We start from the raw sequence: 115,343 nt of genomic DNA on the forward strand, positions 1-115,343 counted from the left end.
ACCCGCTACGAACGCCGCGCCGACATCCACCACGCGCTACTCACCCTCGCCTGCGCGGTCATCTGCCTCCGAAAACTCATTCTGAACTGACCTCTTACGGCTGCGTAAGATGAAAGCGCAGGTCACACATCCGGCAGACCGTGGGCGGACATCTGTTACCCGCTGGTAAGTTGACCGGCATGACGAGTACCGACGACCTGCTGTTCAACCCGTCCACCTACGACCCCCAGCAGTTCGACGCCGAGACCACGCGACTGCTGAAGGCCACCATCGAGTGGTTCGAGTCGAAGGGCAAGGCGCAGTTGCTGGCCGATGACCAGGACGCGCTGTGGGTGTCGGAATTCCTGGATTTCGTCAGGAAGGAGAAGTTGTTCGCGACCTTCCTGACACCGGCCGCCTACGCCGACGGCGATCCGAACCGGCGCTGGGACGCCGCGCGCAACGCCGCGCTGTCGGAGATCTTCGGCTTCTACGGGCTCGCGTATTGGTACGCGGAGCAGGTCACGATCCTCGGACTCGGTCCGATCTGGCAGAGCGACAACGAAGCCGCCAAGAAACGGGCGGCGGCGGATCTGGCCGAGGGGCAGGTGATGGCCTTCGGCCTGTCCGAGCAGACCCACGGTGCCGATATCTACAACACCGACCTGGTCCTCACCCCGACCGAGCCGGGCAGCGACGACGCCGAGGCGGGAATCCTGTTCCGCGCCAACGGTGAGAAGTACTACATCGGCAACGGCAATGTGGCGAGCATGGTCTCGGTGTTCTCGCGCCGGGCCGATATCGACGGCGCGGACGGGTACGTCTGGTTCGCCGCCGACAGCAGGCACGAGGACTACGAACTCATCGGCAATGTCGTGCACGGCCAGATGTATGTCAGCAATTTCCGTCTCACCGACTACCCGGTGCGCGCCGAGGATGTACTGCACACCGGTCCCGAGGCGTTCTCGGCGGCTCTGAACACGGTCAACGTCGGCAAGTTCAACCTCTGCCACGGTGGCATCGGCATGGTCGAGCATTCGTTCTACGAGGCCATCACCCACGCCAACAACCGCATCCTGTACGGCAATCCGGTCACCCGGTTCCCGCACGTGCGCGGTAATTTCGTCGACGCCTACAGCCGGATCGTCGCGATGAAACTGTTCAGCGACCGGGCCGTCGACTACTTCCGCAACGCCAGTCTCGAGGACCGGCGCTACCTGCTGTTCAACCCGATGACCAAATCCAAGGTGACCTCCGAGGGCGAGGTCGTGATGACCCTGCTGCTGGATGTGCTCGCCGCCAAGGGCTTCGAGAAGAACACCTACTTCGCCGAGGTCGCCCGGCTGATCAACACACTGCCCAGGCTCGAGGGCACCGTGCACGTGAACGTCGGTCAGATCCTCAAGTTCATGCCCAACTACCTGTTCGATCCGGCGGACTACCCCGAGATCGGCACCAGGCAGGAAGCCGGCGACGAGGAATTCTTCTGGCGGCAGGGCCCGGCCCGTGGCGCGGGCAAGGTCCGGTTCGCCGACTGGACCCCGGCGTACGAGAAGCACGCCGACGTGCCCAACGTCGCCCGGTTCTACGAGCAGGCGCAGGCGCTGCGCAGCCTGCTGCTCACGGCTGCGCCGGATGAGGGGCAACGCGAGGATCTCGACTTCATGCTGACCATCGGCCACCTGTTCTCGCTGGTCGTCTACGGTCAGCTGATCCTCGAGCAGGCCGCGATCATCGGCCTCGATCGCGATGTGCTCGACCAGATCTTCGACTTCCAGGTCCGCGACTTCAACGGATACGCCACCACGCTCTACGGGAAGCCGTCGACGGGGGCGGCCCAGCGGGAATGGGCCGTCGGCGCCCTGCGCACCCCGGTCGCGAACCGGGAACGCTTCGACCGGGTGTGGGACCGGGTGGTCGCCAACGACGGCGCGTACGAGATGCGGCCCTAGCCGATTCGCGGTGCGGCGGCCGGTGAGCGCACCCGGCCGTCACACCGCGCACCGTGGTCTCCGCGTCAGACCAGGTAGAGATCGACCACCAGATCGGTGGAATCGGGTGTCGCACAGGCGGATCCGTTCGGATCCGCCTCGATGTCACCGGGCTCGCGCTCGGCTGCGGTTGTCGCGGTCGGTCCCGACGTCAGGAACGCGGCCACGGCGGCCACGACGACGGCGAGGAGTATGCAGATGAGTCGTGCGGAACGTGTCATGAATCCTGTCCTCCGGCAATACCTTCGGGTGGTTGCGGCACGATAACGAGGAACTCCTCGGCGCGGTCCCCACCGGGGACGGCCGCCGATTCCGGCGCATCGGGAACCACTGCGGAGGCGTTCCGCGCCGGGGTGTCGGAAAGGGTAACCCGGCCTGTCCCGGACCGAACGCGGGGGTCGGTGTCGCCCGCGCGGGCCTGTCGAAACCCGTGATCCGCGGCTCAGGCGCGGCCGGGGAAGGCCACCGTCGCGGGATTCGTGCCGAGAATCGCCTGCCAGGTCGCCAGTCGCAGGGCACTCTCGGTGAGGGCATCGATACCCATGCCGCGGGCCGATTCGCTGCCCGCGTGCTCGACGACCGCGCGCCAGGCGACGGCGGTGTCGTTCTCCACGGTGACCGCGAGCCGGGCGGCGGGTATCGGGTCGTCCACCGGGAACGGGGTGGTGTACGCGGCGTCGGCGGCGGGCGCGGTGACCCCCGCCGCTTCCAGCGCCCGCACGGTCGCGTCGCGGCGGGCGCGATGCGCGGCGGTGTACTCGGCCACCAAGCGGGTCCGCTCGGGTGAGGCGTACGCGGCGATCACCCCGTAGGCGTACACCGCCGCGTACTCGGCGGCGAGTGCGTCGAGGACGGCACGGCGTTCGGCGTCGGTCATGCCAGCAGGACTCCCGTCTGGGCCGCGCAGGCCGCGCTGATGGAGGCGAGCAGGCCCGCGCGGTATCCGGATTGGGTACGAGCCAGGTCCGCGCTCGATCGCTGCGATCGGGTCAGTTGTTCACGCAACTGCTCGACGGTGAGTGGAACGGTGGGCGGTACGGCGCTGCCGGGCACGCCGGGAGCCGGACTCGCGCCCGTGGCGGGCGGATTCGGTTCGCGGGTGCGGTGCACGGGGGTGGTTCCGTCGCCGTAGACGCCGATGATCCGGTCGATCTCGGCGCGCAGGGCGTCCGCGTGTTCGGTGCGCTGCGCCGAGATCGTGTTCAGCGCCGCCTGCCGTTGCGGCGCGAGCGCGATCGCGGCGCTCGCGGCGGCGGCGTCGGCCCTCGCCGCGGCTTCCTGCGCGGCAAGCGGATCGGGGAGATAGACCGGCTCGTCCGCACATCCCGTCGCCGCGCCGAGTGTCAGGACTCCCGCCGTCGCGCCGCCCGCGAGCCGCAACGCGGTGCGACGATCGACCGTCGCGCCGCCACCCGCACTCGGGCCGCCGAACACGTTCGCACCGAACATGTTCCGGCCCGCGCGGGCGTCGGGCCGATCGGCGGGGGAGCCGGGGACACGCGCGTCGCGCGTCGAGGCGGGGTGGCGGATGGGCACGGCACCATCGTGCCAGATTCGCGGGGTGACTCCGACCGGGGCGCGGCCGGAGTTTCGGCCCGACTCCGAAGCGGCATACCCGGCAAACTTGCCACAGGCCGCTGGTCCTTTACACTCTCGGGGCGCGTTACGCTAGACCTTCGGTAGACGAGATTTGCTGTCGGGGACCGTCCGCACTTCGTTACCGGTACACAGCGCTCGAAGAAATCCGAAGCTCGCGTCACAACTGAACCAGGAGCCGCCCCACCATGCCGATGCCGACCGACGAAAGGGTGAGCCAGCTGATAGCTGGACTCGTCGAGCGCCGAGGATTCGATCTCGAGGGCGTCGATCTCTCGACGGTGGGCAAGCACGCGGACGCGCAGGCTCGGGTGACGGTCGTCGTCGACAGCGACGCGGCCTCGGATCTGGACACCATCGCCACCCTGAGCCGTGATCTGTCGGAGCTGCTCGACGAGGCGGGCGATTTCGGCGATACGCCCTATCTGCTCGAGGTCACCTCGCCGGGGATCGACCGTCCGCTCACGGCGGACCGGCACTGGCGACGTGCGCGCGGCCGCAAAGTACGGATAACCTTGCGTCCCGGCGCGGAACCTCCGGATCCGGGGGGACACGCCCGGTTCGACGCGAGGGTCGGCGCGCTGGACGGCGATTCGGTGGCGCTCGTGTTGGGCGGTAGACATAAACCGCACCGGGTGACGGTGCCACTGGCCGATATCGCCGAAGCGGTCGTTCAAGTGGAATTCAATCCGCCCGGCGCGAGGGAACTCGAACTCGCGGGCGGCGTAGCGCCCGGCAGACCGACGCCGGGCCAGGATGCCGAAGACATCTCCGGAAGTACCGATGCAGTACCTGTAACAGCGTCCGATTCGCCGACCGAAGGGATCGTGGAATGAACATCGAAATCGAAGCCCTGCGCGCGATTGTCGCCGACAAGGGGATCTCGATCGAGACGGTGATCTCCGCGATCGAGTCGGCACTGCTCACCGCGTACCGCCATACCGAGGGCCACCAGCCCAACGCCTACATCGACATCAACCAGAAGACCGGTGTGGTCAGGGTGATGGCGCGCGAGGTGGACGCCGACGGCAACGTCGTCTCCGAATGGGACGACACCCCCGAGGGATTCGGCCGCATCGCGGCGACCACGGCGCGCCAGGTGGTGCTCCAGCGGTTGCGGGACGCGGAGAACGAGAAATCCTTCGGCGAGTTCTCGACCCACGAGGGCGATATCGTCGGCGGCGTCGTCCAGCGCGACGCCCGCGCCAACGCGCGCGGCACGGTGGTCGTGCGCATCGGCAGCGAGTTGCACGGCACGGAGGGGTTGATCCCGCCCGCCGAGCAGGTGCCGGGGGAGACCTACGAGCACGGCGACCGGATCAAGTGCTACGTCGTCGGCGTCACCCGAGGGCCGCGCGGGCCGCAGATCACGCTGTCGCGCACACATCCGAATCTGGTGCGCCGGTTGTTCGCGCTCGAGGTGCCCGAGATCGCCGACGGCTCGGTGGAGATCGTCGCGGTGGCTCGTGAGGCCGGACACCGCTCCAAGATCGCGGTGCGCTCGACGGTGTCGGGCGTCAACGCCAAGGGCGCCTGCATCGGCCCGATGGGGCAGCGCGTGCGCAATGTGATGAGCGAACTGGCGGGCGAGAAGATCGACATCATCGATTACGCCGAGGATCCGGCGGCCTTCGTCGGCAACGCCTTGTCGCCGTCGAAAGTGGTGTCCGTCACTATCGTCGATCCGGACGCCCGCGCGGCACGGGTGGTCGTCCCCGACTTCCAGCTCTCGCTCGCCATCGGCAAGGAAGGGCAGAACGCCCGCCTGGCCGCCCGGCTCACCGGCTGGCGGATCGATATCCGCAGCGACGCCGCCCCTGACATGGGCGGCAACGTGCGGACGGAGGCGCACCGAAGTTGACCGAGGGTGGCGCGCCACGGCGCGCGGCGGTCGATCAGGCGAGTCCCGCGCCGGATCGGGTGGATCGGGAATCGAACACCCGGGATGACATGTTGGTAACTTCCGCGGGGGCGGGGTTCGGTGTTCCGAGCGGGACAGCGGTACAGTGGTCTCAGGTTCAGCGCGAGCCTTCGGTTTCCGTACCGGACCGCACCATCGAGATCGACCCGGCGCCCCAGCGCCGATCGGCTCCGGTGCGTACGTGTATCGGATGCCGGGAGCGCGAGTTGGCCGTCGATCTGTTGCGGATCGTGGCACAGGATCGGGATGCCGGTGACGGTTCCCGTATCGTCGCGATCGTTCCCGATTCGCGGCGTAGACTGCCCGGGAGGGGTGCCTGGTTGCACCCCCTTTCGTCTTGTCTGCGCGCAGCAGAGCGGCGCCGAGCATTCGGCAGAGCACTACGAGTGTCCGGAAATCTGGATATCTCAGCCCTGGAGCATTACCTCGAGAACAGGCACGAGCACTCATGAGCACACCGTGAAGTACCAACGATGAACGTCCATCGGAGATAACCCGAGGTCGTGCGGGCCGCCGTCCCCTGAAACGGCGGAGCTGCTCGACCTCTCAGTGAGGAGAGCAGTGGCAGGCAAGGCCCGCGTGCACGAGTTGGCCAAAGAACTCGGTGTCACAAGTAAGGAACTACTCGCGAAGCTCAAGGAGCAGGGCGAGTTCGTGAAGTCGGCGTCCTCGACGGTGGAAGCGCCCGTCGCCCGTCGCCTCCGCGAGTCGCTGTCGGCGAAATCCGCCACGGCGTCCGATACCAAGTCCGGGGCTCGTCCCGGACCCGCTTCGTCGGCCCGTCCGGGTGCGAAGCCCGCAGGTCCGGGCCCCCGTCCCGGCCCGCGTCCCCCCGCTCCGTCGCAGCCCGCCCCCGCGGCGGCCGCCTCGGCAGCACCGCAGCCCGCCCCCGCCGCCCCGGTTTCCTCGGCTCCCGCTCCGGCGGCGAACCGTCCCGGCGACGGCGTGCGTCCCGGGCCCGCGGTCCGGCCGGGTCCGGCGACCCCGCCGCCCGCCGCCGCTCCCGCTCCCGCCCAGCAGGCGCCCGCCGCCAAGGCGGCGCCCGCACCCGCTCAGTCGGGTCCGCGTCCCGCACCGGCCGGTCCGCGTCCGGGTCAGCAGCAGCAGCGTCCCGGCGCCCCGGCACAGGGTGGCCAGGGTGCCCCCCGTCCCGGTGGTCCGAAGCCCGGCCCGAAGACCCCTCGGGTCGGCAACAATCCCTATTCGTCGACGCCCGCTCCCGAGCGTGAGCGCGCACCGCGTCCGGCCCCCGGCCAGGGTGGTCCGCGTCCGGGTCCGGCGCAGGGCGGTCCCCGTCCCGGCCCCGCGCAGGGCGGTCAGCGTCCCGCGCCCGGTCAGGGTGGACCTCGTCCGGCCGCTGCCCAGGGTGGCGGTTCGCGTCCCGGCGGTCCGCGTCCGAGCCCCGGCTCGATGCCTCCGCGCCCGAATCCCGGTGCCATGCCGCAACGTTCGGCTCGTCCCGCTCCCGGCGGCGCCGGTGCGGGTCGTCCCGGCCGTCCCGGCGGCGGTCCCGGTGGCGCCGGTCGTCCCGGTGGCGGCGGCGGTGGCGGTGGCTACCGTGGCGGCGGCGCGGGTGGCGGTACCGGTGCTCCCGGCGCGGGCGCGGGCGCTCCCGCGGCGGGTGGTTTCCGTGGTCGTCCCGGTGGCGGTGGCGGCGGTGGCCGTCCCGGCGGTCCCGGTGGCCGCGGTGGCGCCGCGGGCGCGTTCGGTCGTCCCGGTGGCGCACCGCGTCGCGGACGCAAGTCGAAGCGGGCCAAGCGCGCCGAGTACGAGAGCATGCAGGCGCCCTCGATCGGTGGCGTGCGTCTGCCCCGCGGCAACGGCGAGATCATCCGTCTCGCCCGCGGCGCCTCGCTGTCGGATTTCGCGGAGAAGATCGACGCGAACCCGGCCGCATTGGTACAGGCCCTGTTCAACCTCGGCGAGATGGTCACCGCGACCCAGTCGGTGAACGACGAGACCCTCGAGCTGCTCGGCAGCGAGATGAACTACGTCGTCCACGTCGTCAGCCCCGAGGACGAGGACCGTGAGCTGCTCGAATCGTTCGACCTGACCTACGGCGAGGACGAGGGCGGCGAGGACGACCTCGAACAGCGTCCGCCGGTCGTGACCGTCATGGGTCACGTCGATCACGGTAAGACCCGACTGCTCGACACGATCCGTAAGGCCAACGTCCGTGAGGGCGAGGCCGGTGGCATCACCCAGCACATCGGCGCCTACCAGGTGCTGACCCATCTGGGCGAGAACGACCGCCTCATCACCTTCATCGACACCCCGGGTCACGAGGCGTTCACCGCCATGCGTGCCCGTGGCGCGAAGGCCACCGATATCGCGATCCTCGTGGTCGCGGCCGACGACGGCGTCATGCCGCAGACGGTGGAGGCCATCAACCACGCGCAGGCGGCCGACGTGCCGATCGTGGTGGCGGTCAACAAGATCGACAAGGAAGGCGCGAACCCGGACAAGATCCGGCAGCAGCTGACCGAATACAACCTGGTGGCCGAGGAATACGGCGGCGACACCATGTTCGTCGACATCTCCGCCAAGCAGGGCACCAATATCGAGCAGTTGCTCGAGGCGGTGCTGCTGACCGCGGACGCCGCACTCGACCTGCGGGCCAACCCGGATATGGACGCCCAGGGTGTCGCCATCGAGGCGCACCTCGACCGCGGCCGTGGCCCGGTAGCGACCGTGCTCGTCCAGCGCGGCACGCTGCGCGTCGGCGACTCGATCGTGGCGGGCGACGCCTACGGTCGCGTGCGCCGCATGGTCGACGAGCACGGCGACGACGTCGTGGCGGCGCTGCCGTCGCGGCCGGTGCAGGTCATCGGCTTCACGTCGGTGCCGGGCGCGGGTGACAACCTGCTCGTGGTCGACGAGGACCGGATCGCTCGCCAGATCGCCGACCGGCGCAACGCGCGTAAGCGCAATGCCCTGGCCGCGCGTAGCCGCAAGCGGATCAGCCTGGAAGATCTGGATGCCGCCCTGAAGGAGACTTCGGAGCTCAACCTGATCCTCAAGGGCGACAACTCCGGTACCGTCGAGGCCCTCGAAGAGGCCCTCATGGGTATCCAGATCGACGACGAGGTACGTCTGCGGGTCATCGACCGCGGTGTCGGTGGTGTCACCGAGACCAACGTCAACCTGGCGTCGGCGTCGAACGCGATCATCATCGGGTTCAACGTCAGGGCCGAGGGCAAGGCGACCGAGCTGGCCAACCGCGAAGGCGTGGACATCCGGTACTACTCGGTGATCTACCAGGCCATCGACGAGATCGAGAAGGCCCTCAAGGGCATGCTCAAGCCGATCTACGAAGAGGTCGAACTGGGTCGCGCCGAGATCCGGGCCATCTTCCGGTCGTCGAAGATCGGCAATATCGCCGGTTGCATGGTCACCTCGGGCAGCGTCAAGCGCAACGCCAAGGCCCGTCTGCTGCGCGACAACGTGGTGGTCGCCGAGACGGTGACGATCTCGTCGCTCAAGCGGGAGAAGGACGACGCACCCGAGGTCCGCGAGGGCTTCGAATGCGGTATGACGTTGACCTACAACGACATCAAGGAAGGCGACATCATCGAGGCGTACGAGTTGCGCGAGAAGCCGCGCGACTGATCGCCACGAGCATCGCCGCACCCGCTTCGCACGGAGCGGGTGCGGCGATGTGATGACGTTCGGCATACCGGGGGGCGTGCCGAGTTCGGCGGTGCCCGCCGGTACGAGCTCCCCTCCGCGATTCGACATGAAGAGGTGAGCGTGTACCTGGGTGCACTGGAGTTCGACATTCTGCTCGGCGACGTCCATTCGCTCAAGGAGAAGCGTTCGGTGATCCGGCCGGTTCTGGCCGAATTACAGCGCTTCGGTGTGAGCGCGGCCGAAGGCGGGGAACACGACCTACATCGCCGCGCGTTGCTCGGAGTCGCCATGGTCAGTCCGGAAACGGGCCATCTGACCGAGGTGCTCGACAAATGCGAACGCCACGTCGCGGCGCGTCCGGAGTTACAGTTGCTGGCAGTGCGCCGTCGGATCTTCGGACCCGAGGACTGAACTTTTCATAGTGAGAGTGAGGAGGAAACGGCCATGGTGGATCAAGCCAGGGCACGCCGACTCGCCAAGCGGATTTCCTCGATCGTGGCGACCGCGATCGAATACGAGATCAAGGATCCGCGGCTGCGTTTCGTGACGGTCACCGACGCCAAGGTCAGCGGTGACCTACGCGAGGCGACGGTGTACTACACGGTGATGGGGGAAACCCTCGACATCGAACCCGATTACGCGGCCGCGGCCGCCGGTCTGGAGAAGGCCAAGGGCGTTCTGCGCTCCAAGGTCGGCGCGGGCACCGGGGTGAAATTCACCCCGACGCTGGCGTTCATCCTGGACAAGGTGCCCGATGTCGCCCGTGAGATGGAGGAGTTGCTGGCGCGCGCCAGAGCTTCCGACGACGAGGTGGCGAAGGCCGCGGCCAACGCGACCCACGCCGGTGACGCCGATCCGTACAAGGTCGAGCGCGACGACGAGTCCTGAACAGTACGAGACCAAGAGACTGCGGCACGAATGACAACCAGTGATGATCAGGTCGATTTCGATGCCGCCGTCTCGGCGCTCACGACCGCGCGATCGGTGACCGTCGTATGCCACGTTCAGCCCGATGCCGATACCGTCGGCAGCGGGCTGGCGTTGGCGCTGGTCCTGCATCGGCGCGGGGTGCCCGTCCGGGTGTCCTTCGCCGACCCCGCCGAATTACCGGTGTCGATGCGGTCGCTGCCCGGCGTGCGACATCTCGTCGCTCCCGCCGATGTGCCGCGCGAGGTGGATGTCCTCGTCGCCGTGGATTGTGGTAGCGTGGGCAGGCTCGGAGCTCTCGCCGATCGGCTGGACGGCGCGGCGACCACCATCGTGGTCGACCATCATCGTTCCAACACCGGATTCGGCACCATCAATCTGGTCGACCCGAACGCGGAATCGACGACGAGTGTGCTGGCCGGGCTCTTCGAGGTGTGGGGCGAACCCATCGATCGCGATATCGCGCACTGCCTCTACGCCGGACTCGTCACCGACACCGGCTCGTTCCGCTGGGTCAGGCCAGGCACGCACCGGTTGGCGGAGCGCCTGCTGAGCACCGGAATCGACGGTGCCGAGATCACCCGCACACTCATGGACACCCATCCGTTCGGCTGGCTCCCGATGCTTTCGCGGGTGCTCGGCACGGCGCGCCTCGAACCGAGGGCGCACGGCGGCATCGGGGTGGTCTACGCCCTGGTCCGCCGCGAGGACGTGGAGGGACTTCGTTCGGAGGAGATCGAGAGCGTCATCGATATCGTGCGCACCACCTCGGAGGCGGGGGTGGCGGCGGTCTTCAAACAATCCCGCGTGGTCGATGACCGCTGGACGGTGTCGCTGCGTTCCCGCGACAGCGTTCCCGGCGCGCAGGACGGTGTCGATGTGTCGGCGGTCGCCACCTCGCTCGGCGGCGGTGGGCACCGATTCGCCGCGGGGTACACCACGCACGGATGCGCCGAGGATGTCGTCGCCGCACTACTGGCCGCGCTGGGTTGACCGGAGTGCCGCTATCGGCCGACGACGGCACCGTGTCGGAGGACGGCGCGGTCCCCACGGTCGCCGTGTCGAGTGACGTCGTGCCAGAGGTCGCCGTGTCGAGGGATATCGCGTCGGACGGTCCCGTGTCGGACGCCGCCGCGTCCGCGGGACCGCGACGAGTTCTCGGGCTGGCGCTGCCGACGCTCGGTGTTCTGGTCGCGGAACCGATCTACCTGCTGTTCGATATGGCGGTCGTCGGACGGCTCGGCGCGCTCGCGTTGGCCGGGCTGGCGGTGGGTGGTTTGATCCTGGCGCAGGTCAGCTCGCAGTTGACCTTCCTGTCCTACGGCACCACGGCCAGATCCTCGCGACGGCACGGGGCCGGTGACCGGCGCGGTGCCGTGGTCGAAGGTGTGCAGGCGACCTGGATCGCGCTCGCGGTCGGCGCGGCGATCGTATTGATCGTGCAGGTCGCGGCGGTGCCGCTGACGAACGCGATCGCCGGTGGCGGCGAGATCGCGGCGGTGGCGCTCGAATGGGCGCGGATCGCGCTGTTCGGTGTTCCGCTGATCCTGATCTCCATGGCGGGCAACGGCTGGATGCGCGGGGTGCAGCAGACCCGAAGGCCACTGATCTACGTCGTCGCCGGACTCGCGGTGTCGGCGGTGCTGTGCCCGCTGCTCGTGCACGGACCGGCGGGCGTGCCGCGAATGGGACTTCCCGGTTCGGCGGTCGCCAATGTGGTGGGCCAGTCGGTGACCGCCGCGCTGTTCCTCTACGCCCTGGTGCGCCAACAGGTTCCGCTGACACCGCACTGGTCGGTGATCCGCGCCCAGTTGGTGCTCGGCCGGGATCTGATCGTCCGGAGTCTGGCCTTCCAGGCCTGTTTCGTCTCCGCGGCGGCGGTGGCGGCACGCTTCGGCGCGGCCTCGGTCGCGGCCCATCAGCTGGTTCTACAACTGTGGAATTTCCTCGCGATGACGCTGGATTCGTTGGCGATCGCCGCGCAGACCCTGGTCGGGGCCGCCCTCGGCGCGGGGAACGCGAAGGGCGCGCGCGGTCTCGCCCGCCGGATCACCCTGTGGTCGGAGCTGTTCTCGCTGGGGCTCGCGGCCTGTTTCGCGGCGGGTGTCAGCGTGATCCCGACGCTGTTCACCGATGATCCCGCCGTCTTGGACCGCACCCATGTCGCGTGGTGGTTCTTCGTCGGCATCATTCCGGTCGCCGGAATCGTCTTCGCGCTCGACGGGGTGCTGCTGGGGGCGGGCGACGCCGCGTTCCTGCGCACCGCGACCCTCGGCTGCGCACTGCTCGGCTTCCTGCCCGCCATCTGGCTGTCGCTCGTCTTCGACTGGGGTATCGCCGGAATCTGGTCCGGGCTGGCCGTTTTCATGGTTCTCCGCATGTCGGCGGTGGTGTGGCGGGCGTTGTCGGGGCGGTGGGCGCGGGTGGGGTCGGAAGTGCCCGCCGGTGTCGCCTAGCGGTCCGGCCGGAACGGACATTCCCGCGACGATCGGGCGGTAATCGCGCGTTCGGCGCGCGGAATGTCCGCCTGGACCCGATCGCTTTTTCGATAATGACATTCGTTTCTGGCACGATGGGACGATGCTGGATCAGCGCTCGGGGTGGGGTCTGCGTAGCAGGGTGTCGTCGACGCATGTGCTCGTCGCGCTGGTCGTCGTCGGTCTGGTGACGCGGTCGTGGCTGAGTTCGCTGGTGGGAGCGACGGATCGACTACAGACCGCGGTCACCGTCTTCGCGGGCGTCTTCGTGCAGGCGGTGCCGTTTCTCGTACTCGGAGTCCTGGTCAGCGGGGCGATCGCGACCTTCGTCTCGCCCGCGGTGTTGCGGAAGGTGTTGCCGCGCAACGAACCCGCCGCGATCGGGGTCGCTGGGTTGGCCGGAATGGCGCTGCCGGGATGCGAATGCGGTGCGGTGCCGGTCGCGCGCAGGCTGATCGAACAGGGCGCGCCGAGTTCGGTCGCGCTCGCCTTCCTGCTTTCCGCCCCCGCGGTGAATCCGGTCGTGTTGGTGTCGACGGCCGTCGCCTTTCCCGGTGAGCCTGGAATGGTCGCGGCGCGACTGGCCGGATCGCTGGCGACGGCGGTGGTGATGGGTCTGCTGTGGTCGCGATTCGGGAGTCCGGGGTGGATGCCGCCGGGCGGGGGTGATCGTGCCTGCGTGGTCGGGCGTACCCGCTGGGAGACCTTCACCGAGGCGGCCCGGCACGATTTCCTCCAGGCCGGGGCGTTCTTGGTCCTCGGCGCGGCGGCCGCGGCGGCACTGCACGTGCTCGTCCCGCCGTCCTGGTACGAACGGCTGGCGGGGCAGATGCTGCTGGCGATCCTGGTACTCGCCGTACTGGCCGTCGTGCTCGCGCTGTGCTCGGAGGCCGATGCCTTCGTCGCGGCGAGTATGTCCTCGTTGCCGCTGCTGCCGCGGCTGGTATTCCTCGTGGTCGGGCCCGCGGTGGACGTGAAACTGTTCGCCATGCAGGCGGGCAGTTTCGGGCGCGGGTTCGCGATCCGCTTCGCGCCCTCGACCTTCGCGGTGGCGGTGGTCTGCGGCAGCGTGGCCGGCTACGTCTTCCTCGGGGGCGTGCGATGAGACGTGAGACCCAGAATCTGCTGTTGCTGCTGCTCGGCGGTGTGGTGCTGCGGGTGACGTTAGACGGCACCTATCTGCGCTACGTGAAGGCTGGTTTGGCCCCGTTTCTGCTGGTCAGCGGATTCGGCATCGTCACACTCGCCGTCGTCGCCATCGTCGGCGACATCGGGGGTCGGCACGCGGGGGAGCACGCGCACGGAACCGGTCGGGCCCCGTGGCTGTTGCTGGCGCCCGTCGCCGTGTTGCTGCTCGTGGTGCCGCCCGCACTCGGTGCGAACGCGGCGGGCAGCACCGCTCCGGTGCGGCTGCGGATCGCGGAGGAACCCGAGACCTGGCCCTTTCCGCCGCTGCCACCGGGTGAGGCTCCCGCCCTGCCGCTGACCGGTCTGGTCGACCGCGCGCTCTTCGATTCCGCACGCTCCCTCGACGATCGGGAGGTGACGGTCAGCGGGTTCGTACTCGCCGCCGAACACGGTGACGGTATCGACCTGGCGCGAGTGGTCATCACCTGCTGCGTCGCCGACGCCCGCTATATCCGCGTGCACCTGGCGGGAATCACCGAACCGCTCGCCGAGGACAGCTGGCTGGAGGTGCGCGGCACGGTCGCCACCGCGAGTATCCACGGTGATCCGGAGCCGACCCCGACCATGACCGTCACCGAGTACCGGCGGATCGAACGTCCCGAGAATTCCTACGAACGCGGACGCTGAGCGGTGTTCGTCGGTGCCCGACTATTCCTTGGTGCCCGACTATTCCGTCGGTTTCCGATGCTGCCGGACGATCACCCGTGCCGGGCGGATCGAACGACCGGGAATACTGAGGCCCGGCTGGACGAGGGAGTCGACGGTGCGGTCCTCCGCGGGGGTGTCGGTGCGCACGACGTCGGCCGCCTCCATGGTGAGCGAATCGAATACCTCACCCGTGCCGGGAGCGACGACGATACCGCCGCGCCCGACAAGCAGCCGTTCGATCCGCCCGGCCACCGCGTCGAATGCCTCGCGCTCCCTGGCGGATTCGGCGGTACTCGCACAGGCGACGGTATCGCCGAGCAGCGCGAACAGTTCGGTGACCAGGGGCAGGTCGGCGCCCTGGCGTTCGCGCTGCGCCCTGGCCTTCGCGTCGTCGGCGAGACGTTCGATGGTGGCGGCCTGGCGCGCGACCACACGGGTGAGATCGTCGATGCGTTCGATGATTTCGTCGTGCGCGGCGGTTTCGCCGCGCGGCGCGACGGGGACGGGTCCGGCGGCGGGCGCGTCGGGTTCGGTCATGTTCGCACCATAACGCGTGCTCGGATCCGTCGGTCCCGGCGTCGGCGAGATCGCCCGGTCGGTGACCGGGCCGGTGTCGGAAGTGGCTGCTACCATCGCGTGCCATGGGGGTCTACGGAATCGACCTGGGCACGACGAACTCGGCAATCGCGCGGATAGACGCCGACGGTCGGCCCGAAGTCATGATCGGAATGAACGGTGAGCCGACGATTCCGTCGGTGGTGCTCTTCGCCTCGGCGTTCGACCATCTGGTCGGCGAGGGCGCGCGGCGGCAGGCCCGCCTCGATCCGGAGCACGTCTGCGCGTTGGTGAAACGCCGGATGGGTGACGCGGAGTGGCGTTTCGCCGCCCACGGCACCACGTGGTCCGCGCCCGCGGTGTCGGCGCTGATCCTCAAGAGTTTGGCCGCCGATGTCGAATTCGGCGGCGGCGAACCGGTGGGTCGCGCGGTGATCACCGTGCCCGCGTATTTCGGTGACGAGGAACGTCGCGCGACGATCCAAGCGGGCACCTACGCCGGATTCGATGTGGCGGGTGTGCTTTCCGAGCCGATCGCGGCCGCGCTGTCCTACGGATTCGGCAGGCTCGACGGCAGCGTGGATGTCGGCAAGTCCGACGCGCGCGAGACGGTACTGGTCTACGACCTGGGCGGCGGAACCTTCGACGCCACCGTGATCGAACTGGCCGACCGGCGGATCTCGGTCCTCGCGGTCGAAGGCGATCACCAGCTCGGCGGCGCCGACTGGGACGAACGCATCGCCCTGTATCTGTCGCAGCAGTTCTGCGCCGCGAATCCTGACGCCGAGGACCCGCTCGACGATTCGGCGGGCTCGCAGATGCTCGTGCTGGCCGCCGAACAGGCCAAACGCGAGCTGAGCGAGGCCGAGCGCACCGAGGTGGTGATCGCGCACGACGGCGCCCGCGCGGTCGTCCCGCTGACCCGCGCCGAAGTGGAATCGATGACGGCGTCGCTGATGCGGCGGACCGTCGACCTCACGCGCGACTGCCTCGCCGCGGCGGCCAAACGCGGCGTCGCCTCGGTGGATCGGCTGCTGCTCGTCGGTGGTTCCTCGCGCATGCCGATGGTGGAACGCGAACTGCGCAAAGAATTCGGCCTCGATGGCGAATTGCGCGATCCCGATCTGTCGGTGGCGCGCGGCGCGGCCCTCTACGGCGAGAAGCTGGAGATGGAGCGGCTGATCCTGGCCGACCTGATGACCCGCGGCCGTCTGCGGGACGGTTCACCGTTGCGCGAAGCCGCGCCCGCCGATCTGGAACAGTCCGTCGCGCGGGTCGCCGCGTCCTTCGGGCAACCGGTCGGCCTGGTCCGGCGCATGGTCGAGATCCAGGTCGATACCGTGGTGTCGCGTGGCTTCGGTGTGCTCGCACTGAATTCGCAGTACGGACTCGCCGCGGCCTGGCTGGTCCACCGCAACCAGACACTGCCGGTGCGGGTGCGCCGTTCTTTCGGCACCGTGCGCGAGGACCAGGATCAGATCGAACTGACCGTCGTCGAACAGCAGGGCCAGGCGGCGTCGATGCGGCCGGAGGATACGAAGGTCCTGATCGAAGGGCGTATTCGCGGAATCCCGCCGGGCTATCCCGCCGACAGTGAAGTGCGGGTCACCTTCGAGATGGGTTTCGACGGAGTCCTGCACGTCACGGCGCATCACGTGGACGCGGATATGCCGCTGACCCTGTCGGCCCAGACCGGCGCCACCCTGTCCCAGGCGGATGTGGCACGAGAACTCGACCAGGTTCAGCGCACTCGCCGACGCACCGGGTAGCTACACGATGGATGCCTTCAACCCCAACGACTACCGCAAACGGGTACTCGCCGCGGTCGAGCGCCGCGGCGGACCCGAGCAGTCGGATTCGTTCGAGCTCTACGACATTCCGCTCGACGACGCCGAGACACTCGGTGACGCCGAGGTCGCCGCGCGCGTCGAGGAGGTCTGGGGTTTCTGGCAGCGCCAGCGTGACCACCCGAAATACCGTGTGCTGGTCGGACTTCTGGTCGACGATCACGACCGCCGCAGTGAATTGCTGCTGAACGCGAGTTCTCGCCGCGCCGAGGCGACGCGGGTGCGGCTGGTCCGCGAGCAGCGCGATGCCGGACGCTACGAGATGCTCGACATCGCCGTCTCGCGGCTGGTGCAGCGACACGGTGGCATACCGGCGAGCAAGGTCGCGGGTCTCGAGGAGATCGGCGCGATGGGCGGGCTCGACGCGGCCGAGGTCGCCGCGCGCCTGCGCAGGCACAAGATCCTGTCCGATCAGCCGCAGGTCGCGCCCGCGCCGAGTGCGACGCTCACCGAACAGCGGCGCAAGCAGATCCGGCAATTGCTCAGCGAATGGGATCGGCTGCTCGAAGGGCAACCGGCTCCCACCCTTTTCGCGCTGCTCGGCCTCGATCCGACCGATGCCGCGCACACCGAGGAGATCCGCCTGCGCGCCGAGGCATTGCGGGCGCGGTCACGAGAGTTGCCGCCGGGCCGGATCCGGGTCGTACTCGACGAACTGCTCGTGCACGTGCAGGATCTGCTCGAGGGCGGCGGTCCCGAGGTCAGGGAGTACGTCCGCTCGATCATCGACGACGTCACCACCGAGTTGCGGCCGAAGGTCCGCGCCGCGGTGCTCGTCGAGGATCAACTGGTCGGCGAGGACTACCAATTCCTGCTCGAAGAGGCGATGGAACTCGGACTCGATCGCGCCGAGGCGATCCGGGTACTCACCGATCTCACCACCGCGCTCGGTGCGCGCATCGAGAGCTCACCGGTTGTCCCGCCGCGGCCCGAGACCCCGGCGTATTCGCCGCCACGGGACACGCGGACCACGTCGGCTCGGGCCTCGGGCAGACAGTGGGAAGAACCGCTCAAAGCGGCGCGCGGGTCGCTGCGGCACGGGCGCCCCCAGGAGGCGGCCAGGCAGGTCGCCCAGGCACGTCAACTCGACAACGGCGCGGGCACGACGCCGATCCGGTCGGTCGCCGACGAGGTCGAACGGGTACTCGCCGAGGCGGGGGTGCGCTGGCGCAATGTCACCTCCGCGCTGGCGGCCAAACGCTACGTCGAAGCCGTCGAACACCTGGAATACCTGCGGCGCACGGCCTCCGATGTGCCCCCGCCGACCGGTCGCACCGCCGGCCTGGAGGAATCGCTGGCCGAGGCGCGACGCGCCATCGCCGAAGCCGACCGGCTGGTCGCCGCCGCCGTGGCCGGGCCGCCCGCCGACCGCGCCCGCGGACTGCTCGCGGCTCGCGATATCTGCGCGGACCACCGCGGCGTGGCCGAGGCGCTCGCCGCCACCGTCGTCGAACCCCCCGCCAACGTCCGGGTGTCGCGCATGCGCAACGGCTCGGCACAGGTCACCTGGTCGCCCTCGCCCGCGGGAAATGTCGACTACCGGGTGACCCGCCTGCAACCCGACGGCTCGTGGCGCGTCGTCGGCCGGACCCGGGTCACCGAACTCGAAGACGGCGGAATCCCTTCCACCGGAACACTTCCGGTCTACGCGGTCGCCGCGGCGCTCGCCGGACAGTACTCGGAGATCGCTCGCTCCGACGCGCCACCTCCCGCAGCGCGGAAATCCGCCGCCGCGCAGGCGGGAACCGGCGTCGGGGAGACGCGGTCGAATCCCACGCCCGGATCGAGCGAGGTGTCCCCTGGGCAGCCCGGCTCCGACCCGGGGCATTCACCAACTGCCGCAGTGGATTCGGCGACGCCGTCGACCACCGGTGCTGAGCACACCGCCGACCGGGGAACACCGCGCGACGAGCCGAATCCCAGCGGAATCCCCACCGTGAGCGGATTGGCCGAGCACGGTGGTCTGCTGGTGTTCACCTGGCCGGTCGGCGTCACCGAGGTTTTCGTGGTGGCCCGCGCCGACGCGCCGCCCGCGACACCGGACGATCCGGGGGCGCGCGCCTGGAAGGTCACCAATATGCGGTACGAGATCGACGGCGGGGTGAAGATCCCGCCGGATCTGCCTCGGCCCTGCCATCTCGCCGTCGCCTCGTGTCGCCGCGAGACCAACGGGGCGCTCACGATCGCCGCCGGATTCTCCGCGACCGCCCGGCTGCACTGGGCAGGCTGAGCGCGCACGGCCCGGTCCAACGCGTGGCGCGTGGACCCGGAACCTGTGCGACGAGTGCTGGACAGGCTCGGTCCGCGCCGATGTGACAAGGTAGGTGTGGTGATACCCAAGTTGATGGCGGTGAGCGACGTGCACGTCGGCCACCAGGGGAATCGGCCGGTCGTCGAGCAGATCCGGGCGGATTCGCCCGAGGACTGGCTGATCGTCGCGGGTGACGTGGGCGAGAAGGCCGAGGATATCCGCTGGGCGCTCGAACTGCTGCGCAGCCGGTTCGCGAAGGTCATCTGGGTGCCCGGCAACCACGAACTGTGGACGACGCCGAAGGATCCGGTGCAGTTGCACGGGGCCGCCCGCTACGACTACCTCGTCGCGATGTGCCGGGACCTGGATGTGGTGACCCCGGAGGACCCGTTTCCGGTGTGGTCGGGCGCGGGCGCGGAGGAATTCGGCTCGCCGGTGACCCTGGTGCCGATGTTCCTGCTCTACGACTACTCGTTCCTGCCCGAAGGCGCCCTCACCAAGGCGCAGGGTCTGGCGATCGCCCGCGAACGCAACGTGGTCGCGACCGACGAATTCCTGCTGTCGCCCGATCCGTATCTGACCCGCGATGCCTGGTGTCACGCCCGGGTGCAGGCGACCCAGCGCAAACTCGACGCCTTGCCCGCGGACACCCCGATCGTCATGATCAATCACTTCCCGATGGTCCGCCAGCCCACCGATGTGCTGTGGTACCCGGAATTCGCGCTGTGGTGCGGCACCACGCTGACCGCCGACTGGCATACCAGCTACAACGTGGTGTGCTCGGTCTACGGCCACCTGCACATTCCGCGCACGTCCTACTACGACGGCGTCCGCTTCGAAGAGGTCTCCCTCGGCTATCCGCGCGAATGGCAACGTCGCGGACTGCCCGATCAGCTCCTGCGTCAGATCCTGCCCACCCCGGCCTACCCGCCGGGGTCGCTGAACGCGTGGGGCGGCCATTTCGCGGTCACCCCGGAGATGGAGGCCGCGGCCTCGCAGATGCGCGAACGCGCCCAGCGCCGTCGCGGCGTCTGAGCTCTGCATTAGGCTCGGGAGCGATGATCGAGAACATTCTGCCCAACGGGGTCGCCTCGGCCGAACTGTTGGCGTACCCGGACGATCTGAAACCGCATCCCGCGGAAGAACATCTCATCGCCAAGTCGGTGGACAAACGCCGCCGCGATTTCATCGGCGCGAGGTATTGCGCGCGACAGGCGCTCGAGCAGTTGGGCGAGCCCGCCGTGGCGATCGGCAAAGGGGAGCGGGGGATGCCGCTGTTCCCGCGCGGCATCGTCGGCAGCCTGACCCACTGCGACGGATACCGCGCGGCGGCGCTGGCGCACAAATTGCGCTTCCGTTCCGTCGGCATCGACGCCGAACCGCACGGGGCACTGCCCGAGGGCGTCCTGGATTCGGTGAGCCTGCCGCAGGAGCGGGAATGGCTGGGAGCCACGTCCACCGGACTGCACCTGGATCGACTGCTGTTCTGCGCGAAGGAAGCCACCTACAAGGCGTGGTTCCCGCTGACGTTGCGCTGGCTCGGTTTCGAGGACGCGCACATCACCTTCACCGTCGACGAACTCTCCGACGACGCGGGCTCGGGCACCTTCCACAGCGCGTTGCTGATTCCGGGCCAGACCACCGACGGCGGGGTGCCGCTCACCTCGTTCGACGGGCGCTGGGTGATCGGCGACGGGCTGATCCTGACCGCGATCGTGCACGGCTGATGGCGCAGACCGCGCGCGACATCCTCGGCGGCCTGCTGATCGTCGACAAGGACGGCGGCTGGACCAGCCACGATGTCGTCGCGAAATCTCGAAGACTGTTGCACACCAAGAAGGTCGGGCACGCGGGCACCCTCGATCCGATGGCCACCGGTGTACTCGTCCTCGGTGTCGAGCGCGCGACCAAACTGCTCGGCCTGCTCACCCTCACGACCAAGGCCTACACGGCCACCGTCCGTCTCGGGCAGGCCACCACCACCGACGACGCCGAGGGCGAGATCCTCGCCACCACCCCCGCCACACACCTCGGCGACGCCGAGATCGCCGCGCACACCGCCGAACTCACCGGTGACATCCAGCAGGTGCCCGCCACCGTCAGCGCCATCAAGGTCGACGGCGAACGCGCCTACGCGCGCCACCGCGCGGGCGAGGACGTGCGACTGGCCGCCCGCCCGGTCACCGTCTCCCGCTTCGACATCCTGGCCCGCCGCGACACCGGGGATTTCGTCGATCTCGATGTCGGGGTCGAATGTTCCTCCGGCACCTATGTGCGCGCACTCGCCCGCGATCTCGGCGCCGCGCTCGGCGTGGGCGGACACCTGACCGCACTGCGGCGCACCCGCGTCGGGCCCTTCACCCTCGAACACGCCCGCACCCTGGACGAGTTGGCCCTCGCCGCCGAATCCGGCGCTCCGCTGCTGAGTCTCGGCATCGACGACGCCGTCCGCACCGCCTTCCCGCATCGTTCGATCTCCGCCGCCGAGGCCGAATCCCTGCGCGACGGACGCTGGCTGGAACCCCTCGGCCTCGAGGGCGTGCACGCGGCGCTCACCGAGGACGGCACCGCCATCGCGCTGCTCGAGGAGATGGGCAAACGCGCGTCCTCGGTCATGGTCATCCGCCCCAGAGGGCTCATCGACTGACGGCGCGGCTCACGTTGCCGCATCGCGCGTTTCCGTGTTCGCGCGCCGCGTCCGCACCCGCCCGGATTCCGTACAGTGGTGCGTGGTCGGCCGCACGCACCGGGATATCGCGGCGACTGTGGGAGGCAGTGGCAATGAGCGAACATCCCGTCGACACGTTCGACCTGTGGGACCGTGACAACGACGGTCTGGTCTCCGTCGACGACATCGTCGCCGGAATCAGGACACTCGGCCGCGAGGTCGACGTCGACGCGGTCGAGCGCATGGTCGCCGCCGCCGACACCAACGGCGACTACCTGGTCTCCCGAGCGGAATTCGACGCCGCCGTCCTCGGTGGCCGCATCGAGGTGACCGACGCCGACGCCGCGTTCGAGGTGTTCGACGTCAACGGCGACGGCAAGATCTCGGTCGACGAACTCGAATCCATGATCCGCCACGTCGGCGCGGGACTCATCGACGAACCGGCGCACGCGCTGCTCGCCGCCGCCGACCACGACGGTGACGGCTATCTGTCCCCGTCGGAATTCCGCGCGCTGCTCGATTTCCTCTCGCGCTGAACGGATTCCGGTGCGTCGACGCGCTCAGTCCGTCAGCCAGATTGCCTCGGCGGCGGGCCTGCCGAGATCGGTCGTGACCTCGGTATTGCCGATGCGAATCGCGATGGTGCCCGCGAAATCCCGGCGTTCCACCACCGTGATGGCGGTGTCGAGGGCGATGCCGACCGCGTCGAAATAGCGCAGCATGTCCGGATCGGAATCGGAGATGCGCGCGACCCGACCGGACTGGCCCGCCCGGAAATCGCTGAGCTGCTGGGCGGGGGGAGTCGGCACCGCGCCGTCGGCCGACGGAATCGGATCGCCGTGCGGATCACGATCCGGATAGCCGAGTTTGGCGTCGATACGGGCCATCATCAGATCCGAGACCGCGTGCTCGAGCACCTCGGCCTCGTCGTGCACCTCGTCCCAGCGGTAACCGAGCTCGTTCACGAGGAACGTCTCGAGCAGCCGGTGCCTGCGCACCATCGCGATCGCGGCGTTGCGGCCCTGCTCGGTCAGCGTGATCGAGCCGTAGCGCGCGTGTTCGACCAAACCCTGGTCCGCGAGTTTGCGCACGGCCTCCGACACCGTCGACGCCGAGACGCCGATCCGCTCGGCGAGCAACTTCGTCGACACCTTCTCCTGCGACCACTCCTGGGCGGTCCAGATCACCTTCAGATAGTCCTGGGCGACCGAGGTCAGCTCCTTGGCCACCGTCGCGGTGCCTCCGACGGGTTCCTCCCGCGCGGAGCTGTCCGTCAGCTCGCGGCGGGTGGCGATGTCTCGTTTACCGGGCACATATTCGAGCTTATGCACAGAACGGCGGTTTGACACACTACGACGCTCCCGCTCCCGTCCCGAGCGAACCCCCGTTCACCAGCCGGAAACGGGAACGGGAACGTTCTGTGACATCCCGTACGCCCGAATGTCGTTCGCCCCGCGATCTCCGCAGGCCCTCACGCCGTGCGCGTACGGCACGGCGTGGGCTTCGGTCGGACCGCCCTCGGTGCTGTCTATTAGGCTGCGGACTGTGCAGAGATGGCGAAGTCTCGACGATGTGCCCGCGGACTGGGGCCGGTGTGTGCTCACGATCGGCGTATTCGACGGAGTACATCGCGGCCACGCGCAGTTGATCAGCCGCGCGGTCAAGTCCGCGGCCGCGCGCGAGGTCCCCGTGGTGCTCATGACCTTCGATCCGCACCCCATGGAGGTGGTGCGTCCCGGTTCGCATCCCGCGCAACTGACCACACTGACCCGGCGCGCCGAACTGGCCGAGGAACTCGGCGTCGACGTGTTCTGCGTGATGCCGTTCACCCAGGACTTCATGAAACTGACGCCCGCCCGCTACGTCCACGACCTGCTGGTCGAACGACTGCACGTCACCGAAGTGGTGGTCGGCGACAACTTCACCTTCGGCAAGAAGGCCACCGGCACGGTCGAGACGATGCGTGAACTCGGCGAGCGATTCGGCTTCGAGGTCGACGGTGTGAAACTGATCGGCGAACACGCGGTGACGTTCTCCTCCACCTACATTCGCGCCTGCGTCGACGCGGGCGACATGTCCGCCGCCGCCGAAGCGCTCGGACGCCCGCACCGCGTCGAAGGCGTCGTGGTGCACGGTGACGGCCGAGGCAGACTGCTCGGCTTCCCCACCGCGAACGTGGCACCGCCCATGCACGCCGCCATCCCCGCCGACGGGGTCTACGCGGGATGGTTCACCGTCCTCGGGCCCGGACCGACCATCGGCACCGTCACCCCCGGCGAACGGGCGATGGCGGCCATCTCGGTCGGCACCAACCCCACCTTCTCCGGCCGGGCGCGCACCGTCGAGGCCTACGTCCTCGACGGCGAAGCCGACCTCTACGGCCAGCACGTCGCGGTGGATTTCGTGGAACACCTGCGCGGGATGCGCAAATTCGACTCGATGGAAGAACTCATCGAGGCGATGGGCCGCGACGTCCAGAACGCGCGCAAAGTGCTGTGACTTCCGCGCCCCTGGCGACCCGATTCGGTACCCCGATATCCCTCGGGTAGGCTGGCTCCTCGGGTTTGCTGCGGTCCGCGGTGGCGCCCTCCCGGAATTCCGGATATTCGAGCGCGGGACTGAAAAAATAGGAGTGGATGCCGCATGGCGCTGACCACCGAGCAGAAATCGGCCATTCTCAAGGAATACGGCCTGCACGAGACGGACACCGGTTCCCCCGAGGCCCAGATCGCGATGCTGTCCAAGCGGATCTCGGACCTGACCGAGCACCTCAAGGTCCACAAGCACGACCACCACACCCGCCACGGGCTGCTCGCGCTGATCGGCCGTCGTCGTCGGCTCTCGAAGTACCTGCAGGCCAAGGACATCGAGCGCTACCGCACGCTGATCGAGCGCCTCGGGCTGCGGCGATAATTCTGCGGCCGGGGCCGCGGGTTCGCGGCCCCCTCTGTCTCGCGTTCGAGCGGTCGAGACTCGCGCCTTCGGCGCATTGCTTCGACCGCTCGAACGCGAGACGGGCCGCGAACGGGGCGCTCGCAATACTCGCGCCGTGCGCGGGGGCGTCGATGATGATCAACACGCGATCGTCCGGGCGCTGATAACACTGCCGACGGGGAGACGTACAATCTCCCCGTTGGCTTTTTCGTGTGTCGGGGTTGGATCGTCGTGGCGTTCGCGTGAACGAATGTCTGCCATGGCACGCCCCGGACGCACGAACAACACAGCCGTACGCATCCGCCGCGTGGCGTCGGTCTTCGGTAGTGGCCCCTCGGTTGTCCCGACGGGCTTCGATCGATGACCGCCTCCGCGTCGCTGGTTCCAAGGGGAATCGGCCGGATGTGCGCGCCGCAGCCAGGTGGTTGCCGCGTGTCCGTATCCGGTACGGCTGACGACAGCCGGGTCGCATCCACGAGGGTGCGCTGGACCCGGCGAGACGAGAGGTTGAGAGCAGAGAATGACCGAAACAACTGAACGCAAGTCCACGGCCGTAGAGGTCGAGCCGGGTGTGTTCGAATCCGTCGCGCTGATCGACAACGGCAGCTACGGCACCCGCACCGTTCGTTTCGAGACCGGCCGTCTGGCCCGTCAGGCCGCTGGTTCGGTCGTCGCCTACCTGGACGACGAGACCATGCTGCTGTCCGCCACCACGGCGGGCAAACACCCGAAAGACCAGTTCGACTTCTTCCCCCTGACCGTCGACGTCGAAGAGCGCATGTACGCCGCGGGCCGCATCCCGGGCTCGTTCTTCCGCCGCGAGGGCCGCCCCTCCACCGACGCGATCCTGACCTGCCGTCTGATCGACCGTCCGCTGCGCCCGTCCTTCGTCGACGGCCTGCGCAACGAGATCCAGGTCGTCGTCACGGTCATGAGCCTGGACCCCAACGATCTGTACGACGTGGTCGCGATCAACGCCGCGTCCGCCTCCACCCAGTTCGCGGGTCTGCCGTTCTCCGGTCCGGTCGGCGGCGTCCGCGTCGCTCTGATCCCTGACCAGAATGCGCACTCCGCAGGCTCCGCGCGCGGCGGCCAGTGGGTCGCGTTCCCGACCGTCGAGCAGCTCGACGGCGCGGTGTTCGACATGGTCGTCGCGGGCCGTGTCACCGAATCCGGTGACGTCGCGATCATGATGGTCGAGGCCGAGGCCACCGACAAGGTCATCGCGCTGATCGAGGACGGCGCGCAGGCGCCGACCGAGGCCGTCGTCGCCGAGGGACTCGAGGCGGCCAAGCCGTTCATCGCCCGGCTGTGCCGCGCGCAGGCCGACCTCGCCGAACTGGCCGCCAAGCCGACCGGTGAGTTCCCGCTGTTCCCGCCCTACGGCCCCGACGTGTTCGAAGCCGTGGAGGGCACCGCCAAGCGTGAGCTGAACGAAGCGCTGAGCATCGCCGACAAGCAGGCCCGCGAGGCGAAGACCGACGAGATCAAACTCGACGTGCTCTCCCGTCTCGGCGACGATTTCGCCGGTCGCGAGAAGGAACTGGGCGCGGCGTTCCGCTCGGTCACCAAGAAGCTGGTGCGTCAGCGCATCCTCACCGACGGTTTCCGCATCGACGGCCGCGGACTGGCCGATATCCGCGCCCTGTCCGCCGAGGTCGCGGTGGTTCCGCGCGCCCACGGTTCGGCGCTGTTCGAGCGTGGCGAGACCCAGATCCTGGGCGTCACCACCCTCGACATGGTGAAGATGGCCCAGCAGGTCGACTCGCTCGGCCCGGAGACCTCCAAGCGCTACATGCACCACTACAACTTCCCGCCGTACTCGACCGGTGAGACCGGCCGCGTCGGTTCGCCCAAGCGCCGCGAGATCGGCCACGGCGCGCTGGCCGAGCGTGCGCTGATGCCGGTGCTGCCGAGCCAGGAAGAGTTCCCCTACGCCATCCGTCAGGTCTCGGAGGCGTTGAGCTCCAACGGTTCCACCTCGATGGGTTCGGTCTGCGCGTCGACCCTGTCGCTGCTGAACGCCGGTGTGCCGCTCAAGGCCCCGGTGGCCGGTATCGCGATGGGTCTGGTCTCCGACACCATCACCAACGAGAAGGGCGAGGACGAGGTCCGCTACGTGGCGCTGACCGACATCCTCGGCGCCGAGGACGCCTTCGGCGACATGGACTTCAAGGTCGCGGGCACCCGTGACTTCGTCACCGCGTTGCAGCTCGACACCAAGCTCGACGGCATCCCCTCGCAGGTGCTGGCGGGCGCGCTGAGCCAGGCGCACGACGCGCGCACCACCATCCTGGACGTGATGGCCGAGGCCATCGCCACCCCGGACGAGATGAGCCCGTACGCGCCGCGCGTCACCGCGATCAAGATCCCGGTCGACAAGATCGGCGAGGTCATCGGCCCCAAGGGCAAGGTGATCAACCAGATCACCGAGGAGACCGGCGCCAACATCTCCATCGAGGACGACGGCACGGTCTTCGTCGGCGCGACCGACGGCCTGAAGGCGCAGGCCGCGATCGACGCGATCAACGCCATCGCCAACCCGCAGCTGCCGAAGGTCGGCGAGCGTTTCCTGGGCACGGTCGTCAAGACCACCGCTTTCGGCGCGTTCGTCTCGCTGCTGCCGGGCCGCGACGGTCTGGTCCACATCTCCAAGCTCGGCAACGGCAAGCGCGTCGCCAAGGTCGAGGATGTGGTCAACGTCGGCGACAAGCTGCGCGTCGAGATCGCCGATATCGACAATCGCGGCAAGATCTCGCTGGTTCCGGTCGACGACAGCGCCGAGGAGCCCGCTGCCGCCGAAACGGTTGATGCGGGCGCGGCGGGGACCGAGTAGTACTTGTCTCTGTGACGAAGAAGAAGACGGCAACCCCCCTGCTCCGCGACGAGCAGGGGGGTTCGTCACTCCAGTTGCGCTCCGACGATTCCCTGCGCCCCGACGGCGCCGACACCGGCGTCCGTCGCACGGTGCTACCCGGTGGCCTGCGTGTGGTCACCGAACATGTGCCCGGCGTGCGCTCGGCCTCGATCGGGGTATGGGTCGGCGTCGGTTCGCGCGACGAGGGCCCCACCGTCGCGGGCGCCGCGCATTTCCTGGAACACCTGCTGTTCAAGGCGACGCCGACCCGTTCGGCGCTCGATATCGCCGAAGCGATGGACGCGGTCGGCGGTGAACTCAACGCGTTCACCGCGAAGGAACAGACCTGCTACTACGCCCATGTCCTCGACGAGGATCTGCCCCTCGCGGTCGATCTGGTCTCCGACGTGGTGCTCAACGGGCTGTGTCGCGCCGCCGATGTCGACGTGGAACGTCAGGTGGTGCTCGAGGAGATCGCCATGCGCGACGACGATCCGGAGGACCTGGTCGGCGACGCGTTCCTGTCGGCGCTGTTCGGCGATCACCCGATCGGGCGTCCGGTGATCGGCTCGGTCGAATCCATCGAATCGATGCACGCCGCGCAGTTGCGCTCCTTCCATCTGCGGCGCTACCGGCCGGACCGGATGGTCGTCGCGGTGGCGGGCAATGTCGAACACGACCACACCGTCGAACTGGTGCACCGGGCGTTCGAGAATCGGCTCGATCCCTCGGCCGAACCAGCGCGACGGCGTGAGGGCCGGTTCCGGCCCAACCGCGCACCCGAACTCGAGCGGAGCCATCGCGACAGCGAACAGGCGCACCTCGCCTTCGGCGTCCGGGCCTTCGGCAGGCACGAGGGGGAGCGGCGCTGGCCGTTGTCGGTACTGAACACCGTCGTCGGTGGCGGGCTGAGTTCTCGTCTGTTCCAACGTATCCGGGAGGAACGGGGGCTGGCGTACTCGGTGTACTCCAGCGTCGACACCTTCGCCGACACCGGGGCGTTCTCCGTCTACATCGGATGTCAGCCGGAGAACCTCGGCCAGGTCGCCTCGCTCGCGCGCGGTGTGCTGGAAGAGGTCGCCGCCGACGGCATCACCGATGCCGAATGCGCCCGTGCCAAGGGGTCGCTGCGCGGCGGATTGGTACTCGGCCTGGAGGATTCGGCCTCCAGGATGAATCGAATCGGCCGCAGTGAACTGAGCTACGGCAACCACCGCAGCGTCTCCGATACCCTGGCCCGTATCGACGCGGTGACGACCGACGAAGTGAGCGCGATCGCGAAAACCCTGCTCTCCCGCCCCTACGCGGCCTCGGTCGCCGGACCGTACCGGCGGACCCGCGAATTGCCCGCCGCGGTCAGGCGTCTGGTCGGCAACTGATCCGCGACCGGACGCGGTGATCCGCGTTCGCGAACCCGCGCGGGTCGACACCTCGGCGTGTGGCGAGCGACCCGATCGCGGCACGGTGCCCCCGTCCATCCGGTGCGGTACCGTGCCCGCGGGGAGTGCGGAGAGATTCGACCGGGGGGATGACCATGCGGCAGACCGAGACCGTGGTGGCGCGGGCGCGGGTCGCCAGGGAGCTGGGGCGGCTCGAGCACGCGCGCGAATTGCTGGGCGCCGGGTTGGTGGAAGCGCCGGACGATCCGATCCTGCTGGAGGAGATCGCCGATGTCAGCTTCTCGCTGGATCGCTTCGACGACGCGCTGCGCTACGCGGGTCGGGCGATCGCGGTGGCGCCGCGGCGGGCGGGTCCGCACGTGACCGCCGCCTTGGCCTACGAGATCTTCGACCGCCACGACGACGCGCTACGGCATGCCAGGCTGGCGGTGCGACTCGAACCGGAGGAGCCTGGCGCGCTGCTGGCGCTCGCCTTCGTGATCCTGTCGGGGCCGGGGCGCCGCCGCTCCCGTGACAAGTCCGAGGTGGCGGCCGTGTTGGAGCGGGTGAGCGCACTCGCCCCCGACGACGCGGACACGCACGCGGCGGTCGCCGAGATCTACCAGCGTATGGCCGACGTGACCGCAGCGCGCGGACATGTCGACGCCGGACTGCGCGCCGATCCGACGCACGCGGATCTGCTCGCCATGCGGGCCGAATACGAACCCGGCAGGCGCGAGGCCGTCGCGACCCTGCGCGGGCTGCTGGCCGCGCGCCCGGAGCACACCACCGCACGTCTGCGACTCGCCGCGATCACCTGGAAGGCCATGATGCGGTTGGCGGCGTGGCTGTGGTTCTTCACCGCCGCGGTGACCGTGGCGTCGCTGTGGATCGGGCCGGGCGGCCTGCGCTACGTGAGCGCACCCGCGTTCGCCGTCATCCCGATCGCCTGGTTCGGGGTCTTCCGCACACTGCGCAAGCAGTTGCCACCCGGCTATCTGACGCGCCGACTGCGGCGGCCCGCGTCGGTGGTCGCGCTCCTGGTTCTCGTGTTCTCGGGTCTGCTCGCCGAAGTGGGTGTCGTACTGCTGCGCCTGGATTGGACCGCCGCCGCCGTGCGCGGCGGTTACGTGCTGCTGCTCGCGGCGGCGTGCGGCGCGGGACTCGCGCACCTGCTGTTCTTCCTCACCTGGCTCGGTCGTCGCGGGGGCGATCGCGACGCCGCCGAAGCATCAACCCACGCGATCGTGAGTCTGGTCTTCGTGACGGGCGGCGCGATCGTCCTGCTCGGAGTGATCGCCGCCCTGCGACCCTGGTCGCGCCAGCCGACGGCATTCTGGGCGCTGGTTGTCCTGGCGTGCGGTATCGCTCTCACCCTGCTGCTGGAGTCGGCGTTCGCCCTCTACCCGGATCTGCGTCCCCGTGCGCGCTGGATTCCGGTACTCGTGGCCGCCGTGGTGCTCGCGGGCATGTGGTGGGGTGCGCACGAACTGCGGTCGGAGCCCTTCCGCAGTACGGAACGTCTGCCTCGGCCGACCGTTCCGCGATTCACCCCGAAGCCGCTGCCGACGATGCCCTCGTTTCGCGTCACCGTGCCGCCCGCACCGCCGCCCTCCGGTGACCGCTGACGCGGGTCGGTTCCGTGGCGCGAGGTGCGGTCAGCGGCGTGGGGCGCCCGCGGGATATCCGTTCGACCCGGCATCGATCCGGTCTGCGTCGGCGCGGTTGGCCGCGTCCACGATGGGGGCGAGTACGCCGGGCAGCGCTCGGTCGAGGTCTTCGGTGCGCAGCCGCTGACAGGTCTGGCCGTCGATGAGCAGTCGTTCGATGACGCCGGCTTCGCGCAGGATCTTGAAATGGTGGGTCGCGGTCGATTTGTTGATGACCTCGTAGAGCGCGGCGCAGCGCACGGCGTCGCCCGCGTTGCTGAGTCGCCGCACCATCTCGAGCCGGACGGGATCCTGCAACGCGGCCAGAACGGTGGGGAGCGGCGCGACCGGCGGAGCCTGTTCGTTAGCATCGCTCATGATCTACCTCACTCCGGGGTTTGATGAACGTCGAACCGGATGTATCGTCGGTACCGGTTCGATCATCATCAAACCTACCTGATCGGAGTGGTCCATGACAGCGAGTGTGGCGGTAGCTGTGGACGAATCGGACGAACAGACCACCCAGCGTTGGGCGTACACGCTGGTTCTCGTCGCGAGCGGAGTCGCCCTCGGCGTCTCGGGCGTGCCCGCGCCGCTCTACGGCATCTATGAGACGCAATGGCATCTCTCACCGCTGACCACGACCGTCGTATTCGCCGTCTACGCGTTCGCCGCGCTCGCCGCGGTGCTGGTCTCGGGCAAGATCTCCGACGTCGTCGGACGCAAGCCGGTCCTGGTCGGCGCGTTCGGCACCATGATCGCCGGACTCGTCGTCTTCGTACTCGCCGATTCGGTGCCGATGCTGATCCTGGCCAGGGCGCTGCACGGGTTGGCGGTCGGCGCGACGGTGGTCTCCGGGGCGGCGGCGCTGCTGGATCTACGCCCGCACCGGGGCGCGCGATCCGGGCAGCTCAGCGGGGTCGCCTTCAATGTCGGTATGGCCGTGGCGATTCTGGGTTCCGCGCTGCTCGCGCAGTACGCCCCGTACCCACTGCGCACGCCGTACGTGGTGATCACGGTGATCTGCCTGATCATCGGGGTCGGTGTGATCGCCCTGCGCGAACCGCATTCCTCGCGCGTGGCGGGGCGGATCAGGATCGCGAGACCCGCTGTCCCGCAGGAGATCCGCGCCGACTTCTGGTTCTCCGCGATCGGGGTCATGGCGGCCTGGTCGGTGCTCGGTGTGCTGCTGTCGCTGTATCCGTCGCTGGCCGCCCAGCAGACCGGGATCCACAATCTGGTCTTCGGCGGCGCTGTCGTGGCCTCCACCGCGATCGCGGGCGCGACCGTCCAGCTCATCGCCACGCGGGTGCCCGCTCGCTTCGCCGCCATCGCGGGCGACACCGGCATGGCCGCGGCGTTGCTACTCACGATTCCCGCGCTGGCCACCCACAACGGGGTCGTGGTGCTGGCAGCGGGCGTCGTGCTCGGCGCGACCTTCGGCCTGGGATTCGGCGGGTCCCTGCGCCACCTGTCGGAGGTGGTGCCGCACCACAAGCGCGGCGAGACCATGTCGGCGTACTACCTGCTCGCGTACACGGCCATGGCGCTGCCGACCATCCTCGCCGGGTGGGCCGCGACCACCTGGGGGCTGGGGTCGGTGTTCCCGTGGTTCGTCGGCGTGGTCGCCGTCGCGTGCCTCGTCGCGGCCGGACTCGGGCTGCGACGTGACAGGAAGGTCGTGCCCGCGGTGGTGTGATCGCTTGCCGCGACCGCGGTTCAGTCCGCCACCGCGGTCTCCTGGAGTGCCCGCCAGCGGAAACCCCGGACCTCGTCGACGCTGAGGACCGCGGTGACCAGACGGTCGGTGTGGGTGTCCGCGAGGAGATGGCGTTCGAGGAATCGGACGACGACCAGTTCCGCGGTGCTGACGAGTATCCGCGCCCGCGAGATCTCGATCACCACGCCGGGCCGGGAGTTCCGCGCGGCCCGCAGGCCCTCCAGCAAATCGGCCCGATCGACGGTGGTGCCGTCGATCGTCACCATGGTGAACGCGGCGTGCAGGGTGCGGGCGAACTCGTCGAAGATCTGCCGCGGCGCCTCGGACCCGAGCCAGGTGGCCAGCAGAGCGTGCGCCTTCTCGATCTCGGTCACCGGATCGAGCGGATCGGACCACGTATCGGGCATGGTTCGCAGACTACCGCCGTACCGCCCGGCCACTCGGTGCTCACGCGACGAGGTGACTGCGGCAGCTACTCGTCAGCACATCGGCGGAACATGCGCCGGGCGGTTCCCGCCGACCGATTCGATTGCGGCGCACACGGTCCGCGTGACCGGCGCGGTGGTCCGACAGTGACATTCCGGCTACCATTCGGCTCATGCGATGGGGGCGGTCTGCCGACCGGCTGCACCGGGCGGCGTTACTGCTCGCGGTGTCAGCGGTGGTCCTGGGTGGGTTGGGTTTCGCGGCCCTGACCTGGTGGTTGTTGTGGCTCGGGTTCGGCGCGCGAGCGGATCCGCCGAATCAGGTGGATCTGACCAAGATCGCGCTGTCGGTGACGGCGGGTGTCGGCGGCGCGGTCGCGCTGGTCGTGGCATACCGCAGGCAGCGCGATCAGGAGCGGGGCAGGTTCGCCGAACTGTTCGGTGCGGCGGCGCGGCAACTCGGGGATCCCGATCCGGCGATACGACTGGCCGGGGTCTACGCGATGGCGGGGGTGGCCGACGAATTCTCCGCGCCGAGCAGGCGTCAGCAGTGCGTCGATGTGCTGTGCGGCTATCTGCGGCTGCCCTACGACCCCGACAGCGGGGCGAATCACCTTGTCTCCCGGTCGGAGACGGTGGACGAGGCCGGGACCAAGGTCGAACGGACCTATCAGCACCGCCAGAACGATCGTGAGGTGCGCTCGGCCGTCGTCCGGGTGCTCGCCCAGCATCTGCGCCGTTATTCCGAGGTGTCCTGGTCGGGGTGCGATATCGATCTCACCGGCGCGGTCTTCGAGAACGTGAACTTCGAGGCGGTCGAATTCGGCGGTCGCCGCACGACCTTCACCGGAGCGAAATTCCTCGGCGACAGCGATTTCCGCCGAGTGCGATTCACCGGCGCGCACCTCACCTTCCGCGACGCCGCGTTCGAGGGCGGGGAAGCGAAATTCGTCGACGCCGAATTCCGCGCGGCGCGAACCACCTTCGACGGCGCGAAGTTCTCGACCGCCGCGACATCCTTCGCCGACGCCCGGTTCCTCGGCGCGCGGACGACGTTCGACGGGACGGCCTTCTCTGGCGCTCACGCCTCGTTCCAGGCCGCGCACTTCGGCGGTGATCTGATCTCCTTCGAGCACGCCACCTTCGACGGTGCGCACCTGCGGTTCGACAACGCCGAATTCACGGGTCGGCGCATCGTGTTCGCCGCCGCCCGGTTCTTCACCGGGACCACCGACTTCGGTCGGACACGGTTCGGTACGGCGGGGCGGATCCGGAGTCGCGGAACCCACGAGATCGATTTCGTCGCAGCCGAATTACACGGCACCGTCTCCTTCGCGGACGCGGCCTTCGCCGGCCGCGCCGCCACTTTTCTCGGCGCCGACTTCTTCGGCGACATCTCCTTTCTCGGCACCCGTTTCTCCTCGGGCGCGACCGATTTCGACCGCCCGAAGGCATGGGTGGGGGTCCGCTTCGACTGGGACGACAATCCGTCGCGCAAACCGGTCACCGTCACGCCGGATCCCTGGCCGCCGACGCCCGCGCCGACGACCTGAATCCGATCGGCGACTACGCCGGGACACCGCCGTAGGGCACCGTGATGATCTCCATGAAGTGACCGCTCGGGTCGAGGAAATACACGCCGCGTCCGCCGTCGTTGTGGTTGATCTCGCCGACACCGCGCTGATGTGGATCGGCCCAATGCTCGAGCCGGTAGCGCTGGATCTTGGCGTATGCCGCGTCGAATTCGGCTTCGGAGATCAGGAAGGCGTAGTGCTGGGGTGGGATCTCCGCATCCGGAGGGACATTCGCGAAATCGAAGGTCACGCCGTTCGCGGCGGGAACCGCGACGAACGGGCCCCATTCGCCCGCGATATCCAAACCCAGTATGTCCGACCAGAATTCCGCGGACACCCGGTTGTCGCGGCATCCGACAATCGTGTGGTTGAACTGTACCGACAAGGGATTTCTCCTCGTGTCGTGACGGCCCCGACCCTGGGCTCGGTACAAGGCGGCCTACAGGAGCACCGTCACGGCCGACGATGGTAGTCGTCCACCCCGGAGTCCGCCAGCTGTCGACGCTCGACAGCGGCTTGCGGCGGTACGCGAGGGTACTTCGACGGTGTGTGTTCGCACGTCGTGGGCGCGCGGTAGCGTCGCAGGAATGAGGATTCGTGGTGCTGTTCTGGAGCGGATCGCGGCGCCCGCGCCGTTCGCCGATTCGACGCCGATCACGGTGTGCGATCTGGAGCTCGGTGATCCGGGACCGGGTGAACTGTTGGTTCGCATCGAAGCGGCCGGGTTGTGCCATTCGGATCTGTCCGTGGTCGACGGGAACCGGGTGCGGCCGGTGCCGATGCTGCTCGGACACGAGGCGGCGGGTCGTGTCGAGGCCGTCGGGCCTGGGGACAGCGATATCGCCGTGGGACAGCGGGTCGTGATGACCTTCCTGCCGCGCTGCGGCGAATGCGCGGGCTGCGCGAGCAACGGCCGTACGCCGTGCGGTCCGGGCAGTGTCGCCAACAATGCCGGTGAGTTGCTCAACGGCGGCAGCAGGTTGCACCGTGACGGCACGGAGGTCCATCACCATCTCGGGGTCTCCGCGTTCGCGACGCACGCGGTGGTCGATCGCCGTTCGGTGGTGCCCGTCGACGACGACGTCCCGCCGGAGGTGGCCGCGGTACTCGGTTGCGCGGTACTCACCGGGGGCGGTGCGCTGCTGAATTCCGCACCGCCCGGCCCCGGCGACCGGGTCATGGTGGTCGGGCTCGGCGGTGTCGGGATGGCCGCGGTCCTGGTCGGCGTCTCGCTCGGCGGCGAGGTGATCGCCGTCGACACGGTGCCGGAGAAACTCGCGCTGGCGAAGGAACTGGGCGCGACGGCCGCCTACACCCCGGCGGAACTGGCCGAACAGGGCGTGCAGGCGGAGATCGTCATCGAGGCGGCGGGCAATATCCGTGCCTTCGAGACCGCGGTCGCCGCCACCGCCGCGGGCGGCACCACCGTCACCGTCGGCCTGCCCGCGCCCGACGCCACGGCGAGTATCTCGCCGTTGGCGCTGGTCGCCCAGGGGCGTTCGATCGTCGGCAGCTACCTGGGATCGGCGGTGCCCGCGCGCGACATCCCCGAATACGTCCGCATGTGGCGCGAGGGCAGGCTGCCGGTCGAGCGGCTGGTGTCGTCGCATATCGGGCTCGGACAGATCAATCACGCGATGGACGAACTCGCGGCCGGGCACGCGTTGCGCCAGGTGATCGTCTTCGAGTGAAGGCCGCGCCGGCGGGGTAGGGCGCGCGGTGATCAGATCACCGCGGTCCCTCGGTGTTGGGTCGGGGACGGCCCAGCGCCGCGTCGCGGATCACAGAAGGGCGGCGACCGTTCGCGGTGTGTACCCAATTAGGCTGAGGGAACGCCAGCGAAACGAGGAGGTGCGGTGACCATTCGGGTCGGAGTGCTGGGAGCACAGGGCAAAGTCGGTCAGGCGATCTGTGCGGCGGTGCGCGCGGCCGCGGATCTGGAACTGGTCGCCACCGTCGACAAGGACGATGCGCTCGAGGCGTTCACCGAATCCGGCACCCAGGTGGTCGTCGACTTCACCCACCCGGACGTCGTCATGGGGAATCTCGAATTCCTGGTCGAACACGGCATCCACGCGGTGGTCGGCACCACCGGATTCGACGCCGCCCGGCTGGATCGGGTGCGCGGCTGGCTGGCCGATCGCCCGGACACCGGTGTGCTCATCGCCCCGAATTTCGCGATCGGCGCGGTGCTGTCCATGCGTTTCGCCGAACAGGCCGCTCGCTTCTTCGAATCGGTCGAGGTCATCGAACTGCATCACCCGAACAAGGCCGACGCGCCGTCGGGGACCGCCTACCGCACCGCCGGGCTCGTCGCCGAGGCGCGTAAACGCGCGGGCGTCGGGATCGGTCCCGACGCGACGAGCACCGAACTCGACGGCGCGCGTGGCGCGGACGTGGACGGCGTGCGCGTGCATTCGGTACGCCTGGCCGGACTCGTCGCCCACCAGGAAGTGCTGTTCGGCACCCAGGGCGAGACGCTCACCATCCGCCACGATTCCATCGACCGCTCGTCCTTCGCCCCCGGCGTCCTGCTCGGTGTGCGCGAGATCGCGAAACGTCCCGGCCTGACCGTCGGCCTCGACCCCTTCCTGGACCTGTGATCGGATCGCCCGGCACGTCGTCGGCGCCGATCGGACTCCGCGACCGTGCGCTCATCGGCGTCGTCGCCATCGGCCGAACCCTCGCCCGGAGTGATCGTGGCTGATCAGCCGGAGGAGGAGACGCCGGTCCCCGCGCCGGGGGAATCCGGACGCAAGGACGATGTCCGTGTCGTCGTCGGACTGATCACGGTGCTGGTCCTGATCCTCGGCTTCTACTTCCTGCTGCTCGGCCGGATCGCCGTGAGCCTCATCGGTTCCGGTGGGTTCGCCGCCGTCGCCATCGGTATCGGTGTCCTGATCCTGCCCCTGGTCGGGGTCTGGATCGTCTGGGCCACGGTGCGCGCGGCGCTCGACCATCAGCGGCTGGCCCGCAGGGCCGTCGCCGAAGGTCTGGAGGTCGACGTCTCGCAGTTACCGGTCCGCCCGTCCGGACGGATCGAACGGGCGGCGGCCGACGAACTGTTCGACCGGGTCACACGCGAATGGGAGGCCGACCCTGACAACTGGCGCAGCTCCTACCGCCTGGCCCGCGCCTACGACTACGCCGGTGACCGCCGTCGCGCCCGCGACACCATGCGTCGCGCGGTCGCCCTGGAACGGCTCGAACACGAGGGATAGGCCATGGCCCGGCTGCTGATCATCCACCACACCCCGTCTCCGTTCACGCAGGAGATGTTCGAGTCGGTGATCTCCGGCGCGACCGACCCGGAGATCGAGGGGGTGGAAGTCGTGCGCCGGGCCGCGCTGGCGGTGACGCCGACCGACGTGCTCGAGGCCGACGGTTACCTGCTCGGCACCCCCGCCAACCTCGGCTACATGAGCGGTGCGCTCAAGCACGCCTTCGACGTCGTCTACTACCCGTGCCTCGATTCGACGCGGGGTCGCCCGTTCGGCCTCTACCTCCACGGCAACGAGGGCACCGAGGGTGCCGAGAAGGGCGTCACGTCCATCACGACCGGATTGGGCTGGGTGCGGGCCGCCGACTACGTGGTGGTGTCGGGCAAGCCGACCAAGGCCGATCTCGAGGCGTGCTGGAATCTGGGCGCGACGCTCGCCGCGCAGTTGATGGACTGAGTGTCCGTGCGCCCGGAACCGGCTCGAGCCCGGTGACCGGCGCGTACCCCCGATTTCTGGTGTCTGACCATGGACCCCGTCCGACCGTCATACTGCGTGGTGACGTCGGAGCGGTGGGCGCGGGATGCGCTCGGGATGGAGTGTCGAGGTGATGTGGGCCGAAGGGGGCGAGAGCGCACCGCGACGGATCGGGCTGGTCGAAGATCACGAATCCGTCGCGATCGGACTGGCCGCGATGCTGTCGCCGGAACCGGATCTGGATCTGGTGCTGACCGCGGGGACCGTGCCGGAACTGCTCGCCTCGGCCGAGAGCGATTCGGCCACGGTGGATCTGGATCTGGTGGTGCTGGATCTGCGCCTGGCGGACGGCTCGTCGCCGGAGGACAACGTGCGCGCGCTGCGCGAACGCGGCGTCGAAGTGCTGGTGTTCACCGGTGCCGACAACGCCTTCCTGGTGCGCGCCGCCGCCAGCGCCGGTGTGCTCGGTGTGGTGCGCAAATCCGAGGATGTCCCGACGGTGGTCGCGGCGGTGCGGCGTGCCGCGTCCGGCGAACAGGTGATCACCACAGACTGGGCCGCGGCCATCGACGGCGACCCGCAGTTGTCGAATGTCGGGCTGAGCCCGCGCCAGGAGGAAGTGCTGACGCTGTACGCCTCCGGCGAGAAGGCGTCGAGGGTGGCGCGGCTGACCGGGTTGTCGGAGCAGACCGTCAACGATTACCTGGGACGTATCAGGCAGAAGTACGCCGACGCGGGCAGACCCGCGCCCACCAAGACCGACCTGTACAAGAGGGCCGTCGAGGACGGTTGGTTACCGGTTCCCGAGCGGCATCCGCGCGGATGACCGCGTTCGGCACACTGGACGACGTGCCCGCGGCGAGTGTGGCCTCGGTCGATCCGGTGCGTACGGCGCGGTGGTGGCGCGGTCTGGCCGCGCTGGCGGAACGCACGAAGGACGAGGCCGCGGCCGACCGCATCCTGCGCAGACTCGGCTCGATCTTCGGGCTGGCCGGGGTGATCGCCGCGGTGGTCGAGATTCCCGAGATCATCGATCAGAGCCGGTTCGCGTCGCTCGGATGGACCGTCGCGGTGGCGGTGCTGGCCTTCGGGCTGTTTCCGGTGCTCGCGATGGTCTCCATCAGGAGGACCAGGGCGACGATCCAGGCTGTGGCGGCGGCCGCCGCGATCAGCTATCTGGTCGCCTTGGCGATCGCGCCCGTGGTCTACCAGGAGATGCCAGGCCACACCACGTCGCTGTACCTGTACCGGGTGTTCGCGCTCGGTGTGCTGGCAGCGGCGCTCGCCTGGCGTCCGTCGCCCGCGATCGGTTACGTGGTCGTCGGATCGGTGCTGGCCGCCCTGGCCAACAGGGCGGTTTTCCCGCAGGAGGACTTCTGGTCGCTCGCGGGCGATTTCGCCAGGGCGGCCGGGCTGTGCGCGCTGTTCCTGTGGTGTGCGATCTACGCCAGGGCCGCCGCCGCGCGCGTCGACCGGGAGTCGGCGATCGCGAGCAGCAGGGCGGCCGCCGCCGCGGGGGCAGCGGCCAGGGACCGCGAGCGCGCGCGCTTCGCCGCCCTCATCCACGACGCGGTGCTCTCCACCCTGCTGGACGCCTCGCGGGCCGGGACCGAATCCCCGGTGCTGCGCGGGCAGGCCGAGCGCACGCTGACCCAATTGGAGGCGGCGCGCGGCAGCGATATCGAACCGGATCTGCTCAACGCCCACTCCGCCGTGCACTTCCTGCGCGCCGCGGTGCACGAGGTCAACTCGGGTATCGAATTCACCGCCAGACGCTGGGCGGGTTTCGACGATCTGCGACTGCCGGTGCATACGGCGGGCACCATCGCCGCCGCACTGGCCGAGGCGGTGCGCAACAGCCTGCGTCACGCCACCGTGCCGGGCCGGGCGTTGCGGCGCACCGTGACGGTGACGGTCAGCGCGGGCGGTATCCGCGTGGTGTTCCGCGACGACGGCGCGGGTTTCGACCTGGGCAAGGTGCCCGCCGATCGGCTCGGCGTCTCGGTCAGCATTCTGGGCCGGATGCGGCAACTGGCGGGTGGTGCGGGTTTCGTGGAATCGAGTCCGGGTGAGGGAACGACGGTGACCCTGGTCTGGGGTGGCGATGGCTGACACCGACACCGAGTTCGGGCTGCGCGATCTGCTCGGCCTGCGCGATCGGGCGGCGTGGCTGTTCCTGGTGGTGCTCGAGGTGACGATCGTGCTGTACATGGTCCGCAACTTCGAGAACGCGCCGTTCCCCGCCGTCGTGGCCGCGATCGGGCTGCTCACCTCGGCGGGGGCCCTCGTGCTGGTGATTCCGGTGGATCCGCTGCCGGTTCCCGCGACGGTGTTCGTCGCGGCCTCCGGCCCGATCGCGACGGTGCTGACCACGCTCGAGATCGAGACGGGGTGGGCCGAACCGGTGTGGACCGCCTTCGCTTCCTCCTATGTGCTCGCCGTGCTCGTACTGCGCGGTCGTGTCGGCGCCGCCTGGCTCGGTGTCGCCGGTATCGCGCTCGTGGTCGCGATGGTCGGACTCGTCGCCGGTCTGCGGGTCGGGGTGATCGCCGGATCGGTGGTCCCGGTGGCGACCGTTGCCGGGGTTTCGGTGTGCGCGGCGATCATGCGCCCGACGCAGCGTTCGCTGCGGTTGTTGCGCGAGGAGGCCACCCTGCGGGCCGCCGCGGAGGCGACCATGGCCGCCGAGAACGGCGAACGCGCCCGGCAACTCGCCCGACTGGACAAGGTGGCGCGGCCGATCCTGGAACGTATCGCCGACGGTGTCGAACTCACCGCGTCCGAACGCGAGCAGTGTCGCCTGCTCGAGGCCGAACTACGCGACGGCCTGCGTGCGCCGCAGCTGGTGACCGACGAATTGAGCAGCGCGGCGCGGGGGGCGCGCTCGCGCGGGGTCGAGGTGGTACTGCTCGACGACGGTGGTTTCGCCGGTGTGCCACGGTGGGTACGTCAGCGGGTGATCGACGCCGCGACGCGGGAACTCGACGCGGCGAACACCGGTTCGGTGACGGTACGGGTGCTGCCGATGGGACGCCGGATCCTCGCGACGGTGCTGGCGAACGCCTCCGACGCCGATCGACGGACCGAAATCGACGCCGCGGGTGAGGTATCGGTCACCACGTGAGCGCCGGCTCGTCGGCCGATCCGGTTCTCAGCCGCCGAACGTGTCGGACCCTCGTGGCATCCTGCCCGGATGCGGAAGATGACGGCGGCGGCGGCGCGCCGGACTGCGGTGGCGGCACAGGGCTTCGGCAGGCGCAGGCCCGCGGTCAACACGCGCCGGACGGTCCTGGATGTGCTGGCCAGAACCCAGGTGTTGCAACTGGATTCGGTCTCGGCCGTCGTGCGCGCGCACTACGCGCCGATCTTCGCCAGAATCGGCGCCTACGACCGCGCGCTGCTCGACGAGGCGGCCTGGTCGGATTCCGCGCGGCGGCCCAGGCAACTCGTGGAGTACTGGGCCCACGAGGCGGCGCTGCTTCCGGTCGAGGATTGGCCGCTGTTCCGGTGGCGGATGGCGCAGTACCGCAACGGCCGCTGGGGATCGGCGCGCACCGTGGTCGAACGCAATCCCACCCTGGGCAAGGACATTCTGGACGTCGTCGCCGACGTCGGCCCGTCGACGGCGAGCGAGGTGGAACGTCATCTCGAGCTGGACAAACCGAAACGCAAGGGCTCGTGGTGGAATCTCAGCGATACCAAACTGATCTGCGAACAGCTCTTCGCCGCCGGTGAACTCTCGGTGCCGAAGCGGGTCGGCTTCGCCCGTCACTACGACCTGACCGAACGTGTCGTTCCCCCGGAGATCGCGGCGCGCGAGATTCCCGAGCCGGACGCGGTCCGCGAACTCGTGTTGCGCGCGGCCACCGCGCACGGCATCGGCACCGAATCGGATCTGCGTGACTACTACCGTCTCCAGCGATCCCAGACCCTGCCCGCGATCGCCGAACTGGTGGCCGAGGGCGAACTGGAACCGGTGGAGGTCGCGGGCTGGGACAAACCCGCCTACCTGCGCGCGGGCGCCGCGACGCCGCGTCGGATCGAGGGCGCCGCCCTGCTGTGCCCCTTCGATCCGCTGGTCTTCTGCCGTCCCCGCATCGAGCGGATCTTCGACTTCCACTACCGCATCGAGATCTACACCCCCGAACACAAACGGGTGCACGGGTACTACGTCTTCCCGTTCCTGCTCGACGGTGAACTCGTCGGCCGGGTCGACCTGCGCGCCGAACGTGCGACGGGGCGGCTGCTGGTGCCGGGCGCCTTCGCCGAACCCGGGCACGGCACCGCGGAAACCGCCGCCGCGTTGCGGGATTCGCTGCGTGAGATGGCGGACTGGCTCGAACTCGACGACATCGTGTTCGGTGAGCGCGGCGATCTCGCGCCGCTGCTCTGACCGCGGGCGAACCGAATCTCAGATATCGCGTTTGGGTCCGTAGCCGCGCATCTGGTCCTTGAGCGCTCCGGAGACCGCGGTGGACAGCCACGAGTTCAGTGAGACCCCGCTCTGGGCGGCGGCCTCCTCGGCCTTGGCCTTGAGCTGCTCGACCATCCGAAGGGTGACGCGACTGATGTCGCCGGTCATCTCCTCGAAGGTCTGATGCTCCTCACCGCCCGGATTCTTGCGGACATCGACCGTCGCGTCCGTGCCGTTCACCGAGACGTGCACGGTGCGGTCGCCGAGCGCCGCGCTGACCTCGGTGGCCAGATCGGACAGTGCGGCCAGCAGGGCGAGCCGCGCCGAACTTTCCGTCGCCGCTGCCAGCGCCGCGGCCGTGGCCTGCGTCTTCTCGTCGCCGAGCGCCGCCGCGGCGATGAGATCCTCGCGGAGGCGGGCGGTGTACTTGTTCAGATCCATGACGCCATTGTGATGTCATATCTGATGTCACGCAAGGTCGGAATTGATGTCATCGGACAGCAAATGGGAGGCGAATCACGTGCGCCCGCCGACCCGTCGGCGGACTTGGATGTCGAGTGCGCCCATCAGAGCGGGTAACCTTTCTGACCATGACGAACGGTGAATCGACGCCAACGGAGCTGCGCGCGTCCGGCACGGTAGGTGTCGCGATGGTGACCCCCTTCAGTGCCGACGGCAAGCTCGATGTCGATGCCGGGGTGGCCTTGGCCGCTCGCCTGGTCGATCGCGGTGTCGATCTGCTCGCGATCTCCGGGACCACGGGGGAATCGCCGACGACCACCGAATCGGAGAAAGCCGACCTGTTGCGCGCCGTCGTCGACGCCGTCGGCGCGCGCGCCACCGTCATCGCGGGCGCGGGCACCTACGACACCGCGCATTCCATCGAACTCGCGCGCAACGCGCAGCGGGCGGGCGCGCACGGCCTGCTCGTGGTCACCCCGTACTACTCGCGGCCGACCCAGGCCGGCTTGATCGCGCATTTCACCGCGGTCGCCGACGCCACCGATCTGCCGGTCACGCTCTACGACATTCCACCGAGATCCATGGTGCCCATCGCACCGGACACCATTCGCGTCCTCGCCGAACATCCGCGCATCGTCGCGGTCAAGGACGCCAAAGGTGATCTGAACATGGGCGCCGACCTGATCGCGAGCACCGGCCTGGCCTTCTACTCCGGTGACGACTGCCTGAATCTGCCCTGGCTCTCGGTGGGCGCGGTCGGATTCATCAGCGTCATCGGACATCTGGTGCCCGAGCGGTTGCGTGAACTCCTCGACGCCTATCACACCGGCGATGTCGAGCGGGCCCGCCGCATCAACGCGAGCCTGATTCCGCTGAACGCGGCGATGGCCGGTCTGGGTGGTGTCGCCATGAGCAAGGGCGGCCTGCGTATGCTCGGCGTCGACGTGGGCGAACCGCGTCTGCCGCAGTTGATGCCCAATGCCGAACAACTCGACATACTCGCCGCCGACCTGCGTTTGGCGGGGGTGCTGGCGTGAGCGATTCGAGTAGTGACAGTCCGAGCAGTGACACTACGAGCGTGACCGATATCCGACCGAGCGCCGTGGAGGTCCGCGCATGAGTGAGCCCCTGGCCCGTCGTCCCCGCCGTACCGCGAGCCGTGCCGCGGGCGCGCCGCCGCCGGCCGCCGCCCCTGCCCCGCCCCCCGCGGCCGCTCCCGCCGAACAAGCGCAGGAGCCCACCGCCGCGGTGGCCGAGCCGTCGACCGAATCCACTCCCGCCGAGAAGTCCGGGCGCAGGAGGCAGTCCGATTCGAAGGTCGCGAAGAAGTCCGGTCAGGACGGTGATCGCAACGCCCCCGCGCAGAGCGCGCCGCCCGCGCGCCGCCCGGCGCGCGGCCGCCAGCAATCCGGCCGCGGACGGGCCGAACAACCGGCCCCGCCGCCGGTCGCCGCGCAGGACCGGCTCGGCGCGCCGCCGAAGCTGACCAAGAACGGGCTGCGCGTGTTCGCCCTCGGCGGTATCGGCGAGATCGGCCGCAATATGACGGTCTTCGAATACGGCGGCAAACTGCTCATCGTCGACTGCGGCGTGCTGTTCCCCGAGGACCAGCAGCCCGGTGTCGACCTGATCCTGCCCGACTTCCGGCCGATCGAGAATCGGATGGACGACATCGTCGCCATCGTGCTCACCCACGGCCACGAGGATCACATCGGCGCGGTGCCGTTCCTGCTGCGCATGCGTTCGGACATCCCGGTGCTCGGCGCCAAGTTCACCCTCGCCCTCGTCGCCGCCAAATGCCGTGAACATCGGCTGCATCCCAAGCTCACCGAGGTCGTGGAGGGTGAGACCACCATCCACGGGCCGTTCGAATGCGAGTACTTCGCGGTCAACCACTCGATCCCGGACGCGCTCGCCGTCGCCATCCGCACGCCCGCCGGCGTCGTGCTGCACACCGGCGACATCAAACTCGATCAGCTGCCGCTCGACGGCCGCCTGACCGACCTGGCCGGATTCTCCCGGCTCGGCGACGAGGGCGTCGACCTGTTCCTGGTCGACTCGACCAATGCCGAGGTGCCGGGTTTCGTCACCCCGGAGCGCGAGATCGGCGGTGTGCTCGACACCGTGATCGGCAAGGCCAAGCATCGCGTCATCGTCGCGTCCTTCGCCAGTCACGTGCACCGCATCCAGCAGGTGGTCGACGTGGCCCAGAAGTACGGGCGTCGAGTGTGTTTCATCGGCCGCTCGATGGTGCGAAATATGCAGATCGCGCAGGATCTCGGCTACCTGACGGTGCCCGACAACGTGGTGGTCGACCTCGACGTGGCCGCCACGCTGCCCGGTGACCGGCTGGTCCTGATCTCCACCGGCTCGCAGGGCGAACCGCTGTCGGCACTGTCGCGGATGGCGCGCGGCGATCACCGTCAGATCCACATCCGCCCCGACGATCTGGTCGTGCTGGCCTCCTCGCTGATCCCCGGCAACGAGAATTCGGTATTCGCCGTCGTCAACGGTCTGGCCCGGCTCGGCGCGACGGTCATCACCCAGCAGAACGCGAAGGTGCACGTCTCCGGTCACGCGTCCGCGGGTGAACTGCTCTACCTCTACAACGCGGTGCGCCCGACCAATGCCATGCCCGTGCACGGCGAATGGCGGCATCTGCGCGCCAATGCCGCGCTCGCGATCGCGACCGGCGTGCCCGAGGAACGGGTGGTGCTCGCCGAGGACGGCGTCGTGGTCGACCTGGTCGACGGGATCGCCTCGATCGTCGGCCGGGTTCCGGTCGGTCACGTCTACGTCGACGGCCTCTCGGTCGGCGATGTCGGCGAATCGACGCTCTCGGATCGCCTGGTGCTCGGCGAGGGCGGATTCATCTCGATCACCGTCGCGATCGACTCGACCACCGGAAAGGCGGTCAGCACACCGGAAGTCAGCGGACGCGGTTTCTCCGACGATCCGACGGCGCTGACCGCGGCGGCCGAACTCGTCGAGGCCGAACTGCTGCGCCTGGCCGGCGAGGGCGTCACCGAGACCCACCGCATCGCCCAGGGCGTGCGCCGGGTGGTCGGGCGCTGGGTCGCCGACACCTATCGCCGTCGTCCGATGATCGTGCCCACCGTCATCGGGGTCTGAGTACCCGAACCGCGAAAAGGCGCCGCAGCCACAGGCTTCCGGCGCCTTTTCGCGCGCGCTACCTTGCTTGGCAGGCCGCCGAATCGAGTTTCGCCGCCCGCACGATATTGCAGGTGAACAGGTTCGACACCTTCCACTGATCGTCCTGCGCGACGAATTCGACGAAGGCGTCCTGCACCGGTTTACCGTCGATCGTGACGTCGGCGTCGGCTTTCAATTTCCCGTCGACGGGATTCTGCACGCCGGTGATCGTCACCTTCACGTTGTTGCGCTCGGCGGCGTCGACGAGTTTGTCGACCAGTTGCGGATCCCGTTCGGCATCCTGCACCCAGGCGGTCTTCTCCTCGGCGCCGACCGTCGGATCGAAGGCCCGGTTGATACGGGTATTGAGTTCCTCGGCCGTCGGTTTCGCCAGATTCGGCGGTGTGGTCGAGGTCGGCGCCTCGCCCTCGATGAGCGCGTCCTGGCTCTTACCCGATTCGAAGTTGTTCACGGCCGAGGTGGTGGCGGGCGACGCGCCGGAGTCCCCGCCGTCGGAGGAGGAGCACGCGGCGAGGCCGACGGCCGCGCCGATGGTGAGTACGGCCACGACGGCGCGTACCGAGCGAAGTTTCACGAAATTCCCCTGGTGTGAAAGTAATTCGCCGCACCCGGAACGGGCGGCGATCGGCGGTATCGGCTCGATCAGCTCGAATAGCCCTGTGTGCAACGCCAGTTCACGACGTAACCGCCGTAGACGCGGGAGAGGGCGGTATCGCGTGCCGCCGGGTAATTGCTGCTCGACGCGCTGCTCCAGTGCGTCCTCGACCTGGCCAGCACCCCGCACCCGTTGCGCCAGGAGATGCTCACCGAGCAGCCGGGACCGCAGGAGTTCACCGCGTTGATCTCGGCCGCGTTGTAGCTGCCGTAATTGTTGCTGATGCTGTATCGGCCGTTGCTGCCGACGGCGATCGCGCCGTAGAACCCGGTCTGGGCTTGCGCGGCGGGCGCGGCGGTCGCCAGCGCCACGCCGGCCGCCGCCACCGCGACGGCCGTCGTGAGAAATTTCTTCACGGAATCGAATGCCCCTTCTCATCGAATGTCCATTCCCCGATGGACAGGTGTCAACGTACAGTTGCCGCGTCCGGCCTGACAACCGAGTGAATCTTCACCGCGAGCGTGTTCGGGGCTGCCTTTACGGTGGGCCATCCGATATGTTCGGCAGGTGAATATGGCGCAGCGAGAACGTCGGGATCTGGTCGAGACGATGTCCGCGGTCGGCCCGGACGCGCCGACCCTGTGCGGGACGTGGACGGTGCGAGATCTGGCCGCGCACTTGATCGTTCGCGAGCGCCGCCCGGATGCCTCGCTCGGCATCATGCTGAAACCGTTCGCCGGACATCTCGAATCCGTGCAGAACAAGGCCGCTGCCGAACCGTTCGACGATCTGCTCGAACTCGTCCGCACCGGCCCGCCGCTGTGGTCACCGCTGAAGCCGATCGACGCCGTGGCCAATCTCGGTGAGATGTTCGTCCACCACGAGGACGTGCGTCGGGCCGCGCCAGGTTGGGAGCCGCGCCGACTGAGCGCGGACGACGAGACCGCCCTGTGGAACATGGTCCGCCGGATGGGCCGCGCGGCCTACCGCAAATCGCCGGTCGCGGTGGCCCTGGAGACCCCGGATGGTCGGCAGGCGCAGGTGAAGAAGGCCCAGGGCCCCGTCGTGACGCTGGTCGGCGCGCCGTCGGAACTGGTGCTGCACGCCTTCGGTCGCGATCAGGTACGCATCGAGACGCGCGGTGAGCCCGACGCCGTACGCGCGGTACTCGAGCTCGATCGGTCGATCTAGGTTCGTCTCGAGGTCTGTGCTGGGGTGGCGCCAGCCGCCGAAAGGCCCCTCTTCCGGGGCTCGAGGCGCGTGATACCTGTGTTGCGGATGGTCGCAGCGGTGCGTTTGCGGCTAGCCTGAGTCCATGGCAGGTAAGCCCCGCAGCACCACGTCGTCCAGTGCGCGGGCGGGAGCGGCCCGGGGGAGGGCGGGCGCGGCTCGGCCACGCTCGGCCGCACCGCGCCGCGGGACCGCGCCGAACGGGCGTGCCACCCCGGCGCGACGCCCCGCCCCGAGGACGGCGACCCGCGCGTCCAATCGCGCGTCGAACACCGCCCCGCTGGCCGTGGTCAGTCGTGCCGTCGGCAGCGGCTGGACCATGATCGCGCGCGGGGTCGGCGCGGCGACGCGAACGTTGAGCAAGGCCGGCGAGATCGAACACGGTCACCGGCGTGACGGGATCGCGCTCGCGCTGATCGCGCTCAGCGCCGTGATCGCGGCCGCGGTCTGGCTGTCGGCGGGTGGCCCGGTCGGACACTGGGTCGACGAGGGCATCCGCGCCGTTTCAGGGTCCGCCTCGGCGGCCCTGCCGTTCGTCGCCTGCGGTATCGCGGTCATCCTGATGCGCACCGAGCCGCGCCCGGAGATCAGGCCGCGCCTGGTACTGGGCGGGTTGCTCGTGGGTCTGCCGCTGCTGGGCATCTGGCATCTCGCGGCGGACGCCCCCGGTGACGCGCACGGTCGTTCGCGCGCGGCCGGTTTCGTCGGTTTCGCGGTCGGCGGTCCGCTGGCGGGCGGACTCACCGCGTGGCTGGCCGTGCCGATTCTGTTGCTGGCCATCGTCTTCGGCGTGCTGCTTCTCACCGGCACCACCGTCCGTGAGGTGCCGCAGCGGTTGCGCGAGTATTTCGGCACCGCGAGCGGTGGTGACGAATACGGCGAATACCAGGGTGAACAACTCGAATTCGACCCGGCGAACTACGACGCCGAAGGATTCCCGGTCGGCCGCGGCCGTACGCGCAGGCGCGGCCGGACCCCCACCGAGAACTATCCGGCCGACGAGTTCGGCGATCCGAACGCCGTCACCGAGGCGCTCGGCGAACCACCGTTGCGCGATGCCAAGACCATCGCCACCGCGGCCGAATTCGGCGCCGAGATCGATGCCACGCCACCGAAGCCGACGCCGAGGAAACGGGCCGCGCCGAAGGTCGCCGACCAGACCCCGCCCCCGCCGAAAGAACCAGAATTCGTCGCGGATCGGGTCACCGAGGGCGATTACACGCTGCCGCCGGTTTCCCTGCTCACCGACGGCGATCCGCCGAAGAAGCGCAGTGCCGCCAACGAATCGATGATCGAGGCGATCACCGAGGTGCTGGTGCAGTTCAAGATCGACGCGGCGGTCACCGGGTTCGTGCGTGGCCCGACCGTCACCAGGTACGAGGTGGAACTCGGTCCGGGCGTGAAGGTCGAGAAGATCACCGCGCTGGCCCGCAATATCGCCTACGCCGTCGCCACCGAGAACGTCCGGCTGCTCGCCCCGATTCCCGGCAAATCCGCCGTCGGCATCGAGGTCCCGAATTCCGACCGCGAGCTGGTGCGCCTGGCCGACGTCCTCAAGGCGCCGTCGACCCGCAACGATCACCATCCGTTGGTGATCGGGCTCGGCAAGAACATCGAAGGCGAATTCGTGTCGGCCAATCTCGCCAAGATGCCGCATCTGCTCGTCGCGGGCTCCACCGGTTCCGGTAAGTCCAGTTTCGTGAACTCGATGCTGGTGTCGCTGTTGCAGCGGGCCACCCCGGAAGAGGTCAGGATGATCCTGATCGACCCCAAGATGGTGGAGCTGACCCCCTACGAGGGGATTCCGCACCTGATCACGCCGATCATCACCCAGCCCAAGAAGGCCGCGGCCGCGTTGTCCTGGCTGGTCGAGGAGATGGAACAGCGCTATCAGGACATGCAGGCCAACAAGGTTCGCCATATCGACGACTTCAACAAGAAGGTGAAGTCGGGGGCCATCACCGCGCCGCTCGGCAGCGAACGGGTGTACCGCCCCTACCCGTACATCCTCGCCATCGTCGACGAACTCGCCGACCTCATGATGACGGCCCCGCGCGATGTCGAGGAAGCCATCGTCCGTATCACCCAGAAGGCGCGCGCCGCGGGCATCCACCTGGTCCTGGCCACCCAGCGCCCGTCGGTCGACGTGGTGACCGGGCTGATCAAGACCAATGTCCCCTCGCGCCTGGCCTTCGCCACCTCGTCGCTGACCGACTCCCGCGTCATCCTCGATCAACCGGGCGCCGAGAAGCTGATCGGCATGGGCGACGCGCTGTTCCTGCCGATGGGCGCGGGTAAACCGACCCGCCTGCAGGGTGCTTTCATCAGCGACGAGGAGATCCACGGCGTCGTCGAATTCAGCAAGAACCAGGCCGAACCCGAATATCAGGAGGGTGTGACCGCGGCGAAGGCGGGCGAGAAGAAGGATGTCGATCCCGATATCGGCGACGATCTCGATGTCTTCCTCCAGGCCGTGGAACTGGTCGTCACGTCGCAATTCGGGTCGACATCGATGCTGCAACGCAAACTGCGCGTCGGATTCGCCAAAGCGGGCCGTCTGATGGATCTGATGGAGACCAGGGGGGTCGTCGGACCCAGCGAAGGGTCCAAGGCCCGCGACGTGCTCATCAAACCCGACGAGCTCGACGGTCTGCTGTGGAGTATTCGCGGCGGCGACGCACCGGACGCCGACGGCGAGGACGAGTAGCTCGTCGTGGAGTCGAACCACGCGACCGGGCCTTATGAGAGCCCGGCGGCGAACCTGCGTGAGCCTCGCGCGTCGATGGTGACGCGTAGCTGGAGTGCCAGGATTCGAACCTGAACCGACTGAACCAAAATCAGCCGTGCTGCCCTTACACCACACTCCAATGGCGCGCCCGGGATCGCTCTCTCCATCGAGCTACGGACGCTTGCCCCGCGTTCGGCACGGGATCGTTCCCTCGGCGAGATTCGAACTCGCATCTACCGGTTCCTAGGGCCGGCGCCTCTGCCAGTTGGGCCACGAGGGATTGTCTGTGTGTGCTCGATGAGCCACATCCGCGTGCCAGGGCGCCCGTACACAGAAAAAGGGTCACTCCCGGCGCTTGCCGCGAAGTGACCCCTGTCTCAGGTCTGCTCGATATCGAGACCTCAGAGGCCGCTCCCGGAGCGTGCGAAGCACATGGCCGATAGCGCGGCACGGCTGCGCCGGACACCACGCGGCGACGACTGTCGCTCTCGCACGGTTTGCCCGATCATGTGCCTGGTCCCTTCGGTTTCCGCCTGTGCGGCGGTCGATTTCGTCGGGTTCGACGCTAACACCCGAAATCGGTACGCGAAACCCATTTTCACGTGGTGTCGCGACGTTTCTGCCGAGGCGGGGCACCGGGATGCCGCGACGGTGACGATCGGCCGGGTGTGAAATCATGGTCAGCAACTCGGCCGCAACGTTGCCAGAACGGACAAATCGGGCATGATGGCAGTCATGAACTTCGATCGGACCACCGCATGCAGGTAACCGCACTGATCTGGGTGATCACTATCGTGGTGATCCTCGGCCTGTTCGTCTTCGATTTCTTCGCCCATGTGCGCACCCCGCACGACCCGACCTTCAAGGAATCGGGATTCTGGTCGGCTGTCTATATCGGCATCGCGCTGCTGTTCGGCGGATTCGTCGCCTGGAAATGGGGCAGCACCTACGCGGGGGAGTACTACGCGGGTTTCGTCACCGAGAAAGCACTCTCGGTGGACAACCTGTTCGTCTTCCTCATCATCATGACCACCTTCGCGGTGCCCAGGATCTACCAGCAGAAGGTGCTGCTGATCGGCATCGTGCTCGCGCTGGTGATGCGCGGTGTCTTCATCGCCGTCGGCGCGGCCGCCATCAACGCCTTCAGCTGGGTCTTCTATCTGTTCGGGGCGTTTCTCATCTTCACCGCGGTGAAATTGCTCAAGGACAGCGGCCACGAGGTCGAGGTCGAGGAGAAACGCGACAGCAGAATCGTCGCGTTGGCGAAAAGGATTCTGCCCACCACCGACGAATACGACGGCGACAAACTCGTCACCCGTATCGACGGCAAGCGGGCTGTCACGCCGCTGCTGCTGGCGCTGCTCGCGATCGGATTCGCGGATCTGCTGTTCGCGCTCGACTCCATTCCGGCGATCTACGGCCTGACCGAACAGCCGTATCTGGTGTTCACGGCGAACGCCTTCGCGCTGATGGGGCTGCGTCAGCTGTACTTCCTCATCGGCGGACTGCTCGACCGGTTGGTGTACCTGTCCTACGGCCTGTCCGCGATCCTCGCGTTCATCGGCGCGAAACTGGTGCTGCACGCGCTGCACGAGAACACGCTGCCGTTCGTCAACGGCGGTGAACACATCTCGGTACCGGAGATCTCGACCCCGGTCTCGCTCGGGGTGATCCTCGGCATCCTCGTCGTCGCCACCGTCGCGAGCCTGATCAAGACGCGCGGCGGTGTGAGCGCGCCCCCGCAGGCCTGACCTCCGCGAAAAGGACAGCCCCTCGATCGTCGCGATCGAGGGGCTGTGTCGTCTGTCCGATCAGGACGCGAACGCGCCCATCACCGGGAGCCACTCGACCGCGCGCACCGCGTCGACGAGGCCCTGACGGGCGAACGGATCCTGGGTCAGCAGATCCTTCAGCGCGGCCTCGTCCTCGGCCCGGAAGATCAGCAGTGCGCCCGAGCCGTCGGGATACGGGCCGCTGCTGAGCAGTGTGCCCTCGTCGACCAGGCCGAACAGCCATCCGCGATGGTCGCCGCGATGGATGTCGCGGTCCGGGAGGGTGGCCTCGGAGTATGTGTAGTGAACGGCGAAGATCGGCACGGTGGTCGCTTCCTGTCTCAGAGGGTCAGCAGCATTCGAGTATTGCCGAGGGTGTTCGGCTTCACATAGCTGAGGTCGAGGAATTCCGCGACGCCGGTGTCGTAGGAGCGGCACATCTCGGCGTAGACCTCGGCGGTGACCGGGGTGCCGTCGATTTCGGCGAAGCCGTGCCTGCTGAAGAAATCCACCTCGAAGGTCAGCACGAACAGCCTGCTCAGCTCCAATTCCCTGGCCACGGTGATCAGGCGTTCCACGATGAGTCTGCCCACACCGTGGCCTTTCACATCGGGGTGCACCGCGACCGTGCGGACCTCGCCGAGATCGGCCCACAGCACGTGCAGCGCGCCACAGCCGACGATCCTGCCCGCCAGTTCGGCGACCCAGAACTCCTGTACCGCCTCGTACAGTGTGACCAGGCTCTTCTCCAGCAGGATCCGGCCCGCGTAGACGTCGACCAGGCGCTTGATATCGGGGATGTCGGAGGTTCGCGCGCGTCGCACTACCGGGATGACAGGCTGCGCGGCGGGTGCCGCGCCCGGATAGGCGTCGCTGGTCGAACCACCCTGTGGTCCCCGAGAGGTCATGGGGTGCAGAGTAGTCGGCCCGGTTACCGATAGTCTGATCGTGTGCCGCACATCCTGTCGTTCCGCTCACCGCATCGCGCCGGGCACGACGACCGGGCGCGAAACGGCGCGGGACACGCGGTCGAAGTGGGGCCCGTCGGCGCGAGAGCGGGGGCGCCCGTGTGCGTCGCCGTGCCGGAGCCGAGCTTCGGCGAGGCGAGGGCATGAGCGTGCAGCCGGAAGAAATCGACCGTCAGCGGTACGCGGTCCCGGTGCGTCCGACACTCGCGCCGGGGCAGGCCGAACCGGCGGCGGTCCCGCTGATGAATATCGCGAATATCCTCACGATGGCGCGGATCGCGATCGTTCCGCTGTTCGTCCTCGCCCTGTTCGCCGGCGACGGCCACGAGACGGGCTGGCGGATCACCGCGGCGGCGCTGTTCGGTATCGCCGCGATCACCGATCGTTTCGACGGGCAACTCGCGCGCAAATACGGTCTCGTCACCGATTTCGGCAAACTCGCCGACCCCATCGCCGACAAGGCGCTGATCGGGTCGGCGCTGATCGGGCTCTCGGCCCTTGGTGACGTCCCCTGGTGGATCACCCTGGTGATCTGCGGACGCGAGATCGGCATCACCCTGCTGCGGTTGGCCGTGGTTCGCCGCGGTGTCATCCCCGCCGGGCGCGGGGGCAAATTGAAGACGCTGGTGCAATCGCTCGCGATCGCGATGGTGCTGCTGCCGCTGTCGGGAGCCGCCGCCACCGCCGGAACGGTCCTGATGTACGCGGCGCTTGTCCTGACCGTCGTGACGGGGCTGGACTACATCGGTCAGGCCGCGAGGGTGTGGTTCGCGGGCGGGTCGCGCTCGCGCGGGCGATGACCGATCCGCTCACCGCCGCGGCGCCCGCCGCCGAACTGGTGCGCGCGCTCATCGACGCGGGCGAGACCGTCGCCACCGCCGAATCGTTGACCGCGGGCCTGGTGGCGGCGACCATCGCCGGGGTCCCCGGTGCGAGTGCGGTGCTGCGGGGCGGGCTCGTCGTCTACGCCACCGATCTCAAACACAGCCTCGGCGGCGTCGACGCGGATCGGCTGGCGAGCGAGGGGGCGGTGTCGGCGGGCACGGCGCGACAGTTGGCGGCCGGGGCGCGTACCGCGTGCGGGTCGGACTGGGGGATCGGCCTGACCGGCGTCGCCGGACCGGATTCGCAGGACGGTCATCCGGTCGGCACCGTCTTCCTCGGGCTGTCCGGTCCGCGGCATGCCGCGGTGATTCGGTTGCGCCTGTCCGGTGACAGGTGGACGATCAGACTCACCGCGACACAGATCGCGGTACGGGAACTGCTCCGGTGCGTCCGGGGTTGACTCGTCGTCGCCTGGTTCATCGTGACGGGAACCAACCGACCCTCGTCCGACGTTGTGCCAGAAAGAACGGTGCGCGCCGCGCGTTGGCCCGGTGACCGCCCCAGCGGTGACTGCCCGAAGCGGTGATTGCCCGAGGTGAAGGAGAACGAGATGACGCTGCTGCGAGAGGCAATCGGGGACAGTCTGCGGCGTGCGCGTCTCGCCCAGCACCGAACCCTGCGCGAGGTGTCCACGTCGGCGCGGGTCAGCCTCGGCTACCTGTCCGAGGTCGAGCGCGGCCGCAAGGAGGCGTCGAGCGAACTGCTCGCCGCGATCTGCTCGGCCCTGGACGTGCCGCTGTCGCGCGTGCTCTGGGATGTGAGCACGATCATGGCAGGCGCCGACGGTCTGCCCGCCGACGAGGCCGCCGCGGTGCCGGTGGACGCCGAGCAGTCGGTCGGCGCGGGGGCCGCGCAGGGACCCGCCGCCGAACCGGCTCCCGCCGCCGAGCCGGAACCGGCGCTCGCCCCCGCGAGCGCGAGCATGTCGGTCGATTCGGGTCTGCCCGCCGAATCCGCTCCGGCGGAGCCGGGGCGCTCCGCTCCCGTCGAGCCGGGTCGTTCCTCGGGGCCGTCGCGTATCGCGGAGAAGACCAGGATCGTCATCCCGGCGCCGAAGTCGGACATGCTGGTCCTGGTGAAGAGCAACTGACGCCCGATCGACGTGCCGACGCTGCGGTCCGATGCGAAAAACGGATAGATTCTCTAGTAGGCGTCCGTCGGGTCGGTTCGTCCGTTCGACGGGCCACATGGTGGAGGATAGGCACAACTGGTGCGTGACGGTCGCGCACCGGAGCCGCTAGAAGCGGTGCATCAGATGGAGGCGGGATCAATCGATGGCTAATCCGTTCGTCAAGGCCTGGAAGTACCTGATGGCCCTCTTCGACTCGAAGATCGAGGAGCACGCGGATCCGAAGGTTCAGATTCAGCAGGCTATCGAGGAAGCTCAGCGCCAGCATCAGGCCCTTTCGCAGCAGGCCGCGTCGGTCATCGGCAACCAGCGTCAGCTGGAGATGAAGCTGAACCGGCAGCTCGACGAGGTCGAGAAACTCAACGCCAACACGCGCCAGGCGGTCCTGCTCGCCGATCAGGCGTCCACGGCGGGCGATACCGAGAAGGCGATCCAGTACACCAACGCGGCCGAGGCGTTCGCCGCGCAGCTGGTCACCGCCGAACAGTCGGTCGAGGACCTGAAGGTGCTGCACGACCAGTCGCTGCAAGCCGCCGCCCAGGCCAAGAAGGCGGTCGAGCAGAACGCGATGCTGTTGCAGCAGAAGGTCGCCGAGCGCACCAAACTGCTCAGCCAACTCGAGCAGGCGAAGATGCAGGAGCAGGTCTCGGCCTCGTTGCAGCAGATGGATTCCACGCTCTCGGCTCCCGGTACCACCCCGAGCCTGGACGCGGTTCGCGAGAAGATCGAGCGCAGGTACGCGAACGCGCTCGGCTCGGCCGAGCTGGCCCAGAATTCGGTGCAGGGCCGCATGATGGAAGTTCAGCAGGCCAGCATCCAGATGGCGGGCCACAGCAAACTGGAGCAGATCCGCGCCTCCATGCGCGGTGATTCGCTGCCCGCGGGCGACGGCCAAGCCGCCGTCAATCCCGCGCAGCCGCAGGCGAACCCGGCGCAGCCGCAGATGAACAAGGGCCAGACCGCTCAGCAGTAGGCGGTGGGTACGGCGGTAGAGGACGGTTCGGCATGCGACCTGACACGAGTCGGCAGCCCGGACCGTCGACGCTCTCATCGGATCGCCCGCCCGATCCGATGGGGTCTCCCCACCGCGGCACCGGAAAATCGGTCATGATGGAACCGGGTGTCAGCGAGGTGCAGGGATGAGTCGCAGAAAAACACAGCACATGCCCGTGGTGGCGTACCCGGGTGTCAACTCCGTGTCGTCGTCCGGACTGCCGGACACGTTGCGCGGTATGGGGGAGCACGCGCTGGTCGCGGTGCGCCGTTGGGCCGATCCGCGGGAACGCGAATTGCGCAAGCGCCGCCGCGCCCGCCGCCGTAGTTTCCAACTGGGCACCGTATCCGGTCTCACCACCGCGGGAGCCGTTGGCCTCGTGGTCGTTTCGGCGCCCGCCTGGGCGGTGGTGTTCTTGAGCGGTGGCGCCGTCGCGCTGGTCACCGGCACCGCGCTGAGCGCTCGGCGTTATCTGCGCTTGCGGGGGACACCGTTGCCGCATCCGGTGTTCGTGCCGCGCAAACAGCCGCCCCCGCGTTCCGCGGCGCGGGCCCCGATCGCCCGTCTGGTCGGCGCGGAGCGCGCGTTGCACGGTCTGATCGCGCATCTGGGCGCGTCGAATCGACTGCCCAGTGAAGAACTCGTCGACATGGTCGAGACCGCGAATTCCGGCGCGGCCGCCCTGCACGCGCTCGGCGTCGATATCGTCCAGATGGAGAACGCTCTCGGCGTGGTCGGCCGGAACAATCCGCAGGCTGCCGAGGCGTTGACGGCGAACGTCCGCTTCGCGCTGACGCGGCTGGAATCGGGCATCGTCGAATACGAGCAGGTCGTCACGGCCGCGGGTGCGATTCTCGCGGTACCCGAGAGTACCGTTGTCGCCTATAGATTCGACGGCATCGTCGCGGATCTGCGGCACGCGGCCGATCGCCTCGACGGTTGGGCGCAGGCACTGGCCGAGGTCGCCGATCGGCCTGTCATCGCGACCGCCGAACCGCCGCGAGGGTATTCGGGATAGCCGACCGGCGTACCACGGGCATACCCGCGAATTCTTCGCGGGGGATCACGAAAATTGATTCGCGGAATGCCGTGCGAGAGAGATTCCGAATTGTTCTCGGATAATCGCAGGCTCTGATCCGTGCGGCAGAGGGCCGACTGGAGGTGCGTCCGGAATCGTGGCTGCCGGAATTAGTGGAAGAATGGCGCCGGTATCCGAGACGATCGCTCGCTCGTGTAGAGGTATGTCCTCTCCCAGCGAGGAGCCGGTGGGAATTATCGAATGGTGCATCGGAATTGTGCCGCGAGCGTACTTCCGCCCCCGGCGGTACATGTGCACCGCCGGGTCCGCGTTCGCGGCGGTTCGGCCGGTCGACTGGCACGGCGCTGCGGGAACCGTGACAGCTATTCCGGTGAACCGGTGGAGACGGGGCCGCCGGTATCTCTACCGACGCAGGGTAATAGGTGGGCGTATATCAACGGAAGTGTTGCCGCGGCGCGAATTCGTACCCACGCGTCGATCGAGGTATTACTCGACCGCGTTTCGTGGTACCGCCCGGCACACTCCGTTCCGGTGTGATGCGGATATGTCAAAAGGGTTCCTGAAGTAGTCGATAAAGCGATTGATTCACACCCTGCGGCCGTGGATCTCGGCCGTTGGGGAACATCCTGACAGTCGCCGAGTTTTGTAGCAACGGTTTCCGGGAATTCGCTCGATTCGATCTTGGAACCGACCGGATGGTAGCTGCGCCCGCCCTGGTGAACGCCCCGCTACCGTTCGGTAACCCCGTTTCAGGCCCGTAAAGCCCCTTTGACGCTCGCTCGGCGGGGAACCGGCGAGTAGGGGTGAACCCTGATTTGCACCCGGATATCGGTGGTGAGCTGGTGATTTACGTACCCGGCGCTGACAGCATGGAGGTGACGAACCGCCGGACGGCGGATCGTCGGAGACTTCAGGAGGCTGAAATGCTGTGGAAGATAATCGGTGTCGTCGCGGTCGTCTGGATCGTGCTCACCCTCGTCGGTGCGCTGATCAAGGGACTGTTCCCGATTCTGGTGATCAGCGTCGTGGTGTTCGGCCTGTACCTGCTGTACAAGGCGATCTCGGGGTCGGACAACTCGAGCGTCACCAAGCTGTAGTGCGCGAATACGCTGAGGGACAGGCCCTTTCCGGCCGGGTGCGGGCCACCGGCTAACGGCTCGGTCCGGGTTGCTGCCCGCCGTCGCAGCGACTCCGGCGAGTTCGCTGGGCGGAGAACCCGGCCGCGAGTGCCGGTCGCGCCGCGTCGGCCCGGTCCGCTGATTACGCCGGAAGTCCGTTCGTCACTGCTTGAATGGGAACCGTGGACCAAGTACCCGAGGACTGGCAGCGCGGGCTCGTGATCGTCGCGCATCCCGACGATATCGAGTACGGAGCCGCGGCCGCGGTCGCCCGCTGGACGGGCATGGGAAAAGATATTCGCTACGTACTCGTGACGAGCGGCGAGGCCGGAATAGCCGGAATGCCGCCCGCCGAGGCGGGTCCGCTGCGCGAGGCGGAGGAGATCGCCGCGGCCGAGGTGGTCGGCGTGCGCGAGGTCGAATTCCTCGGCCACCCCGACGGACGCGTACAGGAGACGTTGGCTCTGCGTCGTGATCTGGCCGCCGCGATCCGTCGTCATCGCCCGGAGATGGTGGTGCTGTTCCACTTCGGTGAGACCTGGGCTCCCGGGTACGTCAACAGCGCCGATCATCGCGCCGTCGGACGGGCCGGACTGGACGCGATCTCCGACGCGGGCAACGAATGGATCTTCCCGGAGTTGTCCGATCCGCCGCCGTGGTCGGCCCGGTACGCCGCGGTGGTCGGCCCGAATGCCACCCACGCGGTCGATGTCACCTCGACGATCGACCTGGCGGCGGCGTCGCTGGCCGCGTACCGCCGCTACCTGGAGGTCCTGAGCGAGGAACCCGTCGAATCCCAGGTGCGCGCGATCGTCGAGATGGCGACGAGCCCGAAGGAAGGTTTCCCCGCGGCGCGGGCGGTCGGATTCGAGCTGTACCACTTCGGCGGCTGAGTTGCCCTCCGAGTTCGCGCCTCGATGTCCGGAGGGCGGGTGCCGTCACCGGCGGGACCGGTGTGGCAGGCTGGGCGAATGCGTGTTGCCGTAGTCGCCGGGCCTGATCCCGGGCATGCGTTTCCGGCGTTGGCGCTGTGCGAGCGGTTCCTGGCGGCCGGGGACGATCCGGTGCTGTTCACCGGACCGCGATGGTTCGACACCGCCAAGAACGCGGGGATCGCGGTACGCAGACTCAAGGGTCTGGCTCCGCGCGCGACCGACGACGACGCCGATGCCGGGCAACGCATCCACGAACGCGCCGCGCATATCTCGACCGAGATCCTGCCCGATCTGAGCGCGATGCTGCCCGAGTTGGTGGTGTCGGACGTGTTGACTGCGGGCGGTGGTCTCGCCGCCGAACGGCTCGGGGTGCCGTGGGTGGAACTGTCCCCGCATCCGCTGTACCTGCCGTCGAAGGCGCTGCCGCCCATCGGCAGCGGACTCGCCGTCGGCGAGGGACTGCGCGGACGGATGCGCGACGGTGTGCTGCGGACCATGACCGCTCGCGCGATCCGCAACGGGCAACGCCAGCGCGAGGAGGCCAGGCGGACCGTGGGCCTGCCCGCCACCGATCCCGGTCCCGCCGCGCGGCTCATCGCCACCATTCCCGCCATCGAACTGCCACGTCCGGACTGGCCCGACAATGCCCACCTGATCGGTCCGTTGTTCTGGGAGCCCACCGAGGAGATCCTCGCGCTGCCGCCCGGTGACGGTCCGGTCGTCATGGTCGCCCCGTCCACCGCGCACACCGGCGTCGCCGGAATGGTCGAGACGGTGCTGGAGGCCCTCGACGGCACCGGTGTCCGTCTCGCGATCTCCATGCTCGACACGCCACCGGCCGACCTGCCCGCCTGGGCCACCGCGGGTCTGGGCCGTCAGGACCGACTGCTGACCCACGCCGCCCTCACCATCGGTGGCGGCGGCCACGGCCTGCTCACGAAATCCCTGATCGCCGGGGTTCCGATCATCACCGTCCCGGGCGGCGGTGACCAATGGGAACTGGCCAACAGGGCGGTCCGCCAGGGCAGTTCGATCCTGATCAGGCCGTTGACCGCGGACGCGGTCCGGGCGGCCGTGCGCGCGATACTCGACGACCCCCGATACACGGCGGCGGCACAGAGCGCGGCACAGAGCGCGGGCGAGGTCTCCGACCCGATCGCCCTCTGTCACGGCGTCGTCACCACGGCCGATCACCGCTGACCGACCCGGGCGATACCTACGCGATCCGGATCGGAGTCCGAAGGCGGACGCGAGTATCTTGAAAACGGTGCGGTTGACCGAATTCCAGGAACTGTTGCATACCGAGTTCGGGGTGGCGCGCGGCGACGCCCTGCTCAACGACCATTCGATTCTGTCTCTCGGGCGTACCGGGGCGGACGCGATCGAGGCCGGTGTCGACCCGCGTGAGGTCTGGCGGGCCCTGTGCGCCGAATTCGATGTGCCGCGGGTGCGGTGGTGACGAGACGGAGCACGGAGGCAGGAGCCGACGAGCGATGACGAGATTTCCCAGGCGAACGCGATGACCGCGGACCCGCGCGCGTACGCCTTCGATGAACGACAGCGGATGATCCCCGCCGACCCCGAGGCGCTGGCGGCGCGGGTGGCGGCCGCCGCGCCCGGTGATTTCGCGGACTACCGCCGGACCGGTATCGAGTTGATGCTGCTCGGCCGGTACGAGGAGGCGCTCGACCATCTCGATCGAGCGCTGGAGACCGTCGACACCGAAACCCGCGCCATCACGGTGTGGATCAACCTCGCCGATGTCTATCGGTACCGGGGCGACGCCGTCACCGCGATCGCGCTGTACCGCCGCGCGGTGGACGCGGCGCGCGATCGCGCGCCCGAGGTGCTCTCGACCGCGGCGCAACATCTGGGCAAGGCCCTGGCCGAACAGGGCGACACCGAGGCCGCGCGGGCGCTGCTGCGAGAAGCGCTGCGCCTGCGGGTCGCCGAGGGCGATCCGGAATCGATCGAATCCGCCAGGATCGCGTGGGAGACCGTCGAGAACGCGCGGATACCGCTGCCGCCGATGATCACGGCACTGTTCGGTGCGAACCCGGAGTTCTCCGACGACCACGAGGGGATGAGCGGCGGGGTGGTGCGCGTGAACGGCGCCTTCTGGATGAAGCGCGGGCCGGGCGCCGTCGCGGAGTACGCGCGTCTGAACTGGTTGCGCGAGCATGGAATTCGGGTGCCGGACATCGCCGTGTTCGAATCGGATGTCCTCGTCCTCGCCGACGCGGGAGTGCGGAGCCTGGCGGCGGGCTCGGCCCGCTGTGCCGATGCCGATGCCGATGCCGATGGCGGTGGCGGTGGCGGTGGCGGTGGCGGTGATGCGGTGGAACTGTCGGGAGCGGGGAGGGCCGTGCCGGACGCTGTAGCGGAGTCCGTGTCGAGGCGGGCCGAATCGGTCGGCGCGGCCCTCGGCGCGCTGTTGCGTGAGCTGCACGCCCTCCCGACGGCCGGGTGCCCGTTCGACAGCGGGCTGGACGCGACACTCGTGCTGGCGCGCCGCAATGTGCTCGAGGGGCTGGTCGATTCCGGTGATTTCGACGACGACCACGCGGGGAGCACGCCGGAGGAACTGCTGCGCCGCTTGGTCGCCGAACGCCCCGACGAGTCGGATCTCGTTGTCACACACGGTGATTTCACCCCGGCCAATGTGCTGGAGGGCGGAATCCTGATCGATGTGGACCGTCTCGGCGTCGCGGACCGGTACCGCGATCTGGCATTGGCCGAACGCGACCTGCGCGAGGATTTCGGCGCCGCGGCGGTGGAGGCGTTCTTCGGCGCCTACGGACTCGCCGACCCGGACCGGCGGCGATCGGACTACTACCGCCTGGTGGACGAATTGTTCTGATCTGTCCTTCACCGCCGCGAATGATCTCGGCCGCGTCACTTGACTCGAACACCTGTTCGTTTAAGCTGGGCGCCGGAACTTGTCGGTGCCGCCCTCTAATGTGGGCGCCAACCAAAGAACGAGACTTCACCCGGCGAAAAGGGGATCAGGACATGGCACCACAGGCGTACGACCGCGACAAGGCGCTCGAACTGGCGCTGGCCCAGGTCGAGAAGAGTTTCGGCAAGGGCGCGGTCATGCGGCTGGGCGAGGAAGCCCACCAGCCGATCTCGGTGATCCCGACCGGTTCCATCGCCCTCGACGTCGCCCTCGGCATCGGCGGCCTGCCCCGTGGCCGCATCGTCGAGATCTACGGTCCGGAATCCTCGGGTAAGACCACCGTCGCCCTGCACGCCGTCGCCAACGCCCAGGCCGCGGGCGGTGTCGCCGCCTTCATCGATGCCGAGCACGCGCTCGATCCCGACTACGCGCGCAAACTCGGTGTCGATACCGACGCGCTGCTCGTCTCCCAGCCCGACACCGGTGAGCAGGCCCTCGAGATCGCGGACATGCTGATCCGTTCCGGCGCCATCGACATCATCGTCATCGACTCCGTCGCCGCCTTGGTGCCGCGCGCCGAGATCGAGGGCGAGATGGGTGACAGTCACGTCGGCCTGCAAGCCCGCCTGATGAGCCAGGCACTGCGCAAGATGACCAGCGCGATCAACAATTCCGGTACCACCGCCATCTTCATCAACCAGTTGCGCGAGAAGATCGGCGTCATGTTCGGTTCGCCCGAGACCACGACCGGTGGTAAGGCGCTGAAGTTCTACGCCTCGGTGCGTCTGGACGTGCGCCGCATCGAAACCCTCAAGGACGGCACCGACGCGGTCGGCAACCGCACCCGCGTCAAGGTCGTGAAGAACAAGGTGTCGCCGCCGTTCAAGCAGGCCGAATTCGACATCCTCTACGGCCACGGCATCTCCAAGGAGGGCTCGCTCATCGATATGGGCGTCGAGCACGGCTTCATCCGCAAGTCCGGCTCCTGGTACACCTACGAGGGCGACCAGCTGGGCCAGGGCAAGGAGAACGCCCGCAAATTCCTGCTCGAGAACATCGATATCCGCGACGAGGTCGAGAAGAAGATCAAGGAGAAGCTGGGTATCGGCGCGGTGGTGACGGCGGAGGCCGGTGCCGAGGTCCCCGCGGAATTCTGATCCAGGACCGACCATGAGCACAGCGTCCTCGGAGACCGGTCCGGGTGCGGGGCGGTCGAACGGACCCGGCTCACACTCGGCGGCGACCGATCCCGTTTCGGAGATGCGCAGGCGTCTGGCCGAACTCGGTGTCGCCGAGGAGACGATCCCTTCCCGTACGCACGGGTGGGAACACCGACCAGTCCGGTCGGCCGAAGGTGGTTCGGGCGATCAGGACTTCGCGGGCGCCCGGTCGAGCGAACCCGATCCGCAGCGGGGACGCTCGACCGGGGCCACCGCTCGCGCTGGTCGCGCACGGGGGCGCCGAGCGCGATTCACGACAGATGACTCCCGGACGGCCGCCGAGGGAGGATCCGGCGGCCGACGGGGGGATCCGGTGGCGGCCGGATCCGCGCGTGGTGCCGAACGCACCCCGCAGGGCGGGACGGTCGAGCAGGCGAAGGACGCGTGTCTTCGCCTGCTCGCTGTCCGCGCCCGCAGCCGCGCCGAACTCGCACGCCGTCTGGCGGAGAAGGGCTACGCCGAAGAGATCGCCGAGACGGCACTGGCACGTCTCACCGAGGTGGGGCTGATCGACGACGCGGCCTTCGCCGAACAATGGGTGCAGTCCCGGCACACGTTCTCCGGTAAGGGCAGACAGGCACTCGCCCAGGAACTGCGCCGCAAGGGCGTCGCGCAGGCCGATGCCGAACCTGCCCTCGAGGCGATCTCCTCCGACGACGAGACGGCCCGCGCCACCGAGTTGGTCCGGCGCAAACTCCGCACCATGCCCCGGGATCTCGACGCCGACAAGACGGTGCGCCGCTTGGTCGGCATGCTGGCCCGCCGCGGGTACAGCAGCGCCACCGCCTTCACCGTCGTGAAAGCCGAACTCGCCGGGATCGAATCGGCCGACGAGTTCGACTGATCGACAGCGGGCTCAGGGGTGGGCCGGTGCCGGTCGGAGTACTTCCAGTCCCTGATGCAGACGCTCGAACAGCAGCCGGTGGTCCATGCGCGGCTCGTCGTCGTGCGCGTGGACGAAGACCTCGGGCGCCAGGAGTTCGCGCAGTCGGTCCTGCACGCCTTCTCCGTACCCCTGCCGGAAGGTGTCCATGTCGAAATGGTGCTCGGCCCGCACGGTGGCGAGGACGCAGTGGTCGTCCTCGATGACCAGCCCGGCCTCGATCGCCTTCGCCTCGAGGGTGTGGTCGTTGTAGTAGCAGTAGACGATCTCGGCCGAGATCGTGCCGCTCACATACATCTCACCGTCGGTGTAGACGGCGCGGGCACGCAGGCCGTCTCCGATCATCACCGCGGAGTCCGGGCCCGAATCCGTGAACACGTTCCGCACCGTCACCGATCCGGTGACGAGGAACGGCCCGACCACCCGCAGGTCACCCGCGACGACCAGATCCCCGTGGTGGAAGAACGGCTTCCCGACGCGGGTGTCCTTGTCGAGTTCGAGGCGGGAACCGGGCGCGGTCAGTGTGCGCCGGCACAGTTCCACGACGATCCATCGATCGTCCGGGGGCACGATCCTGTGCACCAGTGCGGCGAATTCCGGCCAGGAACCGCTTTCGGCCCCCACCAGATTCGCCAGCCATCGGGGGTCGAGCTCCTCCGCGCGCAGCGCCGTCGCCGCCGCCCGCAACGCGTCGAGATCCGGCGCTTCCTTCGCGGCCTTCGCCATGTCCGTCATGCCCGACACCCTAGAGCAGTGCGACGGCGATTCCGCACGGTACGGCAGTATCGGTCCCCGGGTCCGGCGTGGTCGAAAAAGGTTGTGGCCGTACCGAACTCTCGGGACAGGCGAATCCCGTACGCGCGGCCCGAGGGAATTGCGAGGGGGGCCGACGGAGGGGGCGGAGCCGCTTGCTTTACTGATCGGGATCGCGGCGCGGAGCCCCTCTCGATCGCTCTTCGGCTCTCGCGCATCCTGTGAACGACCGCGCGTGCTACGCACGCGTCCATATCATGGATGAACATCGTTGGGAGAGAGGCGATTCGGATGATCACGAAAGATCGTTTCCTGGTTAGGGATGCCTTGCCTAACCGTATGACCCTCGGATAGTCTCGTGACCGTTCTCGATGTGCCGGTGGAGTCCTACGTCCCGACCCGCCACCAGTTTTGCGCGCACAGCCGAAAGACCACACGAACCGCGGCCCGCGGCGTGCCTCGCGAAGGGAGATTTCAGGATGTCGTCTGCGGTGGACAGCGCGGTTCGTCCGCTCGAGATCCGGACGCTCGGCACGAGATCGCGGGCCATGCTGCACGAGCTCGGGACGACGCTGGCGGCGGCATACGGCTCGCTGTCCAATCCTCGCTGTAGACAAGCGATCTCGGCATTCGCCGCGAATATGGACGGCGAGTTGCGCGAGAAGATCCGCCCGCCGGCGACCGACAGCGGTATCTGCGTGGTCCGCGGACTGTTCGTCGACGAGCGATCGCTGGGCCGCACCCCGCCCATCTGGTCGGCCGTCGACGAGGCCGCGAGCCTGCCGACGGACCTGCAGATGCTGTTGCTCGGCAGCATGATCGGCCGTCCCTTCGGTTGGCGCGGTCAGCAGGAAGGGCGGCTGGTGAACAACGTCATGCCCGCGCGCGGCTACGAGAACGTGCAGACCGGGGCGAGCAGTTCGCTGCTGCTGAGTCCGCACACCGAGGACGCCTTCCATCCGCATCGCTCGCATGTGTTCCTGCTCAGCTGTATTCGCAATGTGGACGCGGTGGCGACCACCATCTCCTCGGTGCGCGATGTCGAACTCTCGCCCGCCGATCGCGAGACACTCCTGCGTCCGACCATTCCGATCATGCCCGACCTCACCTACGGGGATATGGAACGGTGGGGGCCCGCCGGTCCGATTCCGACACTGTGGGAACGGTCGGACGGGCTGTGTCTGCGCTACGACCCGGATTTCACGCCGTGGACCGAGGCCGACCCGGAATATGAAGCGGCATATCGGCGATTGAGCGAGGAACTCGAGCGTGTCGGCAGGCGTGTCGTGCTCGAACCCGGTGATGTCGCCATCGTCGACAACGACGTGGTGGTGCACGGACGAGTTCCGTTCACGGCGCGTTTCGACGGCACCGATCGGTGGCTGAAGCGGGTGAATATCGCCATGCCGGATAGGCCCCGTCCGGTCACGGAACTCGACGAGAACGGATACGGTCAGCAGGTCGAATATCTCTGTTTGGAGTCGAAATGACTGACATGCCGCTGCGCGTGCTCACGCGTAATGATCTGGTAGATATCGCCATAACCCCCGCCGAAGTGATCGCCTCCGTGCGCGATGTCTATGTGACCCTGGCGCAGGGGCACTCGCGCAATCCGGCCAAGATCGCGCTACCGGTTCCGGATCGGGATTCGATCTCGTATTCGATGCTCGGCTACGACGGGTCGAGGAAGGTCGTCGCCTTCAAGACCTCGTACAAACAGGAGAAGGGGCGTGGTGAGAAGAACTACTACACGACCATCACGCTCTACGACGACGAGACCGGCGTTCCCATCGCGCTGATGGACTGCGCCAGGATCGGCGCGTTGCGCACACCGGCGGCGACCGCGCTGCTCGCCGAGGCGAGCGCCGCGCCCACCGCGCGGTCGGCGCTGCTGATCGGAACCGGTACCCAGGGGCGCCAAGCGCTGCCGTATCTGCTGTCGGTATTGCCCGATCTGGACCATCTGATGCTGTACGGAACCCACGAGGCCGGGATCGCCGCGGTACTGGAGGTATTCGCCGGGCATCACCCGGACCGCACGATCGAGATCGTCACCGATCCGTACGGCGCGGCGATCGAGGCCGATATCGTGCTGGCCGCCTCTGGCCCCGCCACCGAGGTCAAGATCCGGACGAATTCCCTCAAACCCGGCGCGGTACTGGTCGACGTCGGATACGGCGTCGCCGATTCGGCCCTGCTCGACGCCGACTACGCCATCGCCACCAGCGCGAGCCAGTTGGCCGTCACCGGAAAGTATCTGGCGGATTCGAACGGATCGCTGCGACCGGTCGACGCCGAACTGCCGCACATCCTCGCGGGCGACGGATTCGGCCGTGGAACACCCGATGATCGGGTATTCGCCTACAACAGCGGTCTCGTCGTCACCGATATCGCCGTGGGACACGCATTGGCCACCCGCGCCATCGAAGCGGGCCGTGGACAGGAGCTACGACTGTGGAAGTGACACAGGCCGCCCACCCGCTACCGGCACGTGAGCCGGAGTGGGTGCGGCGCGTCTACGCCGACCCCGCCGCGCTCGGCGATATCGCCGACGCGGTGGGCGGCGGCCCTTTTCATGTGCTGCATCCCGACCAGTTCACCGTGAACCTCGCCGGATTCGTCGACGCCATGGTCACCGCGGGCGTGGACGGCAAGGTCTACTTCGGTAAGAAGGCCAACAAGGCCGCGTGCTGGCCGCGTGCCTGCGCGGGCGCGAACGCCGGGGTGGATGTCGCGAGCGCGCCGGAATTGGTGCACGCCTTGGCCAATGGGGTTCGCGGCGAGGATCTGGTGGTGACCGGGCCCGCGAAAACCGATGATCTGCTGTGGCTGGCGGCCCGCCATCGCGGTCTGATCGCGGTCGACGCGCTCGACGAACTGGATCGGCTCGTCGCGATCGCCGACGCCGCCGACCCCGTACGCATTCTGCTGCGCGTGCTCCCGGCCTCGAATCCGCACAGCCGCTTCGGATTCGACGACGCCGAGCTGGCGCTCGCGCTGGATCGGTGCGTGGAACATCGCGCCCGAATCACCATGGAGGGATTCTCCTTCCATCTCACCGGCTACGCCGTCGCGCCGCGCGCCTGGCAGGCGTCGGACGTGATCGACCGGTGCCTGGCGGCACGGGCGCGGGGCCTGGCGGCCACGTCGGTCTCGATCGGCGGCGGATTCGCGGTGGATTACGTCGGCGAGACCGCCTGGCAGGAATTCCTGCGCGATTACCGCGACGATTGGTTCCATACCGGGAAGAAGTTCAGCGGGTTCTATCCGTATCACGCCGATCCCGCGGGCGGCGAGATGCTTTCGGCGATTCTGGCCAGTTCGGTGGCATCGCAGCACGCCGATCTCGCGGCCAAGTTCGCGCAGACCGAGACGCGATTACTGATCGAACCGGGACGCGCGATGCTCGACGGCTGCGGTTTCACGGTATTTCCCGTTCTCGGCTACAAACAACGCGAGGAATACGGTTTCATCACCGCGTCGGGGTTGAGTCTGAGTCTTTCCGAACAATGGTTCGCCAGCGAATACCTGCCGGATCCGTTCCTGTGGCCGCAGCGCGGAACAGGGGTGCCGACCAATGCCTGCGTCGGCGGTTCCAGTTGTCTGGAAAGCGATATGTTGTCCTGGCGCAAGATTCGGTTCGATCGCGTTCCCCGCCGGGGCGATCTGCTGATCTATCCGAATACCGCCGGATACCAGATGGATTCGAACGAATCGGAATTCCATCAGCTGGAATTGCCGCCGAAGATCGTCGTGACGACCGCGTCGGACCGCATCGGGTGGCGATGGGAATCCGCGCGGCGCGGAGGAATGTGATCATGACCGTGGACGACGTGGCGCGTACGACCGACAGCGCCGATCGTGGTGATCGGCCCGTCGGCACGCGGCCGGAGAACATCGTCGGCAGCGTCTCCGACCTGGTCGGGCGCACGCCGCTGATCGAACTGTGCCGGACGGGTTCGGGCTCGCGCCTGTTGCTCAAACTCGAGCAGTTCAACCCGACGGGTTCGGCGAAGATCCGCATGGCCAGGCAGATGGTGCTCGACGCCGAACGCGACGGCCGGTTGCCGCCCGGCGGACACATCATCGAATCCACCTCGGGAAATACCGGGCTGGGTCTGGCGGTGATGGCGGCCGAGCGCGGCTACCGTTTCACCGCCGTCGTGGACAACCACGCCGCCAAGGACAAATTGCGCGCGATGGCGGCCATGGGCACCCGCCTGGTGTACGTGGCCGACACCAGCGACGACGGTCCCAGTGCGACCGCGCGCGAAGAACACGCCGCCGAACTCGCCGAGGCCGAGGACGGCGCCTACTTCTTCGACCAGCACAACAATCCGAGCAACGCGCGGGGCTACCACGCGCTCGCCCACGAACTGCGCGCCGACCTGAACTCCGACGTCGACTATCTCGTCAGCTCGGTGGGGACGGGCGGCTCGCTGTTCGGAACGGCGCGCGAACTGCGTCGTCTCGGGTCGTCGGTCACGGTGATCGGTGTCGAACCCGTGGGTTCCATCGTCTTCGGCGGTCCCGGCGGTCCGTACTGGCAATCGGGAACGGGCACGCCGCCCGGCGGGGAGATCGGCAGCACGATCGACTACGAACTCCTCGACGAGGGGGTTAAGGTATCCGATGTCCACGCGTTTGCTACGGCACGTGTGGTGGCGCGGCGCAACGGACTCATGCTCGGCGGTTCGGTCGGTGGCGCGGTCTATATTGCGATGCGACTGCTCCGCGAAATACCTTCCGGTAGCACGGTGGTCACGATCGCGTGCGACGGAGGCGAGAAATATCTCGATACGATCTTCAACGACGAGTGGATGCGTGACAAGGATTTGCTGAGTCCGGCCGCAGAGGGAGAGGTTCGACAATTGCTGGATGAATACGCCCGCGAGGTCTCGTCTGCCTCGGATCCGCGGCAACCGGGTAGGCCGACGCAGGCATGACCATCGCCCTCGGTGTGCGTGAGAGTCGGCCGCTGATCGCTCTCGCCGCGCCCATTGCCGGTATCCAACTCGCCCAGGTCGCCCTGACCACCACCGACCTGGCGATGATGGGTCTGCTCGGGGTCCAGGCCATCGCCGCGGGCGGTCTCGCACTCACCCTCTACAACCAGATCCGCACCATGTGCGTGGGCGTCGTCACCGCCGTCGGCAATCTCGTCGCCGCCGCGGTCGGGCGTTCGGAGGCCCGCGCGGGCGCCGATCACCTCGACCAGCGCGCCCATACCGAGATCCGCCAGATCGTGCGCGCGGCCTTCCTGGTCGCCACCGTCGTCGGTCTGCTCGCGGGCGGTGTCCTCACCGCGCTGAGCTACACCCTCGAATGGTTCGGCCAGGATCAGGTCATCCTCGAACTGGCCCGCCCGATGATGATCGCGCTCGCGTTCGGTCTGGTGCCCATGCTGTGGCTCAACGTGCTGCGCCAATTCGCCGTCGGCATGCGCAGACCGGGTTCGCTGCTGTGGGTCACCATCGCCTCGATCGGTATCAACGCCGCCCTCAACGGCGCGTTCATCTACGGCTGGCTGGGCCTGCCGGTCCTCGGGCTCACCGGCATCGGTGCCGCCACCTCCTTCGTCAACCTGCTGACCTTCGGCGCGTTCTTCCTCATCGTCCGCCGCGACCAACATCTCGCGCCGCTGCTGTCGATCCAGGCCTGGCGTGCCGATATGGGCACGGTCCGCGAAATTCTGCGCCTCGGGATCCCGATCAGTCTCACCTACGGCTCCGAGGCCGGGATCTTCTCCGTCGCGGTCCTCATCATGGGCAGTTTCGGTCCGGCCGCGCTGGCCGCACACAATGTCGTCATCCAACTGACCTATATCGTCTTCCAGGTCACCATCGGGCTGTCCCATGGTTCATCGATCCTGGTCAGCCGGGTGGTCAGCAAGGGAGATCTCGACGAGGCCAAGCGCATCTCGCGCACCGCGCTCACTCTCGGCGGAATCGTCATGGGCGTGGTCGGCGCGGTGTACCTGGTGGCGCCGGAACTGGTCCTGCGACCGTTCCTGGACAGCAACGAGGCCGCCGAGGTGATGCCGCTGGCGCGGGTGCTGCTGTTGGTCGCGGTCGTCCAGCAGTTCATGGACTGCGCGCAGAACATCGGCGTCGGACTGCTGCGCGGTCTCGGCAACACCAAGAGCGGGTTCCGCATCACGCTCATCGGCTACTGGGCCGTCGGGCTACCCGTCCTGATCGTCTTCGCCTACGGATTCGGGCTCCGCGGGCCGGGTGTATGGCTCGGGCTGTGCGCGGGCCTCGCGGTCACCGCGGTGCTGCTGCTGCGGCGATTCGACCACGACCTGCGGGCGTTACGGCCGGAACCGGAGCGACGCGGAACCGTCACCGCTCAGCCCGGTTCGCCGTAGAGTTTCTCGCCCGCCAGAAACCGTCGCTCCAGATCGCCGAGGATTTCGCGGACCGTCTCCAGATCCAGATCCGACAGGCGCTTGAACCGGATACACGATTTGCCGCACGAGACCTTCCCCAGCCGGTCCGCGTACACCTCGGCGACATAGCGCCCGTCCTGGAGCGCCGAAATATACAGCGACACATAGTTCTTCCGAGCCGCCAGCGATACCAGCGGCCACTCGGAGGGCTTCTTCATACTCTTGCTCCGATAGGGGATCAGGCCGTAACCGAGCATGCTCGCGCCCGTGGATCCGGTCAGCACCGGCTCGAAGGCGGGCGCGCTCGCCCGGATGAGCGCGTCGAGCTCGCGCAATTCCTCGGCCCTCGGTCCGGCCGCGGCCAGGAATTCCTCGAAGGCCGCCTCATCGACGCTCATCGGTCGACGCTCATCGTTTGGTCACGATGTCCACGCCGGGCGCGGCGTCGGTGAGCACCGAATCGGCGGCGAGCACGGCGCCGCCCTTGATTCGCCGCCTGGCACGCAGTCGCTGCTCCAGCTTCGTCGCGGTGAACGACAGCGAGCTGTTGAGGATGATCATGATGACCGCGACGACGATCAGCGCCGGGATGATGTTCTGCTCCGACGCGCCGAGCTGTTTGCCCTCGCGGACGATCTCGCCGTAGGTGATCTGATAACCGAGCGCCGTATCCTTCAGCGCGACAACCATTTGCGAGATCAGCGCGGGCAGCATCGCGGTGACCGCCTGCGGCAGCAGGATCAGACGCATCAGCTGGTTCTTGCGCAGGCCGAGCGCGACGGCGGCCTCGCTCTGTCCCTTGGGCAGCGAGCGGATGCCCGCACGGACGATCTCGGCGATGACCGACCCGTTGTAGATGGTCAGCGCGACGACCACCGCGGCCAGCGCCAGATCATCGGATTTGAAGACTTTGTACTCGGAGAAGATCGCGAACAGGAAGATCATCAGGATCAACACCGGGATGGCCCGGGAGAATTCGACGATCGCACCGGCCACGATGCGCACCCACCGATGTTCGGAGAGCCGCAGGATGCCGAAGATCATGCCCAGTATCAGCGCGAAGACGATGGAGAGCACCGCGGCGACGATGGTGCCCTTCAGGCCGGGCAGCAGGTAGGTCTCCCAGACATCGGCGTCGAGGAATGGTTTCCATTTCTCGGCGGCGAACTGTCCCTGTTCGTCGAACGCCCGGTACAGCACGAATCCGACCGCGATGATCACCGCGGCCACCAGCACCGAGATGAGGTTGTTGCGCAGCCGCGCGCGGGGCCCCGGCGCGTCGAAGAGTACGGATGCGCCTGAGCTCATCGGGCCACCTCGAATCGCTTGGCGAGCCAGCCGAACAACAGGCCGGCGGGCAGGGTCAGACAGACGAAGCCGAGCGCGAAGATGGCGCCGATCGCGATGATGGCGGCCTCGTTCTCGTTCATCTCGGCCATGAGGTAGGCCGCCTCGGCGACACCGATGGCGGAGGCGATCGTGGAATTCTTGGTGAGCGCGATGAACACGCTGCCCAGCGGGGCGATCACCGATCGGAAGGCCTGCGGCAGCACCACGTAGCGCAGATTCTGACCGAAGCTGAAACCGAGCGAGCGGCCCGCCTCGGACTGGCCCAGCGCCACGGTGTTGATACCCGAGCGCAGCGATTCGCAGACGAACGCGCCGGTGTAGACGCTGAGTCCGACGATGGCCCAGCGATAGTTGTTGTCGGTGATCGAATCGCCCGCGAGCTTCCAGCCCAGCGTGAGGTAGAGACCGAGCGAGCAGAACAGGATGATCAGCGTCAGCGGGGTGTTGCGGAAGACGGTGACGTAGGCGGTGCCGAGCGCGCGAGCGACCGGAACCGGGGATACGCGCATCGCGGCGACCAGGGTTCCCAGGATCAATGCGCCGACGGCGGAGAAGACGGTCAGCTGGATGGTCACCCAGAAGGCTTCCAGAATCCTGGTGTCGTATTCCGAGATCAGGTCGAACACGGTGGGCGTATCCCTCCGATCGGTATGGGGTCGGCAGTTCGGCGAAACGGGTGGTCGGCGCGATCGCCGACCACCCGCGTCGCGATCAGTAGCGGTTCACCGTGGGCGGTTGCGGCACGGGGTAGCCCGAACTGCCGACCGTCGAGGTGAAGGCCTTGGTCCAGGAACCGTCGGCGATCATGGCCTCGATGGCGTCGTTGATCTGGCCGCGGATCTCGGTATCGCCCTTCTTGACGCCGATGCCGTAGTTCTCCGTGGTGAACGGTTTGCCGACGACCTTGAGCTGGCCGGGGGACTGGGCGGCGAAACCGGCGAGGATGATGTCGTCGGTGGTCACGGCGTCGACCGAACCGTTGCGCAGCGCCTCGACACACAGCGAGTAGGTGTCGAACTCCTGCAACTGGACGTCCTTGGCGTACTTGTCCTTGACGTTCTGCGCGGGCGTCGAACCCTTCACCGAGCACAGCTTCTTGTTGCCGGTCAGCGATTCGGCACCGGTGATATCGGTGTTGTCGGCCTTCACCAGCAGCGACTGGCCCGCCACGAAATACGGACCGGCGAAATCGACCTTCTCCTTGCGCTTGTCGTTGATCGAGTAGGTGGCGACGACGAAGTCCACCTGACCGTTCTCGATCAACGTCTCGCGCTGGGCCGACGGCGCTTCCTTGAATTCGATGTTCTCCGGCTTCACGCCGAGTTTCTCACCGACGTACTTGGCGACCTCGACATCGAAACCGCTGAACGAGCCGTCCTTGTTGCGCAGGCCCAGGCCGGGCTGATCGAATTTGATGCCGACGGTCAGCTTGCCGTCCTTGGCGTTTTCGAGGCCGGATTTGTCGTCGCCGCCGCCACAGGCGGAGACGGCGAGCGCCAGGGCGATCGCCCCGACACCGAAGCGCAGTGCACGGTTGATCCTCATCGAGTTCCCAACTCCTCTTATGGTTTTCGTTGCCGTGTTCCAGTGCGGTCAGTGGCTCAGGATCTTGCCGAGGAAATCCTTGGCACGGTCGGATTTCGGTGCGGTGAAGAAGGATTCGGGCTCGGTGTCCTCGACGATCGATCCGTCGGCCATGAACAGCACGCGGTTGCCCGCCCGGCGGGCGAAACCCATCTCGTGGGTGACCACGAGCATGGTCATCCCCTCCTTGGCCAGCGAGACCATGACGTCGAGCACCTCGTTGACCATCTCGGGGTCGAGGGCCGAGGTCGGCTCGTCGAAGAGCATCACCTTCGGGCTCATCGCCAGCGCGCGGGCGATCGCCACGCGCTGCTGCTGGCCGCCGGAGAGCTGCGCCGGATATTTGTCGGCCTGGTTCGCGATACCGACCCGCTCGAGCAGTTCCATGGCGCGCGCGCGGGCGGCGTCCTTCTTGACCTTGCGCACCTTGATCGGCGCGAGCATCACGTTCTCGACGATGGTCTTGTGCGCGAAGAGATTGAAGGACTGGAACACCATGCCGACGTCGGCGCGCAACGCCGCCAGCGCCTTTCCCTCGGCGGGCAGCGGCACCCCGTCGATGGCGATATCGCCGGAATCGATCGGCTCCAGCCGGTTGATGGTGCGGCACAGCGTCGACTTACCCGAGCCGGACGGGCCGAGCACGATGACGACCTGACCCCTCGGCACCTCGAGATTGATGTCGCGCAGGACGTGGAGTTCGCCGAAATGCTTGTCCACCTTGCTCATCGCGATCATGGGCGGCCCGGCGGCGGGGGCCTGCGCGGGGGCGTCCTTGCTCAGCGACTGCGGCGCCTCGGCGGCGGCTGCGTTCCCGGTCGTGGCGTCCCCGGCGGAATCGGGCGCGGCATCGGCGTCGGTCATGGTCCTTGACCTTAGGCGGAAAAACGAGTTTTGCCCTGCTTTCCATGACACGCCGTAACGGCACGCCGAGTGGTCACATGGCCGTAACCTCCGCGTTCCCCCCGCGCGCAAACTCCGGCATGCCCCGAGCCTGCACCGATGCGCGCGAAAGGCCGGACACGGGCACCCGTACCCTGGACGGGTGGATTCGATCGGACACACCGCGCTGCATCCCCTCCGGCTCCAGCCCGAAGAAGACGCTCGCAGTTACGAGGTCCGCACCTTCGGTTGCCAGATGAACGTGCACGATTCCGAACGCTTGTCCGGTCTGCTGGAGGATGCGGGATATGTGAAGGCCGCGCCCGGCGCGACGGCCGACCTCGTCGTCTTCAATACCTGCGCGGTGCGCGAGAACGCCGACAACAAGCTGTACGGCACCCTGGGCCATCTCGCGCCGATCAAGGCCGGACGCCCCGGGATGCAGATCGCAGTCGGCGGCTGCCTGGCGCAGAAGGACCGCGACGTGGTCGTGCGCAAGGCGCCCTGGGTGGACGTGGTGTTCGGTACCCACAACATCGGCTCGCTGCCGGTGCTGCTGGAGCGGGCCCGCCACAATGCCGAGGCGCAGGTCGAGATTCTCGAATCGCTGGAGGCCTTCCCGTCCACGCTGCCCGCCAAACGCGAGTCGGCCTACGCGGGGTGGGTCTCGATCTCGGTGGGCTGCAACAACACCTGCACCTTCTGCATCGTGCCCGCGCTGCGCGGCAAGGAAGTCGACCGGCGTCCCGGCGATGTGCTCGCCGAGGTACGGGCGCTGGTCGAGCAGGGCGTGCTCGAGGTGACGTTGCTCGGTCAGAACGTGAATTCCTACGGCGTCAATTTCGTCGATCCGGCCGACTCGGGTGATGCCTCGCGATCACGCGGCCCCGCCGGTTCGCGTGATCGCAGCGCCTTCGCGAAACTGCTGCGCGCGTGCGGCGATATCGACGGCCTGGAGCGGGTGCGCTTCACCTCGCCGCATCCGGCCGAATTCACCGACGACGTCATCGAGGCCATGGCGGAGACGCCGAATATCTGCCCGCAATTGCATATGCCGCTGCAATCCGGCTCGGACCGCGTCCTCAAGGCCATGCGCCGCTCCTACCGCAAGGAGCGCTACCTCGGCATCATCGAGAAGGTCCGTGCCGCCATGCCGCACGCCGCCGTCACCACCGACATCATCGTCGGCTTCCCCGGCGAGACCGAAGAGGATTTCCAGGAGACCCTGGATGTGGTGCGCCGGGCCCGTTTCACCAGCGCCTACACCTTCCAGTACTCGAAGCGTCCGGGAACTCCCGCCGCCGAGATGGCCGACCAGCTGCCCAAAGCGGTGGTGCAGGAACGCTACATGCGGCTCATCGCGTTGCAGGACGAGATCTCCCTCGAGGCCAATCGCGCGCTGATCGGCACCGAGGTGGAACTCCTCGTCGCCGAGGGCGCGGGTAAGAAGAACGCGGCGACCGCACGGATGAGCGGACGCGCACGCGACGGCAGACTCGTGCATTTCCGCCCCGTCGACACCGCCGAACCGATCCGCCCGGGCGATATCGTCACCGTCGACATCACCGAGGCGGCCCCGCACCACCTGATCGCCGATTCACCGATCAGGACGCATCGGCGCACCACCGCAGGCGACGCGCACGAGCGCGGCATCACCCCGAAGACCGAACCGATCGGCGTCGGTCTCGGTCTGCCCAGGATCGGCGCCCCGGCCCCGGAACCGGTCGCGGCCTCGGGGTGCGCCACCGGATGCGGTGTCTGATCGCGGTGACGACGTGATCGACGACAGGTGTTACCCGCGCCGACCACACGATCGACGCGAGGTGCGCGTTTCCGCGGCGGCGGGCAGGTCTGCGGCACGGGAGAATTCGTGAAAGACGATTCGGACCAGGTACACCCCGACGACGGACCGGAGACCTCCGACTCCCGTTCCGGTGCCCCATCGGGCGACGGCGCGGCGGATCAGCCGCCTACTACTGGTCGTAGTGGGTCGGATGCCGAGGCCGGCCCCTCGAATGGCACAGTGGACCGGTCCGGAGCAGTCGGTGAACCAGGCGAAGGAGACGAAGGCGCAGTGAACTCGGTCGAGAACGGCAAGGACTTCGAGCAGTTCCGCGACGAACTCGACGCCGTGGAACGTCGCATCGCGGGGGAGATCGACCCCGGTGCGCGCGCCATGGTGGTCGCGGGCGCGGTCTTCCTGCTACTGCTGTCGCTGGTGCTGCCGCATACCGGCGATGCCAGGGGTTTCGACGTCCTGCTCGACACCGAAGCGGGCCGGATCGAACACATCGGCCTGCCCTCGCGAGTATTCGTCTGGTTCGTCGTGGTCTTCGGCGTCGGCTTCTCACTGCTCGCGTTGATGACCCGCCGATGGGTGCTCGCGTGGCTCGCCGTCGCCGGTTCGGCCATCGCCAGCGTCTTCGGCGTGCTGTCGATCTGGCACCGCCAGACACCGGGGATCGGCAATCACGTCGTCTCGGGACCCGGCATCGGACTCGTGCTCGGCACCCTGGCGATCGTGGTGCTGACCTTTCACTGGATCCGCGTCGTGTGGAGTCGCACCGCATTGCAGTTGGAAGCCGAGGAACAGCGACGTATCGCCGCCGCCGAGGCCGAAGCCGACGAACACCGCCGACTCACCGGCGAATAGGAATTCCGCCCGGAGTTCGCCTACTCGGGGGCCGCTACCTCAGAGGTTGCTGACAGCGCCTTCGGCGGCCTCGGCCCACTCGCGCCACTGTTTGGCCTGGTCGAGCGCCTTCTGCGCGTCGCGCGCCTTGCCAGCGGCCTCGGCCTTGGCTGCCTGCTCCTCGTAGTGGGCGACCTTCTCGCGGAACTGCGCCGCGCGGGCCATCGCCTCCGGATCGCTGCGCCGCCACTGCGCGTCCACCGCGTCGCGCACCCGCTTCTCGATGGCGCGCAACCGTCCTTCCAACTCCTGGATGCGTTCGCGCGGCACCTTGCCGAGGGCGTCCCAGCGGTCCTGCAATTCGCGCAGGGCCGAGCGAGCCGCCTCGAGACCGTTGGCCGGGTCGATGTTCTCGTAGGTGTGCAGTAGTTCTTCCTTGGCGGTGGCGTTGTGCTCGAATTCCGCGTCGCGTTCGGAGACCGCGGCATTGCGCGCCGAGAAGAAGACGTCCTGCGCGCTCTTGAACCGCCGCCACAGCGTCTCGTCGGCTTCGCGCGGCGCGCGGCCGGCGGCCTTCCACTCGGTCAGCAGATCACGGAAGACCGACGCCGTGCCGACCCAGTCGGTCGAACTCGACAGTTCCTCGGCCTGCTCGCACAACTCTTCCTTGCGTGATTTCGCGGCGGCGCGTTCGCGGTCGAGTTCGGCGAAATGCGCGCCCCGACGCCGGTTGAAGGCCTCGCGCGCCTTCGAGTACCGCTTCCACAGCGCGTCGTCCACCTTGCGGTCGACCCCGCGGATGGATTTCCACTCGTCCAGGATTTCGCGCAGCCGATCGCCCGCGGCCTTCCACTGGGTGGACTCGGCGGCGATCTTCTCGGCCTCCGCGCACAGCGCTTCCTTGCGCTCGGTGTGCTCGTGCCGCGCGCGGTCCTTCTCCTCCTTGGCGTGGGCGGCCGCCTCTTCGGAATGTTCGGTGATCGCCTGCAAACGGCGGGCCAGACCGTCGATATCGCCGATGACGGCGGCGGTCGGCAGCGATTCGGCCAGCGTCAGCGCCGCGGCCTTGGTCTTGCGGGCATCCGCGCCCGCGGCCAGTCGCGCCTCGAGCAGCGCCACCTCGGTGGCGAGATCGTCGAAGCGTCTGCCGAAATGCGCGAGCCCCTCGGCGGCGTCACCGGCCTGCCACGATCCGACGACGTGTTCGCCCTCGGAGGTTTTCACCCAGGCGGTGCCGTCCTCGTCGACGCGGCCCCACGCGCTGGGGTCGGTGACGGTCGGAACGACCACCGGATGGGGGTGCTGGGCGCTCTGGCCGGGCGCGGGCTTGATCGCGTGCGGCTTCGGATGGGGGGTCGAACCACCGGGTTTCGGGGCGCCGGACGGTCGCGGTGCACTGCCGGGGGTGGCTTTCGCGGTTCCGTTGCTGTCGCTCATTGCTCTCCGTCCCTGCCGCGCGTCACGGCTGCCTGGTTACGCCCTAGCTCATCCCATTCAACCCGGTCCGAGCCATCGAGACCATTGATCCGCGCCTCTCACGGGTTGTTCCCAGGGATGCGAACCCGTGATGACCTGGGTTGTAGCAACCTCGACACTATCAATCTCGGCAAGGATTGACGCAGAGACACTCGAAGCCGCCCACCGTCGCGGCGGGTGCCGGTGGGTGCGAAGCGCAGTCGGGACCAACGGCTACCGTTACGTGGTGCTCTCCATTGCGGCCCTGGTCCCGTCGCCGCCGATCCTGGTTCCCGAGCTCGTCGGCGCCGCTTCACGCGCGCCCGGAGCCGATCCGGACGACCCGCCCGCCGTGCTGCGGGCGGCCGTCTCCGCCGCAGGCGCGACGCTGGCCGGGGCGGCTCGGCACTGGACGGTGCTCGGTTCCGGTGACGCCGATCAGGTCTTCGGACCCGACGCGAGGGGCACCTTTCGCGGCTACGGACTCGACGTGCGCGTCGGGCTGTCGGCCGACGCCGCCGACGCCATCGCCGATTCCGGGGCCCGGCCCGATCCGCAGCTTCCGCTGTCCGTGCTGATCGCCGGATGGTTGCGCGGGCAGGTCGGCCCCGATATCAGCGTGCGGGCCCGTGTCCTGGCCGCCGACACCTCCGCCGAGCGATGCGCGCGGGCCGGGGCCGATCTGCGCGCCGAACTCGACGCGACGGACGAACCGCACGCGGTGCTCGTCGTCGCGGACGGCGCGGCGACCCTGTCGCTGAAGGCGCCCGGATATCTCGACGATCGCGCGCAGGGCTGCCAGCGGGCACTGGACCTGGCACTGGACGCGGGCGATCGCGCGGCCCTGCTCGCACTCGACCCCGACCTGTGCGCCGAGTTGTCCATCGCGGGACGTCCCGCGTACCAGGCGATGGCAGGTTTGTTCGCGGCCGATTCCGCCGATCCGAGCGTCGATACGCTCTACCGTGACGCGCCCTACGGCGTCGGCTACCACGTCAGCCTGTGGCGACCGGGCGGCGCGGGATGAGCAGGCGATTCTCGCCCCGTGCGGCAGGGGAGCGGCGATGACCGAGGCGGGGATGACCGAGGCGGCGTCCACCGGGATCACCCCCATCGCGGTCGTCGGGCCGACTGCGTCCGGAAAATCCGACCTCGGACTCGATCTGGCCGAACGCCTCGACGGCGAGATCGTCAACATCGACGCCATGCAGCTGTACCGGGGCATGGATATCGGCACGGCCAAATTGCCACCGTCCGAACGCCGGGGCATTGCCCATCACCAGCTCGATGTCCTCGATGTGACCGAATACGCCACCGTCGCCGCGTATCAGAGCGCGGCGGGCGCGGATGTCGAGGCCGTCATGGCGCGCGGTCGGACCCCGGTCATCGTCGGCGGTTCGATGATGTATGTCCAAGCGCTGCTGGATCAATGGGATTTCCCGGCCACCGATCCCGTCGTGCGCGCGCGGTGGGAACAGGTACTCGCCGAACGCGGTGTGGTCGCGCTGCACGAGGCGTTGCGCCTGGCCGATCCGGCGGCCGCGGCGACCATCCTGCCCACCGACGGACGGCGCATGGTGCGCGCGCTCGAGGTCGTCGAACTGACCGGACGTCCCTTCGCGGCCTCGGCCCCGGTGATCGGCGAACCACGATGGGGGACGATCATCATCGGGGTGGACCGCGACACCGCGGAACTCGACGCCCGGATCGAAGCGCGCACCGCGCTGATGTTCGACAGCGGATTGGTCGACGAGGTGCGCGGGCTGATAGATCTGGGCCTACGCGAGGGTGTCACCGCGCGCCGGGCCATCGGCTACGCGCAAGTCCTCGCCCATCTCGACAACGAATACGACCTGAACGACGCGCGGGAACGCACTCTCATCGGCACCCGGCGTTATGTGCGAAGGCAGCGTTCGTGGTTTCGCCGGGACACCCGGGTGCGCTGGGTGAACGGCGCCGACCCGGATCCGGCCGCGACGGCGCTGTCTGTGCTCGAATCGACGGAACGGACCAGTAGGTGATCGGACAGAACAATCGGGTGGTGTCCGCCCGGACGGTACAGGCGGCACGAACGGCGGGGCGGCGGTGATGAACAGGGAATCTCCCCGCGCCAGGCAGGCCCGCGGCGGATCCGGCCGCACCGCGGGCGACGTCGCGAACCGCAGGGTGAGCACCCGCAACGCCTCGATGCAGGTGTGGGAGGCGTACCTGAACAATCGCGCCACCCGCAATCGCGACGGGCGTTTCCTCGTGCAGGGCGTGCGTCCCATCACCCAGGCCGTGGCCAACGACTGGCCCATCGAGACATTGCTCTACCGGCTCGGCACCCCCGAACTGTCCGGCTGGGCCAGGGAACTGCTCGATTCCGCCGAGGTCCCGTGCATCGGACTCGTCCCCGAGTTGATGGCCGAACTCGGCGAGAAGGCAGGCGGCATACCGGAAGTCGTGGCCGTCGCGGAATCGCGGGCGACCGAACTCGATGATTTCGCACCGGGTGAACCCGGCGAGGACGCGCCCGTCGTGGTGGTGTTCGATCGGCCCAATTCGCCGGGCAATCTCGGCACCCTGATCCGTTCGGCGGACGCGTTCGGCGCGGACGCGGTGATCGTGACCGGACACGGCGCCGATCACTACGATCCGCAGGCGGTGCGCGCGTCGACCGGATCGCTGTTCGCGGTGCCGGTTCTGCGGGCGGCGGGCGCGGCCCAGGTGCTGGCCTTCCGGGATCGCCAGATCAGGCGCGGTATCCCCACCCGCGTCGTCGGCACCGACGAGAACGGCACGCACGCGGTCTTCGACCACGATTTCGCCGACGCGACCATCCTGGTGGTCGGCAACGAGTCGAGCGGTATGAGCGCGGCGTGGCAGCAGGAGTGCGACGACCTGGTCTCCATTCCGATGGGAGGTTCGGCGAGTTCGCTCGGCGCGCCGTCGGCGGGTGCGGTGGCACTGTACGAAATTTCCCGACAGCGCCGGACGTTCGTCGGATAGGAACCCGCCCGGGCACCGTGACATCGCCGACCCGGATAATCGAGGAAAGCACCCGAGGATCAGGAGCGCATGTGGCCGATATCGAGTTCAGCAAAGGGCACGGCACCGAGAACGATTTCGTGGTGCTGCCCGATCTCGACGTCCGCCTCGAATTGACCGAGGCGCGCGTGGCCGCGCTCTGCGATCGTCAGCGTGGCCTCGGCGCCGACGGTGTGCTGCGCGTCGCCCGCGCGGGCGCGCTGCGCGAGGCGGGGGTGCTGGAGACGATTCCGGACGGCATCGCGGACACCGACTGGTTCATGGACTACCGCAACGCGGACGGCTCGGTCGCCGAGATGTGCGGTAACGGGGTACGGGTCTTCGCCCACTACCTCGCGGTCGCCGGTCTGGAATCCGCCGCCGAATTCGTCGTCGGCAGCCGCGCGGGCGCGCGCCCGGTCACGGTCCACGCCGCGGACCACGCGTACGGCGATGTCGCCGTCGGAATGGGCCGGATCACCGAACTGGGCGCGTCCACCGCCACCATCGGTGGCTGGGGCTACCCGGGAATCGGCATCGATGTCGGGAATCCGCATCTGGCCTGTGTCGACGCGAATCTGTCCGCCGAGGCGTTGGCCAAACTGGATCTGACGGTCTCGCCCGGGTACGACCCGGACCTCTTTCCGCTCGGGGTCAATATCGAGATCCTCACCCCGCTCGGCGCCGACCGGGCGGCCGATATGCGCGTCTACGAACGCGGTGTCGGCGAAACCCGTTCCTGCGGAACGGGAACCGTCGCCGCGGCCGCCGCGGTACTGGCCGCGGAAGGGTTCGCCATCGGCACCGGCACCGACGAGGTGACGATCCGGGTGCCCGGTGGTTCGGTGCGCGTCGGGCTCGACGGCGGCGACGCGTGGCTGCGCGGCCCGTCGGTCCTGGTCGCCTCCGGACGCCTCGCCGAGCAGTGGTGGACCGGGCTCTGACGGCGGATTCGCGAATATCGAAGTGCGCTGACCCGCACGAACGTGGCAAGCTGGATGGCGTATGAGGAATTCAGAGACTTTCGATATCAATCCGGCCGCCGACGACGATCTCGTCGAGACGGCCGATGACACCGTGGACGCCGGGGATGTGGTGGCCGAACATGCCGCCCGTATGCGCGCTCGCGACGAGCAACTGAAGGGCACCCGCCACGCGGGCTGGGCGAGCGAACCGACCACCGGTGAACTCCAGCTCGACGACCGCGCCTCGCTGCGCCGAGTCGCCGGTCTGTCCACCGAGCTCGCCGACATCACCGAGGTCGAGTACCGGCAGCTGCGCCTGGAACGGGTCGTGCTGGTCGGGGTGTGGACCGCAGGTTCGTCGGCCCAGGCCGACGCCAGCATGGCCGAGTTGGCGCTGCTGGCCGAAACCGCCGGTTCCGAGGTGCTCGAGGCGCTGATCCAGCGTCGCGATCGGCCCGATCCGGCCACCTACATCGGTTCGGGTAAGGCCGAGGAACTGCGCGCGGTGGTGCTCGAGTCCGGCGCCGACACGGTGATCTGCGACGGTGAACTCACCCCGGCCCAGCTCACGGCGCTGGAGAAGGTCGTCAAGGTCAAGGTCATCGACCGGACGGCGCTGATCCTGGACATCTTCGCCCAGCACGCCACCTCGAGCGAGGGCAAGGCGCAGGTCGCGCTCGCGCAGATGGAGTACATGCTGCCGCGGCTGCGCGGCTGGGGTGAATCCATGTCACGGCAGGCCGGTGGTCGCGCGGGCAGCAACGGCGGTGTGGGTCTGCGCGGTCCCGGTGAGACCAAGATCGAGACCGACCGCAGGCGCATCCGCGAGCGGATGGCCAAACTGCGCCGCGAGATCCGCGAAATGAAGACCGCGCGCGACACCAAGCGGGCGCGTCGCACCTCGAGCGGTGTGCCTTCGGTGGCCATCGTCGGTTACACCAACGCGGGCAAGTCGAGTCTGATGAACACCCTGACCGGCGCGGGACTGCTGGTTCAGGACGCGCTGTTCGCCACCCTCGATCCGACCACCCGCAGGGCCGCCCTCGACGACGGCCGCGAGGTGGTCTTCACCGACACGGTCGGATTCGTCCGCCACCTGCCGACCCAGCTGATCGAGGCGTTCCGTTCCACGCTGGAAGAGGTCACCGGCGCGGATCTGCTGTTGCACGTCGTCGACGGTTCCGATCCGATGCCGTCGGGGCAGATCAAGGCGGTCCGCGAGGTGATCACCGACGTGATCAAGGAACAGGGCGCCGCCGCGCCGCCGGAATTGCTGGTGGTCAACAAGATCGACGCCGTCGATCCGAACGAACTCACCCGCTTGCGCGGTGTGATGCCGGACGCCGCCTTCGTCTCGGCCCACACCGGAACCGGCATCGCCGAATTGCGCGACCGCCTCGCCGAGGTGCTCGGCGGACTCGATGTCGAGATCAGCGTGCTGCTGCCCTACACGCGCGGTGATCTGCTGGCGCGCATCCACGCCGACGGCCGCATCATCGCCTCCACCCACGAGGAGGGCGGAACCCGGGTGCGAGCCCGCGTTCCGCACGCGCTGGCGGCGGCGCTGTCGGAATACGCCCACGCGGGCGGTTCCGCGAACAGCGAGGTCTGATCCGTCGGTGGCTATTCCAGTTCGCTGATCGACCTGCCGACGTCGGCGAGGGTTATCGGCCTGCCGAAATCCTGGGTGTACCGGTACGGGGTGAATCCGCAGCGGAACACCCCGGTGTTCGGGCCGAATTCCGCGGCTTTCCAGCCCTCGGGCGTCGCCTGCTGGACGTTGAAACATCGCGTCTGCTCGGCCAACGGTCGTGACAGGTCCACCGGCGCCTGTAGGCCCCCGGCGGTCCACGCGGTCTCTTTACGCGCGGCCTGGTAGACGCACGCCCGCGTCAATTCGTCGCCGCAGGTCGCGGCGGATTTCGCGAACAGTACCCATGCCTGGAAAGCCCGGAGCACCTGGAAGGTGATGTCGCTGCTGGGCGCGTACTGATCGAACATATCCTTCAACTGCCGCACGGCGGGTACTCGCGCGGCGGCGTCGAGCGGGGCGATGCCGCTCAGGTCGACGTAGTAGTTCCTGTTCTCCAGCGAATCCCGCATCGCGCCGAGGAATTCGGCGTTGTAGGAGGTAGCGTTGGCATCGATCCAGTCCGGCTGGTACCCGATATCGGTGAGCGCTTCCTGGAGACGGCCCAGATGACGGAATTCGCCGAGGAAGATCAGCCCGCGCACCCGTTCGGCCCTGAGCGCGCGGGCATATGATGTCCAGTCCGAAACCCCCGCGGGGGGATACTTCTCGTTGTAGACGACCGTCGCGCCCGACGCGGTCAGTGATTCGGTGACCTTCTCGCTCATGACCTCGGTGATCGGGGAATCGCCGACCAGCACACCGATCGAATTCGCCGACCTGGGGTGTTCGTCGTTGATCAGCCAATCGTGGAAGCCGGAGTAGGGATCGACACCTTCCGAGACCGTGGCGCCACTGCTCAGTTGCAGGTCCGATCCGGTGTTCTCGCTCGTCGTGACGTGCGCCGGAAATTCCGGGAGCAGGCAGGACAGCCGGTCCTTCACACCGAGGCCGTCGAGCGCGGCCCCGCCGCCGACGAGAAAGAAATCCTCGCGGCACGATTCGACCATCCGCTGATGCACCTCGGTCAGATTGGTGTCGCGGATATTGGCGACGAGTGTGCGTCCGTTGATTCCGCCCGCGGCATTGCACCAGGACGTGAATACCTTCGCCGCGTCGATGAAATCCCGGTATCGCGTGAAGCCGATGTCGGAGAAGGTGCCTACTTCGATCTCGTCGGCCGTCACGCCCGGCGCCGACGCGCTGCTCGCGTCGCCGGGACGGCAGATACCGGTCAAGTTGCCGAAGGAACCCGACGCCGCGCTCTTCGCGTCCTGCGCACCTCCGCCGCCGGCGCACCCAGTCGCGATCAGGCAGGTCGCCACGACGGCGACGCCGATTCTGTTCGGTCTCAACGTATTCCTCCCGTGCGACGCCCCACGGGACACCGGGTCGCCACCGATTCCGACCCCGTGCCGGAGTCGACGATCTCGAGGCACGATCGATGAATCCTGTTGCAGGCAAACGCATCGCGACCGTGCGCGCGTGAAGTCGAAGTTACCGCAACGAGATCCGGGATCGGGAACCGCGTACCCCGATCAGGTCGAACTACGCGGCACCAGGTGCGCGAAATCGCCGTCCGGCGTGATCGATTTGCTGGGATATCCCAGGGTCGTCATCATGGCCGACACCGCGACGTCCACGATTTCCGTGGCGTGGAAGGCGATCGAGGTCAACGGCGGATCGCTCACCGCGGCGAGCGCGATGGTGTCGACACCCATCACCGCCAGATCCTCCGGGCAGCGCAGCCCGGCCCGGCGGATGCCGTGCAGGACGACGAAGGCGACCTCGTCGCTCTGCGCGCAGACGGCCGTCACGCCCTCGGCGACCCACCGGGACACCGTCTCGGCCGCGCCGGAACCGTCCGTGGCGAAGGTGTCGACTTCCACGTCGGGCAGATGCCGCGCTCGCGCGGCGGCCCGCATTCCCCGCAACCAGTACTCGCCGAGCGGTCGCAATTTCTTGTCGTCGGAGTACGCGAACGCCAGGCGCTGGTGTCCGCGCTCCTGAAGATGCGCTACCCGCAGTTCGCCGACACTCAGGTCCAACGCGGCCAGGGCGCGCAGGTTGTTGCTGCCGAGGTGGATCTGCGGGATGCCCGCGGCCTCGACGGCCGCCAGCGCCGCACCGCGCAGGGGGAAGGTGCCCGCGACCGCGATCGGATTCAGATTCGAGATCGCGTCGATCACATTGCTCGCGTCCTCGGTCTCGAATTGCAGCGACAGCACGATGCCCTGCTGGGCCAATGCGGTCGTCAGACGGCTGCCGACCTCCATCGCCAGCTCGCCCATCGCCATGCGCGGGACGATGTAGAGCACGATGCCGCTGCCGCCGATGGCGAGGTTGCGTGCCGCGAGGTTGGGCCGGTATCCCAACTGCCTCGCGGCCTCGCGGACCACGGCCTGGGTCTGCGCCGAGATGGTCTGACCGGCGACATTGTTCAGCACGTAGCTGACCGTCGCCGTCGACACATTGGCGAGGCGGGCGACATCGGCCTTCGTCGGCCGCGCCGATCGCCGCGCACGTACCTCCGCCCGGGCTTCCGAATCGCTCGTCACCAGCGCATCATCGCACGCGACGCTGTCAGGTCGGTCGTCCAGATCCCCCGAAGGCTCTCGCGGCCCCGGCGGCGGTCGGCGCCCGCGGTGCAACCTGTTCCAATCTCGTACGGTACGGTGTCTGGGGAGGCCGTATCTCTACACGGCGCAGGGGCTGTGCATTCCGCTGGGAAATTCCACTACGACGAAGTGCTGGGATCCGACATTCGATGGGGACACCGATGCTTGAATCCTCGCCTGCCGAGGCATATCTGTCCGATGGCGCGAAGCTCGACGTGACGTTGGACGACACCGATATCCGATTGCTCGAGGCGCTGCTGGCGCCGTTGCGCGCGTGGACCAGTCCGCGCTTCTTCGGCCTGGAGAACATTCCGGCCGAAGGACCGGTGCTACTCGTCGGCAATCACAATCTGATGGGCGTCATCGACGCGCCACTGCTCTTTCCGGAAGTGCTGCGCAAACGGGGGCGGGTGATCCGCGGTCTCGCCGAGAACGTGTTGATCGCGGTGCCGGGACTGCGCCATTTCCTGCACTACTACGGCACGGTGCGCGGCACGCGCGAGAACTGCCTGGCCATGTTGCGCCGCGGGGACGCCGTGATCGTGTTCCCCGGCGGAGGACGCGAGGCGATTCGCCGCAAGAACGAGAAATACCTCCTCAAATGGGAGGGTCGCACCGGATTCGCGCGGATGGCGATCGAGGCGGGTGCGCCGATCGTGCCGGTCGCGATGATCGGCGTCGACGACGCCTACGACATCGTCTTCGACGGCGACCATCCGGTGATGCGTCCGGTGCGCTGGACCGTCGAGGCGCTGGGTTTGAAAGCGAATCTGACCCCGCCGCTGTTGCGCGGTGTCGCGGCCACGGTGTTGCCCCGCCCGGAACGGTTCTATTTCTCGGTGGGCGCGCCGATCGATCCGGCGCCGTGGCGCGATGCCGCCGACCTCGACGTCGCGGCCGCGGATCTGTGCGATGTGGTCCGCAAAGGCCTCGAAGAGGAGATGAACTACCTGTTCGAGGCCAGGGACCGCGACACGGGACGGACCCTCGCGGGACGCCTGCGCGCGATGCTGCCGATCTGAGTTCGGTCCCCGCGCCTACGACGCTCGCCGCAACGCGGTGCGCAATCCACTGTGGCCGGAACGTGTGCCTCCACGACCGGGAAATGGTCTGAGCACGTCGAACTTTCGTTCCGACGCCGTCTCCGGGGCGTCATCGGAGGTCGCGAGCAGCAGACTGTCCGGGAGCGCCAGTTTGTGAATGGTGCGCAGTGTCAGCAGGTACTGGCGCAGCAGCGGTCCGGTCGTATAGGGCAGGTCGTAGCGGTCGCAGAGATCGCGCACCCGGTGTGCGATCTCCGCGTAGCGGTTGCTGGGCAGATCCGGGAACAGGTGATGCTCGATCTGATAGCAGAGATTGCCGCTGAGGAACGCGAGAACAGGTCCGGCGTCGAAATTCGCGGAGCCGAGCATCTGACGGAGGTACCACTCGGACTTGGTTTCATTGTCCAGCACGTTCGGCGCGAACTTCTCGGCGCCGTCCGGGAAATGTCCGCAGAAGATCACCAGGTATGCCCAGATATTGCGCAGCACGTTGGCGCTCGCGTCCGCGGACAGCGTCCGCCGCCAGCGCCGGCCGTTGAAGGCCGGGAAGAGAAGATAGTCCTTGCCGAGCTGGCGCGTGATCTTGCGCACCAGGGCCCGGGTGTGTTTCGCCTTCTCCACCGGATTTCCGGCGCGTTCCCGCGCGGAATAGAGTCCGTGCAGGGCGATACCCCATTCGAAGGTGGCGGCCAGTAGCAGATTCCGAACCGGTTGCAGCAGATGTTCCGGCCGCCACGACTCGTCGCGGGTCACGCGCATCACACCGAAGCCGATGTCCTCGTCCATGCCGAGCACATTCGTGAAGACGTGATGGCGATAGTTGTGCGAATAACGCCACTGCTCGGAGACCCCGGCCATATCCCATTCCCAGGTACTGGAATGTATTTCCGGATCGTTCATCCAGTCCCACTGTCCGTGGCCGACGTTGTGCCCGATCTCCATGTTCTCGATACTCTTGGCCACCGCGAGCCCGACGGTTCCCAGCACCCAGCCTGGACGGGTGCTGGTGAGACCGATCATCAGCCGGGAGGCCACGTCGAGTGCTCGTTGGAACGCGATCGTACGGCGGATGTATGCCGCGTCTCGCTCGCCGCGCTGCTCGATGACGGTGCGGCGTATCGCGTCGAGTTCGGATCCGAGTGCTTCGATGTCGGAGGTGTCGAGATGCGCGTAGGCGGCGATCCGCGATATAGCCATTGTTCTCCCCGAGTTCCTGAGTTGTCGGCGCGCTCGGCCGGTGAACACGATGTGGTGTGAGATGAAACCGTCGGCGGTTCAGCGTTCGAGCGCGCGCCGGAGTGCTCGTACCGCCCGGTCGACCGCGCCGCGCGGGGGTTTGCTGCCGATATCTGTCCGACGTCTGCTGGCCTCATCCGTTCCGGCCAGCGCACACCGCACTCTTGCCGCGAACGCCCGAACCTGTCGCGCGATCCTGCCTTCGATCGTCATCGGACTGTTCCTGCCTCCGGCAGCGCCACAGCTTTCGATCTGAACTGTACGGCCCTGGCCGGTTGTCGCACGAACCGGTATAACCACAGCGTACGCCGAGAATACGCCGTATGTCTACAGTGTAGAATTACATTGTAGACATGGCCGGGCGGGATGCCGACTTCGATCAGCCGTCTCTCGGGATCGTCGCGGCCAATCCGGTCAGGAGAATGTCCAGGCCCCTTTCGAGTTCGGACGCGCCGTCGTAGGAGGCGAGTACCGGGGCCAATTCCCGGATCAGCGGGAATTGGCCGATGGGCAGTCGGTGCAATCCCAGCCGAAGCACCTCGTCTGTCTCCTCGGCGCGTTCCACCATCTCCTGGAGTTCGTTGAGGACGTGGCCGTAGAGGAATCCGAACACCATGCGGTAGATATGCAGCGCGTCGGCTCCGGCGAATCCGGCTCCGGTGAGCAGGGCGAGGATATCCTCCAGCGGCCGGATCACCGCTGGGGAACGCAGTCCCAACGGGGTTGCCAACGGCCTGGTCACCAGAAGTGGCACCACTCGCGGATGGGCCAGTGCCAGTCGGCGGAAATCGTTTGCGACGGAACGCAACTCGGTGGCCCAATCCGGGGCGGACGGGTCCACCGCCAACTGCGCGAAGATGATCTCGGCTATTCCGTCGAGAACCGCGGCCTTGTTCGCGACATGGCGATAGATGACCATGGGATCCCGCCCCACCGCCTCGGCCAGGCGGCGCATCGACAAACTCTCGACGCCGTCCCGGTCGACGATCTCCAACGCCGCTTTCAGGACCGTCTCCCTGGTGACCGGGCTCTCGCCCCGGCCGTTACGCGCCGGAGGGGTTCGCCGGTTCCCCGATCGAGAATTCGAGCGGTCGGCTGGCGACTCGGTCATATCGGAAACCATCTACCTTTCCCAGTGGATCTTCCTTGTAGGTCATGAGCGTAGACCTACAACGTTGACATCGACAGTGGGAGCGCGTCTACTGGAGTGATCGGCTCCTACGACGATCCGGTCGGCCGCCGTGGAGTGACCGGGATCGCGAACGCCCCGCCACCCCGAACAGGAGCGCCATCATGACAACGAACCAGATCCGCCGGCTATCGGCTCGTCATCGCACGCCGCCGGAGTTCACACCCCGATCGAGGCTGAAACCGAAGACCGAACGCAACGGTTACGTCGACGGCGCCCGGTGGCCCGGATCCAGCGACCTCACCGATGAATTACCCGATCTGCCGGCGGTGCTCTCGGTCGGCCCTGATGGCCGCGGTGCTGCCCGATCCGACGGCGTCTGCCGCCGGTTGAACGGAGATGAATCATGACCGACGTCCGCACACGCCGTCCGATCACCAACCATCGCGCCATGGGCGCGAGTGTCCATCCCTCCGCCGCCGTCGAGCAGCCGTTCCCGGCTCCCACCCGCACACAGCGCCTGCTGATGCGAGAAGGCGACAGTGTCGCGGGGCAGGTCGACGGCGCATGGTGGCCGTGGACGGATAACCTCACCGCGGAGCTGCACGACCTGGTCAGCGCCCTCACCGGGCGTCTCGGCACCACCGTGCGCATCGGCTTCGACTGGAACGCGGTCAGTATCTCTCAACGTCGGATCGATCGCGCCGACGGTATCGATATCATCGGGCCGGGCGTGGACCAGGCCGGCGACACCATCCGCCTGTTCGGCGCGGACGGCACCCATGCGACGCTGCTGGTCGTTGCGGCACACACCTCTCCCGACGAGGCATACGACAAGATGCGAAACGTCTCGGTGTCCGCCGAATTATCCACCGTCCGTGGAATTTCGCCGAATATTCGATCCAATTCGCCGCCCCGGGCCGAATGACGCCCGAGTGCTAGACTCGGAAGTCTGGTGGTCGATCCGCCTGTCCATTTCCTTGCGGATTCTCGAGCGCTCCGGCGCAACACGTTCAGCCAATCGAGTGGTTGCAGGCAGCGCCACTGTCGACGCTGCCCAGAAGCAGAAGGGCTGTCCCCGTGTCGAATCGAGAGTTCTCCCGGGTATGGGAGGTATCAGCGCGTATGCGATATCTCGAAAAGAAAAGTCGATGGAAATCGGAGTCGGTGTCTGTATGAATACCATGACCATTTCCTACGCACATCTGTTCCGGCTCAGCGACGAATGTGGCATCTTCGAGCACGCGAAATTGACAGCGCCCCGGATCGACAATGGTTACTGCGTCGATGATGTGGCCCGTGCCCTCGTGGTGGCGGTCCGGGAACCGGAACCCGACGGTCGATTGCTCGAACTCGTCCGGGTGTATCTGGACTTCGTGATCGCGGCGTTGAGCGAGGACGGACGGTGCCACAATCGCCGGGGCTCGGACCGAGCGTGGCAGGACGAGCCGGGTGTCGAAGACCACTGGGGGCGTGCGCTGTGGGCGCTCGGCTCCGTCGTCGCTCGCGTCCCTGATCTGGCGGATATCGCGATGACGTATTTCGCCGTCGCGGCTCGTCGACGGTCGGAATTCCCGCGTGCGATGGCGTTCGCCGCGCTGGGCGCCTCCGAGGTGTTACGGGTGCACCCGGGAAACGCACAGGCAGGCGCGTTGATGGCCGATGCCGCCGAATCGATCGGCGCGCCCACCCGTCGCCTGGACTGGCGCTGGCCGGAACCTCGATTGCACTACGCCAACGCGGTATTGGCCGAGGCGCTGCTCGCGGTCGGCGCGCAATTGCCGGGCCAGGGGCGCATCCAAGCAGACGGACTCGCGATGCTGCGCTGGCTGCTGGACATCGAGACCTCCGACGGTCATCTGTCGGTCACGCCCATGGACGGATGGACGACCGGGGAAGCACGTCCCGGATTCGATCAGCAGCCCATCGAGGTCGCGACGCTCGCCGACGCCTGCGCCCGCGCCTACGACGACACCGGTGACGAGCGGTGGAAGGATGCGGTCCTGCTGTGCCAGGCGTGGTTCCACGGCGCGAACGATATGGCGACCCCGCTGATCGATCCGATCAGCGGCGGTTGTTCCGACGGCCTCGAACACACCGGCCGCAACGACAACCAGAGCGCCGAGTCGACCCTCGCGATGATCTCCACCCAGCAGCAAGCCCGCAGGTTGACGTCCGCATCGTGACGGGCGTTGACATTTCGCGCACTTCCTGACGAGACACCGAGAAGCACAGCAAATTCTCAGTTATCGACCCGTATGTTGGGGTGATGGTCTGGACACGAACTCGAACCGCGGTGGTGGTGACCGCGGTCGCGATGGCATGCGGAATGTCGGTGGGTGGCGCTTCGGCCGATAGTCGCCCGCCGGATCCCGTCCTCGCGACGGGTTCGATGCTCGCCTCGCCGAATACCGCCGACGGCTCCCGCGTGGGCGCGGTCACCGTCGACGGCGACCGCACGATCCGGCTCGCGGTCTACTCCGCCGCGATGGACAGGGATATCCAGGTCGACGTCCAGCGTCCCGCCGACACCTCGGCCCCGCGCCCCACCCTCTATCTGCTCAACGGCGCAGGCGGCGGGGAGGATTCCGCGACGTGGAAGGCGCGTTCGGATGTCATGGACTTCCTGGCGGACAAGGATGTCAATGTCGTCACCCCCGTCGGCGGCGCGTGGAGTTACTACACCGACTGGATCGCGGACGACCCCGTCCTCGGGCGCAACAAATGGCAGACCTTTCTCACCCGGGAACTGCCGCCGCTGATCGATGCGGGTCTCGGCACGAATTCGGTCAACGCGATCGCGGGCATCTCCATGGCGGGCACCTCGGTGCTGCAATTGCCGATCGCGGCCCCCGGACTGTATCGCTCGGCCGCCGCCTACAGCGGATGCGCGCAGATCAGCGATCCGGTCGGCTACAACTTCGCCAATACCGTCGTCGCGGCGGGCGGCGGCAACTCCGCGAACATGTACGGGCCCGCCGGTGACCCCGGGTGGGCGGCGAACGATCCGTACGTCCACGCCGAAGGGCTGCGCGGGGTGAACCTGTACCTGTCCGACGGCAGCGGGGTGCCGGGAAAGTACGACACGCTGGACGGCCCGAACGCGCTGCCCGGTGTGGGCGGATTGGTCAACCAGGTCGCCGTCGGCGGCGCGCTGGAAGCGGCGACCGACTACTGCTCGCGCAATATGCGGGCCGAACTCGATCGGCTCGGTATCCCCGCCACCTACCATTTCGCGTCGACCGGCACCCATTCGTGGGGCTACTGGCAGGACGAACTGAAGCGGTCCTGGCCGGTGCTCGCCCACGGACTCGGCCTGCCCGCGTAGCCGCTCGGTTTGTGGGGAATTGCGCTCGACCGAAAGTTGCAGCACCAGGTGAGACAACGATTCTGCCACCAGAAGTGAACAACGGTTCTCGTTCCGGGTACCGTGTGTGACAACGACGGGTCGGTGTGGACCGGCCGGTGTGGTCACTAGGAGGTTGGTGTGGAGCGCACACTGTTCGAACCCGAACACGACTTGTTCCGCGAGTCGTTCCGCAAGTTTCTCGATCAGCACGTCGCGCCGAACCACGCGAAGTGGGAAGAAGCGGGCATCGTCGACCGAGATGTGTGGCTGGAGGCGGGTAAGCAGGGCTTCCTCGGCATGGCCGTTCCGGAGGAGTTCGGCGGCGGCGGCGTCGTGGACTTCCGCTACAACGCCGTGCTGACCGAGGAAGTGACTCGGGGCCAATTCTCCGGGCTCGGATTCACCCTGCACAACGACGTGATCGCCCCGTACCTGATCGATCTGACCAACGACGAGCAGAAGCAGCGCTGGCTGCCCGGATTCTGTTCCGGCGAGATCATCACCGCCATCGCCATGACCGAACCCGGCACCGGCTCCGATCTCCAGGGCATCAAGACCCGCGCGGTTCGCGACGGCGACGACTGGATCCTCAACGGCGCCAAGACCTTCATCACCAACGGCATCAACGCCGATATCGTCATCGTGGTCGCCCAGACCGATCCGGACAAGGGCGCGATGGGTTTCAGCCTGTTCGTCGTCGAACGCGGGATGCCGGGCTTCGAACGCGGCCGCAACCTCGACAAACTCGGCCTCAAGGCGCAGGACACCGCCGAACTCAGCTTCGCCGACGTGCGCGTCCCCGGGAAGAACCTGCTCGGCACCGAGGGCATGGGCTTCATCCACCTCATGCAGAACCTGCCGCAGGAACGTCTGTCGATCGCGGTCATGGCCGCGGGCGCGATGGAGGGCTGCCTGGACACGACCATCCAGTACGTCCGTGATCGCAAGGCCTTCGGCAAGCCCATCGGCGCCCTCCAGAACACCCGTTTCGTGCTGGCCGAACTCGCCACCAAGACGACCGCGGTCCGCATCATGGTCGATCGCTTCATCGAGGATCTCAACGCGGGCAAACTCTCCGCCGAGGACGCCGCGAAGGCGAAATGGTGGAGCACCGAGGAACAGCTCGACCTGATCAACCGCTGCCTGCAACTGCACGGCGGATACGGGTACATGAAGGAATACCCGATCGCCAAGGCGTACATGGACGCCAGGATCCAGACGATCTACGGCGGAACCACCGAGATCATGAAGGAGATCATCGGGCGGTCGCTGAAACTGTCCTGATCGCAAGCCTTTTCGCACCCGACCCGGACGCGGTGTCCGCGACGGGCCGGGGTGCGTGCGCGGATCAGGCGTCGCCGTCCGGATCGAGCGCGGCGGCAACGGAATCGGGCGTCCACCTCAGATCCGCACCGGGCCGCGTCGCCAGGTATTCGGCGATCCGACGCAGCGCCCAGCCGTGGGATTCGGCCAGTCCGGCGGCGAGATGACGCAGGTACGCGGGGGCGGGCGGGTTGCCGGGAATGTCGGTGTGCCGCCACGGGGCGGTGCAGGTCAGCACGGGGTAGCCGTCGAGAGTGCCGGTGCGGACGAGGGTTTCGTAGCGTCCGGGTCCGAGGGCGGTGCGCCCCGATCCGATGACCTCGGTGAGGTCGAGATCGATGCCGGGCGGGCGATACATCTCCTGGGCGACGATATCGGAGAACTGTCCGACGCCGATCAGATACGCGCCCGCCGCTGTCTCGCCGGGTGCGTCGGGCGCGTAGAAGGCACGGCCGCCGGTCCAGGTCAGCGATTCGGTGGCGAAGTACAGCAGGCCGGGCAGCAGCAGCGGCACCGAGCGGCGCGGGGCGGTGTGATCGCGACATCCGGGCAGGTCGATCGCGCCGCCGACCGGTGTGCCGCCCGAGAGATAGCACGCGAAACGGCTGCGGTGCAGATTGGATCCGTACGCCGCGTACCACACGAGATCGGTCACCCGGCCATTGTGCCGCGTGCGGACACCGCGACGATGTCGCGTCCGTGCCCGCCGCCTCGGGACAGCGGAAGGGCGAGCACGGTACCCGCGCTCGCCCTTCCTGTTGTTCGCCTATCGGCGCTGTCGACTCCCGGTGCGGGTCAGCACCGCACGGGGACCGGGTCGTTGCGGAACCGGGCCTCGACGTAGTTCCACGCGTCGGCGAACCCCGCCACCGCGGTCGTCATGTGCTCGGCGATGTCGTACGGGGTGAACGTCAGCGGAGCACCGGCGCGGCAGTACCGGTCGGCGACCTCCTTGACCGAATCGAACGGGGTGAGTTCGTCGTAGATGCCCTGCCAGATGAGCATCGGGGCCGTCGGCACGCCGTCGTGATAGCGCAGGCTGTTCTCGCGCAGTACTTCCTTGGCCGCGGGACTGTCCATCAGGCTCTTGGACGCCGCGAGTTGATCCGCGCTGCGCAACGCGCCGTGGAACAGCAGGAAGCGACGGCATTCGTCGTGGGTGATATCGCGGAACCACAGGCCGGTGTTGTTCAACTGGTCCGAGACCGGCAGCCGGTTCGGGTATTCACGCTCCAGGCCCATGGCGGCGGCGAAGGCCAGGCCGAAACCGGGATGCGGTGCGAAGCCGAGTCCGAGTGCCATCTGTTCGAGGTCGGCCGGGATACCACCCGCGACGACCGCGGCGAGTTTCAGTTCGGGCGCGTAGGTCGGCTGGAGGGCCCCCGCCCACGCGGAGGCCATCCCGCCGCCGGAGTAGCCCGCGATCGCGACGGGCGAGGTGGACAGCCCGATCTCGGTGGCGCGCTGCACGGCTCGCACGCCGTCCAGGGTCACCATGCCGCTCAACTTCGCCGCGCCGTAGGCGACGTTCGGACCGAGGTAGTCCGGCAGGGATACCGCCCAGCCCCGGCCGATCGGCAACATCGCGCCGACCGCGTCCTGGAGTTCGCCGTTGAACAGCGAGCGCGACGGATTGCATTTGGTGCCGAGCGAATTGATCAACGCCTGGTAGGACACCAGCGGGGGATTCTTCACGCCGATCGGCAGCAGCACCGTGGTGGCGGCCATGATGGCGTCGCCGCTGGAATTCGTCGAGCGGAACGCCACCTGCCAGGCGTCGGTGCCGACATAGGGTCCGGAATCGATACGCCGGGTGCGCACGACGTCACCGGGCGCCTTGGCGGCGAGATCGCCGGGAGCGGTGAAGAACGGATCGGGATCGGGTGAGGGATAGAGCGGATCGGCGGTAGCGGTCGTCATCAGCGAACCCGCCGAGAACAGGGTGATCAGGACCGCCAGGATCCTGGTCAGCATCCGAGACAAGGGTGTGATTCCTTTTGTTCCAGGGGAATGCGGCGTCTGCGCGAGCAGCGGTGATACCGCCGGCCCCGACGCCGGATGCCACGTTGCAGGCATCATCCGGAGTCCGAGGTTAGTCGAATCACATTGGTGCGTAACACTTCCTGCATGCGTGAAAGATCACAACATATAGGCCGCGACGGTTGGGTGATCGTGACGTCATGTGCCTTCACATGAAATGCGACCGACGGAAAGACGAAGCGGGGCAGCGACTGTGGGTCGCCACCCCGCTTTCGGACACTCGTGCTCAGATCTTGCGGATCACCGTGACGACCTTGCCGAGAATACGTGCGTCGTTGCCGGGAATCGGTTCGAACAGCGGGTTGTGCGGCATCAGCCACACGTCGTTGCCGGTGCGTTTGAACGTCTTCACGGTGGCGTCACCGTCGATCATCGCGGCCACGATATCGCCGTTGTCGGCGACGTTCTGCTGGCGCACGACCACCCAGTCACCGTCGCAGATGGCGGCGTCCACCATGGATTGACCGACGACCTTCAGCAGGAACAGCGAACCGTCGCCGACCAGTTCGCGCGGCAGCGGGAAGACGTCCTCCACCGCCTGCTCGGCCAGAATCGGACCACCGGCGGCGATCCGGCCCAGGACCGGCACGTAGGTCGGGATCGGGTGGTTCGCGTCCGGGGTGTCGCTGTCCTCGACCGCCGCGCCCGGCAGGGTGGTCACCGAGCGCACCGCCTCGTCCAGTCCGCGTACGTCCACCGCGCGTGGACGATTCGGATCGCGCCGCAGATAGCCCTTACGTTCGAGGGCTCGCAATTGATGGGCGACCGAGGAGGTGGAGGTGAGGCCGACGGCGTCGCCGATCTCCCTGATGCTCGGCGGATAGCCGCGCTCGCTCACCGAGGTGCGGATGACCTCCAGTACCTTGCGCTGACGCACGGTGAGATCTACCCCGGTCCGGGACGGGTGGGCCCCGACTCCGCCCTCGTCACCCGTGTCGTCTGTGTGGCTCACCGGCAACCGCCTTCCTGTTGATGATGTCGCCCACTGAATTTAGTCCGGTCAGGCCGATGTATCAAACATCTGTTCGACGTATGTCCGGTGTTGCTGCTGACATTGTCAGTGGACCGTGGTAGAAATCGAACACAAGTTCTTCGAACACATGATCGAATAGCGACTCCCTTCGAGCGACAACACAGCACCCCTCACGGAGGTTTGTCCGATGCGCACCGCGATCAGCGATCCCACCGCTACTGCCACCATCACCGTTCCGGCTCCGATCGATGAGGTCGTCGACGGCCCCGACCGGGCCTTCGATTCCCTTCCGTCGCCGACGCGGCACCGACGTCGAGGCGGGGTGCGGGCGCTCGAGGCGGTGTCGCGGACCTCGTCGGATCGTCGACCGCGCGGCAGTCGTCCCGGCGGCGCGGTGGAGCTGTATCGCCGCGGCTCGGCGCGTATGGCCCCCGCCTCGGCTCCGCACGGCGTGTATCCGATGGAGGCCAGGGTCGCCAGGGCGCAACTGGGTTTCGCGACTCTCGCGATCGCGGCGCTGTCGAGCGCGCTGGTCGTCACCGCGCTGATCGGGCTCGCGCACTGGCGGGCGGGCACATTCCGGGAGGAGACGCCCGCGCCGGTGCCGGGTGTGGTCGAGCCGCAGCCCGCTACCTGGGGCCTGCCTCCGCGTTGATGTCGATGTGAGCCCGAGGTGGCGGTTCGCTCGCCGGGCTGGCCGAATTTCTCGATCGAAAACTAGAACACGTTGCTACCGTGGCGGCGACGTGACTCAGACGGCAGCAGCCTCGATCGATACGGGATTCCTTCGCAATGACGCCACACCCCGTCGGACGCACCGTCCGCACCACCGCCCGGATCGCCGGGTTGCTCGCCTGTCTGCTCTTGGGGCCGAGCGTGATTCCCGCCGCGCACGCGGCTCCCGCCTCCGTCGAGTACCTCGACATCACGGCCGTCGACGACGACGGATCCACCGGGGGTGGACTGAATCCCGCACTGCCGCTGGAGGAATCGACCCTGCGTGAGGCATTGGACGACGCCAGGTCCGCGGGTGTCGCGCCGCACCGTTACGGCACACTGCTGCACCAGTATTGGCTCGTGGTCGCCGCCCGCAACGCCGGGATCGACCTGGCCGCGTGGGATCCGTCGCGCGGTGTGCGCGCCAACGAGCACACGTTCAACCTGGTGTACGTCAACTACCTGCGGTTGGCGACACGGCATCCGGAGTTCTACTGGGCGGGCCTCGCCGGTATCGCGGGCGGGTCGTTCGCCTCGGGGTTCTTCGATATCGGCGATGTCGGCACCGTGCTCGACCTGCCGGGGATCCACCGACTCGGCAGCACCGTGGCCGATCTGCTGGCCGGCGTACCGCCCGAACTGGTGGCGGGACTGCCGTCCGACATCAGGTTGCTCGCGACCGAGGGCCCGCGCCTGACCGTCGAGGATCTCGACTGGTACCGGACCCGGCTGATGATCATGCAGCGCCACATCTTCCTGGATCTGGTGCCGATGCACGAGGCCTACGCGGCGCTGGGCACGGCGGGAATCGACGAGATGTACGCGGCGGGGGTGATCGACGCCGATATCCGCGCCGGATGGCAGTCCCTGGCGGCGGGCACCACGGCGGGATACGTGGACGCGCTGCTGCGGATGACCGATCGCGAACAGAACCACATCGTGGCCGATCAGTGGGACGAGACCACCGCGGGCCGCGAGGGTATGGGCAGGGTGCTGACCTACCTCAGCACCGTGGCGGGCAAACCGGCCGTGCCGGGCGTCCGCGCACCCGGGGTTTTCGCCCCCGCGACCGTCCGGGCCGAGGTCGGCGGGCGGATGCTGGCCCTGCGCACCCCGCTGCCCGCTTTCAACTGGGCCGATCGTGACACCCGCTGGGCCTACATCATGGGCGATCTGGTGCCCTGCCATATCGATATGGAATCCGACCCGGCACTCGCGGCGACCGTGCTCGGCGAGTCCTTCTGGGACAAACTCGCCCGGGGCAGGCTCGTGCCGCGACTGCCCGACCTGATCGCGGATATGACCCAGCAGTGGCAACTGGCCGGGTGACGTGCGCGCCTCATTGCGAAAGACCCGGTGGCGACCGAGTATTCTCGAATTGCTATGGAGGTATACCAAGCGTCAACGGGGATATACCTCGTAAGGGGCTCACGCTCCCGTATACGTGCTCGCCGGACCGGTCGCTGCGATCGGACACAGGTCCGGACGCGGGCGCGCGCATCGACGAAGGATCTCTCGGATGCATTGCCCGTACTGCCGACACCCTGACTCCCGGGTTGTCGACTCGCGCGAGGCCGAGGAAGGCGCGGCCATCCGCCGTCGACGATCCTGTCCGAACTGTGCACGACGTTTCACCACGGTCGAGACCGCGATCCTGTCCGTGGTCAAACGCAGCGGCGTCACCGAACCGTTCAGCCGCGAGAAGGTGATCCGCGGTGTGCGGCGCGCGTGCCAGGGCCGCGAAGTCGACGACGATGCCCTGAACCTGCTGGCCCAGCAGGTCGAGGACGCCGTGCGGGCGAAGGGTTCGCCCGAGGTGCCCAGTCACGAGGTCGGTCTCGCCATCCTCGGTCCGCTGCGCGATCTCGACGAAGTGGCCTATCTGCGCTTCGCCTCGGTGTACCGGTCCTTCACCTCGGCCGAGGATTTCGAACGCGAGATACAGCACATGCGGGCCGCGCGCGCCGCGGCGACGGTCAGCGCCGATTGAGGGATTCGCCGCCGGGCACGTACCGGCGGCGGTCAGCGTCGGACGGCGGAGATGGCCTTCTCGATGCGTTTGGCCGAGATCGGGTAGGGCGTACCGAGTTTCTGGGCGAACAGGCTCACCCGGAATTCCTCGATCATCCACCAGATCTCACCGATGTCGGGGGCGTGGCGGCGATTTTCCGGTAGGGCCGCGAGCAGCCGATCGTAGGCCGCCAGCGCTCGGTCGACTTCGGCGATGCCCTGCCGGTCGCGGGTCGCCGAGGCGGGCAGGGCCTCCAATCGGGTGACCGCCGCGCGCAGGTAGCGGGGTAGCTCGGCCAGGCGCGCGCTGCCCCATTCGGCGACGAAGCCGCGGAAGACCAGATCGTCGAGCTGGTGGCGGACATCGTCGGCGATATCGCGCTCGGCGGTCTCGGCCAGCGCCGCGTCGACCCGGTGCGCCTCGGCCAGGACGGGGACGACCAGGCGCACGATCCGCGCCACCGCGGCGGTGAAGTCCGGGCGGATCGTCGCGATCAGGGCCTCGAATCGTTCCGGACTGCGCACCGGCCCACCGGCCGCCGCGATCAACTCGTCCGCGGCGGCGGCACGGCAATCCTCGACCAGGTCGTCGATACCACCGTACGGATTGCGGCTCAGCGCGAGCCGCTCTCGCGGCGGCAGACTCGCGGTGACCGCTCGCACCGAGGTGGGCAGTGCGGCCAGCACCAGGGCGCGGGTGCCGGTGCGCATGGCGGCGGCCTGCTCGGCGGGTGAACTGAGTACGCGGACCGCGACACCCTCGCCCTCGGCGACCAGCGCCGGATAGCCCGTGACCGTCTGGCCCGCGACCTCGCGGCGCACCGTCGGTGCGACGGTGCCGAGTGATTCCGAGGTCCAGACCGCCGCGGGCGGGCGTTCGGCGCCCGCCGTGGCCCGGGCCACCGACGCCGAAACCTGTGCGGCCAACTGTGTTTTGAGCACGGAGAGGCTTTTGCCCTTGCCGAGCACCGCGCCGTCGGTGTCGAGTGCGGCGAAGGTCATCCGCAGGTGGTCCGGCAGCGCGGCGGCGTCGAGATCGGCCGCTGTGATGGTCACCGAGCCCAGGCGTGACAGTTCACGGGCCAGGCCGGTGCGCAGCGGTTCGGCGCGCGGCGTCAGCGCGGCCAGGGCGGCGGAGGCGAAATCCGGTGCGGGAACGACGCTGCGGCGCAGGGATTTCGGCAATGTCTTGATGAAGGCGGCGGCGAGTTCCTCGCGCATCCCCGGCACCAGCCAGTCGAAGCCGACCGGGCGCACGTGCGCGAGCTGTTCGACCGGGATGCGCACGGTGACGCCGTCGTCGTCGCGGCCCGGTTCGAACTGGTAGGTCAGCGGGAAACTCAATTCGCCCTGGCGCCACGCGTCGGGGAAATCGGTGGGATCGAGTCCGGCCGCGGTGTCGTTGACCACGGTGGATTTCGAGAAGTCCAGCAGCGCGGGATCTTTGCGTTTCGCGTTGCGCCACCAGCTGTCGAAGTGGCGCACCGACACGATATCGGCCGGGACGCGCCGATCGTAGAACTCGAACAGCACCTCGTCGTCGACCAGGATGTCGCGACGGCGGGCCCGGTGTTCCAGATCGGCGACGTCGTCGAGCAGTTCCCGATTGCGGTGGAAGAACTCGTGGTCGGTCTGCCATTCGCCCTGGACCAACGCGTGGCGCAGGAACAGTTCCCGCGACAACTCCGGGTCGATACGCCCGTAGTCGACCGGCCGTCCGGTCACCAGGGGCACACCGTAGAGGGTGACGCGTTCGTAGGCGCGAGCCGCGCCGCGCTTGCTGGACCAGTGCGGTTCGGAGTAGACCCGTTTGACCAGATCCCCGGCGAGGCGCTCGGCCCATTCCGGTTCCACCCTGGCCGCCATCCGCCCCCACAGCCGCGAGGTCTCGACCAGTTCGGCGGCCATGACCCAGCGCGGCGGTTTCTTCGCCAGCGAGGAGCCGGGGAAGATCATGAACTTGGCTCCGCGCGCACCGAGGAATTCGCGCGATTCGGCTTCCCTGACGCCGATATGGGACAGCATGCCCGCCAGCAGCGATTGATGGATCGCGGTGGAATCCCATGGCATGTCGTCGGATTCGCTCGAAGCGGCCTGGTGGGCGGAGCGGGTGCGCCGCTCGTCCGTCGCACCCGGGCGCTCACCCCGATCACCGCCCGCCGATCCCGAGCGTCCACGCGAGCGTCCGGGTCGACGGCCGTCGTCACCGGATCTCGGGCGTCGGCTCGGCCGCTCGCCGTGATTTCCGCGCCCGGCTCCGTCCTCGCCGGTGGCCGTGTCGCCCTGTGCGCCCGCTGTCGACCAACCGAGGCCGCGGGTGATCGTGCGCAGTTGCCCGTGCAGGTCCTGCCATTCGCGAATCCGCAGGTAGTGCAGGAACTCGTCGCGGCACATACGGCGGAACTGACTGGACGACAACGATGTCCGCTGTTCGGTCAGGTAGGTCCACAGCCGCGCGTAGGCGAGGAAATCCGAACCCTCCACGACGAAACGCTGATGTTTGGTGTCGGCGGCCTGCTGATGTTCGGCCGGGCGTTCGCGCACATCCTGGATCGACAGGGCGGCGACGATGATCAGGACGTCGGCCAGACAGCCGTTGCGGTGCGCTTCGACCAGCATCCGGGCCATCCGGGGATCGACGGGGATCTGTGCCATCTCCCGCCCGATCGGGGTCAGCGACAGGGCGGCGTCCGAGTCGGCCCTCCTCTCCGGCTCGGCCGCGTCGCTGCGTCGCGACTGTCCGTCGCCGTCGGAGGTGGCGGGGCCGCGTCGTTTCCCGTCGGGTCGCCGCGCCAGCGCGCCGAGTTCTTCCAGCAGCGCGACGCCGTCGCGGATCGCCCGCTTGTCCGGCGCCTCCACGAACGGGAATTTCTCGATATCCCCGAGTCCGAGGGCGGTCATCTGCAAGATGACGGCCGCCAGATTGGTGCGCAGGATCTCCGGTTCGGTGAACGCGGGCCTGGCGTCGAAATCCTGTTCGGAATACAGCCGGATGGCGATGCCGTCGGCGACGCGGCCGCAGCGTCCCGAGCGCTGCCGCGCCGAGGCCTGCGACACCTCCTCGATGGGCAGCCGTTGCACCTTGGTGCGCATGGAGTAGCGGGAGATGCGCGCGGTGCCCGGGTCGACCACGTAGCGGATGCCGGGCACGGTCAGCGAGGTCTCGGCCACATTGGTCGCCAGCACGACACGGCGGCCGGTATGCGGCTGGAAGACCCGGTGCTGTTCGGCGGCCGACAGCCGCGCGTAGAGCGGCACGATCTCGGTGCGCGGAAGTTTCAGGTCGCGCAGCGCATCGGCGGTGTCGCGGATCTCGCGTTCGCCGGAGAGGAACACCAGCACGTCGCCGTCGCCCTCGGCGAACAGTTCGCGCACCGCGTCGCCGATGGCATCGACCGGATCGCGGTCGACGACGCGGGTGTCCTCCTCCTCGTCGTCGGCGACCACAGGCAGTTCCAGCGACAGCGGCCGGTACCGGATCTCCACCGGAAAGGAACGACCCGACACTTCGACGATCGGCGCGGGCACACCGTTCTCGTCGGCGAAATGGCGGGCGAACAGTTCCGGGTCGATGGTGGCGGAGGTGATGATCACCTTGAGATCGGGACGGCGGGGCAGCAGTTGCGCGAGGTAGCCGAGCAGGAAATCGATATTGAGGCTGCGTTCGTGCGCCTCGTCGATGATGATCGTGTCGTAGCGGCGCAGCATCCGATCGCGCTGGATCTCGGCGAGCAGGATGCCGTCGGTCATCAATTTGACCAGGGTGCGGTCGGAGGCCTGGTCGGTGAAGCGGACGGTATAGCCGACCACGTCGCCCAGTTCGGTCCCCAGCTCCTCGGCGATACGTTCGGCGACCGTGCGGGCGGCGAGCCTGCGCGGTTGGGTGTGGCCGATGGTGCCTCGGATGCCCCGGCCGAGTTCGAGGCAGATCTTGGGGATCTGGGTGGTCTTGCCCGACCCGGTCTCGCCCGCCACGATCACCACCTGGTGCGCGGCGATCGCCGCGGCGATGTACTCGCGACGCTGGGTGACCGGCAGTTGCTCCGGAAAACGGATCGCCGGAACCGCGGCGCGCCGCGCGTCGACACGCAGCTCCGCCGCCGTGATCTCGGCGGTGATGTCGGCGAGATCGGCCGAGTCGGCGTCCTTCCCGCGGGCCCGGTCCAGCCGTCGCTTCAGCCGGTATTCGTCGCGGAGGGAGAGGTTCGCCAGGCGGGTGCGGAGTTCACGTATTCCGTTGTCAGCTGTCCTGGTCATCGCGTACTCCAGCGTAATGGGCGCGTTCGGGCATCGTCAGCCCGGAGCCGTCGCATCGCCGTCGCCGCGATTCGGGCTGCCGCGAACCACAGCGCCCCGGCTGCCGTTGCACCGTGTTGCTGCCGGGATGCCGGATGTCGCGTTTCGGCTGCCGACCTGTTCGGATGTGCGACGATTCCGCGATGGACACGAGGTCGGGCACGGCATGGTGGATCAGGGTTCTGCGGGTGGCCTTCGCCGTGCTCGCCCTCGTGGCGCTGGTATGGCTCCCGCTGCGCAACAGCGATGTCGAGACCTTCTCCATCGCGAACTTCTTCAGCTATTTCACCATCCAGTCCAATGTGATCGCGATGATCGTGTTGCTGGTCGGTGGCCTGCGCGACCCGGCCGGTCATCGGTGGCAGCTCCTGCGCGGCGCGGCCACCCTGTATCTGGTCATCACCGGGGTCGTCTACGCCGTGCTGCTGGCCGACGTGGACGTGGCGCTCACCGACCGCTGGATCAACGACATACTGCACCGGATCCTGCCGATCGTCATGGTGCTCGACTGGGTCCTCGTACCGGTCGCGCTCGGGATCAGCGCCAGGCTGATCGGCGCGTGGCTGATCTACCCGTTCGTCTACGGTGTCTACACCCTCGTGCGCGGACCTGTGGTCGACTGGTATCCGTACCCCTTCCTCGACCCACGGCACCAGGGATATGTGTCGTTGATCATCGGTCTCGTCGTCCTGACCGGGGTCTTCGCGCTGCTCGCTCTGGCCGTGGTCTCCGTCGGTGCGCTGGCCACCCGTTGGCGCCGTCCGGCTCCTGCCGGATGATCGAGCGAGCGGCGGGGTCACTGTGTGCGCGACCGGCGCGGGCGACGACCCGAACGAATGATGAGGTATAGGTGGTTGGCATGAACGCGTTGTGGCATGGATTCGCCGATATGGGCGCCGTCGAACGAGACGGGGCGTTCGTCGTGGCGCGCGGGGAGGGCGCCTACATCTACGACACGGCGGGCACTCGCTACCTGGACGCGACCGCCGGGCTCTGGTTCACCAATATCGGCCACGGCCGCGGCGAGGTCGCCGACGCGGTGGCCGCCCAACTCCGCGATATCGCGCACTACTCGAATTTCGGTGACATCACCGAACCGGTCACCCAGGAATTGGCCCGGAAACTGTCGGAGATCGCGCCGGTGCCCGGCAGCAAGATCTTCTTCACCTCGGGTGGTTCGGATTCGGTGGACACCGCGGCCAAACTGGCCCGCCGGTACTGGCACGAGGTGGGAAGGCCGGACAAGACGATCGTGGTCGGTCGCAAGCGCGCCTATCACGGCATGCACGTCGCCGGAACCGCGCTGGCGGGCATTCCGGTCAACCGCGAGGGGTACGGCGAACTCATGGCCGACGCGCGCACCGTCGAATGGGACGACGCCAAGGACCTGCTTGCCCTGATCGAGGATGTCGGCGCGGAACGGATCGCGGCGTTCTTCTGCGAGCCGATCATCGGCGCGGGCGGGGTCTACCTGCCGCCGGACGGCTACCTGCCCGAGGTGCGCCGGATCTGCCGCGATCACGACATCCTGTTCGTCGCCGACGAGGTGGTGACCGGATTCGGCCGTATCGGCGGGTCCTGGTTCGCGTCGTCGCGGTTCGGGCTCGAACCCGACATCATGACCACCGCCAAGGGGCTGACCTCGGGCTATATGCCGATGGGCGCGGTTTTCATCGCGCCGCGTCTCGCGGAACCCTTCTTCACGGGCGGCGTCTGGTGGCGTCACGGCTACACCTACGGTGGCCACGCGGGCGCGGCCGCGGCGGGACTGGCGACCCTCGCCATCATGGAGAGCGAGAACCTGCTCGACGAGGCGGCGCGGATCGAGTCGTCGCTGCACGAACAGTTCGCGCCACTGGCCGATCACCCGCGCGTCGCCGAGGTGCGCAGTGGGATCGGCGCGGTGGCCGCCGTGCAGCTCGCCGATCCGGCAGAAGCGTTGCCGTTCGTGAAAACACTTCGCGCGCACGGTATCTCCGGGCGCGCTACCGGACAGGGCGCGTTGCAGATCTCCCCGTCGTTCGTGATGACCGATGACCAGATCGGCGCACTGGTGCGGGGATTCGCCCGGGCGCTGGGGTAGAGCCGCTCAGAGCGTCCGCGTCATGAAGACGCTGTGCGGGCTCGGCTCGTAGTCGCCGAACGGCGGGCAGCGGGCGAATCCGTGACGCCGATAGAGATCGATCGCGCGCAGATAGAAATCCGACGCGCCGGTTTCCAGGCTGAGCCTGCGGTAGCCGCGCGCGCGGGCGACCTCGACGATGTGGGTGAGCAGTGTCGTCGCGATACCGCGCCCGGCGTGGGTCGCGACGGTGCGCATGGATTTGATCTCACCGTGTTCGGGGCCGAGTTGCTTCAGCGCGCCGCAGCCGACCAGTTCTCGCCGGTCCCACACGCTCCAGAACGTGACGGCGGGATCGCGCAGCGCCGCGATATCGAGCGCGTGACTGCTGTCGTCGGGGGAGTGCGCGTGCATCTCCGCGAGATGCGCGTCGAGCAGCGCGGCGATCTCGGGGCTGGTCAGGTCGTCGACGGTAATCCGCAATCGGTGCTCGGCGTCGCTGGACATCGCTCCATGATGGCCGGTGGGGCGGGGGCGCGGCGAGTCGGCGTGTCAGCATGGACGCAGACAGTGAGGGACCCGAACATGCGAATCACCGACAGCATCGGATCGGCGGCCGTCGGTGCGTTGCGCCGTGCCGCCGACGAAACCTATTACGCCGGATTGGCGGTGCGCGCCGGGCTCGTCACCCCGGAGCGTCCGGACCGCCTCGCCCGGATGGGGGTCGCGCTGCTGCGCTCGGGCATGCTCGGCGGCCTCACCGCGGTGGCGGCGCTGCGCTATCGCGACCGGGTCGCGATCCTGGACGAGCGCGGGCCCGTCACGTTCCGTGAACTCGACGACCGCAGTACCGCGCTGGCGAATGCCTGGCGGGTGCGCGGCCTGCGTGACGGCGAGGGCGTGGCGATTCTGGTCCGCAACCATCGCGGCTTCCACTACGCGGTTTTCGCCGCCGCCAAATGCGGCGCGAGGATCATCCTGTTGAACACCGATTTCGCCGGCTCCGCGCTGCGCGAGGTGCTGGCGCGCGAAGGCGCGGATCTGCTGGTGTACGACGAGGAATACGCCGGTCGCCTCGCCGGGTACACGGCCGCGCGCGGCAGTTACCGCGCCTGGGTCGACACCCCCGCTGTCGACACCATCGACAACCTCATCGCCTCCGGTGCGCGGACCCCGCCGCGCAAACCCACGACCGCGGCCGCGGTCGTGCTGCTCACCAGCGGCACCACCGGAACCCCGAAGGGCGCGCGCCGCGCCGAGCCCACCTCGCTGGCCCCGCTCGGCGCGATCCTGGCCCGGGTGCCGTTGCGCGCCAGGGGCGTCGTCGAATGTCCGGCCCCGCTGTTCCACACCCTGGGATTCGCGCACGCGACGCTGGCGCTGGGTTTCGGATCCACCCTGGTGATCCGCCGCCGCTTCGATCCGCAGGCCGTGCTCGACAGTCTGCGCCGTCGCCGCGCGACCGCGCTGATCGTGGTGCCGGTGATGCTGCGGCGGATGGTCGATCTCGGACCGAAATCAAATGCGGCACAGGATTTTTCGCGACTACGCGTCATCTTCGTCGCGGGTTCGCCGCTCGGGGCGGATCTGTGCGTGCGGGCCACCGAGGCGTTCGGGCCGGTGCTCTACAACGTCTACGGCTCCACCGAAGTGGCCTACGCGACCATCGCGACCCCCGCTGATCTCGCGGTCGAACCGGGCTGCGTGGGCACGGTGGTGCCGAGCGCCACGGTGCGGATCCTCGGCGACGACGACCGGGAAGTGCCGAACGGGCGTATCGGACGTATCTTCGTCGGCAACAACTACCAGTTCGACGGATATACCGGCGGCGGTGACAAGGCGCGGGTGGGCGGTCTGATGTCGACCGGCGACGTAGGGCATTTCGACAGCGCCGGAAGACTTTTCATCGACGGCCGCGACGACGACATGATCATCTCCGGCGGCGAGAACGTCTTCCCCGCCGAGATCGAGGAGTTGCTGGCCGCCCATCCCGCGGTGGTCGAGGCCGCCGTGTTCGGCGTCGACGACGATCGGCACGGTCAGCGGCTGCGCGCCGTGGTCGTGGTTCGCCCCGGGCATACCCTGACCGCCGAGGATGTGCGTGAGCATGTGAGAAATCGCCTGGCTCGCTTCAAGGCGCCCCGCGACGTGGTCTTCGTCGACGAACTGCCGCGCACGCCTACCGGCAAGGTCCTCGTGCGAGTGCTGCGCGGACTCGGCGGCGCGGGCCCGGTCGACGAAAAATGAATGGCCACACCACGACGGCCGTCGGTATCGTCGACACCCGCGCCATCGTGAGGGGGAAGAGGTATGGAGGCGACCGTCGCGGTCACCCCGGACCAGTTGCCGGAGCTACTGCTGCACGTCGCCGTGGTCCGGCCGGTATTCCTCTGGGGCGCACCGGGAATCGGTAAGAGTTCGCTGGTGCGGACCTTCGCCGAATCCTTGGGGCTCGAATGCGTGACCCTGCTCGGCACCCAGCTCGCACCGGAGGATCTGATCGGTGTTCCGCAGATCGTCGGTGATCGCAGCCGGTTCGCGCCGCCGGAATCGATCGCACGGCCCGAGCCTTACTGCCTGTTCCTGGACGAACTGAACGCGGCTTCGCCGGAAGTACAGAAATCGTTCTACTCGCTCATCCTCGACCGCAGGATCGGCAACTACGAACTGCCCCAGGGGTCGGTGGTCATCGGGGCGGGCAACCGCGCCACCGACAACGCGCTCGCGCGGCCGATGGCCTCGGCGTTGGTCAACCGCATGGTGCACCTGCATCTGCGCGCCGACGTCGACGATTGGCTGAAATGGGCCGCGCTCAACGATATCCACCCGTGGATCGTGCGCTACCTCGTCCAACGTCCCGATCATCTGTGGTCTCCGCCGCCCAAGACCGAGGCGCCGTTCTCGACCCCGCGCGGCTGGCACATGCTCTCCGACGCCATGCACTCCTGCGGTGAAGACATCGACGACACGGTTCTGCACGTGCTGACCGCGGGAATCCTGACCGCGGGCCACGCCTCGGCCTTCCGCGCCTACGTCAAGACCCTGCGGCACGCCTACGACCTCGAGGCCGTGCTGAAGGGCGATCTCGGCTGGCCGCGCGATCCGGGCGATCGCGACCTGCTGTACTTCCTGTCGGAGACATTCCGGGCCCGGCTGGTCAAGGATCTGCCCGGCGCGCGCGAACACCTCTCGCCGTCGCTGGGCCGCTTCGTGATCCGGGTCAAGGCGATGCTGATCGAACTCGCCGAGATCTCGGTCGAATGCGCGCAACTGGTGATCGCGGCGGACGACGACGGTACGCCGGCGCTGCCCACCTGGTTCCTCATCGAGGTCAGCCGCGACCTGCCGCGCCTGGCCGCACGGCGCTAGAGGTCGGGCGTGCGGAAGAAGGCGAAGAAGGTGGATCCGTGGTCGGAGGCGATCGACCACGGCTGGCGAGAGGCGCGATCCCACACGGCTTTCCGTCATCTGCGGTGCGGGTCCCGTCCACTCGACGCCGGGGCGCCGAGTGACATCTGGGCCTACATCAGCGGTGAGGTGATCTACTACCACCCTCGTCGCCGGGCCGAGGCATCGGAATGGGCCTGGGTTTTCGCGCACTGCCTGCTGCACGCCGGATTCGGTCACCTGGATCCGCGCACCACGGCCGCCGGAAATATCGAGCGGGCGGACAGGAATCAGGACCAGCGCCCACCGCACCCCGCGTATCGCGCGGCCTGCTGCGCGGTCGTCGACCAGTATCTGGTGACCATGAAGATCGGACGTCGTCCGCTCGAATTCCCGCTTCCCCCTCGAATTTCCGACGAACACGAGACCGCGGCGCGATGGCGGGAGACCACGGTTCCGGACAACTGTCGGCGCGACGACCCGCCCGATTTCCTCATCGGTGAAGCCGAGGTGGCCAAAGACCTGGACCATCCACGCCATTTCGCCGCCGGACTGGCCGCGGCGGCCCGTGACGCGCTGGCCACCGCGGGAGGTGAGCACACCGAGCACGGACTGCGTCCGAGGCGGTCGTGGGACGCCGCGCTCGGCTGGTTCGTCTCCTCCTACCCGCTGCTCGGCGCGCTCGCGGCCGGGATGACCCTGGTCGCCGACGTGGACCTCGCCCGGACCTGGGATATCGCGATCGCCGCGGTGAACGCGGAAGCGGGGGAGATCTACATCAACCCGCTGGCGGGCCTGAACGACGAACAATGGCGATTCGTCCTGGCCCACGAGATGCTGCACGCCGCGCTGCGTCACGGTGAACGGACCGGCGCGCGCGATCCTCATCTGTTCAATATCGCCTGTGACTACGTGGTCAACGGCTGGCTGGTCGAGATGGACGTCGGGCAGATGCCGGAAGGGCTGCTTCACGACCCCGAACTGAAAGGCTGTTCGGCCGAGGAGATCTACGACCGGATCGCGACGGATCTGCGCAGACAGCGCAAACTCGCCACCCTGCGTGGTCGCGGGCTCGGCGACGTCCTCGGCGAACCGCTGCCGCGTCCGGGGAAGCCGGGCCGGTACGTCGATCTGGACGAGTACTACCGCAACGCGTTGGTCACCGGGCTGGCCTACCACCTCGCCGGTGGTCGCGGAACCGTACCCGCCGCCTTGGAACAGGCGATCAGGGCGCTGGACCAGCCACCGCTGCCGTGGGACGCCCAGCTGGCGCGCTGGTTCGACGAACACGTGCCGACGGTGGACAAGCGCCGCAGCTATGCCCGGGCGTCGCGGCGGCAGGCATCGACGCCCGATATTCCGCGACCGGCGTGGACGCGGCCCGAGGAGAACGTGCGCCTGCCCACCTTCGGCGTCGTGCTCGACACGTCGGGGTCGATGGACGTGACACTGCTCGGCAAGGCCCTCGGCGCCATCGCGTCCTATGCCACGGCCCGCGACGTGCCGCGCGCCCGTGTCGTCTACTGCGACGCCGCGGCCTACGACGCGGGCTATCTGCCGGTCGAGGAGATCGCGCGCGGGGTCCGGGTGCGCGGCCGAGGTGGCACGGTGCTGCAACCCGGCATCCGGATGCTCGAACGCGCCGAGGACTTCCCGGTCGACGGACCGATTCTCGTCATCACCGACGGGCAGTGCGAGGCCCTGCGCATCCGCCGCGAACACGCGTTCCTGGTGCCCGCCGGTGCGAGCCTGCCGTTCCGTCCGCGTGGGCCGGTGTTCCGGATCCGCTGAGCCGGGGGCCAGCGCGTGCCGAATTGGCAGTGCGGGAAGCTGTTTCGCATGCCACGGCGGCGCGGGACGGTTATGCTGCGTGGCGAGCCGATGAAGGGGGACGATCGTGTTCGGTGCGAACAGGCGCGGTCCTGTTGTTCGAGTGCTGGCGGTATCGGCCGTCGTGGCGCTGTCGTATCTCCTGGTGGAGGCACTGGTCGCGGCGGCGATCACTCCGCCGGGGTCACGGGTACTGTCGGAGTGGTCGCAAACGAAAGAGGCATCCCGCGTGGGTGTTCGGCGGTGATCGTTCCGCGGTGAGCCCGTGACCGTGCTGTTCGGACTCGCCCACGCCTCTTCGTTCTCGCGCCCTCGTGGGTGTGTCCGAGTCGCGTCGGTGTGTCGCCGGATGGGGTCGCGTTTCTCCTCCGCGAGAGCGGGCCGGATGCGAGCATGGGAACCGGTGGCCGCGATCGTCGTGACGAAAGGCGGTGGGGTGCTGTGCGGTTCGTGCAGGAGTACGCGGCGTTGCGGTGGGTGGTGGCCGCGGCGTTCCTCGTCGCGGCGGCGATGGTGACCGTGCGGATGACCGCCCCGTCGGGCGTGTGCGAGAGCGAGGGACCGAGGCTCTCCCCGCCGATACCGCGCGGAGTCGACAGCGGCGACCACGCGTGGCCGTACGACATCTCGGTCGAGTCGGCTATCGCTGCGGTCCACCACGAATCCGACGCCGCGCATCTCGTCATGTGCCTGGTGATGCTGACCATGCTGGTTTTCCCGCGCGGCGCTGATCCCCACGCGCTCCACGGCGTCCTCGTCGCCGCCGCGGTGGTTTTCACCGCGCTGCTGGCGACCCGTCTCGTACAGTGGCGCGCCGGAACCCCCGCGGTCACGACGCATCGGATCCTGGCACTCGGTTATCACGTAATCGCCGCGCTAGCAATGCTTTACGCTATGTCGGGCCATTCCGGCTCCGGCCCCGCTCCGCTCCCGGCCCTCGCGCTCGCGGCCCTCTTCTGCACCGACGCGGTCGCCGTGATCGCCGCCCCGCACACCGGCCGTCAGCACTTCGGACACGCGACCGGTCCCGCGGAAACCGCCCCGCCCGCCGCGGCGATCCCCCATGTGGTGATGGATCTCGGTACGGCATACATGCTCGTCGCCGCGGCACTGAGCTGAGTTCCGTCGCCCGACGCGGTGGGCGGGTACGCGAGCCGTCGAGTCGTGCGGCGCTGTCGTCGGATCACGGCCACGACGGGGTGCGGCGTGGCTTCGGTCCTACAGGTCGATGACCGAGTCGGCTGTCACCCGGCCGCCGAGGTGGACCCAGCCGTCGGAATCCCATTGGGTGAAGATCTGGCTGCCCTTGCCCTGGGTGATGTTGAGACCTTTGCGCAGCAGGGCGGTGAGGGCCACGGCGGCGGCCCCGGTCGCCTCGTCCTCGGCGATGCCCATGGTCGGTGCGAACATGCGCGAGCGCAGAGCGGCGCGATGTTCGTCGGTCCAGGTCCACAGGTAGTGCGGTCCGCCGGTGAAATCGTCCGGGCGCAGGGCGAGGAGTTCCTCGACGCTGTCGAGTTGGTGGAACGTGAAATCAGGCGCCCATTCGCCGCGCGCCTTGATCCAGGTGAGTCCGTCGGTCAGTTCGACCGTCACCGGCCCCGCCGGAACCTCCAGCACGCGCACGGGGACGCCCTGTTCGGCGAACCACCACGCGGTGCCGACGGTGGGATGTCCGGCGAAGGGCAGTTCGACGGCGGGCGTATAGATGCGCACCCGAGCGATCTCGTTCACGGGATCGGCGACGACGACGGTTTCGCTGTAACCGGCGCGTGCCGCCAGCAACTGCGGGTCGGCGGCCACCACGTCACCCGCCCTGGCGATTCCCAGTTCGTTCCCCAGCCGCCCGGCCGCGTCGGTGAACACGCGCACTACCTCGAGCCGCGTTCCCATGGCCTCCGGTTCACCCTGTTTGCCCATATCCGTGAGCCTACCGACCGTTCGCAGAGCCTCGAAGGCGCGTGCGGCCGATGTCGAGCATCCACCTCCGGTGTTAGCGACAAAGCGCACGGTCATCCGTACCTCGGGGAAGACCTGTGATCTTTCCGATAGCCGAATGGTTGCGAATGTGAACCGGTGGTTCGTCGAGAATGGCCGGGCGATGGGCGATCGAGCGACCAGAGCCACATTTTCCCGAGCACGATCCGGGCCACGGAGACGAGTTCGGCCCCGTCCCTGCGAGGGACGGGGCCGAACTCGTGTACTCCCGGCTGTCAGACCTGCGCGGCGGCGAGTGTCTCGGTGGACTGCACCGCCTGGCCGACTCCGGCAACGATCGCCGCCACCCGCAGCGATTCGAAGATCACCTCGCGCGACACACCGG

The 115,343-nt window shown here is 68.1% G+C and carries 106 protein-coding genes, 2 tRNA genes and 1 pseudogene (1 of these 109 running past the window's edge); 76 read left to right on the forward strand and 33 right to left on the reverse strand.

What is annotated here, in order from left to right; all coding sequences use genetic code 11:
- Window positions 1–179 precede the first annotated feature (179 nt).
- Window positions 180–1,931, forward strand: a complete 1,752-nt coding sequence (locus DAT37_RS26110; RefSeq protein WP_109527525.1) for an acyl-CoA dehydrogenase family protein — start codon at window positions 180–182, stop codon at window positions 1,929–1,931.
- A 65-nt stretch (window positions 1,932–1,996) separates the two neighbouring features.
- Here the strand turns inward: DAT37_RS26110 and DAT37_RS26115 are convergent, their stop codons facing one another.
- The 3 genes from DAT37_RS26115 to DAT37_RS26125 form a co-directional block, all read right to left on the reverse strand.
- Complete coding sequence (locus DAT37_RS26115) at window positions 1,997–2,191, reverse strand: hypothetical protein (protein WP_109527526.1); 195 nt, start codon at window positions 2,189–2,191, stop codon at window positions 1,997–1,999.
- A gap of 221 nt (window positions 2,192–2,412) precedes the next feature.
- Entirely contained in the window at window positions 2,413–2,847 is a 435-nt protein-coding gene (locus DAT37_RS26120) for a DUF4439 domain-containing protein (protein ID WP_109527527.1), read from the reverse strand.
- Window positions 2,844–3,506: a hypothetical protein gene (locus tag DAT37_RS26125; protein ID WP_332873358.1), complete on the reverse strand. Its 663-nt coding sequence runs from the start codon at window positions 3,504–3,506 to the stop codon at window positions 2,844–2,846. The genes DAT37_RS26120 and DAT37_RS26125 overlap by 4 nt, the downstream gene beginning before the upstream one ends.
- 248 nt (window positions 3,507–3,754) lie before the next feature.
- Between DAT37_RS26125 and rimP the strand changes: the two genes are divergently transcribed.
- The 10 genes from rimP (at window position 3,755) to DAT37_RS26175 (ending at window position 14,336) form a co-directional block, all read left to right on the forward strand.
- Window positions 3,755–4,402, forward strand: a complete 648-nt coding sequence (rimP, locus tag DAT37_RS26130; RefSeq protein ID WP_109527528.1) for a ribosome maturation factor RimP — start codon at window positions 3,755–3,757, stop codon at window positions 4,400–4,402.
- The gene (gene nusA, locus DAT37_RS26135; protein ID WP_109527529.1) at window positions 4,399–5,427 is read left to right on the forward strand and encodes a transcription termination factor NusA; all 1,029 of its coding nucleotides are present in this window, start codon (window positions 4,399–4,401) and stop codon (window positions 5,425–5,427) included. Before rimP ends, nusA begins: the two co-directional genes overlap by 4 nt.
- A 194-nt stretch (window positions 5,428–5,621) precedes the next feature.
- On the forward strand, window positions 5,622–5,939 hold the full coding sequence (locus DAT37_RS26140) for a YlxR family protein (protein ID WP_232840028.1): 318 nt from the start codon (window positions 5,622–5,624) through the stop codon (window positions 5,937–5,939).
- A gap of 109 nt (window positions 5,940–6,048) precedes the next feature.
- Window positions 6,049–9,096 (forward strand): translation initiation factor IF-2, encoded by a 3,048-nt coding sequence (infB, locus tag DAT37_RS26145; protein WP_109527531.1) that lies wholly within the window; start codon window positions 6,049–6,051, stop codon window positions 9,094–9,096.
- 141 nt (window positions 9,097–9,237) lie between these two features.
- A complete protein-coding gene (locus tag DAT37_RS26150) occupies window positions 9,238–9,528 on the forward strand; it encodes a DUF503 domain-containing protein (RefSeq protein WP_109527532.1) in 291 nt (96 codons plus the stop codon).
- Between the two features lie 33 nt (window positions 9,529–9,561).
- The gene (gene rbfA / locus DAT37_RS26155; RefSeq protein WP_109527533.1) at window positions 9,562–10,005 is read left to right on the forward strand and encodes a 30S ribosome-binding factor RbfA; all 444 of its coding nucleotides are present in this window, start codon (window positions 9,562–9,564) and stop codon (window positions 10,003–10,005) included.
- 30 nt (window positions 10,006–10,035) lie between these two features.
- The gene (locus tag DAT37_RS26160) at window positions 10,036–11,037 is read left to right on the forward strand and encodes a DHH family phosphoesterase (protein WP_109527534.1); all 1,002 of its coding nucleotides are present in this window, start codon (window positions 10,036–10,038) and stop codon (window positions 11,035–11,037) included.
- Between the two features lie 125 nt (window positions 11,038–11,162).
- Window positions 11,163–12,500, forward strand: a complete 1,338-nt coding sequence (locus DAT37_RS26165) for an MATE family efflux transporter (RefSeq protein ID WP_109527726.1) — start codon at window positions 11,163–11,165, stop codon at window positions 12,498–12,500.
- A gap of 124 nt (window positions 12,501–12,624) precedes the next feature.
- Window positions 12,625–13,626: a permease gene (locus tag DAT37_RS26170; protein ID WP_109527535.1), complete on the forward strand. Its 1,002-nt coding sequence runs from the start codon at window positions 12,625–12,627 to the stop codon at window positions 13,624–13,626.
- Window positions 13,623–14,336 (forward strand): TIGR03943 family putative permease subunit, encoded by a 714-nt coding sequence (locus DAT37_RS26175; protein ID WP_109527536.1) that lies wholly within the window; start codon window positions 13,623–13,625, stop codon window positions 14,334–14,336. The genes DAT37_RS26170 and DAT37_RS26175 overlap by 4 nt, the downstream gene beginning before the upstream one ends.
- A 39-nt stretch (window positions 14,337–14,375) precedes the next feature.
- Here the strand turns inward: DAT37_RS26175 and grpE are convergent, their stop codons facing one another.
- Window positions 14,376–14,894 (reverse strand): nucleotide exchange factor GrpE, encoded by a 519-nt coding sequence (gene grpE / locus DAT37_RS26180; RefSeq protein WP_157978707.1) that lies wholly within the window; start codon window positions 14,892–14,894, stop codon window positions 14,376–14,378.
- 104 nt (window positions 14,895–14,998) lie between these two features.
- On the opposite strand from grpE, the gene DAT37_RS26185 reads away from it, so the two are divergent.
- The 6 genes from DAT37_RS26185 to DAT37_RS26210 all read left to right on the forward strand — a co-directional run bounded on the left by DAT37_RS26185 (window position 14,999) and on the right by DAT37_RS26210 (window position 22,214).
- Entirely contained in the window at window positions 14,999–16,681 is a 1,683-nt protein-coding gene (locus DAT37_RS26185) for an Hsp70 family protein (RefSeq protein ID WP_109527538.1), read from the forward strand.
- Window positions 16,629–18,989 carry a fibronectin type III domain-containing protein gene (locus DAT37_RS26190; RefSeq protein ID WP_109527539.1) on the forward strand — a complete coding sequence of 787 codons (2,361 nt, stop codon included), beginning with the start codon at window positions 16,629–16,631 and terminating at the stop codon, window positions 18,987–18,989. Before DAT37_RS26185 ends, DAT37_RS26190 begins: the two co-directional genes overlap by 53 nt.
- Before the next feature lie 99 nt (window positions 18,990–19,088).
- Window positions 19,089–20,045: a metallophosphoesterase family protein gene (locus DAT37_RS26195; protein ID WP_109527727.1), complete on the forward strand. Its 957-nt coding sequence runs from the start codon at window positions 19,089–19,091 to the stop codon at window positions 20,043–20,045.
- Window positions 20,046–20,068: 23 nt separating this feature from the next.
- Window positions 20,069–20,737 carry a 4'-phosphopantetheinyl transferase Npt gene (npt, locus tag DAT37_RS26200; RefSeq protein WP_109527540.1) on the forward strand — a complete coding sequence of 223 codons (669 nt, stop codon included), beginning with the start codon at window positions 20,069–20,071 and terminating at the stop codon, window positions 20,735–20,737.
- Window positions 20,737–21,657 (forward strand): tRNA pseudouridine(55) synthase TruB, encoded by a 921-nt coding sequence (gene truB, locus DAT37_RS26205; protein WP_109527541.1) that lies wholly within the window; start codon window positions 20,737–20,739, stop codon window positions 21,655–21,657. The genes npt and truB overlap by 1 nt, the downstream gene beginning before the upstream one ends.
- Window positions 21,658–21,791: 134 nt before the next feature.
- A complete protein-coding gene (locus DAT37_RS26210) occupies window positions 21,792–22,214 on the forward strand; it encodes an EF-hand domain-containing protein (protein WP_109527542.1) in 423 nt (140 codons plus the stop codon).
- 24 nt (window positions 22,215–22,238) lie between these two features.
- Here DAT37_RS26210 and DAT37_RS26215 read toward each other — a convergent pair whose 3' ends face one another.
- Entirely contained in the window at window positions 22,239–22,907 is a 669-nt protein-coding gene (locus DAT37_RS26215) for a metal-dependent transcriptional regulator (protein ID WP_232840029.1), read from the reverse strand.
- Between the two features lie 316 nt (window positions 22,908–23,223).
- On the opposite strand from DAT37_RS26215, the gene DAT37_RS26220 reads away from it, so the two are divergent.
- From DAT37_RS26220 to DAT37_RS26240, 5 genes are all read left to right on the forward strand, one after another.
- A complete protein-coding gene (locus tag DAT37_RS26220) occupies window positions 23,224–24,177 on the forward strand; it encodes a bifunctional riboflavin kinase/FAD synthetase (RefSeq protein ID WP_198654439.1) in 954 nt (317 codons plus the stop codon).
- Window positions 24,178–24,321: 144 nt separating this feature from the next.
- Window positions 24,322–24,591, forward strand: a complete 270-nt coding sequence (gene rpsO / locus DAT37_RS26225; protein ID WP_109527543.1) for a 30S ribosomal protein S15 — start codon at window positions 24,322–24,324, stop codon at window positions 24,589–24,591.
- Between the two features lie 541 nt (window positions 24,592–25,132).
- Entirely contained in the window at window positions 25,133–27,448 is a 2,316-nt protein-coding gene (locus tag DAT37_RS26230; protein WP_109527544.1) for a polyribonucleotide nucleotidyltransferase, read from the forward strand.
- Window positions 27,449–27,522: 74 nt separating this feature from the next.
- A complete protein-coding gene (locus DAT37_RS26235) occupies window positions 27,523–28,848 on the forward strand; it encodes a M16 family metallopeptidase (RefSeq protein ID WP_109527730.1) in 1,326 nt (441 codons plus the stop codon).
- Window positions 28,849–29,003: 155 nt separating this feature from the next.
- The gene (locus DAT37_RS26240; protein ID WP_157978708.1) at window positions 29,004–30,476 is read left to right on the forward strand and encodes a tetratricopeptide repeat protein; all 1,473 of its coding nucleotides are present in this window, start codon (window positions 29,004–29,006) and stop codon (window positions 30,474–30,476) included.
- A gap of 30 nt (window positions 30,477–30,506) precedes the next feature.
- On the opposite strand, the gene DAT37_RS26245 is transcribed toward DAT37_RS26240, so the two are convergent.
- Window positions 30,507–30,875: an ArsR/SmtB family transcription factor gene (locus DAT37_RS26245; protein WP_109527546.1), complete on the reverse strand. Its 369-nt coding sequence runs from the start codon at window positions 30,873–30,875 to the stop codon at window positions 30,507–30,509.
- A gap of 94 nt (window positions 30,876–30,969) precedes the next feature.
- Between DAT37_RS26245 and DAT37_RS26250 the strand changes: the two genes are divergently transcribed.
- A complete protein-coding gene (locus DAT37_RS26250) occupies window positions 30,970–32,196 on the forward strand; it encodes an MFS transporter (RefSeq protein ID WP_109527547.1) in 1,227 nt (408 codons plus the stop codon).
- A 20-nt stretch (window positions 32,197–32,216) separates the two neighbouring features.
- Here the strand turns inward: DAT37_RS26250 and DAT37_RS26255 are convergent, their stop codons facing one another.
- Window positions 32,217–32,624, reverse strand: a complete 408-nt coding sequence (locus tag DAT37_RS26255) for a hypothetical protein (RefSeq protein ID WP_198654440.1) — start codon at window positions 32,622–32,624, stop codon at window positions 32,217–32,219.
- A 191-nt stretch (window positions 32,625–32,815) separates the two neighbouring features.
- On the opposite strand from DAT37_RS26255, the gene DAT37_RS26260 reads away from it, so the two are divergent.
- Complete coding sequence (locus tag DAT37_RS26260) at window positions 32,816–34,195, forward strand: pentapeptide repeat-containing protein (RefSeq protein ID WP_109527548.1); 1,380 nt, start codon at window positions 32,816–32,818, stop codon at window positions 34,193–34,195.
- A gap of 13 nt (window positions 34,196–34,208) precedes the next feature.
- Here the strand turns inward: DAT37_RS26260 and DAT37_RS26265 are convergent, their stop codons facing one another.
- Window positions 34,209–34,601 carry a VOC family protein gene (locus DAT37_RS26265; protein ID WP_109527549.1) on the reverse strand — a complete coding sequence of 131 codons (393 nt, stop codon included), beginning with the start codon at window positions 34,599–34,601 and terminating at the stop codon, window positions 34,209–34,211.
- 202 nt (window positions 34,602–34,803) lie between these two features.
- Between DAT37_RS26265 and DAT37_RS26270 the strand changes: the two genes are divergently transcribed.
- The 8 genes from DAT37_RS26270 to DAT37_RS26305 all read left to right on the forward strand — a co-directional run bounded on the left by DAT37_RS26270 (window position 34,804) and on the right by DAT37_RS26305 (window position 42,304).
- A complete protein-coding gene (locus DAT37_RS26270; protein WP_109527550.1) occupies window positions 34,804–35,907 on the forward strand; it encodes an alcohol dehydrogenase catalytic domain-containing protein in 1,104 nt (367 codons plus the stop codon).
- Window positions 35,908–36,072: 165 nt separating this feature from the next.
- Window positions 36,073–36,819 (forward strand): 4-hydroxy-tetrahydrodipicolinate reductase, encoded by a 747-nt coding sequence (gene dapB / locus DAT37_RS26275; RefSeq protein ID WP_109527551.1) that lies wholly within the window; start codon window positions 36,073–36,075, stop codon window positions 36,817–36,819.
- A gap of 180 nt (window positions 36,820–36,999) precedes the next feature.
- Window positions 37,000–37,437 carry a hypothetical protein gene (locus tag DAT37_RS26280; RefSeq protein ID WP_198654451.1) on the forward strand — a complete coding sequence of 146 codons (438 nt, stop codon included), beginning with the start codon at window positions 37,000–37,002 and terminating at the stop codon, window positions 37,435–37,437.
- Window positions 37,438–37,440: 3 nt separating this feature from the next.
- Window positions 37,441–37,893 carry a flavodoxin family protein gene (locus DAT37_RS26285; protein WP_109527552.1) on the forward strand — a complete coding sequence of 151 codons (453 nt, stop codon included), beginning with the start codon at window positions 37,441–37,443 and terminating at the stop codon, window positions 37,891–37,893.
- A 151-nt stretch (window positions 37,894–38,044) separates the two neighbouring features.
- Complete coding sequence (locus DAT37_RS26290) at window positions 38,045–38,737, forward strand: response regulator transcription factor (RefSeq protein ID WP_109527732.1); 693 nt, start codon at window positions 38,045–38,047, stop codon at window positions 38,735–38,737.
- Window positions 38,734–40,023 (forward strand): sensor histidine kinase, encoded by a 1,290-nt coding sequence (locus DAT37_RS26295; RefSeq protein WP_109527553.1) that lies wholly within the window; start codon window positions 38,734–38,736, stop codon window positions 40,021–40,023. Before DAT37_RS26290 ends, DAT37_RS26295 begins: the two co-directional genes overlap by 4 nt.
- Complete coding sequence (locus DAT37_RS26300; RefSeq protein ID WP_109527733.1) at window positions 40,016–41,035, forward strand: hypothetical protein; 1,020 nt, start codon at window positions 40,016–40,018, stop codon at window positions 41,033–41,035. The genes DAT37_RS26295 and DAT37_RS26300 overlap by 8 nt, the downstream gene beginning before the upstream one ends.
- Before the next feature lie 69 nt (window positions 41,036–41,104).
- Complete coding sequence (locus tag DAT37_RS26305; protein ID WP_109527554.1) at window positions 41,105–42,304, forward strand: winged helix-turn-helix domain-containing protein; 1,200 nt, start codon at window positions 41,105–41,107, stop codon at window positions 42,302–42,304.
- An 18-nt stretch (window positions 42,305–42,322) separates the two neighbouring features.
- Here DAT37_RS26305 and DAT37_RS26310 read toward each other — a convergent pair whose 3' ends face one another.
- Window positions 42,323–42,766, reverse strand: coding sequence for a toxin-antitoxin system HicB family antitoxin (locus DAT37_RS26310; RefSeq protein WP_109527555.1), 444 nt, complete (start codon window positions 42,764–42,766; stop codon window positions 42,323–42,325).
- 149 nt (window positions 42,767–42,915) lie between these two features.
- On the opposite strand from DAT37_RS26310, the gene dapA reads away from it, so the two are divergent.
- Window positions 42,916–43,824: a 4-hydroxy-tetrahydrodipicolinate synthase gene (gene dapA, locus DAT37_RS26315; RefSeq protein WP_109527556.1), complete on the forward strand. Its 909-nt coding sequence runs from the start codon at window positions 42,916–42,918 to the stop codon at window positions 43,822–43,824.
- Window positions 43,825–43,903: 79 nt separating this feature from the next.
- Window positions 43,904–45,919 carry an RNase J family beta-CASP ribonuclease gene (locus tag DAT37_RS26320; RefSeq protein WP_109527557.1) on the forward strand — a complete coding sequence of 672 codons (2,016 nt, stop codon included), beginning with the start codon at window positions 43,904–43,906 and terminating at the stop codon, window positions 45,917–45,919.
- A 58-nt stretch (window positions 45,920–45,977) separates the two neighbouring features.
- Here DAT37_RS26320 and DAT37_RS26325 read toward each other — a convergent pair whose 3' ends face one another.
- Together DAT37_RS26325 and DAT37_RS26330 are read right to left on the reverse strand one after the other, a co-directional pair.
- Window positions 45,978–46,535: a hypothetical protein gene (locus DAT37_RS26325; protein ID WP_109527558.1), complete on the reverse strand. Its 558-nt coding sequence runs from the start codon at window positions 46,533–46,535 to the stop codon at window positions 45,978–45,980.
- Window positions 46,536–46,603: 68 nt separating this feature from the next.
- Complete coding sequence (locus tag DAT37_RS26330; RefSeq protein WP_109527559.1) at window positions 46,604–46,972, reverse strand: DUF4189 domain-containing protein; 369 nt, start codon at window positions 46,970–46,972, stop codon at window positions 46,604–46,606.
- A gap of 151 nt (window positions 46,973–47,123) precedes the next feature.
- On the opposite strand from DAT37_RS26330, the gene DAT37_RS26335 reads away from it, so the two are divergent.
- Both DAT37_RS26335 and DAT37_RS26340 read left to right on the forward strand, forming a co-directional pair.
- Complete coding sequence (locus DAT37_RS26335) at window positions 47,124–47,747, forward strand: TIGR03085 family metal-binding protein (RefSeq protein WP_109527560.1); 624 nt, start codon at window positions 47,124–47,126, stop codon at window positions 47,745–47,747.
- Between the two features lie 124 nt (window positions 47,748–47,871).
- Entirely contained in the window at window positions 47,872–50,493 is a 2,622-nt protein-coding gene (locus DAT37_RS26340; RefSeq protein ID WP_109527561.1) for a DNA translocase FtsK, read from the forward strand.
- A gap of 89 nt (window positions 50,494–50,582) precedes the next feature.
- On the opposite strand, the gene DAT37_RS26345 is transcribed toward DAT37_RS26340, so the two are convergent.
- Window positions 50,583–50,653: transfer RNA gene (locus DAT37_RS26345), tRNA-Gln, on the reverse strand.
- Window positions 50,654–50,720: 67 nt separating this feature from the next.
- Window positions 50,721–50,794: transfer RNA gene (locus DAT37_RS26350), tRNA-OTHER, on the reverse strand.
- Between the two features lie 478 nt (window positions 50,795–51,272).
- Here DAT37_RS26350 and DAT37_RS26355 point away from each other — a divergent pair.
- Window positions 51,273–52,265, forward strand: a complete 993-nt coding sequence (locus tag DAT37_RS26355) for a TerC family protein (RefSeq protein WP_109527562.1) — start codon at window positions 51,273–51,275, stop codon at window positions 52,263–52,265.
- Between the two features lie 60 nt (window positions 52,266–52,325).
- On the opposite strand, the gene DAT37_RS26360 is transcribed toward DAT37_RS26355, so the two are convergent.
- Window positions 52,326–52,610: a YciI family protein gene (locus DAT37_RS26360; RefSeq protein WP_109527563.1), complete on the reverse strand. Its 285-nt coding sequence runs from the start codon at window positions 52,608–52,610 to the stop codon at window positions 52,326–52,328.
- 17 nt (window positions 52,611–52,627) lie between these two features.
- A complete protein-coding gene (locus tag DAT37_RS26365) occupies window positions 52,628–53,194 on the reverse strand; it encodes an amino-acid N-acetyltransferase (protein WP_109527564.1) in 567 nt (188 codons plus the stop codon).
- Window positions 53,195–53,397: 203 nt separating this feature from the next.
- Between DAT37_RS26365 and pgsA the strand changes: the two genes are divergently transcribed.
- From pgsA to recX, 12 genes and pseudogenes are all read left to right on the forward strand, one after another.
- On the forward strand, window positions 53,398–54,054 hold the full coding sequence (gene pgsA / locus DAT37_RS26370) for a CDP-diacylglycerol--glycerol-3-phosphate 3-phosphatidyltransferase (RefSeq protein ID WP_109527565.1): 657 nt from the start codon (window positions 53,398–53,400) through the stop codon (window positions 54,052–54,054).
- A complete protein-coding gene (locus tag DAT37_RS26375) occupies window positions 54,051–54,539 on the forward strand; it encodes a CinA family protein (RefSeq protein WP_109527734.1) in 489 nt (162 codons plus the stop codon). The genes pgsA and DAT37_RS26375 overlap by 4 nt, the downstream gene beginning before the upstream one ends.
- Window positions 54,540–54,689: 150 nt before the next feature.
- Window positions 54,690–55,058, forward strand: a pseudogene (locus DAT37_RS46485) (helix-turn-helix domain-containing protein); the annotation flags it as partial.
- 355 nt (window positions 55,059–55,413) lie between these two features.
- Complete coding sequence (locus DAT37_RS26385; protein ID WP_109527566.1) at window positions 55,414–56,241, forward strand: PspA/IM30 family protein; 828 nt, start codon at window positions 55,414–55,416, stop codon at window positions 56,239–56,241.
- A gap of 166 nt (window positions 56,242–56,407) precedes the next feature.
- The gene (gene pspM, locus DAT37_RS26390) at window positions 56,408–57,280 is read left to right on the forward strand and encodes a phage shock envelope stress response protein PspM (protein WP_232840000.1); all 873 of its coding nucleotides are present in this window, start codon (window positions 56,408–56,410) and stop codon (window positions 57,278–57,280) included.
- A gap of 944 nt (window positions 57,281–58,224) precedes the next feature.
- Window positions 58,225–58,398, forward strand: a complete 174-nt coding sequence (locus DAT37_RS45000) for a hypothetical protein (RefSeq protein WP_198654441.1) — start codon at window positions 58,225–58,227, stop codon at window positions 58,396–58,398.
- Between the two features lie 203 nt (window positions 58,399–58,601).
- Complete coding sequence (locus tag DAT37_RS26395) at window positions 58,602–59,312, forward strand: PIG-L deacetylase family protein (RefSeq protein ID WP_109527737.1); 711 nt, start codon at window positions 58,602–58,604, stop codon at window positions 59,310–59,312.
- Between the two features lie 78 nt (window positions 59,313–59,390).
- On the forward strand, window positions 59,391–60,554 hold the full coding sequence (locus DAT37_RS26400; RefSeq protein WP_109527567.1) for a glycosyltransferase: 1,164 nt from the start codon (window positions 59,391–59,393) through the stop codon (window positions 60,552–60,554).
- 67 nt (window positions 60,555–60,621) lie between these two features.
- Complete coding sequence (locus DAT37_RS26405) at window positions 60,622–60,813, forward strand: DUF3046 domain-containing protein (RefSeq protein WP_109527568.1); 192 nt, start codon at window positions 60,622–60,624, stop codon at window positions 60,811–60,813.
- Window positions 60,814–60,873: 60 nt separating this feature from the next.
- Window positions 60,874–62,214 (forward strand): aminoglycoside 3'-phosphotransferase, encoded by a 1,341-nt coding sequence (locus DAT37_RS26410; protein WP_109527569.1) that lies wholly within the window; start codon window positions 60,874–60,876, stop codon window positions 62,212–62,214.
- A gap of 152 nt (window positions 62,215–62,366) precedes the next feature.
- On the forward strand, window positions 62,367–63,410 hold the full coding sequence (gene recA / locus DAT37_RS26415) for a recombinase RecA (protein WP_109527570.1): 1,044 nt from the start codon (window positions 62,367–62,369) through the stop codon (window positions 63,408–63,410).
- A gap of 376 nt (window positions 63,411–63,786) precedes the next feature.
- The gene (recX, locus tag DAT37_RS26420; RefSeq protein ID WP_109527738.1) at window positions 63,787–64,317 is read left to right on the forward strand and encodes a recombination regulator RecX; all 531 of its coding nucleotides are present in this window, start codon (window positions 63,787–63,789) and stop codon (window positions 64,315–64,317) included.
- A gap of 12 nt (window positions 64,318–64,329) precedes the next feature.
- Here the strand turns inward: recX and DAT37_RS26425 are convergent, their stop codons facing one another.
- A complete protein-coding gene (locus DAT37_RS26425; RefSeq protein WP_109527571.1) occupies window positions 64,330–65,091 on the reverse strand; it encodes a hypothetical protein in 762 nt (253 codons plus the stop codon).
- Between the two features lie 497 nt (window positions 65,092–65,588).
- Between DAT37_RS26425 and DAT37_RS26430 the strand changes: the two genes are divergently transcribed.
- From DAT37_RS26430 to DAT37_RS26450, 5 genes are read left to right on the forward strand one after another with little or no spacing between them, the layout of a single operon-like run.
- Window positions 65,589–66,599, forward strand: coding sequence for a TauD/TfdA family dioxygenase (locus tag DAT37_RS26430; protein ID WP_157978709.1), 1,011 nt, complete (start codon window positions 65,589–65,591; stop codon window positions 66,597–66,599).
- Window positions 66,596–67,573 carry an ornithine cyclodeaminase family protein gene (locus DAT37_RS26435; RefSeq protein WP_232840001.1) on the forward strand — a complete coding sequence of 326 codons (978 nt, stop codon included), beginning with the start codon at window positions 66,596–66,598 and terminating at the stop codon, window positions 67,571–67,573. The genes DAT37_RS26430 and DAT37_RS26435 overlap by 4 nt, the downstream gene beginning before the upstream one ends.
- Window positions 67,564–68,925 (forward strand): type III PLP-dependent enzyme domain-containing protein, encoded by a 1,362-nt coding sequence (locus tag DAT37_RS26440; RefSeq protein ID WP_232840002.1) that lies wholly within the window; start codon window positions 67,564–67,566, stop codon window positions 68,923–68,925. The genes DAT37_RS26435 and DAT37_RS26440 overlap by 10 nt, the downstream gene beginning before the upstream one ends.
- A 2-nt stretch (window positions 68,926–68,927) precedes the next feature.
- The gene (locus tag DAT37_RS26445) at window positions 68,928–70,055 is read left to right on the forward strand and encodes a PLP-dependent cysteine synthase family protein (protein ID WP_109527741.1); all 1,128 of its coding nucleotides are present in this window, start codon (window positions 68,928–68,930) and stop codon (window positions 70,053–70,055) included.
- Window positions 70,052–71,479, forward strand: coding sequence for an MATE family efflux transporter (locus DAT37_RS26450; protein WP_109527573.1), 1,428 nt, complete (start codon window positions 70,052–70,054; stop codon window positions 71,477–71,479). The genes DAT37_RS26445 and DAT37_RS26450 overlap by 4 nt, the downstream gene beginning before the upstream one ends.
- On the opposite strand, the gene DAT37_RS26455 is transcribed toward DAT37_RS26450, so the two are convergent.
- The 5 genes from DAT37_RS26455 to gluA all read right to left on the reverse strand — a co-directional run bounded on the left by DAT37_RS26455 (window position 71,461) and on the right by gluA (window position 75,172).
- Complete coding sequence (locus DAT37_RS26455) at window positions 71,461–71,898, reverse strand: DUF1801 domain-containing protein (protein ID WP_109527574.1); 438 nt, start codon at window positions 71,896–71,898, stop codon at window positions 71,461–71,463. The two genes, DAT37_RS26450 and DAT37_RS26455, sit on opposite strands and share 19 nt — an antisense overlap.
- 10 nt (window positions 71,899–71,908) lie before the next feature.
- The gene (locus DAT37_RS26460) at window positions 71,909–72,808 is read right to left on the reverse strand and encodes an amino acid ABC transporter permease (protein ID WP_109527575.1); all 900 of its coding nucleotides are present in this window, start codon (window positions 72,806–72,808) and stop codon (window positions 71,909–71,911) included.
- Window positions 72,805–73,476 carry an amino acid ABC transporter permease gene (locus tag DAT37_RS26465; protein WP_109527576.1) on the reverse strand — a complete coding sequence of 224 codons (672 nt, stop codon included), beginning with the start codon at window positions 73,474–73,476 and terminating at the stop codon, window positions 72,805–72,807. The genes DAT37_RS26460 and DAT37_RS26465 overlap by 4 nt, the downstream gene beginning before the upstream one ends.
- Window positions 73,477–73,561: 85 nt before the next feature.
- Window positions 73,562–74,395, reverse strand: coding sequence for a glutamate ABC transporter substrate-binding protein (locus DAT37_RS26470; protein ID WP_109527577.1), 834 nt, complete (start codon window positions 74,393–74,395; stop codon window positions 73,562–73,564).
- A 48-nt stretch (window positions 74,396–74,443) separates the two neighbouring features.
- The gene (gene gluA, locus DAT37_RS26475) at window positions 74,444–75,172 is read right to left on the reverse strand and encodes a glutamate ABC transporter ATP-binding protein GluA (RefSeq protein ID WP_109527742.1); all 729 of its coding nucleotides are present in this window, start codon (window positions 75,170–75,172) and stop codon (window positions 74,444–74,446) included.
- 331 nt (window positions 75,173–75,503) lie between these two features.
- Here gluA and miaB point away from each other — a divergent pair, with 331 nt between their 5' ends.
- Both miaB and DAT37_RS26485 read left to right on the forward strand, forming a co-directional pair.
- Window positions 75,504–77,078: a tRNA (N6-isopentenyl adenosine(37)-C2)-methylthiotransferase MiaB gene (miaB, locus tag DAT37_RS26480; RefSeq protein WP_109527743.1), complete on the forward strand. Its 1,575-nt coding sequence runs from the start codon at window positions 75,504–75,506 to the stop codon at window positions 77,076–77,078.
- 312 nt (window positions 77,079–77,390) lie between these two features.
- Window positions 77,391–77,969, forward strand: a complete 579-nt coding sequence (locus tag DAT37_RS26485; protein ID WP_109527578.1) for an Rv2732c family membrane protein — start codon at window positions 77,391–77,393, stop codon at window positions 77,967–77,969.
- Between the two features lie 39 nt (window positions 77,970–78,008).
- Here DAT37_RS26485 and DAT37_RS26490 read toward each other — a convergent pair whose 3' ends face one another.
- Window positions 78,009–79,385, reverse strand: a complete 1,377-nt coding sequence (locus DAT37_RS26490) for a DUF349 domain-containing protein (protein WP_109527579.1) — start codon at window positions 79,383–79,385, stop codon at window positions 78,009–78,011.
- A gap of 226 nt (window positions 79,386–79,611) precedes the next feature.
- Here DAT37_RS26490 and DAT37_RS26495 point away from each other — a divergent pair, with 226 nt between their 5' ends.
- From DAT37_RS26495 to hflX, 5 genes are all read left to right on the forward strand, one after another.
- Window positions 79,612–80,430, forward strand: coding sequence for a class III extradiol ring-cleavage dioxygenase family protein (locus tag DAT37_RS26495; RefSeq protein ID WP_408637441.1), 819 nt, complete (start codon window positions 79,612–79,614; stop codon window positions 80,428–80,430).
- A 37-nt stretch (window positions 80,431–80,467) separates the two neighbouring features.
- Complete coding sequence (miaA, locus tag DAT37_RS26500; protein WP_232840003.1) at window positions 80,468–81,424, forward strand: tRNA (adenosine(37)-N6)-dimethylallyltransferase MiaA; 957 nt, start codon at window positions 80,468–80,470, stop codon at window positions 81,422–81,424.
- Between the two features lie 166 nt (window positions 81,425–81,590).
- Window positions 81,591–82,394, forward strand: a complete 804-nt coding sequence (locus tag DAT37_RS26505; protein ID WP_232840031.1) for a TrmH family RNA methyltransferase — start codon at window positions 81,591–81,593, stop codon at window positions 82,392–82,394.
- An 80-nt stretch (window positions 82,395–82,474) separates the two neighbouring features.
- The gene (dapF, locus tag DAT37_RS26510; protein ID WP_109527746.1) at window positions 82,475–83,356 is read left to right on the forward strand and encodes a diaminopimelate epimerase; all 882 of its coding nucleotides are present in this window, start codon (window positions 82,475–82,477) and stop codon (window positions 83,354–83,356) included.
- A 172-nt stretch (window positions 83,357–83,528) separates the two neighbouring features.
- The gene (hflX, locus tag DAT37_RS26515; protein WP_198654454.1) at window positions 83,529–84,989 is read left to right on the forward strand and encodes a GTPase HflX; all 1,461 of its coding nucleotides are present in this window, start codon (window positions 83,529–83,531) and stop codon (window positions 84,987–84,989) included.
- An 11-nt stretch (window positions 84,990–85,000) separates the two neighbouring features.
- On the opposite strand, the gene DAT37_RS26520 is transcribed toward hflX, so the two are convergent.
- Both DAT37_RS26520 and DAT37_RS26525 read right to left on the reverse strand, forming a co-directional pair.
- The gene (locus tag DAT37_RS26520) at window positions 85,001–86,362 is read right to left on the reverse strand and encodes an ABC transporter substrate-binding protein (protein WP_232840004.1); all 1,362 of its coding nucleotides are present in this window, start codon (window positions 86,360–86,362) and stop codon (window positions 85,001–85,003) included.
- 183 nt (window positions 86,363–86,545) lie between these two features.
- On the reverse strand, window positions 86,546–87,565 hold the full coding sequence (locus DAT37_RS26525; RefSeq protein WP_109527582.1) for a LacI family DNA-binding transcriptional regulator: 1,020 nt from the start codon (window positions 87,563–87,565) through the stop codon (window positions 86,546–86,548).
- A gap of 221 nt (window positions 87,566–87,786) precedes the next feature.
- On the opposite strand from DAT37_RS26525, the gene DAT37_RS26530 reads away from it, so the two are divergent.
- Window positions 87,787–88,647 (forward strand): lysophospholipid acyltransferase family protein, encoded by an 861-nt coding sequence (locus DAT37_RS26530; protein WP_109527583.1) that lies wholly within the window; start codon window positions 87,787–87,789, stop codon window positions 88,645–88,647.
- Between the two features lie 15 nt (window positions 88,648–88,662).
- Here the strand turns inward: DAT37_RS26530 and DAT37_RS26535 are convergent, their stop codons facing one another.
- A complete protein-coding gene (locus DAT37_RS26535; protein ID WP_109527584.1) occupies window positions 88,663–89,865 on the reverse strand; it encodes a fatty acid desaturase family protein in 1,203 nt (400 codons plus the stop codon).
- Between the two features lie 418 nt (window positions 89,866–90,283).
- Complete coding sequence (locus DAT37_RS26540) at window positions 90,284–91,015, reverse strand: TetR/AcrR family transcriptional regulator C-terminal domain-containing protein (protein WP_109527585.1); 732 nt, start codon at window positions 91,013–91,015, stop codon at window positions 90,284–90,286.
- 182 nt (window positions 91,016–91,197) lie between these two features.
- On the opposite strand from DAT37_RS26540, the gene DAT37_RS45695 reads away from it, so the two are divergent.
- The 5 genes from DAT37_RS45695 to DAT37_RS26565 all read left to right on the forward strand — a co-directional run bounded on the left by DAT37_RS45695 (window position 91,198) and on the right by DAT37_RS26565 (window position 95,666).
- Window positions 91,198–91,443 (forward strand): DUF5994 family protein, encoded by a 246-nt coding sequence (locus DAT37_RS45695; protein ID WP_408637442.1) that lies wholly within the window; start codon window positions 91,198–91,200, stop codon window positions 91,441–91,443.
- Window positions 91,440–91,961 (forward strand): DUF5994 family protein, encoded by a 522-nt coding sequence (locus DAT37_RS26550; RefSeq protein ID WP_232840005.1) that lies wholly within the window; start codon window positions 91,440–91,442, stop codon window positions 91,959–91,961. Before DAT37_RS45695 ends, DAT37_RS26550 begins: the two co-directional genes overlap by 4 nt.
- A 256-nt stretch (window positions 91,962–92,217) precedes the next feature.
- Complete coding sequence (locus DAT37_RS26555) at window positions 92,218–93,219, forward strand: glycosyltransferase (protein ID WP_232840006.1); 1,002 nt, start codon at window positions 92,218–92,220, stop codon at window positions 93,217–93,219.
- Window positions 93,220–93,302: 83 nt separating this feature from the next.
- Complete coding sequence (locus DAT37_RS26560; RefSeq protein WP_109527586.1) at window positions 93,303–94,361, forward strand: alpha/beta hydrolase; 1,059 nt, start codon at window positions 93,303–93,305, stop codon at window positions 94,359–94,361.
- 159 nt (window positions 94,362–94,520) lie between these two features.
- Window positions 94,521–95,666, forward strand: coding sequence for an acyl-CoA dehydrogenase family protein (locus DAT37_RS26565; RefSeq protein WP_109527587.1), 1,146 nt, complete (start codon window positions 94,521–94,523; stop codon window positions 95,664–95,666).
- A 64-nt stretch (window positions 95,667–95,730) separates the two neighbouring features.
- Here the strand turns inward: DAT37_RS26565 and DAT37_RS26570 are convergent, their stop codons facing one another.
- From DAT37_RS26570 to lexA, 3 genes are all read right to left on the reverse strand, one after another.
- Complete coding sequence (locus DAT37_RS26570; RefSeq protein ID WP_109527588.1) at window positions 95,731–96,360, reverse strand: histone deacetylase; 630 nt, start codon at window positions 96,358–96,360, stop codon at window positions 95,731–95,733.
- 140 nt (window positions 96,361–96,500) lie between these two features.
- Window positions 96,501–97,679 (reverse strand): lipase family protein, encoded by a 1,179-nt coding sequence (locus DAT37_RS26575; protein ID WP_109527589.1) that lies wholly within the window; start codon window positions 97,677–97,679, stop codon window positions 96,501–96,503.
- A gap of 292 nt (window positions 97,680–97,971) precedes the next feature.
- Entirely contained in the window at window positions 97,972–98,697 is a 726-nt protein-coding gene (gene lexA / locus DAT37_RS26580; protein ID WP_109527590.1) for a transcriptional repressor LexA, read from the reverse strand.
- Window positions 98,698–98,905: 208 nt separating this feature from the next.
- Between lexA and DAT37_RS26585 the strand changes: the two genes are divergently transcribed.
- The 3 genes from DAT37_RS26585 (at window position 98,906) to nrdR (ending at window position 101,425) form a co-directional block, all read left to right on the forward strand.
- Complete coding sequence (locus tag DAT37_RS26585; protein ID WP_109527591.1) at window positions 98,906–99,373, forward strand: hypothetical protein; 468 nt, start codon at window positions 98,906–98,908, stop codon at window positions 99,371–99,373.
- A 137-nt stretch (window positions 99,374–99,510) separates the two neighbouring features.
- A complete protein-coding gene (locus DAT37_RS26590) occupies window positions 99,511–100,764 on the forward strand; it encodes a hypothetical protein (protein WP_109527592.1) in 1,254 nt (417 codons plus the stop codon).
- A gap of 190 nt (window positions 100,765–100,954) precedes the next feature.
- Window positions 100,955–101,425: a transcriptional regulator NrdR gene (nrdR, locus tag DAT37_RS26595; RefSeq protein WP_109527593.1), complete on the forward strand. Its 471-nt coding sequence runs from the start codon at window positions 100,955–100,957 to the stop codon at window positions 101,423–101,425.
- 32 nt (window positions 101,426–101,457) lie between these two features.
- On the opposite strand, the gene hrpA is transcribed toward nrdR, so the two are convergent.
- Complete coding sequence (hrpA, locus tag DAT37_RS26600; protein WP_109527594.1) at window positions 101,458–105,702, reverse strand: ATP-dependent RNA helicase HrpA; 4,245 nt, start codon at window positions 105,700–105,702, stop codon at window positions 101,458–101,460.
- 182 nt (window positions 105,703–105,884) lie between these two features.
- On the opposite strand from hrpA, the gene DAT37_RS26605 reads away from it, so the two are divergent.
- Both DAT37_RS26605 and DAT37_RS26610 read left to right on the forward strand, forming a co-directional pair.
- A complete protein-coding gene (locus tag DAT37_RS26605) occupies window positions 105,885–106,520 on the forward strand; it encodes a Pr6Pr family membrane protein (RefSeq protein WP_109527749.1) in 636 nt (211 codons plus the stop codon).
- Between the two features lie 80 nt (window positions 106,521–106,600).
- Window positions 106,601–107,824: an aminotransferase family protein gene (locus DAT37_RS26610; protein ID WP_109527595.1), complete on the forward strand. Its 1,224-nt coding sequence runs from the start codon at window positions 106,601–106,603 to the stop codon at window positions 107,822–107,824.
- 6 nt (window positions 107,825–107,830) lie between these two features.
- On the opposite strand, the gene DAT37_RS26615 is transcribed toward DAT37_RS26610, so the two are convergent.
- Window positions 107,831–108,310 carry a GNAT family N-acetyltransferase gene (locus DAT37_RS26615; protein WP_232840007.1) on the reverse strand — a complete coding sequence of 160 codons (480 nt, stop codon included), beginning with the start codon at window positions 108,308–108,310 and terminating at the stop codon, window positions 107,831–107,833.
- Window positions 108,311–108,388: 78 nt separating this feature from the next.
- On the opposite strand from DAT37_RS26615, the gene DAT37_RS26620 reads away from it, so the two are divergent.
- The 4 genes from DAT37_RS26620 to DAT37_RS26635 all read left to right on the forward strand — a co-directional run bounded on the left by DAT37_RS26620 (window position 108,389) and on the right by DAT37_RS26635 (window position 114,139).
- The gene (locus DAT37_RS26620; RefSeq protein WP_109527596.1) at window positions 108,389–110,050 is read left to right on the forward strand and encodes an acyl-CoA synthetase; all 1,662 of its coding nucleotides are present in this window, start codon (window positions 108,389–108,391) and stop codon (window positions 110,048–110,050) included.
- Window positions 110,051–110,113: 63 nt separating this feature from the next.
- On the forward strand, window positions 110,114–111,172 hold the full coding sequence (locus tag DAT37_RS26625; protein WP_109527597.1) for an AAA family ATPase: 1,059 nt from the start codon (window positions 110,114–110,116) through the stop codon (window positions 111,170–111,172).
- Between the two features lie 9 nt (window positions 111,173–111,181).
- Complete coding sequence (locus DAT37_RS26630) at window positions 111,182–112,981, forward strand: vWA domain-containing protein (protein ID WP_109527598.1); 1,800 nt, start codon at window positions 111,182–111,184, stop codon at window positions 112,979–112,981.
- 480 nt (window positions 112,982–113,461) lie between these two features.
- Window positions 113,462–114,139, forward strand: coding sequence for a DUF5134 domain-containing protein (locus DAT37_RS26635; protein ID WP_157978710.1), 678 nt, complete (start codon window positions 113,462–113,464; stop codon window positions 114,137–114,139).
- A 99-nt stretch (window positions 114,140–114,238) separates the two neighbouring features.
- Here DAT37_RS26635 and DAT37_RS26640 read toward each other — a convergent pair whose 3' ends face one another.
- Complete coding sequence (locus DAT37_RS26640) at window positions 114,239–114,913, reverse strand: PhzF family phenazine biosynthesis protein (RefSeq protein WP_109527751.1); 675 nt, start codon at window positions 114,911–114,913, stop codon at window positions 114,239–114,241.
- Between the two features lie 320 nt (window positions 114,914–115,233).
- On the reverse strand, window positions 115,234–115,343 hold the 3' portion of the coding sequence (locus DAT37_RS26645) for a carboxymuconolactone decarboxylase family protein (protein ID WP_109527600.1). 430 nt of this gene lie beyond the right edge of the window; only the last 110 of its 540 coding nucleotides appear in the window; its start codon lies off the right edge, out of view; the stop codon is at window positions 115,234–115,236.

The organism is Nocardia aurea (assembly GCF_003123685.1).
Lineage (GTDB): Bacteria > Actinomycetota > Actinomycetes > Mycobacteriales > Mycobacteriaceae > Nocardia > Nocardia aurea.

Bases quoted from the DNA above. Each gene is read 5' to 3' on its own strand.
- DAT37_RS26305 (WP_109527554.1), top strand. From the start codon at position 41,105: ATGCGGAAGATGACGGCGGCGGCGGCGCGCCGGACTGCGGTGGCGGCA.
- DAT37_RS26620 (WP_109527596.1), top strand. From the start codon at position 108,389: ATGCGAATCACCGACAGCATCGGATCGGCGGCCGTCGGTGCGTTGCGC.
- DAT37_RS26375 (WP_109527734.1), top strand. From the start codon at position 54,051: ATGACCGATCCGCTCACCGCCGCGGCGCCCGCCGCCGAACTGGTGCGC.
- DAT37_RS26295 (WP_109527553.1), top strand. From the start codon at position 38,734: ATGACCGCGTTCGGCACACTGGACGACGTGCCCGCGGCGAGTGTGGCC.
- npt (WP_109527540.1), top strand. From the start codon at position 20,069: ATGATCGAGAACATTCTGCCCAACGGGGTCGCCTCGGCCGAACTGTTG.
- nusA (WP_109527529.1), top strand. From the start codon at position 4,399: ATGAACATCGAAATCGAAGCCCTGCGCGCGATTGTCGCCGACAAGGGG.
- hrpA (WP_109527594.1), bottom strand. From the start codon at position 105,702: ATGACCAGGACAGCTGACAACGGAATACGTGAACTCCGCACCCGCCTG.
- DAT37_RS26460 (WP_109527575.1), bottom strand. From the start codon at position 72,808: ATGAGCTCAGGCGCATCCGTACTCTTCGACGCGCCGGGGCCCCGCGCG.
- DAT37_RS26535 (WP_109527584.1), bottom strand. From the start codon at position 89,865: ATGGCTATATCGCGGATCGCCGCCTACGCGCATCTCGACACCTCCGAC.
- DAT37_RS26250 (WP_109527547.1), top strand. From the start codon at position 30,970: ATGACAGCGAGTGTGGCGGTAGCTGTGGACGAATCGGACGAACAGACC.
- DAT37_RS26560 (WP_109527586.1), top strand. From the start codon at position 93,303: ATGGTCTGGACACGAACTCGAACCGCGGTGGTGGTGACCGCGGTCGCG.
- DAT37_RS26110 (WP_109527525.1), top strand. From the start codon at position 180: ATGACGAGTACCGACGACCTGCTGTTCAACCCGTCCACCTACGACCCC.
- DAT37_RS26540 (WP_109527585.1), bottom strand. From the start codon at position 91,015: ATGACCGAGTCGCCAGCCGACCGCTCGAATTCTCGATCGGGGAACCGG.
- DAT37_RS26435 (WP_232840001.1), top strand. From the start codon at position 66,596: ATGACTGACATGCCGCTGCGCGTGCTCACGCGTAATGATCTGGTAGAT.
- rpsO (WP_109527543.1), top strand. From the start codon at position 24,322: ATGGCGCTGACCACCGAGCAGAAATCGGCCATTCTCAAGGAATACGGC.
- gluA (WP_109527742.1), bottom strand. From the start codon at position 75,172: ATGATCGCGATGAGCAAGGTGGACAAGCATTTCGGCGAACTCCACGTC.
- nrdR (WP_109527593.1), top strand. From the start codon at position 100,955: ATGCATTGCCCGTACTGCCGACACCCTGACTCCCGGGTTGTCGACTCG.
- DAT37_RS26590 (WP_109527592.1), top strand. From the start codon at position 99,511: ATGACGCCACACCCCGTCGGACGCACCGTCCGCACCACCGCCCGGATC.
- DAT37_RS26425 (WP_109527571.1), bottom strand. From the start codon at position 65,091: ATGACGGACATGGCGAAGGCCGCGAAGGAAGCGCCGGATCTCGACGCG.
- DAT37_RS26610 (WP_109527595.1), top strand. From the start codon at position 106,601: ATGAACGCGTTGTGGCATGGATTCGCCGATATGGGCGCCGTCGAACGA.
- DAT37_RS26340 (WP_109527561.1), top strand. From the start codon at position 47,872: ATGGCAGGTAAGCCCCGCAGCACCACGTCGTCCAGTGCGCGGGCGGGA.
- DAT37_RS26430 (WP_157978709.1), top strand. From the start codon at position 65,589: ATGTCGTCTGCGGTGGACAGCGCGGTTCGTCCGCTCGAGATCCGGACG.
- DAT37_RS26445 (WP_109527741.1), top strand. From the start codon at position 68,928: ATGACCGTGGACGACGTGGCGCGTACGACCGACAGCGCCGATCGTGGT.
- DAT37_RS26285 (WP_109527552.1), top strand. From the start codon at position 37,441: ATGGCCCGGCTGCTGATCATCCACCACACCCCGTCTCCGTTCACGCAG.
- DAT37_RS26230 (WP_109527544.1), top strand. From the start codon at position 25,133: ATGACCGAAACAACTGAACGCAAGTCCACGGCCGTAGAGGTCGAGCCG.
- DAT37_RS26505 (WP_232840031.1), top strand. From the start codon at position 81,591: ATGCAGGTGTGGGAGGCGTACCTGAACAATCGCGCCACCCGCAATCGC.
- DAT37_RS26170 (WP_109527535.1), top strand. From the start codon at position 12,625: ATGCTGGATCAGCGCTCGGGGTGGGGTCTGCGTAGCAGGGTGTCGTCG.
- DAT37_RS26185 (WP_109527538.1), top strand. From the start codon at position 14,999: ATGGGGGTCTACGGAATCGACCTGGGCACGACGAACTCGGCAATCGCG.
- pgsA (WP_109527565.1), top strand. From the start codon at position 53,398: ATGAGCGTGCAGCCGGAAGAAATCGACCGTCAGCGGTACGCGGTCCCG.
- dapA (WP_109527556.1), top strand. From the start codon at position 42,916: ATGACGAACGGTGAATCGACGCCAACGGAGCTGCGCGCGTCCGGCACG.
- DAT37_RS45695 (WP_408637442.1), top strand. From the start codon at position 91,198: ATGACAACGAACCAGATCCGCCGGCTATCGGCTCGTCATCGCACGCCG.
- truB (WP_109527541.1), top strand. From the start codon at position 20,737: ATGGCGCAGACCGCGCGCGACATCCTCGGCGGCCTGCTGATCGTCGAC.
- DAT37_RS26240 (WP_157978708.1), top strand. From the start codon at position 29,004: ATGCGGCAGACCGAGACCGTGGTGGCGCGGGCGCGGGTCGCCAGGGAG.
- DAT37_RS26550 (WP_232840005.1), top strand. From the start codon at position 91,440: ATGACCGACGTCCGCACACGCCGTCCGATCACCAACCATCGCGCCATG.
- DAT37_RS26575 (WP_109527589.1), bottom strand. From the start codon at position 97,679: ATGCTGACCAGGATCCTGGCGGTCCTGATCACCCTGTTCTCGGCGGGT.
- DAT37_RS26410 (WP_109527569.1), top strand. From the start codon at position 60,874: ATGACCGCGGACCCGCGCGCGTACGCCTTCGATGAACGACAGCGGATG.
- DAT37_RS26120 (WP_109527527.1), bottom strand. From the start codon at position 2,847: ATGACCGACGCCGAACGCCGTGCCGTCCTCGACGCACTCGCCGCCGAG.
- DAT37_RS26270 (WP_109527550.1), top strand. From the start codon at position 34,804: ATGAGGATTCGTGGTGCTGTTCTGGAGCGGATCGCGGCGCCCGCGCCG.
- DAT37_RS26455 (WP_109527574.1), bottom strand. From the start codon at position 71,898: ATGAGCGTCGATGAGGCGGCCTTCGAGGAATTCCTGGCCGCGGCCGGA.
- DAT37_RS26290 (WP_109527732.1), top strand. From the start codon at position 38,045: ATGTGGGCCGAAGGGGGCGAGAGCGCACCGCGACGGATCGGGCTGGTC.
- DAT37_RS26585 (WP_109527591.1), top strand. From the start codon at position 98,906: ATGCGCACCGCGATCAGCGATCCCACCGCTACTGCCACCATCACCGTT.
- DAT37_RS26555 (WP_232840006.1), top strand. From the start codon at position 92,218: ATGACCATTTCCTACGCACATCTGTTCCGGCTCAGCGACGAATGTGGC.
- DAT37_RS26355 (WP_109527562.1), top strand. From the start codon at position 51,273: ATGCAGGTAACCGCACTGATCTGGGTGATCACTATCGTGGTGATCCTC.
- grpE (WP_157978707.1), bottom strand. From the start codon at position 14,894: ATGACCGAACCCGACGCGCCCGCCGCCGGACCCGTCCCCGTCGCGCCG.
- DAT37_RS26400 (WP_109527567.1), top strand. From the start codon at position 59,391: ATGCGTGTTGCCGTAGTCGCCGGGCCTGATCCCGGGCATGCGTTTCCG.
- DAT37_RS26615 (WP_232840007.1), bottom strand. From the start codon at position 108,310: ATGTCCAGCGACGCCGAGCACCGATTGCGGATTACCGTCGACGACCTG.
- DAT37_RS26490 (WP_109527579.1), bottom strand. From the start codon at position 79,385: ATGAGCGACAGCAACGGAACCGCGAAAGCCACCCCCGGCAGTGCACCG.
- DAT37_RS26385 (WP_109527566.1), top strand. From the start codon at position 55,414: ATGGCTAATCCGTTCGTCAAGGCCTGGAAGTACCTGATGGCCCTCTTC.
- rimP (WP_109527528.1), top strand. From the start codon at position 3,755: ATGCCGATGCCGACCGACGAAAGGGTGAGCCAGCTGATAGCTGGACTC.
- DAT37_RS26625 (WP_109527597.1), top strand. From the start codon at position 110,114: ATGGAGGCGACCGTCGCGGTCACCCCGGACCAGTTGCCGGAGCTACTG.
- DAT37_RS26605 (WP_109527749.1), top strand. From the start codon at position 105,885: ATGGACACGAGGTCGGGCACGGCATGGTGGATCAGGGTTCTGCGGGTG.
- pspM (WP_232840000.1), top strand. From the start codon at position 56,408: ATGAGTCGCAGAAAAACACAGCACATGCCCGTGGTGGCGTACCCGGGT.
- DAT37_RS26190 (WP_109527539.1), top strand. From the start codon at position 16,629: ATGTGGCACGAGAACTCGACCAGGTTCAGCGCACTCGCCGACGCACCG.
- DAT37_RS26640 (WP_109527751.1), bottom strand. From the start codon at position 114,913: ATGGGAACGCGGCTCGAGGTAGTGCGCGTGTTCACCGACGCGGCCGGG.
- DAT37_RS26160 (WP_109527534.1), top strand. From the start codon at position 10,036: ATGACAACCAGTGATGATCAGGTCGATTTCGATGCCGCCGTCTCGGCG.
- DAT37_RS26310 (WP_109527555.1), bottom strand. From the start codon at position 42,766: ATGGATCTGAACAAGTACACCGCCCGCCTCCGCGAGGATCTCATCGCC.
- DAT37_RS26300 (WP_109527733.1), top strand. From the start codon at position 40,016: ATGGCTGACACCGACACCGAGTTCGGGCTGCGCGATCTGCTCGGCCTG.
- recA (WP_109527570.1), top strand. From the start codon at position 62,367: ATGGCACCACAGGCGTACGACCGCGACAAGGCGCTCGAACTGGCGCTG.
- DAT37_RS26530 (WP_109527583.1), top strand. From the start codon at position 87,787: ATGCTTGAATCCTCGCCTGCCGAGGCATATCTGTCCGATGGCGCGAAG.
- DAT37_RS45000 (WP_198654441.1), top strand. From the start codon at position 58,225: ATGCTGTGGAAGATAATCGGTGTCGTCGCGGTCGTCTGGATCGTGCTC.
- DAT37_RS26115 (WP_109527526.1), bottom strand. From the start codon at position 2,191: ATGACACGTTCCGCACGACTCATCTGCATACTCCTCGCCGTCGTCGTG.
- DAT37_RS26320 (WP_109527557.1), top strand. From the start codon at position 43,904: ATGAGTGAGCCCCTGGCCCGTCGTCCCCGCCGTACCGCGAGCCGTGCC.
- DAT37_RS26210 (WP_109527542.1), top strand. From the start codon at position 21,792: ATGAGCGAACATCCCGTCGACACGTTCGACCTGTGGGACCGTGACAAC.
- DAT37_RS26450 (WP_109527573.1), top strand. From the start codon at position 70,052: ATGACCATCGCCCTCGGTGTGCGTGAGAGTCGGCCGCTGATCGCTCTC.
- DAT37_RS26245 (WP_109527546.1), bottom strand. From the start codon at position 30,875: ATGAGCGATGCTAACGAACAGGCTCCGCCGGTCGCGCCGCTCCCCACC.
- miaA (WP_232840003.1), top strand. From the start codon at position 80,468: ATGACCGAGGCGGGGATGACCGAGGCGGCGTCCACCGGGATCACCCCC.
- DAT37_RS26365 (WP_109527564.1), bottom strand. From the start codon at position 53,194: ATGACCTCTCGGGGACCACAGGGTGGTTCGACCAGCGACGCCTATCCG.
- DAT37_RS26470 (WP_109527577.1), bottom strand. From the start codon at position 74,395: ATGAGGATCAACCGTGCACTGCGCTTCGGTGTCGGGGCGATCGCCCTG.
- hflX (WP_198654454.1), top strand. From the start codon at position 83,529: ATGCGCGCTCGCGACGAGCAACTGAAGGGCACCCGCCACGCGGGCTGG.
- DAT37_RS26260 (WP_109527548.1), top strand. From the start codon at position 32,816: ATGCGATGGGGGCGGTCTGCCGACCGGCTGCACCGGGCGGCGTTACTG.
- DAT37_RS26255 (WP_198654440.1), bottom strand. From the start codon at position 32,624: ATGCCCGATACGTGGTCCGATCCGCTCGATCCGGTGACCGAGATCGAG.
- DAT37_RS26175 (WP_109527536.1), top strand. From the start codon at position 13,623: ATGAGACGTGAGACCCAGAATCTGCTGTTGCTGCTGCTCGGCGGTGTG.
- rbfA (WP_109527533.1), top strand. From the start codon at position 9,562: ATGGTGGATCAAGCCAGGGCACGCCGACTCGCCAAGCGGATTTCCTCG.